Here is a 112,118-nt window from a genome sequence, read left to right on the forward strand (position 1 = left end):
AGACCGAGTTCGCCACCCTGAACACGGCCACCACCGAGGCCAAGCCCGGCAAGCTGGCCTATGCGCTGGCCTACCGCGCCAGCCTGGCGGCCGCCGCCACCAAGTAAGCCGCGCATCCGCCACGCAAAAAGGGCAGCCCGCGGGCTGCCCTTTTTTTATGCCGGCCGGGAACTCAGCGCGCCAGCGACTTCAGCGCCAGCTTGATCCCGTCGCTCACGCCCACGTCCGCCGGCAGCGCCTTCAGCGCCGCCGCGGCTTCCTTGTCGTTGTAGCCCAGGGCCAGCAGCGCCTGCAGGATGTCGGCCTGCGACTCGCTCGAAACACTGGCCCGCGCGCCCATGTCCGCGCCGAGCTTGCCCTTCAATTCCAGCAGAAGGCGCTCGGCCGTCTTCTTGCCGATGCCCGGCACCTTCACCAGCCGCCCCGCCTCCTGCAGCGTGACGGCCTGCGCCAGGTCCGCCACGCCCATGCCCGAAAGCACCGCCAGCGCGATGCGCGGCCCCACGCCCGAAATCTTCACCAGCTGGCGGAAGGTGTCGCGCTCCTCGTGCGTGCCGAAGCCGTAGAGCAGCTGCGCATCCTCGCGCACCACGAAATGGGTCAGCAGCGTGACCTTCTCGCCCAGGCCCGGCAGGTTGTAGAAGGTGCTCATGGGCACATCCACCTCGTAGCCCACGCCCTGGCAGTCCACCAGCACCTGGGGCGGGTTCTTTTCGGCCAAGAGGCCCTGGAGTCGTCCGATCATGGGCGCAGATGCTAACCGCACGGCAGCTGCGGCCTGAGGCGACAATAGCCATCCGACCACCCGCCCACGCCAATGATCGTCCGCCACACCTTCACCCCGCACAACAACACCCGGCTCTCCAACCTGTGCGGCCCGACGGACGAAAACCTGCGCACCATCGAACAGGCGATGGAGGTCTCCATCGCCCACCGCCACGAGCAGTTCAAGGTCGACGGCCCCAAGGCCAAGGCGCTCAAGGCGATGGAGCTGCTGCAGGCGCTCTACCAGATGGCCGAGCGGCCGATCCCGCAGGACACGCTGCAGCTCATGCTGGGCGGCGACACCGACCTGGGCGAGATCAGTGCCGAGTCGTCCCTGCTCACCCGCCGCAAGGGCCTGGCCGCGCGCTCGGCCATCCAGGAGCTGTACCTGGAGAACATCGCCAGCCACGACATCACCTTCGGCATCGGCCCCGCCGGCACCGGCAAGACCTACCTGGCGGTGGCCTCGGCCGTCGATGCGATCGAGCGCAACGCGGTGCAGCGCATCGTGCTGACCCGGCCGGCGGTGGAGGCCGGCGAGCGCCTGGGCTACCTGCCGGGCGACATGGCGCAAAAGATCGATCCCTACCTGCGGCCGCTCTACGACGCCCTCTACGAGCTGATGGGCCACGACAAGGTGCACAAGGCCTTCGAGCGCAACCAGCTGGAGGTCGCGCCGCTGGGCTTCATGCGCGGCCGCACGCTCAACAATGCCTTCGTGATCCTGGACGAGGCGCAGAACACCACACCCGAGCAGATGAAGATGTTCCTCACCCGCCTGGGCTTCGGCAGCCGGGCGGTGATCACCGGCGACGTGAGCCAGATCGACCTGCCCAAGGGCTCGCCCAGCGGCCTGATCGATGCCGAACGGGTGCTGCGCCGGGTGCGCGGCATCGCGGTGACGCGCTTCAGCAGCGCCGACGTGGTGCGCCATCCGCTGGTGGCGCGCATCGTGGATGCCTACGACGCCGCGCGCAGCGCGCCGCCGGCGGCCGCCGAGCCGGGAGAGGTCTGAGATGGCGCTGCCCGAACTGACCCTGTCGCTGCAATTCGCGCGCTTTCCCGAAGCCGCCGAACACCGCGCCGCCCTGCCCCGCGCCAAGGTGGCGCGCTGGATCCGCCATGCGCTCGAAGTGCCGGCCGAGATCACCGTGCGTATCGTCGATGCCGAGGAAGGCCAGGCGCTCAACCGCGACTACCGCCAGCGCGACTACGCCACCAATGTGTTGACCTTCGACTACACCCAGGAGCCGGTCTGCACCGCCGACCTGGTGCTGTGCGCGCCGGTGGTGGCGCGCGAGGCGGCCGAGCAGAACAAGCCGCTGGCCGAGCACTACGCCCATCTGCTGGTGCACGGCACCCTGCATGCGCAGGGCTGGGACCACGAGGACAGCGACGAGGACGCCGAGGCGATGGAGGCGCAGGAGATCGAGATCCTGGCGGGCCTGGGCCTGCCCAACCCCTACGAATCCTGAGGCCGCGCCCGGCCGCCAGCGCGACCGGGCATCCAATCTGCTTGCCTGCCCCACATGTCCGACCTCGACCTGCCCGAAGTACCCGCCGAAGCCCTGGAACCGGTCGACGACACCCACTACCGCCAGGCCTTCGGCGCGCTGTGCGAGGACAAGGTGGTCAGCGCCAGCACCACCATCTACGCGGCCAACGGCACCAAGCTGATCGAGAAGGGCTCGCGCATCGACCGCGAGTTGTACGCCCGGCTGGTGCAGCACAAACTGCGCGATCCGATCGACCAGCAGATCGGCGTGGAAGGCATGGTCAGCGCCGACAGCCTGCTGGCCCTGGCCGAGGAACTGATCGCCACCCACCCGGTGCCGCGCCTGCTGGCCGCAGCCCTCGGCCAGCGTGAGCCGCTGCTGCAGCCGCTGCGCGAGGTGCCGCTGCCCGGCCCCATCGCTCTCAAGCTCACCCTGATGCGCGACCGCTATGCCGGCCTGCTGCAGCATGCGATGGCCGGCGCCCTGGTGGCGCTGTTCCTGGCCGACCGGCTGGGCCTGCCCGCCGCTGACCGCGCCCAACTGGCCACCGCCGCCCTGCTGCGCGACATCGGCATGCTGCACATGGACCCGTCCTGGCTGCTGCCGCAGCGGCGCCTGAGCGCGGCCGAGCGGCGCCACCTGCATGCGCATCCGATCACCTCGATGCTGCTGATCCGTACCCAGGGCGGCTATGCGCCCGAGGTCGCCACCGCCGTGTTCGAGCACCACGAACGGCTGGACGGCAGCGGTTATCCGCGCGGCGCGCGCGGCGAGAAGATCTCGGCGCCGGGCCAGATCCTGCTGCTGGCCGAACTGGTCTCGGCGCTAGGGGAAAAGTTCGGCGATGCCTCGCCGCATCGCCTGGGCCTGGTGCTGCGGCTCAACCGCCGTGCGTTGCCGCTCGCCCTGGTGGCCCAGTTGCTGCCGGCCCTGCAGGGCGAGCCGCTGCCGACGGCCGCGCGGGTGGAGGCGGCGTCGCAGAAGTTCGCCGTCATCGCCAGCGCCTTCGAGCGCTGGACCGAACTGCAGGCCGGCGTGGAGCGCAGCCAGCTCACCGGCCCGGCCCATGCCCTGCTGAACGCCCGGCTGGCGGGCCTGCGCCAGTCGCTGATCGAGGCCGGCGGCGCGCCGGAGGAGCCGCACCTGCTGCTGGCCCATGCGGCCGGCGACGAACTGCACATCGCCGATGCGCTGGCCCTGGGCCGCGAGGCGCTGTGGCAGCTCGACACCATCTGCGGCGACGTGCTGCAGCGCTGGCCCCGGCTGGCCGAGACGGATGGCGCGGAATCGCCGGCCGAATCGGCGGTGGCGCAGTGGTGCGACGCGACCGGCGGCATGCTGGCCGGCCTGGCCGAAGCCTAGGCGGCTGCTGCCGGAGGCCGCACGGTCAGCGGAATGGTCACCGGCCCGTCGTTGACCAGGTGCACCTGCATGTCGGCGCCGAAGCGGCCGGTCTCCACCACCGGATGCGCGGCGCGGGCCAGCACCACCAGCTGGTCGTAGAGCCGGCGGCCGTCGTCCGGCGCGGCGGCGGCGCTGAAGCCCGGGCGGTTGCCGCTGCGGGTATCGGCCGCCAGGGTGAACTGGCTGACCAGCAGCAGGCCGCCGGCCACGTCCTGCAGGCTGAGGTTCATCTTGCCCTCGGCATCCGAGAAGATGCGCAGCTTGAGCAGCCGCGCCAGCAGGCGTTCGGCCTCCTTTTCCGTATCGCCCTTCTCGGCGCAGACCAGCACCATCAGGCCCTGCCCGATCGCGCCCACCGTTTCGCCACCAATCTCCACGCGCGCCTGGCGCACCCGCTGCAGCACTGCCAGCATGTCCCTGTCCGATCCCGTTTGTTTACACGAGCGCGCATGGTAGCGGCGCACAGGCGCTACGCTTGCCGGCTCATCCGAAACCGACTTCCCAAAGCCCTATGACCGATCGCCACGACTTCGACCTTCTTGTCATCGGCGGCGGCAGCGCCGGTGTGCGCTGCGCCCGCATGGCCGCGCAGCGCGGCGCCAAAGTGGCGCTGGTGGAGGCCGCGGCGCTGGGCGGCACCTGCGTCAATGTGGGCTGCATTCCCAAGAAGCTCTACAGCTACGCGGCCGGCTACGGCGAGGGTTTCGTCGAATCGGCCGGCTACGGCTGGGAAGGCCCACCACCCTCCTTCAACTGGGACAAGCTCAAGCAGGCGCGCGCTGCCGAGATCCGGCGCCTGAACGGCGTCTACGGCAACCTGCTCAAGGCCGCCGGCGTCACCGTCATCGAAGGCTGGGCCAAGCTCGACGGCCCGCACCATGTGGTGGTCGACAAGAAGCGCCACAGCGCCCGCCACATCGTGCTGGCCACCGGCGGCATGCCCCATGTGCCGGACGTGGCCGGGCGCGAACATGCGATCACCTCCGAACAGATGTTCGACCTGGCCCCCTTCCCCAAGCGCCTGGCCGTGGTGGGCGGCGGCTACATCGCCTGCGAAATGGCCTCCATCTTCCACGCCCTGGGCGCCGAGGTGACCCTGCTGCAGCGCGGCGGCGCGCTGCTGGCGGGCTTCGACGGCGAGGTGCGGCGCTTCATCGCCTCCGAGATGGGCAAGGCCGGCATCGAGATCAAGCTCAACTGGGCGGTCGAGGGCATCACCCGCCATGCCGACGGCAGCTTCTGCGTGACCAGCGACAGCCACGGCTCGATCTGCGAGGCCGATGTGGTGCTGTACGCCACCGGCCGCAAGCCGCTGACCGCCGGGCTGGGGCTGGAGGAGGTCGGCGTGAAGCTCGACGCGCAGGGCGCGGTGGTGGTCGATGGCGACTACCGCAGCAGCGTGCAATCGGTCTACGCCATCGGCGACATCTCGTCCTCCAAGCAGCTGACCCCGGTGGCGCTGGCCGAGGCCATGGCGCTGGTCGACACGCTCTTCGGCGACGGCAAACGCAAGGTCGACTACGAATACATCCCGACCGCCGTCTTCACCCACCCCAACATCGGCACCGTGGGCCGCACCGAGGAGCAGGCGCGCAGCGACTTCGACCGCGAGGACATCGAGATCTACCGCGCCGACTTCCGCTCGCTGCGCCACACGCTCTCGGGCAGCCAGGAACGCTGCTTCGTCAAGCTGGTGGTGCAGAAGTCCAGCGACCGGGTGCTGGGCCTGCACATGGTGGGGCCGGATGCCGGCGAGATCGTGCAGGGCTTCGCGGTGGCGATGCGGGCCGGCGCGACCAAGGCGCTGTTCGACACCACCATCGGCGTGCACCCCACACTGGCCGAGGAGTTCGTCACCCTGCGCGAGCCCGCGGTGGACGACTGAGGCCGGGCGGCGGCAACAGCAGCCAGTCCAGCAGGCGGCGCGCCGGCGGCGGCAGTTCGGGGGTATCGCGCACGCACAGCATCAGCGAGCGCCGGGCCCAGGCATCCGACAGGGGCACACGCTGCAATCCGCCCTGCCTAGCGCAGCGCACGGCCACCGCCTGCGGCACGATGGCCGGCGCCACGCCCTGCGCCACCATGCGGCAGACGGCATCGAAACCACGCAGGCGGATGCGGTAGCGCAGGCGCTGGCCCAGGCGGCGGGCGTGCAGGGCCAGGTGTTCGTCCAGCGCGCTGCCGGGCGACAGGCCGACCAGCTCCAGGGCCAGCACTTCGGAGAAAGCCACGCCCGTGCGGCCCGCCAGTTCGTGGCCGCGCGGCACGGCCAGCACCAGCGGATCGGCCCGCAAGGCATGGGCTTGCAGCCCTTCGATATCGACCGAGTCGGCCACCACGCCCATGTCGCACAGGCCGTGGCGCAGCGCATCGACGATTGCCGCGCTGCCGCGCTCTTCCAGCGCCACCGACATGGCCGGATGCGCCACCAGGAAGCCGGCCAGCCGGTCGGGCAGCCAGTCGCTCATGGCCGCGCTGTTGCACAGCAGGCGCACATGGCCGCGCTGGCCCGAGGCGTGGTCGTCGAGTTCTCCCTGCAGCTGCTCGACCTGGCGCAGCAGCTGCAGGGCGTGGTGCAGCAGGGTGCGGCCGGCCGGGGTGGCGGCCACGCCGCGCGGCGTGCGTGTCAGCAGCGGTGTGCCCAGACGCGCCTCCATGCCGCGTATGCGTTCGCTGGCCGAGGCCAGGGTGATGCAGCTGGCCTCGGCACCGGCGGTGATGGTGCCGGCCTCCAGCACATGGACGAAGAGCCGCAGGTCGGTCAGGTCGAAACGCATGGCGGCAAGTTAGCACGGGTAGCCTCAGGCTGGGGCTGAGGCGGGCTGAGCCGAATCCCGATGGCGGCGGGCCGCTCGCGTCCGGACAATCGCCGGCATGCTGCATTCGACGTTTTCCCCCTGGGGCTGGGCCTTCGCGGCCACGGCGGTGTTCATCCTGGCGGGACTGGTCAAGGGCGTCGTCGGGCTCGGCCTGCCGACCGTGGCCATGGCCTTGCTGGCGCTGTTCATGTCGCCGGCCGAGGCGGCGGCGATGCTGGTGATTCCGAGCCTGGTGACCAACCTCTGGCAGCTCAGGCCGTGGAGCGCGTTGCCCGCCCTGTTGCGCAGGCTGCGGGGCATGCTGGTGGGGACCTGCGTGGGAACGGGGATCGGTGCCTGGCTGCTGGGCGCACCCTCCGGCCACTGGGCCGCGCTGGCGTTGGGTGTGATCCTGATGGCTTATGCGGCCTGGGGCTGTCCGGCGCGCGGCTGTCGGTCCAGCCTTCACGCGAGGCGGCGCTGGGTCCGGCGGTGGGCTTGGTCACCGGCCTCATCACCAATGCCACCGGCGTCTTCATGCTGCCCGCCGTGCCCTATCTGCAGGCCCTGGGGCTGCAGCGGGACGAACTGGTGCAGGCGATGGGGATTTCGTTCACGGTATCGACCCTGGCATTGGCGCTGGGACTGGCGGCCAACGGGGCGTACACGGGTGCCGGCGTCGCATCGTCTGTGGCGATGCTTGTGCCCGCGCTGGCGGGCATGACGCTGGGGCAATGGCTGCGGGGCCTGTTGTCTCCTGCCCTCTTCCGCAAAGTCTTCCTGATATCGGTGGCCGTGCTGGGCGCGCACATGACGGCGCACGCCCTGCAGCTCTATTGAGGCTGCTTCAAGGCGCGGCGTGCCTTGTGCTCAGCTGAACAGCTGGGGGATGAAGTTGGGATCGGTGCTGCTGATCAGGTCGCGCCACAGCGGGAAGTTGGCTTCGTCCATGTCCTTGTCGAAGGCGGCGGTGACGGCCTCCTTGCGGGTCGGCGGCATTTCGTCGAGCGGCTGGATGCGGCGCAGCTTGAGGTTGCGCAGCTCGTCTGAACGCTCCATCGCGGCCAGCACCGCTTCCGGATTCATCATCAGGGCGAAGGGATTGGCCACCTGAAGGGTGCCGTTGGTGTTGGTGCTCATATTGGTTGACCTTCTTATGGATGCGGTGTCGACCGCGGTTGGCTTCGGTGACGTAACGGTTGTACGCAGATGCGATGGATGGACTTTAGACAGGGACTGGGCCCGGGCAAGTCAGGTCCCGGCGCCTGGACATGTAGGAATTTGTCTGCTGTGCCGGCGGTCCGGGGACTGCGGCGGCTGGCGGCACAATGAACGCATGCCGTACACGCCAGACTCCATCGCCACCCGTTCGTTCACCGACCCCGACGCCGCCATGGCCCAGGTGCGGACCATCTACGACGCCAGCCTGGCGCATCTGCGCGGCGCCATGCAGCGCTTCGTCGCCGGGGAGGATCTGCCCGGCCATGTACGCGCTTGCTACCCCTTCGTGCGTATACATACGGAAACCGTCCTGCGGGCCGATTCGGCGCTGGCCTACGGCTTCGTGGAAGGCCCCGGCACCTACGAGACCACCATCACCCGGCCCGACCTGTTCAGCCGCTACCTCACGGAGCAGTTCCGCCTGCTGCGCCGCAGCCATGGCGTGGAGATGGAAGTGGGCGTGAGCACCCAGCCGATCCCGGTGCACTTCTCCTTCGTGGAGAACGACCACATCGAAGGCAACCTCACCCCGGCGCGCCGCATGATGATGCGCGACGTGTTCGACCTGCCCGACCTGGCCGCGATGGACGACGGCATCGCCAACGGCACCCAGCGGCCGCAGCCCGGCGCGGCCCTGCCGCTGTCGCTCTTCACCGCGCCGCGCATCGACTACTCGCTGCACCGGCTGCGCCACTACACCGGCACCGCGCCGGAGTGGTTCCAGAACTTCGTGCTGTTCACCAACTACCAGTTCTACATCGACGAGTTCGTGCGCCTGGGCCATGCCGAGATGGCGAACGAAGACAGCGAATACATCGCCTTCATCGAGCCCGGCAACGTGGTCACCCGCCGCCGCGGCCTGCCCGCCAAGGCCGGCGACGAGCTGGGCGCCGCGCCGCCGCGCCTGCCGCAGATGCCCGGCTACCACCTGGTGCGCGCCGACCATGGCGGCATCAGCATGGTCAACATCGGCGTGGGCCCGAGCAATGCCAAGACCATCACCGACCACATCGCCGTGCTGCGCCCCCATGCCTGGCTGATGCTGGGCCACTGCGCCGGCCTGCGCAACAGCCAGCAGCTGGGCGACTACGTGCTGGCCCACGGCTATGTGCGCGAGGACCATGTGCTGGACGAGGAACTGCCGCTGTGGGTGCCCATTCCCGCCCTGGCCGAGATTCAGCTCGCGCTGGAGAAGGCGGTGGCCGACGTCACCGGCCTGGAAGGCGCGGCCTTGAAGCGCGTGATGCGCACCGGCACCGTGGCCAGCACCGACAACCGCAACTGGGAGCTGCTGCCCGAGAACGAACCCCAGCGCCGCTTCAGCCAGAGCCGGGCAGTCGCGCTGGACATGGAAAGCGCCACCATCGCCGCCAACGGCTTCCGTTTCCGGGTGCCTTACGGAACGCTGCTGTGCGTGAGCGACAAGCCGCTGCACGGGGAGATCAAGCTGCCCGGCATGGCCAATCATTTCTACCGCGAGCGGGTGGACCAGCATCTGCGCATCGGCATGCGGGCGATCGACATCCTGCGCGATGGCGGGATCGACCGGCTGCACAGCCGCAAGCTGCGGAGCTTCGCGGAAGTCGCCTTCCAGTAAGCCTGGCCCGCTTCGCGGCGGGCCGGACGGGCCCGTCTGAAACTTCGGTTTTCTCCATCTCGAAAATCGAAGTGAACATTCACTATGATCCCAGGCTTTGTTAGCCGGCCGGTTGCCCGCGTGTCGTGGCACCAGCCGTTCATCTGGACCTGGATCTCGTGACCGTACCCGCTCCCCATAGCCTTTCAAGGATTCCGCCACGCCACTTGCCGGGCGTCTTTTTTCCCCGCCGGATCGCCGCCGCCCTCTTGCTGGCGGCATGCGGCAGTACCGGGGCCTGGGCCCAATCGCTCGTGTTCCGGTCCAACAGCATCTACACCGTTCCTCCGGGCGTGACCCAGCTGGCCGTCGACGTGGCGGGCGGCGGCGGGGGCGGTGGCGGCTCCGACCGGATGCCGGGCGGCTATGGCGCAGCGGCGCCCCGGATCGCAGCCGTCCTGTACGTGACGCCCGGCGAGGTGCTCAGCATCGGCGTCGGCGGCGGCGGCGGCGCGGGCGGCAACACCAAATGCGGCGGCGGCGGCCTGGGCGGAACAGGCTGGCGCTCGGGCGGCGATGGCGGCCGCTCGGGCTGCACGCTCAGCGCCACGTCGGGTGCTTCCGGCGGAGGCGGCGGAGGCGGCGGCTCCTCGGCCATCCTGCGCGGCGGCGTGCCGCTGATCCTCGGCGCTGGCGGCGGGGGTGGTGGTGGCGGCAGCTGGTCGTTCTCCGGCCTGGCCGCGGATTGGGGCGCGCCGGTCGCGCTCTACGCCGGCATCTCGGCCTTCGGCACACCGGGCGGCGCCCTGCCCGGCACCCAGGACGGCGGCGGCGGCGGCGGCGGCGGCGCGGGCTGCACGGCCGGCCCGGGCGGCGATGCCCATACCGACGGCTCAGCGCCCACACGCGCGGCAGGACCCGGCACATCCTGCTACGCCGCCGGCGCGGTCGTGCCAGGCTCCGTGTCCTCAGGCACCGTGCCGGGCAGCTTCGGGGTCAGCGGCAACGTGGGGGCCTCCAGCGCAGGCGGGCCGGGCTACGTGGCGGTCCAGCCGATACAGCCGCCGGCGCAGCCCAGTGCCGCGCATTCCAGTCTCGCCGTCACGCTCGACCGCCAGCCGGCCGATGGCAACACCGCCGACACGCTCCAGGCCACCATCCACGACGATCAGGACCAGCCGATGTCCGGCGTGAGAGTGGATTTCGCCGGCACGCCGGGCGTGCGCTTCGACGCAGGCGCAGCAGGTGCGCCGGGCGCCTGCATCAGTGGCGCCAACGGCCAGTGCACGGTGCGCGCCACCGCGACCGCGGCGGCCGGCCATGCCACCCAGGCCGGCATCGGCGGCGCCGTCATCGGAACGCTCCACTACAGCTTCGTCGCCGGTCCGGCCAACGCCGGGCATTCGGGCCTGCGCATCCTCACCGACAACGCCGTGGCCGACGGCGTGCAGGCCGACCAACTGGAGTTCCTGGTGCGCGACGCCTTCGACAACCCGGCGAACGGCGTCCTCGTCACCATCGCCTCACCCGGCGCGGACGTGAGCTTCCAAGGCAGCGCCGCCGGCTCCTCCGGTAGCTGCACGACACAGGCGAACGGCATCTGCACGATCTCCGCCACGAGCGCCGGCGCGGCCGGCGGCAGCAAGAGCAGCGCGGTCACCGTGGCGGGCGCGGCGCTGTCCGGCAGCTTCAGCGCGGGTGGCTCCAGCTACGGACCGAGCCCGGCCGTCTTCCGCTTCGCGCCCTGGGTGCCGCGCCTGCAGATCGTCAAGCAGGTCTACAGCGCACGCTCCATCGGCGCGCAGACTTTCGTCTTCACCCTCGGCGGGCTGCAGTCGAACTCCGACAGCATCACCGTCAACGGCGCGGGCAGCGCCAGCGGGGCGCCCCTGCTCGGCCGGGTGGGCGGCGGGCCGATCACCATCACCGAGCTGGGTTCCGCAGCATGGCCCGAGCCACCGGTCAGCGCCAGCTGCGTCGATCTGGCCAGCAGCAAGCCCGGCGAGACCTTCGGCAGTCTCTCAGGCAGCCAGCTCGTGATCCCCATCGAGCGCAGCCCTGCCGGCGCCGATCTGCGCTGCACGTTCGTCAATGCCCGCGGCGAGCAGATATCGGGACGGGTCTTCTCCGACATCGGCACCGGCGGCGGCACCGCCAACGACGGCATCCCCAACGGCGGCGAAGCGGGCCTGCCGGGCATGGCGGTCACCCTGAATGACTGCGGCACCACCGTCTACGCCAGCACCGCCAGCGACGGCATCGGCAACTACCACCTGCCGGTCCCTCCACGACTGGCAGCCGGCGTCCGGGTGTGCGTGGACCTGTCGCGTCCCACGGCGGGCCGCGTCGGCACGGCGGGTTCCATCGGCGCAAGCCCCTTGCCCGCCGGCAGTGCGGTGCCGATGTTCGGCACCGCCTACCTCTACAGCCGCGAGGCGGCGGCCGACCGCATCGGCTTCCAGTGGATGGGCAGCGGCACCGCCGGACTGAACTTCGGCAGCGTGCCGGCCAGCACCTTCGTGCAATCCGCCAGCAAGACCGGCCGGCCGGGCGCGGCCGTGCAGTTCGCGCACCTCTTCACCGCCGGTACCTCCGGCAGCGTGAGTTTCTCGGTGGCCGGCTCCACCGCCACGCCACCGCTGGACGGATGGATCGAAACCATCCTGGCCGATCCGGGCTGCAGCGGCCTCGCGCAGCCCGGCGCGGCGGTGCTCTACCCACCCTCGGTACCGCAGACGCTGGCGGCCGGGCAGACCCTGTGTGTGCTGCTGCGCGAGTCGATACCGGCACAGGCCGCTCCGGGCAGCCGGGACCAGGCCCGCGTCCACGCCGACTTCCGCCTCACCGCCACCACGCCGCCGCTGACCACCAGCCATGAAGTGGAGGATGTGACCACCGTGGCGTCCGAAGGTGTGGAGCTGCAGAAGGAAGTGCGCAACGTGACCCAGGGCTCAGGCTTCGGTCTGAAGAACCAAGCCCGGCCCGGCGAAGTCCTGGAATACCGCATCACCTACGGCAACCACACGCCGGTGCCGGTCAAGCACCTGGTGGTCAGCGACAGCACGCCCGCCTACACCGGCTTCGTGAATGCGGTGGCCGACAGCACGCCCGCTGCCCTGGGGCATTGCCAGAAAGTGACGCCAGGCGAGGCCGGCCCGGTCGACTGCTCGCAGAACCAGCCCGCCGGCGGCAAGGGCTCCATCACCTGGACCTTCGACGGGCCGCTGGAACCCGGCGCCAGCGGCACCGTGCTGTTCCGCGTCCAGCTGGAGTGAGGATATGCGCGTCGGGCTGAACCGCTTCCCTCCTGAAGAAGCCGTTTCAGCCAGAGCCGCGCCGTGACACCGAACCTGAAGAGCGCTGACGTGGCACTTTAATGAGCACCCACAAGACCATTCGGGCCCGCAAGAATTAACGTGAATGCTCACTATCATGGGGTTCGTCCTCGATGTACTTCAAGACTCGACCTCACCGTGAACAAGCCACCCTTTCTTTTCAAATCATGCAGGCTTCACTCAAGGCTCCTACGCTATTTCCTGGCCGTCGTCATGAGCGTGAGTTTGCTGCTGACGGCTCAGTCCGCAGGAGCCGCTGGCGGCCCGATCAAGATGCACTGGAACAGCCCGGTCGCGGCTGGTCAAACGGGCTGGATACAGGCCTTTGGCTTCGCTGGCTACGGCATGCCGGTCAATTTCACCGCTTCCGCAGGTCTTAAATTAAGCGCATCTGCCTGCACCACGAATGCCGACAACGCAGGCTCGGACTGTTCGCCCGAAGGCGCGATTGCCGGCAACCTGCATGGCTCCTGCGCCCATGCCTGCGACGTACAGTTCACCGCGGAAGTACCGGGCAACTACACGATCAGCGGACAGTCGCCCGGTCACGGCACCTATGTGGGAACTGTGCAGATCACGCTTGGCGCGCCCAGCCCTGGAAGGTCGACGGCAAGTGTCACGGTCAATAACCAACTGGCCAATGGCATAGCGACCGACGCGCTCCAGGCCACCATCAGGGACTCGGTCAACAATCTGCTGCCCAACACGACCGTCAATTTTTCTGGCACCACGGGTGTGAGTTTCGGCTCTGGCTCCCCCGGTGCACCAGGCAGCTGCCTCACCAATGGCAACGGACAATGTTCTGTCTACCCGACCGCGACAGTGGCTGCGAGCTACAGCACTCAAGCAAGCGTGAACGGCAACAACATCGGCTCGTTGTTGAACTACAGCTTCGCAGCGCCAGCACCGAGTGCCGCGAACTCCAACGTCAGCGTCATCACGGACAACCAGATCGCCAACGGCACGGCCGCGGACAAACTCCAGGCCACGGTCCGGGATGCCTCCAACAAGCCCGTGCGCAATATCTCCGTGTTCTTTGGGGCCACTGCCGAGGTGAAGTTCGGTTCCGGCGCGCCAGGCGCAGCAGGCACCTGCCTGACCGACAGCAACGGGCAGTGCTCGCTGGAGGCTACGGCCAAGAGCGCTCGAACCTATGCCACCCAGGCCAGTATCGGAGGCATCAACATCGGATCTCCGCTGCGCTACAGCTTTGTCGCCGGTCCGGCCAGTGCCGCGCATTCGGGCCTGCGCATCCTCACCGACAACGCCGTGGCCGACGGCGTGCAGGCCGACCAGCTGGAATTCCTGGTGCGCGACGCCTTCGACAACCCGGCGAACGGCGTCCTCGTCACGATCGCCTCACCCGGCGCGGACGTGAGCTTCAACGCAGGCGCCGCAGGCTCCGCGGGCAGCTGCACGACGTTGGCGAACGGCATCTGCACCCTCTCCGCCACGAGCACCGGCGCGGCCGGCGGCAGCAAGAGCAGCGCGGTCACGGTGGCGGGCGCGGCGCTGTCCGGCAGCTTCAGCGCAGGCGGGTTCAACTACGGACCGAGCCCGGCCGTCTTCCGCTTCACGCCCTGGGTGCCGCGCCTGCAGATCGTCAAGCAGGTCAGCGCCGGCGGTGGACGACATACCTTTGTGTTCAATCTCACTGGAATGCAAGCCAGCTCGGACAGCATCACCCTGACCGGGCCGGGCAGCGCCGACGGGGCTGCCCTGCTGGGCCGGCCAAGCGGGGCCCCGATCACCATCACCGAAGTCGCCTCGGCCGACTGGCCCGAGCCGCCGCTCAGCGCCAGCTGCGTCGATCTGGCCAGCAGCCGGCCCGGCGAGACCTTCGGCAGCCTGTCCGGCAGCCAGCTGGTGATCCCCGTGCAACGCAGCCCGGCCGGCGCCAACCTGCGCTGCACCTTCGTGAACGGTCGCGGCCAGTCCGTGGCCGGCAAGGTCTTCGCCGATACCGGTGCCGAGGGTGGCACCGCCAACGACGCTGTCGCCAATGGGAGCGAGCCGGGCCTGCCCGGGCTGGCCGTGAGCCTGGGCAACTGCGCATCGACCGTCCACGCCAGCACCACCACCGACAACGCCGGCAATTACCGGCTGGCGGTGCCGCCCGGTGTGGCCGCCGGTTCTTCCCTGTGCGTGGATCTGCAGCGCCCGATCGCCAACCTGCTCGGCACCGGCGCTTCCATCCACGGCGGGCGCCTGCCCGTGGCCATGGCCGGCACCACCTTCGTCTACAGCCACCAGGCCGCGGCCGACCGGGTCACCTTCCAGTGGACGGGCAGCGGCATCGACGCCCTGAACTTCGGCAGCGTGCCGGCCAGCACCTTCGTGCAATCCGCCAGCAAGACCGGCCGGCCGGGGGTGTCCGTGCAGTACGGCCACCTCTTCACGGCCGGCACCGCCGGCAGCGTGAGTTTCTCGGTGGCCGGCTCCACCGCCACGCCGCCGCTGGAGGGCTGGACCGAGACCATCCTGGCCGACCCCGGCTGCAGCGGCCTCGCGCAGCCGGGCGCGGCGGTGCTCTACCCACCCTCGGCACCGCAGACGCTCGCCGCCGGGCAGACCCTGTGTGTGCTGCTGCGCCAGTCGATACCGGCGCAGGCCGCCCCCGGCAGCCGAAACCAGGCCCGCGTGCATGCAGACTTCCGCCTGGCCGGCATCACACCGCCGTTGACCACCAGCCATGAGCTGGAGGACCTGACCACCGTGGCGTCCGAAGGCGTGGAGCTGCAGAAGGAGGTGCGCAACGTGACCCAGGGCTCAGGCTTCGGCCTGAAGAACCAGGCACGGCCCGGGGACGTTCTGGAATATCGGGTCACCTACGGCAACCACACGCCGGTGCCGGTCAACCACCTGGTGATCAGCGACAGCACGCCCGCCTACACCGGCTTCGTGAGTGCAGCAGCCGACAGCACGCCCACGGCGCTCGGCCACTGCCAGAAGCTCACGCCGGCCGACACCAAGCCAGTCGACTGCGCGCAGAACCAGCCGGCCGGCGGCAAGGGCAGCATCACCTGGACCTTCGACGGCCCGCTGGAGCCCGGCGCCAGCGGAACCGTGCTGTTCCGCGTCCAGCTCGACTGAGCCAGCGCCTCAGGCCACGCGCGGCTTCACCGAAGCCGCCGCCTGCTTGGCCTTGGAGCGTGCGGCTTCCACATTGGCCGCATGCGCCAGGGCCACGCCCATGCGGCGCTTGACGAAACTCTCGGGCTTGCCGAACAGGCGGATGTCGGTACCGGGCACGGCCAGCGCCTCGGCCACGCCGTCGAAGACGATGCCGTGCGCATCCACCCCGCCGTAGATCACCGCGCTGGCGCCCGGGCTCTTCAGGCTGGTGTCCACCGGCAGGCCGAGGATGGCGCGGGCATGCAGCTCGAACTCGTTCTGCCACTGGGTCACCATGGTCACCATGCCGGTGTCGTGCGGACGCGGGCTGACCTCGCTGAACCAGACCTCCTCGCCCTTGACGAACAGCTCCACCCCGAACAGCCCCTGGCCGCCCAGGTTGCCGGTGACGGCCAGGGCGATGTCCTGCGCGCGCTGCAGGGCCTGGGTCGCCATCGGCTGGGGCTGCCAGCTCTCCACGTAATCGCCGCTGACCTGCACATGGCCGATCGGCTCGCAGAACTGGGTGCGGATCTCGCCGGCCGAATCGCGCGAACGCACGGTCAGCAGGGTGATCTCGTAGTCGAAGTCGATGAAGCCTTCGACGATCACCCGGCCGTGGCTGACCCGGCCTCCGGCCATGGCGTAGTCCCAGGCCTTCTGCACGTCGGCCGGGCCGTCGATCTTGCTCTGGCCCTTGCCGGAGCTGCTCATCACCGGCTTGACGATGCAGGGGTAGCCGATGCCGCCATCGATGGCGGCCTGCAGTTCGGCCAGCGAATCGCAGAACTTGTAGGGGCTGGTCGGCACCCGCAGGGTTTCGGCGGCCAGGCGGCGGATGCCTTCGCGGTCCATGGTCAGGCGGGCGGCGCGGGCGGTGGGGATGACCTGCACCACCCCGGCGTCCTCCAGCTCCTGCAGCATGGGCGTGGCGATGGCCTCGATCTCGGGCACCACCAGCGTCGGCCGCTCGGCCTCGATCAGCGCCTTCAGCTGCGCCGGATCGCTCATCACGATGGTGCGGGCATGGTGGGCCACCTGCTGGCCGGGCGCGTTCTCGTAGCGGTCCACGGCGATCGTCTCGACCCCCAGGCGCTGCAGGGCGATCAACACTTCCTTGCCCAGTTCGCCCGAGCCCAGCAGCATGACGCGGGTGGCGGAGGGCGACAGCGGCGTGCCGAGGGTGGGAGAGCTCATGAATCGGATCCAGGTTGAAGACAGCCCGCAACTTTATTACACGCAGGCTAAGCCACAATCGACCGATGACTCCAGCCCTGCTCGAAGCCCGCGGCCTGACCAAACGTTACGGCGGCAACGCCGTGGTGCAGGACCTGGCTTTTTCCATCGCGCCCGGCGAATGCCTGGGCGTGATCGGCCCGAACGGCGCCGGCAAGACCACCACCATCCGCATGCTGCTGGGCCTGACCTCGCCCGACGAAGGCAGCATCACCTGTTTCGGCCACCTGCAGATGCCGCAGGACGCACGTGCGGTCAAGGCCAGGCTGGGCGTGGTCAGCCAGTTCGACACGCTGGACCCGGATTTCACCTGCGCCGAGAACCTCGCCGTCTACGGCCGCTATTTCGGCATCGGCAAGGCCGCCATGCAGGAGCGCATTCCCCGGCTGCTGGATTTCGCGGCCCTCACGGCCAAGGGCGATGCCAGGCCCGGCCAGCTCTCCGGCGGCATGAAACGCCGGCTGTCGCTGGCCCGCGCCCTGGTCAACGATCCCGACCTGCTGCTGCTCGACGAACCCACCACCGGCCTGGACCCGCAGGCCCGCCACCTGATGTGGGAGCGGCTGCAGCGCCTGCTGCAGCAGGGCAAGTCCATCCTGTTGACCACCCACTTCATGGACGAGGCCGAGCGCCTCTGCTCGCGCCTGCTGGTACTGGACCACGGCCGCAAGATCGCCGAAGGCACGCCGCGCGCGTTGATCGCCGAGCACCTGGAGCCCGACGTGGTGGAGGTCTACGGCACCGGCGCCGCCGAGCTGGCACACGACGAAAACCTCACCCGCCTGGCCGCCCGCACCGAGATCAGCGGCGAGACCGTCTTCTTCTACACCCAGGATGCCCGAGCCCTGATGGACGCATTGCACCGTTTCCCCCAGCAGCGCACGCTGCACCGGCCCGCCAACCTGGAGGATCTGTTCCTCAAGCTGACCGGACGCCAGATCCGCGAGGGCGCCTGAGATGGCACAGCTGCGATCCAACTGGGCCGCCCCCCACCTTTCGATGCGCTGGTGGCCGGTGTTCCTGCGCAACTTCCTGGTCTGGCGCAAGCTGGCCTTGCCCAGCCTGATCGGCAATATCGCCGAGCCGCTGATCTGGCTGGTGGCCTTCGGCTACGGCATGGGGGCGCTGGTGGGCAAGATCTCGGTGGCCAGCTCGGGCGGCGCGGTGGAAGTGCCCTACATCCTGTTCCTGGCCAGCGGCTCGATCTGCATGAGCGCCATGCAGGCGGCGTCCTTCGAAGGCCTGTACTCGGCCTACTCCCGCATGGCGGTGCAGCGTACCTGGGACGGCATCCTGAACGCACCGGTGGGGCTGGACGACATCGTCTTCTCCGAGATGCTCTGGGCCGGCTTCAAGGCGCTCTTCACCGTCACCGCCATCATGCTGGTGATGCTGGCGCTGCAGATCACCCACAGCCCCAAGCTGCTGCTGGCCTGGCCGGTGCTGGCCCTCACCGGCATGGTGTTCGCGTCTATCGCGCTGGTCTTCAATGCCCTGGCCAAGGGCTATGACTTTTTCACCTACTACTTCACGCTCTTCGTCACACCGATGATGTTCCTGTCGGGCGTGTTCTTCCCGCTGGAGCAGCTGCCGCAGGTGGTGCAGCTGGTGTCGGCCTGGCTGCCGCTGAGCAATGCGGTGGCGCTGGTGCGGCCGCTCTTCATGGACCGCTGGCCCGACGACGTCCTGCGCCACCTGGCCGTGCTGCTGGTCTACGGCGTGCTGGCCTTCTGGACCGCGCTGGCCTTCACGCGGCGGCGCTTCAAGGCCTGATCCCACTCCACGTTTTCCACCTTTTCCATCCTCAGATCCCGGGAGTTATTTCGCATGGACATCCAGACGGTAGGCATCATCGGTGCAGGCACCATGGGCAACGGCATCGCGCAGGCCTGCGCGGTGGTGGGCATTCCGGTGGTGATGGTCGACATCACCGAAGAGGCGCTGCAGAAGGGTCTGGCGACCATCGCCGGCAGCCTGGACCGCCTGATCAAGAAAGAGAAACTCACGCCCGCCGAGAAGGACAAGGCGCTGGCCCTGATCCGCACCTCGACTCGCTACGAGGACCTGGGCGTGGCCGAACTGGTGATCGAGGCCGCCACCGAGAACCTGCCGGTGAAGATCAAGATCCTGCAGCAGGCCGATGCCCTGCTGCCGGCGGGGACCATCATCGCGTCCAACACCTCCTCGATCTCGATCACCAAGCTGGCCGCCGCCACCGGTCGGGCCGACCGCTTCATCGGCATGCACTTCTTCAACCCTGTGCCGATGATGGCGCTGGTGGAAGTGATCAGCGGCCTGCAGACCAGCGCCGCCACCCACGACGCCGTCAAGGCCCTGGCCCAGCGCCTGGGCAAGACGCCGATCAGCGTGAAGAACGCGCCGGGCTTCGTGGTCAACCGCATCCTGATCCCGATGATCAACGAGGCCTTCTTCGTGCTGGCCGAAGGCACGGCCAGCGCCGAGGACATCGACGAAGGCATGAAACTCGGCTGCAACCAGCCGATCGGCCCGCTGGCGCTGGCCGACATGGTGGGCCTGGATGTCTGCCTGGCGGTGATGGAGGTCTACCTGGCCGAGTTCGGCGACCCGAAATACCGCCCCTGCCCGCTGCTGCGCGAGATGGTGGCGGCAGGACGGCTGGGCCGCAAGACCAAGTCAGGCGTGTACAGCTACTGAGGCTTCAATCGACCGTCACGCCAGGAATGACACGGGCGCCCGGCCAGCGCCCGCTGGTGCAGAGGTCGCGGAACACATCGGCGATCAGCCGGCGGATCGCCTGCTTGGCATTGGTCATCGGCAGATGGCGCGAGACACACACGCCCAGGGTGCGATGCAGGTCCGGGGAGTCGATCTTGTGCGCGGTCAGGCGGCCATCCTCGACCTCGCGCTGGGCCAGGGCGTAGGGCATGATCGTCGAGCCGAGGCCGGCCTGGATCGCCGTCTTCAGGATGTGCACCGAGTTGATCTCGGCCGCCACCTTGGGCATGGATTTACCCGCGTCGATCAGCACCGTCTCCACGATGGTGCGGGTGCAATGGCCGTGGGCCCGGCCGGGCAGCACCAGCGGCCGGGCGATCGCCTCTTCCAGCGTGACGGTGGGGGCACCGGGCGCCTGCGGATCCTGGGCGGAGCACAGCAGCACGAAGTCCTCCTCCACCAGCGGGATGAACTCCACGTCGTCCGGCGACATGGCCTTGGAGAAGATGCCCACATCGACCCGGCCGCGCAGCAGCTGGTCGGCCATGTTGCCGGTCAACTCCTCGTTGAGATGGAAGTTCACATCCGGAAAACGCGAGGCCGCGGCCCGCATCAAAGGCAGGGCCGTGGGCGCCGCCACGCTCTGCGGCAAGGCCGTCAGCACCGAACCCACCATGGCATTGGCCGAGCAATGCACCGCCGAGCGCGCATCGCCGATCTGCTTGGTGATGCCCTGGGCGTACTCGTAGAAGATCTGCCCCGCCTCGGTGGCGGTGACGCCGTTCCTGCTGCGCACCAGCAGCTGGGCGCCGAGCTCGGCTTCGAGGTCGGCCATCTGCTTGCTGAGCGCCGACTGCGCGACATAGAGGTGCTGCCCGGCACGCGAGAGGCTCCCGCTGTCGACGATGGCAAGAAAGTATTTGAACTGGCGTAATTCCATGGGGCGGGCGACGAGCGGAGAACGGGAAGCGGACCTGCGCGGCCAGGCCGCGAGGGGCGGTCTTGGGGGCGGTCTTTAGCGGTATCCGGCGAGCTTGCCGGGGTTGAAGATGTTGTGCGGATCGAGCGCCCGCTTGATGGTGCGCATCAGGGCGACGCCGGCTTCGCCATGCTCCGCCTGCAGGTACTGCATCTTGTGCAGGCCCACGCCGTGTTCGCCGGTGGAGGTGCCGCCATGCCGCAGCGCCCGGGCGATCAGGCGCCGGCTGAAGGCCTCGGCGGCTTCGGCCTCTTCGGGCCGGTGCGGATCCACCAGCACCAGGCAGTGGAAATTGCCATCGCCGACATGGCCGAGGATGGGCGCCGTCAGGCCGTGCTCGGCGATGTCGGCCTGCGTCTCCTCGACACAGCTCGCCAGGCGCGACAGCGGCACGCAGGCATCGGTGGTCATGCTGCGGCAGCCGGGGCGCAGCTGCAGGCAGGCGAAGTAGGCGTGGTGGCGCGGCGTCCACAGGCGCGAGCGCTCTTCCGGCCGGTGGGCCCAGCAGAAGGCATCGCCGCCATGCCCGCCGGCGATCTCGCCCACCTGCGCCGCCTGCTCATCGATATGGTTCTGGCTGCCGCCGAATTCCAGGAACAGGGTGGGCAGCTCGGCCAGCCCGGTGTGGCTGTGCGCATTGACGGCGCGGACGGTGAGCACGTCTAGCAGCTCGGCACGCGCCAGCGGCACGCCGAACTGGATGGATTCGATCACGCAGCCGATGGCCGCGCGCACCGAAGGAAAACGCACCACCGCCGCCGCCGTGCGCTCGCTGCGCGGATGCAGGCGCACCGTGGCTTCGGTGATCAGGCCCAGCGTGCCCTCGGAGCCGCAGAAGAGTTGGGTGAGGTTGTAGCCGGCCGCGCTCTTGCGGGCATGCGATGCGGTGCGCAGCTGCTGGCCGTCGGCCATGACGACGGAGAGATTGATCAGGTTGTCCCGCATCGTGCCGTAGCGGACCGAGTTGGTGCCGGAAGCCGCCGTGGCCACCATGCCGCCGACCGTGGCGTCGGCACCGGGATCGACGGAGAAGAACAGCCCCGTCTGCGCCAGCGCCAGGTTGAGCTGGCTGCGGGTCACGCCGGCCTCGACAGTGGCGCTGAGGTCGCCCGCGCTGATGCTCAAGATGCGGTTCATGCGGGAAAAGTCGATGCAGACCCCGCCTTCGACGGCCAGCAGATGCCCCTCCACCGAGGAGCCGCTGCCGAAGCCGATCAGCGGCACGCACTCCTGGGCGCAGGCCTGCACCACGAACACCACCTCTTCCACGTTCTGCACATAGACGACGGCATCCGGCGGCTCGGGCGCGAAGCTGGATTCGTCGCGGCCATGCTGCAGCAGCACGGCCTGCTGGGTGCACAGGCGATCGGCGAAACGTGCGCGCAGGTCGGCGATGAGGCCGGCCGATGGCATGCGCCGCGCGCCGCGGATCGGCGTCGGCGACGACGGATTCGCCGCGATCACCGTCATGTCCGCGACACCTTCGCCACCTTTGCCGCATTCGCCACCGTCGGCGCGCGCAGCACGAGCAGGGCCCCCAGCAGCAGCACGAAGGCACAGCAGATCACCCCCGGCGCCGAGGCCTGCGTGCGCTCCTTGATCAGCCCCACCAGCATGGGCGCACAAAAGCCCGAGAGATTGCCGAAGGAGTTGATCAAGGCGATGCCCGCCGCCGCCGCCTCCCCGCCCATCAGCGCCGTCGGCAGGCCCCAGAAGACCGGCAGGCTGGCCATGACACCCATGGTCGCCACCGTCAGGCCGACCAGCGCCCACACCGCGTGGTCGTCGAAAATCACGCTGAAGCCCAGGCCCGCCGCCCCGATGGCCGCCGCCAGGGCGCAATGCAGCGGCAGCCTGCCGCGCCGGTCGGCACTGCGGGCGGCCAGGAACATCGCCGGCAGCCCGGCCAGCCAGGGCACCGCGCTCAGCAGGCCGACCTGCAGCACATCCTTGACGCCCGCCGCCGCGATCAGGCTGGGCGACCAGAAGGACAGGCAGTACACCCCCGCCACCAGCGCGAAATAGATCAGCGCCAGCAGCCAGACACGCGGCATCAGCAGGATGCTTTTCAGGCCCGGGTGCAGCTTGCCTTTCGCATCGCGTGCGATGTCGGCCGCCACCACCCGCCGCTCTGCCTCGCTCAGCCAGCGCGCCTCCTCGACCCGGTCGTCCAGGCAGCGCCAGACGACCAGCCCCAGCACCACGCTGGGAAGCCCCTGCAGCAGGAACAGCCACTGCCAGCCCTGCCAGCCCCGGACGCCCTGCAGGTTGTGCAGGATCCAGCCGGCGGAGGGCCCACCGAGGATGCCGGCGAAGGCCAGGGCCGAGAGGAACAGCGAAGTCGCCCGGCTGCGCCGCTCGGCCGGATACCAGTAGGTGAGATAGAGGATCACGCCCGGAAAGAAACCCGCCTCCGCCGCGCCCAGCAGGAAACGCAGCACGTAAAAGCTCATGGGGCTGTTCACGAACATGGTGCCGACGGACAGCAGTCCCCAGCTCACCATGATCCTGGCGATCCAGCGGCGCGCGCCGACGCGGTGCAGCCAGAGATTGCTCGGTACTTCGAAAAGAAAATATCCGATGAAGAATATGCCGGCGCCCAGGCCGTAGACCGAATCGCTGAAACCCAGCGAGGCCTGCATCTGCAGCTTGGCGAAACCGACATTCACGCGGTCGAGATAGGCCGCGATATAACAGATGAAAAGCAGGGGCAGGAGCCGCAAGTGGACTCTTCGGTAAATGGCGTCAGGCCGCAGGGCCGACAAACCGTCCGGCGCACCGGACAAGGCTTGCGTTTTCATGGTTTTTTGAGAAGGCGGGCTGAATGGACACTCTCGCATATTGGTCGGTCTGGCACCCCGCCACTCAGAGGGTTAGTGCGGAATATCCATTCGGATTTCAGAGTTGACCATCTTCATTTCAGATTGCAAAGCCCGATTCTTATGTATTTGCGCTAGCACTTCGCCTCGGCACACGGATATTCGCAAAAGCTCCGTGAGTTTCAATTCAAGAAGTCACAAAATAATCCAACACATGCAAACTGAGACACAAATTCGCCCATGAAAACCATTTTCCAGAGGGCCAGGGTCGCCGGTTCCACCGTGCAGTTCACGCCCGCGGCGAACTGCCTGCGACACAGCTGCTCCCTGCCGACCGGCGAAGCCGGTACCGGCACGGACCCGCCATCCGCCGGCGATGGGAGGGAGCCTTCCCGGGAAAGCGATTTCAGCCCGCCCCCGGTCGAGGAGCGGGCTTCACGCCCCCTCCACGGCACGGCCGGTTTTCCGGCCCTGAGCCGTCGGCCGTCCCAGGTCCTGGTGTTGGCGGCGAGCGGATCGCAGTCGAGCACCCTGGGCGCACAGGCACTGGCCAACGCCGCGGGGAAATTCGAGGTGAGGCTGGTGACACGCCGGCCTGCGGCCTTCGTGCGCAACGCCACCGTCCGCTGCGGCGACCTGCACATGGACATCGCGCAGCACCCCCGCGCCACGGTCGCGGACCACACCGATGGCCTGGACCCCGACGACCTCCTGGTGCTCGATGCCACCGCCGTGCCCGGCCTCGACAGCACCATCGCACTCACCCCGCCCGGCAGCCGGGTGCTCTACACGCAGAACGGCGTGCCCACCCACGAGGCGCAAACCCGCCAGCGCGGGCTGGAGGTCCATCGGGGCGCCAGCATGATCACCAGTTCACGCCGGCCGCCGCAGGGCGGCGTCACCGTGGCGCCGGGCGGCAGGCTGCTGGTGGACCAGAACAGCAGCATCGTCGACATCCTGGCCGAGGTGCTGCGCAACCGCGGTTTCTTCGAGTTGGTGGCCGTGCCCGACATCCGCGCCACCCAGTTCGAGAAGATCGCCCTCAACTGCGCGCTCAATGTGGTGGCGACCTTGTCGGGCCGCACGCTGGGTGAGTTGCTGCAGCTGACGCATCAGGATGCGCGGGCCGAAAACCTGATCGGCGGCCTGGCCGCCGAGGTCTGCGCCATCGCCGTGGCGCAAGGCATCCGCATCAAGCCGACCGATCAGGTGATCGGCGACATCCAGCGGGCCATGGCCTGCTTTCCGCAGCATCCGACCTCGATGCGCATGGCTTTCGAGGCCGGGCATGCCAGCGAGATCGACGTCCTGAACGGCGCGATCTCGCGGCTCGGCCGCGAATGCGGCATCGCCACCCCGCTCAACGATCTGGTGACCGAGAAGCTGCGCATGTACCACGATGTGCGCGAAGCCGACGGCGTGGGAGACGGCTTCCACCAGCGCCACCGGCCGCTGGTGGCGCTGGTTCTCGAAGAGCTGCTGCTGGCCGCGCGCCGGGCCTGAAAAACCAGGAAGCTAGGAAGCGCGCCGGATCTCGCGCAGCATGAAGAGATAGAGGCTCTCCACCTTCTCCCGCGCCCAGGGCGTCTTGCGCAGGAACTTCAGGCTCGATCCGATGCTGGGGTCGGAGGTGAAGCAGCGCAGCGGCACCTTCCGTCCCAGCTCGTCCCAGCCGTAGTGCTCGACCAGCGCGGTGACCACGGCCTCCAGGGTCAGCCCATGCAGCGGGTTGCGTGGCTGTTCCGCCGGCGCCGCGGGCGCCGGTTTCGTGTCGTCTATCGGTTCAGCCACGGCAGTGCCTCTTGCCGCGCTCAGACCAGCAGCGAATTGACGCGGCGCACATATGCGGCCGGGTCTTCCGGCAGGCCGCCTTCGGCCAGCAGCGCCTGGTCGAACAGGATGTTGGCCAGGTCCTCGAAATGCGCGCTGGTTTCCAGCTTCTTGACCAGCGCGTGCTCGGGGTTCACCTCCAGCACCGGCTTCACGTCCGGCGCCTTCTGGCCGGCCTGCTTGAGCAGGCGCGCCAGCTGGGTGCTCATGCCGTGTTCGTCCACCACCAGGCAGGCGGGCGAATCGACCAGGCGGGTGGTCACCCGCACGTCCTCGGCCTTGTCCTTCAGGGCGTCCTTCAGGCGGGCCAGCAGGGGCTTGAAGCCTTCGGCGGCCTCTTCCGCGGCCTTCTTCTCGGCCTCGTCCTGCAGCTTGCCCAGATCGACCGCACCCTTGGCCACGGACTGCAGCGGCGTGCCGTCGAATTCGGTGAGGTAGTTCAGCGCCCACTCGTCCACCCGGTCGGTCATCAGCAGGACTTCGATGCCCTTCTTGCGGAAGACTTCCAGCTGCGGGCTGTTCTTGGCGGCCGACAGGCCGTCGGCGGTGATGTAGTAGATGGCTTCCTGGCCTTCCTTCATCCGGCTCTTGTAGTCGGCGAAGGAGACATCGACCGCGTCGGTGCTGGTGGAGGCGAAACGCAGCAGCTTGGCGATGCGTTCGCGGTTGCCGAAGTCCTCGCCCAGGCCTTCCTTGAGCACGCCGCCGAACTCGGCATAGAACCTGGCGTACTTGCCGCTGTCGTCGGCGAACTGGGCGGCGGCGTCGGCGGCCGGCTGCACGGTGTTCTTGTCCTCGACATCGGTGACCTCGGTCGGATCGGGTGCGGGCGTGGCCTCGCCGGAGCCGACGTCGATCTTGCCCTCGCTGCTGTCGGGCACGGTCTTCTGCTTCTTGGCCAGGTCTTCCAGCATCGACAGCACACGCTTGGTGCTGCCTTCGCGGATCGCCCGCACGTCGCGGCTTTCCTGCAGCAGCTCGCGGCTGACGTTGAGCGGCAGGTCGGCCGAGTCGATCACGCCGCGCACGAAACGCAGGTAGGAGGGCAGCAGCGCCTCGGCGTCGTCCATGATGAAGACCCGCTTCACATAGAGCTTCACGCCGGCCTTGGCATCGCGGTTGTACAGGTCGAAGGGCGCCTTGGCGGGGATGTAGAGCAGCTGGGTGTATTCGGTGCTGCCTTCCACGCGGTTGTGGGCCCAGGCCAGGGGCGCCTCGGTGTCGTGGCTGATCTGCTTGTAGAACTCGGCGTACTGCTCGTCCGTGATCTCCTTGCGGGGGCGGGCCCACAGGGCGCTGGCCTTGTTGACGGTCTCCCATTCGCCGGTCTTGGCCATGTCGCCGGGCTGGTCGTTCTCGCCTTCCTTCCACTCTTCCTTCTCCATCAGGATGGGCAGGCTGATGTGGTCGGAGTACTTGCCGATGATCTGCTTGAGTTTCCAGGCGTTGAGGTATTCGGCCGCGTCGTCGCGCACATGCAGGATCACGCTGGTGCCTCGGGCCGCGCGCTCGATCTGCTCGACCTCGAAATCACCGGCGCCGCCGCTGACCCAGCGCACGCCCTCGGTGCTCGGCAGGCCGGCACGGCGCGATTCGACGGTGATCCTGTCGGCCACGATGAAGCCGGAATAGAAACCCACGCCGAACTGGCCGATGAGCTGGGCATTGGCCTTGTCGTCGGCGCCCAGCTTGCTCATGAAGTCCTTGGTGCCGCTCTTGGCGATGGTGCCCAGGTTGTCGATGGCTTCCTGCTGCGACAGGCCGATGCCGTTGTCGGCGATGGTCAGGGTCTTGGCCGCCTTGTCGAAGGAAACGCGCACTTCGAGGTTGGGTTTGTCCTCGTAGAGCGAGGGATGGTTGATCGCCTCGAAGCGCAGCTTGTCGCAGGCGTCCGATGCGTTGGAGATCAGCTCGCGCAGGAAGATTTCCTGGTTGGAGTACAGCGCATGGGTGACCAGGTGCAGCAGCTGGGCCACTTCGGCCTGGAAGGACAGGGTTTGTTTGCTCATGGCGAGGTGTCTCGTCTTGGAAAGTTGGATGGGGTTCGACGCGATGCAGGCACCGCGATCCGGCGAGATAGGGACGTATTTTTACCGCTTCAAGGCCGGTGGAGCGGTATTCAAAAGCTTTCGTGAGGACCGAGGTAGCGCCACTGCCCGACCGGCAGGTTGCCCAGCACCACCCGGCCGATGCGGATGCGCTTCAGGCCCACCACATGCAGCCCGACCTGCTCGCACATGCGGCGGATCTGGCGCTTCTTGCCTTCGCGCAGCACGAAACGCAGCTGCTCGGGGTTCTGCCAGTCGACCTGCGCGGGCCGCAAGGCCTGGCCGTCGAGAAACAGGCCGTGGCGCAGCCGCGCCAGCCCTTCGCGCGGGAACACCGACTGCACGTCGCGGGTTTCGGGTCCGTAGCTCACCCGCACCAGGTATTCCTTCTCGACGCCGGAATCCTCGCCGATCAGCTGGCGGGCGACCCGGCCGTCCTGGGTCAGCACCAGCAGGCCGACCGAGTCGATGTCGAGCCGGCCCGCCGGCGCCAGGCCGCGCAATTGCTGCGGCTGGAAGCGGTGCGGGGAGCGGTCCTCGCGCCAGCGGGCCTGGGGCTGCACCAGCACCACGGCCGGCTCGTGGCCGTCCTCGGCCTGGCCGCTGACGAAGCCCATGGGCTTGTGCAGCAGGATGGTGACGCGCTGGTCCTGGGCTTCCTCGGCGCGGCGGTCCACCGTCACCTTGTCGGCGGGCAGCACCTTCTGGCCCATCAGCGCCGGCTGGCCGTTGACACGCACCCAGCCGCGTTCGATCCAGTCGTCGGCCTCGCGGCGCGAGCAGATGCCCTGCTCGGCCATGCGTTTGTTCAGGCGCACGGGCTCGTCGGATGCGGGTGCCGCCGGCGGCGCGGCGCGGCGGAATCGGGGAGGCGTGGAGGGAGGCGTTGGGGCGGACATGCTGGTGGGGATTCTAGGTTTGCCGCGCGCTGCCGGCCGGACGCGGCTCGCAGAAGCCGCATAAGGACATAGCCGCCAGGTGTTTCGCCCGCGCTAGCATCGGCCCCACGCATTCTCGGGCACCGCACCATGACCTACGAAACCCTGATCTCCGCCGAAGACCTGGCCGCCGCGCTGAAGTCGCCGCAGCCGCCGCTGGTCTTCGATTGCAGCTTCGACCTGACCGACCCCGGCGCCGGCCAGCGTGCCTACGAGGCCGGCCACATTCCCGGCGCCCGCTACGTGCACCTGGATCAGGTGCTGAGCGCCGCGAAGACCGGCCTCAACGGCCGCCATCCCCTGCCCACGCTGGAGGTGTTCATCGAACGCATGGCCGCGCTGGGCGTGGGCGACGGCACCCAGGTCGTCGCCTACGACAACGCCGGCAGCATGTATGCCGCGCGGCTGTGGTGGATGCTGCGCTGGGCCGGGCATGCGGCCGTGGCGGTGCTCGACGGCGGCATCGCCGGCTGGAAGGCCGCGGGCCTGCCGGCATCGACCGACGCGGCTGCGCCTCCTGCACGCGGCGGTCTGAGCCAGCGGCCTTCGCTGGTCAGGACCATGGGTTATGCGGACATCCAGGCCAATCTCGACAGCCAGGCCCGGCTGGTGCTGGATGCGCGGGCGCCGGACCGCTTCCGCGGCGAGAACGAAACGCTCGACAAGATCGGCGGCCATATCCCCGGCGCGAAGAACCGGCTGTTCAAGGACAACCTGGGTGCTGATGGCCGGTTCAAGCCTGCTGCCCAGCTGCGCCAGGAGTTCGATGCCATCACCGGCGGGAAGCCCGCGGGCGCGCTGGTCGCGCAGTGCGGCTCGGGGGTGACGGCTTGCCACAACCTGCTGGCGATGGAGGTGGCTGGGTTGCGCGGGGCTGCGCTCTATCCTGGGTCCTGGAGCGAGTACAGCGCTCAGCCTGGGGCCTTGATTGCCGTGGGGGAGGGCTGAGGGGTTTTTCCCGCTGACCGTGCAGGCCGCCCTGCCCGCCGCAGCAAACTAACGCGGCCGGCCGCGGGCGATCCAATCCTTCGTCCGCGCCGCCGGCAGACGGTATCTGGCGCAGTTGAACTCTCCCAGCAGGTCCAGTTCCGAATCGAGCATCTGCCGGAATGCGATCTCGTGCTCGGGCGCCACCTCGACCTGCGCAAGCGCCTGCGCCAGGTCCTGCCCGAAAAAGACGATCTGCTGCATGGCCGTAGCCAGTTGCGGTCGATACCGCACCCGCAGCGGATCGGGGGCGGCTATCGACTGCACCACCGCCTGGTATTTGTCGATGGAACGCCGGTAGGTCCACTCGAAAAGCTCCGCGGCCAGGGTCACGTCGAGTCGTTCATAGACGCCCAGCATGGCCAGCGCATAGTCCTGAGCGCCCACCTCCAGAAAGGACAGCGGCGCGCAGTTGAACAGCATCAGCGGCATGTTCGCGGCGAGCCGGCTGGTGCGCTTGTTGCCGTCCACGAAGGGCTGCAGGTAGGCGATGTTGACCCACAAGAAGAACGCCGCTTCGATCGGGTTGCGTGTCTGGCGCACTTTCTCGACGATCTGTTCGAGCATTTCCTCCAGCAGGCGGGGCACCTGGGCGGGCTGGTAGACGGTGTCCTGGATCTGCACCACCCGTTGCCGGATCGTGCCCAGGCTTGCGGTGTCGACCAGCAGATCGCTCATCAAGAGGCTCTGCAGGTTGCGGACCACGGCCGTGGTCATGCCTTGCGCCGGCACCGCCTCGATCAGGAATTCGATGGCTTCCTTGTGGTTGAGCAGCATGACGGCATCGAGGTCTTCCGCGCCGGTGCGGCCGCGTTCGAAGAGGTCGCGGGTGTCGAGCAGGCTCTTGCGGTTGCCTTCCAGGCGCGAGGAATACCAGGACAGGTCGATGAGCAACTGCTGCAGCATCTGCCGTGCATAGGTGGCCGCCGGCATCTGGCCGTGGGCGCGGCCGCGCTCGAACAAGGCCTCGGCCATCGTCGGCGGCAGCAGGCTGGTGATGTTCGGGCGGTAGTCATCGACGAACTCGCGCCGGTAGGAAACCGGCATGCGGGTGCCGAGCGGCTGCTGCAGCAGATCGAGCAGCGCCCGCGCCTTGGCGGACCAGGGCGGCGAAGCCGTGGCTGCGTTCGGCTTGGCGATTCCGGGTATTGCCGAGCTTGCTGTCGGCTGCTGTCGCCGCTGTGCGGGCACCGCGGATGCGCCGGCAGGCAGCCGATAGGTCGCGGCGCGGCCTTTTCCCTGGGGCTCGATGCGTTGCTGCGCTACCAGTGCCGCCAGGATGCGGCTCAGGCTCGACCGAGGGATCTTGAAATGTTCCTGGAGGGCGCGGGTGGGAACGCCCTCGGCTCCGTTGGCTAGGGCTGTCTGGAGGAAAGCGAGGATGGCGGTCGGGAGGTCGAGCATGACGTTAATCGTCCAATCGAATCATCCCAAATCATACCAATTTCACAAAAAATCATCTAAGCCATTGTCATAAAATATATTTAATCGTCTCAATCGTCTCAGATATTCGTTTCATACCACCGCCGGTGGCCTACCGCGCCGAAGCCCCGAGCTTCTGGAAATCCACATCCAGCCGCGCCAGCGAAGACGAGATCTGCGCCCGCCGCGCCGCAATCCAGGCCTGCTGCTGCTCCACCCTTTGCCCGGTCTCCTTCAGCATCCGCGCCATCTCGGCCGGCTGCGGCCCGCCCAGCGTCTCGCGGTTCTTCACGATGGCGACCGGGTCCAGGGTGGAGCGGAACTCGGCCTCGGACATCGGCAGCGAAGCCGCGAAGTCCGAGCCCTTGACCGTCTCGGCATAGATGCGCTGTGCCTCCACATACGGAAAGTCCAGCGGCTTGATGTCCTTGGCCTTGGCGTACTCCACCACCTCGGAGGCGAAATGGTGGCCCACCCGGAAGGGCAGCTTGTACTTGCGCATCAGCACGTCGGCCAGCTCCTGCGAGGCGGTCCAGTCGCTGTTGAGTTCTTCCAGCGCGCGGTCGGGGTCGAGCACCAGCGCGGTCAGGATGCGGTCCCAGTTGCGCAGCACGCCGGTGGCGCTGGCGACCAGGGCGGTGTTGGACTTGACCTCCTTGGCATCGCTCATGCCCGGCGGAATGTTGTGCGCCTGCATGACCACACCCATGGCCAGCCCGATGGCGGTGGAAGCATCACGGCGGGTGGCGTTGAGCAGGCCGGGGTTGCGCTTCTGCGGCATGGCGCTGGACACATAGGTGTTGCCGCCGCCCTCCTGCAGCAGGATCCAGGGCCGCGCCTGGGCGTACTGCGTCATCACGTCCTCGATGAAGCTGCCGGCATGCAGGGCGATGGCGGTGACGATGGCGCCGGCCTCCACCGGCTCGTCCACCGAGGACAGCTGCGAGGCGTCGTAGGCGTTGTCCACCAGCGCGGAAAAGCCCAGGTAGCCGGCCATGCGCTGGCGGTTGAGCGGCCAGCTGGTGCCGTTGAGCACCGTCGTGCCCATGGAGGAACGGTCGATGCGGGCATAGGCCTCGCGGATGCGCTGGGCGTCGCGGTCCAGGCCGGCGGCGATGCCCAGCAGGTAGTGGCCGTAGCTGTTGGGCTGGGCGGCCACGCCGTTGGTGTAGTTGGGGACGATGGTGGCCTTGTAGCGGTCGGCCAGTTTTACCAGGGTGGCGGTCGTCTTGTTGAGCTGGTCGGCCAGGGCCAGCATGTCGTCGCGCAGGATGGCCGAGCGCAGGGTGGCCAGCATGTCCTGGCTGGAGCGGCCGGCGTGCAGCAGGGTGATCTGCGGGCCGGCGGCATCGATCAGCAGGGGCTCGAAGGTGATGACGTTGGTGGGACGCTTGCCGCCGGGCTTGTCGCCGTCGGCCAGCACCTTGGTGATGCCGCTGTAGACCAGGGGCGTCATCGACTTGTCGAGCAGGCCTTCGTCGGTGTTGATGACGGCGGTGGCCTTGTTGATCTCGCCTAGCCAGAAGAATTCGTCGTGGCGGGGCTGGCTTTGCGCCCCGGCGGGGCCGGCAAGGGCCAGGGTGAGGGCGGCGGCCAGGGCCAGGGTGGCGCGTTTCATGGCGTCTTGTCCTTGTCTCGTTTTGCGAGCCAGGACGATAGAGGCGCGGCCGCCCCCGGGTCAAATTAAAAGATACGCCCGGTTCATATCGAAAAAGTATCGAGATGGCCGTGCGGCCCCGGATTTCAGTTGGTGCTGCCGGCCACTTGAACCTGGCGGCGGGCCACCGGGGTCGGCGGCACGTCGATGCCCCACTGGTGGCCGGCCTGGAGTTCGCCGCGTGCGCGGGCGGCTTCCATTTCGGCGACGACTTCGGCGCGGGTCTTGCCCGCTGGCTGGGCCGCGGCGGACTGGGCGAAGGATGCCGTGGAAACAGCGGCGGACAGGGCGATGGCGAGGAGTGCGAAGCGGTTCATGACAAGTCCTTTTTCAGTGGATCCCGCCAGGTGCTGCGGGGTGAAGTGACTGTAGGATTTGCGTATTCGCAGGTAAATTCTCTGTTTCTGCACATTTGATATGCGAAAACGCATATCGCCGCCATGAGCACGCCCCCACCCGACAGCCGCCGCCCCTTGTCATGGGACGAAGTCCACGCCTTCCTGGCCGTGGTGCAGGCCGGCTCCATCGCCGCCTCCACCCGGCGCCTGGGGGTGAACCATTCGACGGTGCTGCGCCGCATCGGCAACCTGGAGCACACGCTCTCGACCCGGCTGTTCGACCGCCTGCCCGGCGGCTACGCCCTGACCGCCGCCGGCCACGAGTTCGCCGAACGCCTCTCGGGCATCCCGGAACAGATCGAGGAGGCCCACCGCCACCTGAGCAGCCGCGACGTGGAGATCCGCGGCACCATCCGCGTGGCCGCGCCGGAGCTGCTGGTGAAGACGGTGCTGATGCCCATCTTCGCCCGCTTCTCGCTGCGCTACCCCGCCGTGCAGCTGCAGCTGGTGATGGGCACCCAGCGGCTCAACCTCACCAGGCGCGAGGCGGACGTGGCGGTGCGGGTGTCCAACAGCCCGCCGGAGAACCTGGTGGCGCGCCGCGTCGGCCGGGTGCAGTCGGCGCTGTATGCCTCGCGGGACTACCTGGCCTCGCTGCCCCAAGGCGCGGGCCTGGCCGACTACCGCTGGGTGGCGCTGGACGATTCGCTGGCCCACCTCAACCAGGCCCAATGGATGGAGCGCAACGTCGATCCCGCGCGGGTGGCGATCCAGGTGGATGGCGTGGACGGCATGGTGGAGGCGGTGGCCTGCGGCGCCGGCGCCGGCCTGCTGCTGTGCCCGGTGGCCGACCTGCGGCCCGAACTCGTCAGGCTGAGCCCGCCCGATCCGGCGATGGACTGGTCGATCTGGATCCTCACCCATCCCGACCTGCGCCAGGTGGCGCGCATCCGCGCCTTCACCGAGTTCGTGTTCGACACGCTCGAAGCGGAAGGCACGCTGAAGTAGCCGGCCTCAGTCGCCCAGCACGATGGAGCCGATCAGCCAGACATTGGCCGCGGCGATCACGCCGAACAGCAGCCAGGCCGAAACCTGCATCGCCCGGCCGCTGGCGAAGCGGCCCATCACGGCCCGGTCGCCGGTGAAGCGGATCAGCGGCCACATGGCGAAGGGCAGCTGGAAACTCAGCACCACCTGGCTGAGCACCAGCATGCGGCCCACGCTGTCTTCGCCCAGCAGCCAGACGCCGACGAAGGCCGGGATCAGCGCCAGCCCGCGGGTGATGAGGCGGCGCTGCCAGCAGGGGATCTTCATGTCGAGGAAACCCTCCATGACGATCTGCCCGGCGATGGTGCCGGTGAAGGTGGAACTCTGCCCCGAGGCCAGCAGCGCGATGCCGAAGAGCATGGCGGCCAGGCCGCTGCCGACCAGGGGTTCGATCAGGTGGTAGGCATCGCCGATGTCGCTCACCTCGCGATGGCCGTGGGCATGGAAGGCGCTGGCGGCCAGCACCATGATGGCGGCGTTGATCAGCAGGGCCAGCGAGAGGGACACGATGGCGTCCGCGGTGCAGAAGCGGATCGCTTCGCGCCGGCCGGCATCGCTGTCCTCGGCCAGGCGGGTCTGCACGATGGAGGAATGCAGGTAGAGGTTGTGCGGCATCACCGTGGCGCCGACCACGCCGATCGCCAGATAGAGCGCGCCGGGCTGGTGCAGGCGTTCCAGGCTGGGCACGAAGCCGATCGCCACGGATGACCAGATCGGCTGCGCGAAGGCCAGCTCCACGATGAAGCAGGCACCGATGGTGCCCACCAGCCCGAGCACGATGGCCTCCACCCGCCGCACGCCGGCGCCCTGCAGGCCCAGCACCAGCAGGGTGTCGAAGGCGGTGATGCCGATGCCCACGGGAATCGACACACCCAGCAGCAGATGCAGCGCCAGCGCGCTGCCCAGCACCTCGGCCAGGTCGCAGGCCACGATGGCCAGCTCCGCGCCCAGCCACAGGAAGCGGTTGGCGCCCTTGCCGTAGCGCGCCCGGCAGATCTGCGCCAGGTCCATCTGGGCGACTAGTCCCAGCCTGACGCACAGGGTCTGCAGCAGCATGGCCGCCAGGCTGGCCAGCAGCACCACGAAGAGCAGGCCGTAGCCGAAACGCGAGCCGGCCTCGATGTCGGTCGCCCAGTTGCCCGGGTCCATGTAGCCGACCGAGACCAGCAGGCCGGGGCCGGCATAACGCAGCAGCTTCTTGTGAAAGGGCAGGCCCGGCAGGACCTTGACGCTGCCCTTGACTTCGGACGGGCAGAACGGGGCGGTGGCGGTGCGCGGGAGCGGGCGGAACATCGGCTGGATCATAAGGAAGGCGATGGCTGCGGCGAACCCGCTTCGCCCTATGGCGGCGATAGGCGCCACGCGCCGCACATGAAAAAGCGGCCCGTGGGCCGCTTCAGGTTCATGTCGCTGGATCAGCCGGCTCAGTAGCCGTACCCGGCGCCGTTGCGACGGTAGTCCGCCGCACCGTGGTAGACCGGGAAGCCATTGGTGTCGTAGGTCACGGCGATGCCGCTCAGGCCGCTGGTCAGGCCGGTGGCCGCCGCGCTGCTGCCGGCGCCGTAGGTGCTGATGAGGCTGGCGACCGATCCGGCGATGGAAGAACCCGCCTCCAGCTCGGCGATGCCGTTCTGGCCGCTGAAGTTGCCCGCGTTGATCGCCGCCTGGATGTCCATGCCGTAGACCACATTGCCCAGGAAGGTCTTGACGATGTAGTCGGGGATCGGGCCGCCGCCGGCCGAGCCCCACACCAGGCGCAGCTTGCCGTCGGCATCGAAGGCGATGGCCGGCGAGATGGAACTGCGCGGACGCTTGTAGGCGGCGTAGCCGTTGACGTCCATGCCCGGCGTGCTGGCCGAGAAGTTGGACATGACGTCGTTGATCATCAGCCCCGCCGCCTCGATGTGGGCGCCCCAGTGGGTGTTGATCGTCGTCGTCATCGACAGCGCATTGCCGTACCCGTCCACGATGGCGACGTTGCTGGTGGTGTTCCAGTCCTCGCCGTGTTTCGTGTCGGCGCGGGCGATCTGCAGCGGGCGCGCCTGCTGGGCGAAGAACACCGGCGCGCTCTCGTCGGCCAGGGCCAGCGGGTTGTAGAGCGTCGGGTCGGTGGCGCTGAAGGCGGGGATGCCGTCGGCGGTGCCGCCCGCGGCCACGGTGCCGATGGCGGTGCTGCCGATGAGGGCGGCGCGGCTGTCCAGGTAGGACGAACTCAGCAGCACCGAGATGCGGTCGTTGCTGTTGGAGTAGGCCGGGTCGCCCACGATGTTGCGGCGGTCGGCATTGGCCAGGCGGCTGCCTTCGGTGACCAGGTGCAGGTAGTCCACGCCGTTGAAGGCGTTGGAGCCGATCGCCTTGCGCTCCATCAGGCCCAGGTTGTAGAGCGTGACCACGCCGCCGAAGGACGGTGCCGGCTGGGTGTAGATGGTCATGCCGAAACGGGTGCCGACCAGGGGCTTGCGCTCCACCGCCTTGTAGCTGGCGAAGTCGGCGGTGGTCATCAGGCTGGGGATCTTGGCGATGGTGCTGGCCACCGAGGGCGCGCTGGCCGTGCCCGCCGTCGGCAGGATGGAGGCGCAGGGCAGCTGGCCGGTGGTGATCTTGGCGACGATGGCGGTGGCGATGCTGCCGGCCGGGTCGTAGAAGGCGGCTGCGCCGCCGTCGCGCACCGTGGCCAGGGTGGCGGCCAGGTCGGTGTTGGTGATGACGGTGCCGACCGGCAGCGGCTTCTGTTTCGTCGTGTCGGAGGCCAGGCAGTAGCGGGCATTGATGTCCGGGTACTTGCAGCGGGCCGCGCCCTTGGCGGTGCCGGCGGAATTGACCCAGGCCGCCACGCCGCTGCCGGCGGCCACGGGGTTGCCGTCGTCGTCGAACTCGCCCGCGTCGGAGTAGAGCGTGGAGTACATGTACTGGGTCATCGGGAAGCCATTGGTGGCGGCGGCGATGCTGTCGTCCCAGAGCTTGTTCCAGGCCAGCTTGCCGTAGCTCTTGTGCACCAGGTCCAGCACCGCGACGGTGCCCGGCACGCCCACGGCGCGGCCGGAGATGTTGGTGTTGCCCTGCTGCGAGGAGATGGAGGCGCCGGCCGTCAGGCCGGTCTTGCAGAGGTTGTAGGGCGCGGTGGTGGAGACGTCCTGCGCGACCGCCTTGTAGACGGTGTCCACGCCGCCGGTGGCGGCCGGCGCGGCCGACATGCCGTCATAGGCGTGCACCGACTTGCTGGCCGCGTCGTAGTAGGTGATGACGCTGCCGCCGGCCAGGCCCGAGGCGAAGGGCTCGGTCACGTTGAGCATGCCCTGCACGGCGATGGCCGCGTCGATGGCGCTGCCGCCGCCGGCCAGGATCTTGCAGCCGGCGGCCGAGGCGCTGATGTCGGCCGAGGTGACCATCATGTTGGTGCCGGTGATGCCCACCGTCTGGCCGTAGGGCGCACCGGTCTGGGCCACGCAGAGCGAGGGGTCGAACTTCACGGTGCGCACGGGGGTGACGTCGACGGGCACGACCGGGGTCACGGGGTCGGCGGTGGCGGCCACCTGGGTGTTGCCGCCGCCGCAGCCGACGGCCACGAGCGAGGCCGCGACGGCTGCTGCGGTCGCGCGGAAATAGCTTTTCATGGAAATCCTGTTGGTATCGATTTTCTGCTTGCCGGCGGGCTGCACACCCGCGAGGACGGGCGAGGGAAGCAAATGGCGTTCCATAAGCATGGGAAACCGCAGGGCTTTACCGGACGGCTACGCAGACGCGGGGCCAGGCCTTGCGCAAAAGCCGCCTGGAAAGCGGGTACAACCGGATGCCCAGCGCCGAAGGCGCGAAGCGTTTCGACACCTCCCGCCGCACCGGCCGGCATCACCATCGTTCTATGACTTCCATCGCTCTGTGCCGCACGACCACCGCCCTCGCCTGCACGGCTGGCGCGCTGCTGCTCGCCGGCTGCAACACCGTGCTGGCCCCGGCGCCCGCCGGCAGCGCCGCCGCGCCCGCGGCCGGCAGTTCGGAAAATATCACCATCGAACACACCAGCCTGCGCAGCCGCACGGCCGTCTACGAAAGCGCGCTGCGGGCCTGCAAGCAGCGCGGCTACGAACAGGCGATCTTCCAGTCCCAGGCCAACCAGGATGCGACACGCCCGCCCGCCACCGGGCCGCAGCTCAGCATCTTCACCTGCCGCTAGGCGCACCAGGAGATCCCATGCACCAGCCCAAGCACACGCACGAAACCCCGGCCGAACACCTGGCCGACCTGCCGGTCGAGCCCGAGATGCCGCAGGGCGACATCCCGCCGGAGCAGCCGGAAGACGTCGCCACCGGCGTGCCGGCAGCGCCGGCCGCGCCCAAGTAAGGGCGCCAGGGGCAGCGCCCTCAGCCGCAGCTGATCGAGGTGATGCGGCCCGAAGCGTCGGTCTGCAGGTTCAGCCGCTGCGAGCTGAATTCCTGCGTCACCGCCTCGCCCGGGCGGATCACCCGCAGGGTCTTGGCCAGGGTCTTGGTGATGAGTTCGGATTGCAGGGCCGGCGTGGCCCGCTGGCCGATGGCGTACTGGCCGGCCTGCACGTTGCAGGTGCCGCTCATGATCATGGCGCCAGACGGAACGCCGCCTTCGGCCGTGCCGGTGGCACCGCCGCCGAGCGGGCCGCCGGCGCATCCGGCCAGGGTGGCCGCCAGGGCCGAAGTCGTCAGAAGCAAGGCAAATCGGAACCGCATGTCGGCCTCCCTTTGGAGTGTTGTCGTTGCGGTCCACGGTAGGCCGGCCGCGTGGCCGGGCCGTGACGAGGCGTTACATGCGCGTCCGGCGCCGTGCTGGTGCGGGCGCTGCCACGACCGTCTTGCCGCGCAGTTCCTCGCACTGCTCGTCGCTGCGGCCGAAGACCATCACCGAGGCGCCGGGGAAGCTGTCATAGAGCGTGGCGCTGATCGGCCGCGACATGTCCACCGGCGCCTTGCGCGACTGGTGCAGCACCTTGCCGCCCTTGTCCAGCACGGTGAAACAGACATCGGCCCGCGCCGCGCCCGCGCACAGGACCAGGAGCAGACCGGCAGAAAGGGATGCAAGACGCATGGCGATGCCCGTAAGACCGTGAAAGCCGCGATCTTACGTGGCGATACGAGGACAGGGCTGTAGTCCGACCACCGACAGAGGTGGCGCCTTCGTCCTGCACCCGCATCCCCGTCGCCGCGTTGGAATGACTTCACAGCACACAACTAGGAATGATGCGACGGAGAGCTCGTCTCCTCTTGGGCCCGCTTCGGCGGGCCATTTTTTTGGCCGCGCCGAAATGGCGTGCCGGCATCCGACGACAATCGTCGCCCGACCAGCCCGCCAGAAAGCCTTTGCCATGACCGTCAAGTTCTCCCGCGAACACCAGTGGATCGACAGCAGCGACACCAGCGCCGCGCGGGTCGGCATCACGCCCTTCGCGCAGGACACGCTGGGCGACATCGTCTTCGTGGACCTGCCCGCCGTCGGCAAGCGTTTCGCCCAGGGCGAGGTGGCCGCGGTGGTGGAGTCGGTGAAGACCGCGGCCGATGTGTTCATGCCCGCCGCGGGCGAGATCGTGGCGATCAACGAAGCCCTGCGCGACGACCCCGCCCTGGCCAACACCGACCCGCTGGGCGCGGCCTGGTTCTTCACCGTGAAGCTGTCCGACCCGGCCGAACTCGACGGCCTGCTGGACGCCGCCGCCTACGAGGCGTTCTCCAAGGACGCCTGAAGCGCCTCACTGGAGCCTCCATGGACCTCACCGACATCCCCCTGAACCAACCCGGCGACGGCAGCGCCCTGCCCTCCCCCGTGCCGGGCGAAGCCGAGATGCGCCGCGACCTCGCGGCCCTCTACCGGCTGGTGGCGCACTTCCGCATGACGGACCTGATCGACACCCACATCAGCGCGCGGGTGCCCGGCCCCGAGAACCATTTCCTGATCAACCGCTACGGCGTGCTCTTCCACGAGATGCGGCCGCAGGACCTGGTCAAGATCGACACCGACGGCCGGCCGGTGGACCCGGGCGATCCGGAGACCACCAACCGCGTCAACGCCGCCGGCTTCACCATCCACTCGGCCATCCACATGGCGCGCCACGACCTGGCCTGCGTGATCCACACCCACACGGCCGACGGCATGGCGATCTCCTGCCGCAAGAGCGGGCTGCTGCCCATCACCCAGCATGCGCTGCGCTTCTACAACCGGCTGGGCTACCACGCTTACGAGGGCATCGCGCTGGACCTGGAGGAACGCGACCGGCTGGTGGCCGACCTGGGCCCGCACAAGGCCATGGTGCTGCGCAACCACGGCCTGCTGGCCGCGGGCGCGACGGTGGCCGAGGCCTTCGTCAACCTGTACTACCTGGAACGCGCCTGCCAGGCGCAGGTGAAGGCGACGATGGGCGGCGAGGAGCTGGTCTACCCCTCGCCCGAGGTCTGCGAACGCACGGCCCGCCAGTACGAGCGGCCGACCGCGCCGGCCTATTGCCAGCGGGTGTGGAACGCGGCGCTGCGGCTGATCTAGGGAAGCAGCGCGTCGAGCTCCAGCTCGATGAAGGCGCCGTCGGGCAGGCCGGGCACGCCGACCGCCGTGCGGGCGGGGCGGGGGGCGTCGGGCCAGGCGGTGCTCAGCACTTGCGAAGCGGCATCGAGCACCGCCGTGTGGGCCGTGAAATCGTCGGAGCAACGCACGAAGCCGCGCAAGCGGTTCACCGATAGCTCCGCTGGCAGGGCGCCGCCGCAAGCGCTCTGCACGGCCGCCAGCACATTGAGCATGGCGACCCGCGCCGCCGCCCGCGCGGGCTCCAGGCTATCGCCCGGCATGCAGCGGCCCACGATGGCCATGCCGTCGATGCGGCAGGTCTGGCCGCTGATGGTGAGCTGCCGTCCACCACCCGGCAGGGGCTGGAGGTGGAAAGGCGCGTAGTCCCCGCGCGGCCGGGGCGGCGCGGGCAGGCGATGGCCGGCCGCCGCCAGCCGCTGTTCCGGCGTCGAAGGGCTCACGCCCTGCCGCCCCAGGCGACCCGGCCGCTGAGCCAGCAGCCGGCCGAAGCACCGTCCGCCGCGAACCGGGCCCGCACCTCGATGGCCGAGGGCCGGCCCATGGCATCGCCCTGGCGCACGGTGCACACCACCGGCGCCTGCGCCGAGCCCACGGCGATCGCACCGGTGCCGGCCAGGTGGCCCCACAAGGCGGCGGCGGCGATGCCGGTGGCGGCGTCCTCGGGGTAGCCGGAGGACTTGGGGAACTGGCGTGCCGCCACCACCGGCTCGCCGGTGGCGCTGCTGTCGGCCAGGGCGTAGGGATAGAGGCCGGTCGAATCGATGGACGCGCACAACGCCTCCATGGCCGCGAAGTCGGGTTGCAGCGCATCCAGCGCGGCCACGTCGGGCATCCGCACCAGGGTCTTGACGCGGCTGGTGCAGGCATTGGTCATCTCGGGCAGCGACCCGTCCGGCAGGCCCAGCACCCGGGCGATGCGGCGGCGCGCCTCGTCCGGCAGCGGCTCGGTGCGCACGGCGGGCTGCGAGATCCACACCCGCTCCGCGGCCGCATCCCACTCGATATCGACCAGGCCGCTCAGCGTCTCGACCCGGGCGGTGCGGGTTCGCCAGCGGCCCCACTGGCGCAGCGCCCACAACGTGCCCACGGTGGCATGGCCGCACATCTCCATCTCGTGCTGCGGCACGAAGAAACGCAGGCGCCAGTCCGCATCGGCGCTGGCGGGCGCCAGCACGAAGGCCGATTCGTGGCCGGTGGCATGGGCGATGGCCTGCATGTCCTGCGAACTGAGCGCCGCGGCATCGGCCACCAGGGGCACCGGATTGCCGCCGCCGGGGCCGCCCAGGAAGACATCGACCGTGCGCAGTTCGCCGGCCGCGGGCGCCACGGCCGGATTGGTGATGACGAGCGGCTCAGTCAATCGTGGCTCCCACGGCCTTGGCGATGCGGCCCCAGTACGGAATATCGGCCGCGACGGCCGCCTTCAGCTCGGCCGGCGTGCCGGGCCGGGCATTGATGCCCTTGGCCGCGAAATCCGCCGCCACGGCGCGGTCGCCCAGCACCTTGTTGAGGGCCAGGTTGAAGCGCTCCACCACCGGCGCCGGCGTGCCCTTGGGAAAGGCCACGCCGTACCAGAGCGATTGCGTGAAGTTGGGGATGCCCTGCTGCTGGAAGGTCGGCACCCCGGCCAGCAGCGCGTTGGGCGCGGTGGTGGCCACCGCCGTCAGCTTGCCGCTGCGGATATAGGGCACCAGGCCGGCCGGGTTGTCGAACATCAGCTGCACCTGGCCGCCCATCAGGTCGGTGTAGGCCGGCGCCGCGCCGCGGTAAGGCACATGCACCAGCGGCAGGCCTGCGTAGGACTTGAACTGCTCGCCCAGCAGGTGCGACACCGTGCCCGCGCCGACCGAGGCGAAGCTGTACTGCTGCGGGTTCTGCCGCAGCGTGGCGATCAGCGATTTCACATCCGTGCCCGCCACCGCCGGGTTGGTCGCCAGCACATAAGGCGAGGTGCCGATGAAACCCGCATAGACGAAATCGCGCAGCGGGTCGTAGGGCAGGCGCGGATAGACACTCACGCTGACCGCATGGGTGCTGGTGGTGGCCAGCACCGCCGTGTAGCCGTCCGGCGCCGCCTTGGCCACGAAGGCCGAGCCGATGGTGCCGCCGGCACCGCCCCGGTTGTCGATCACGATGGGCTGGCCCAGCTCCTTCTGCAGCTGAGGCTGGATCCCGCGGATGGCCATGTCGGTGCCGCCGCCGGCCGGAAAGGGCACGACGATGGTGATGGGCCGGCTGGGCCAGACCTCAGCGGCCGAAACGATGGCCGGCGCGAACGCGGCCAGCAGGCCCAGGGCGGCTGTCGCCCGGACGGCGGCGCGTCGCCGGGGATGCGGCAGGGGGATGGAAAGGGTCACGGGAACCTCGGCAGGCATGAAGATGGCCCATGCTAGGAGCCGCCCCCCGCAGCCGCGAACCGGAACGCGACGGCGCGCCAACCGATTTGCGACGCTGCCGGCGGCCCGCCTCAGGCCGGCACTTCGCGCAGCAGCCGGGTCAGGTGCCCGCTGTGGGTGAAACAGAGCTGCTGGCTGACCAACGAAGGCGGCACACCGCGCGCCAGCAGCTCGCGCGCCCGGGCGGCGAGCAGCCGGCGGCGGATCGCCACCGGGCTGGTCCCCAGCTCGATGGCGCAGGCGCGCTGCAGCTGGCGCGCCGACACGCCCAGCACCTCGGCCACGGCCTCCACGGTGGGCATGCCGGTCTCCTCGTCCAGCGCGTCGGCGTAGCGGTCGAGCATGCGCTGCGACAGCAGGCCGTCCTGCGCGCGCGTCGAAACTTCCTGCCCGGGCAGTTCGCCTCGTGCCGTCAACTGGGCCACCAGGGCATGCACCAGCGGCTCGCCCACACGCGGCGCCAGGGTGGGCGACGCCAGGGCTTCGAGCATGGCGAAGGCCGCGCCGTCGAGCCGCACCACACCGAAGCGGGTGGCGCGCCCCAATAGCTCGGGCCGCAGGTACAGCTCGCCATGGCGCTGCCGCAGCGCCCGCGAACGCGTGCTGTGGGCGGCCGAAGCCGGCAGCAGCAAGGCGGTATGGCGCACCAGCTGCAGGGCCTGCGGCGCGGCACCGGGCTCGGCCACCCAGCGGCTGTCGAGCGCACCCAGCTGCGGCCACAGCAGCATGGCGCAGTCGTGCATGTGCCAGTCGAAGCGGTAATGCGGCTGGCGGCTCTGCCGCAGGGCGAAGCCCTGCTCGGCCGTCACCGCGAGCTTGGATGAGAGGGGAACGGTTCGGTCCATGGCAATCCTGTGGCTGCGTGGACCGGGCAAGCGAATTTCAGGCCATGCCGCCCTTGCGGGGGCTAGACGTTGAACAGGAAGTTCATCACGTCGCCATCCTTGACGACGTATTCCTTGCCTTCGCTGCGCATCTTGCCCGCGTCCTTGGCGCCCTGCTCGCCCTTGTAGGCGATGAAGTCGTCGAAGGCGATCGTCTGGGCGCGGATGTAGCCGCGCTCGAAGTCGCCGTGGATCACGCCGGCGGCCTGCGGACCGGTATCGCCGATGCGGATGGTCCAGGCGCGCACTTCCTTCACGCCGGCGGTGAAGTAGGTCTGCAGGCCCAGCAGCTTGAAGGCGGCGCGCACCAGGCGGTTCAGGCCCGGCTCCTCCTGGCCGATCTCGGCCAGGAACATCTTCTTGTCCTCGTCGTCCATGTCGGCGAGTTCGGCTTCGATCTTGGCGCAGATCGCCACCACCGGCGCGTTCTGCTTGGCCGCGTACTCGCGCAGGCGGTCGAGGTAGGGGTTGTTCTCGAAACCGTCCTCGGCCACGTTGCCGACGAACATCGCCGGCTTGGCGGTGATCAGGGTGAAGGACTTCACCAGCGGCAGCTCTTCCTTGGTGAACTCCAGCGCGCGCACCGGGATGTTCTCGTTGAGCGCGGCCTGGCAGCGCTCGAGCAGGCCGACGAGCTTCTGCGCGTCCTTGTCGCCGGAGCGGGCCACCTTGGTGTGGCGGTGCAGGGCCTTGTCCACGGTGGACAGGTCGGCCAGGCACAGCTCGGTCTGGATGACCTCGATGTCCGAGATCGGATCGACCCGGCCGGCCACGTGGATCACGTTGTCGTCGTCGAAGCAGCGCACCACGTTGACGGTGGCGTCGGTCTCGCGGATGTGGGCCAGGAACTTGTTGCCCAGGCCTTCGCCGGTACTGGCACCGGCCACCAGGCCAGCGATGTCCACGAACTCCACGATGGCCGGCACGATGCGCTCGGGCTCGACGATGGCCGAGAGCTGCGCCAGGCGCGGATCGGGCACTTCCACCACGCCCACATTGGGCTCGATGGTGCAGAAGGGATAGTTCTCGGCGGCGATGCCGGCCTTGGTCAGGGCGTTGAACAGGGTGGACTTGCCGACGTTGGGCAGGCCCACGATGCCGCATTGGAGGCTCATGGAAATTCCTTGTTGATCGACTCCCCGCACACGCCCGGGCCCGGGCATGCAGACCGCGGCGCCTGGTCCGCGGTTCATGCGCCGGATTGGCTGGCAATAAAAAGCGCGGAAGGGGATCGGCGCGATGAGGTGTTGGCCCTCGATCCGCCGGAAATCGTTGGGGCCGATTGTATTGAGGTCGATCCCGGGCGCCGAACCTACCCTTTTTTACCTCGACGCCGAACGACATCCAGCGGGAAATGCACCTACGCTCAACGCCCGACAAATGCTTGCCCGAGGCAGCAGCCGATGTTTTCAAAGATCCGCACCTCGCCGCCGATCGCGCCCCGCTCACGACCCGCCGACCCGCCCGGCATCCCCCATCGAGCCCTTGCGGCCGATGGCGCCGCGGCCCGCAAAAGCGCCCGCGGCGGATTCATCTACCTGGCCTGCCCGTGGACCGACAAGGGCGGCGGCATGTTCAAGGTCGCCGATTACCTGATCCAGGCCCAGGCACCTCGGCAAGCGACGGGCGCGGCGCAACTGCGGCCGCTGGATACCCGCGGTTCGCGCGGCGCGGTGTTCTCGATCTGGGTATGCATGGGCGCGCTGGTCCGGCTGGTGCGCGGGCGCGGCCAGGGCCTTCGCGGGGTTCACGTCAACATGGCCGAGCGCCTGAGCCTGCTGCGCAAGAGCCTGGTCCTGATCGTCTGCCGGATGCTGGGCATTCCCTCGGTGCTGCACCTGCATGCGGCACAGCTGCACCACTTCTACCGGCGCCTGCCCACGGCGCTGCAGGCGCCGTTGCGCTGGGTGTTTTCGCTGCCGGCCTGCGTGGTGGTGCTCGGCGAGAGCGCGCGCGGCTTCGTGGTGGATGAGTTGAAGGTGGCGCCGGACAAGGTCGAGATCGTCATCAACGGCGTGCCGCGGCCGACGGCGGCCCGGCGGGAGCCCGGGCCCGGCCGCAGGCAGCAGCTGCTGTTCCTGGGCAGCGACTGGCAACGCAAGGGCCTGTTCGACCTGCTGCCGGCGCTGGCCCGCGCGGGGCTGGGCCCCGCACAGGTCGAACTGGTCATCGCCGGCCACGGCGATATCGAAGCCTGCCGGCGCAAGGCGCGCGCCTGCGGTGTCGAGGCGCTGCTGCGCTTCGAGGGATGGGCCGACCAGGCCAAGGCCGCCGCCCTGCTCGCGCAGGCCGACGCGCTGGTGCTGCCCTCCCACGACGAAGGCCTGCCCCTGGTCATCCTGGAGGCCCTGGCCAATGGCGTGGCGGTGGTGTGCACGCCGGTCGGCGAGATCGCCTCGGTGCTGACCGACGGCGTGGATGCCTGCTTTGTGACACCGGGCGACATCGGCAGCATTGCCGACGGCCTCTGCCGGGTCTTGCGCGATGAAGCCTTCCGGCTGCGCCTGGAACGGCGGGGCCGGCAGCTCCACGAACAGCAGTTCTCCATTGGCCGCTTCTTCGCGCGCATCGCCCAGATCCATCGCCGGCATTTCGGCGTGTCCGCGGCGCCCGGAAAAGGATCGCGGCCATGATCATCGAGGCCAGCTCCGTGGCGGACGGCACGCAGCTCGAAACCGATATCTGCATCGTGGGCGCCGGCATCGCCGGCATCTCGATGGCCTTGCGGCTGGCCGCCAGAGGCCGGCGCATCCTGCTGCTGGAATCGGGTCATCTCGGCTACGACGAAGCCACCCAGGCGCTCTACCGGGGCAGCGTGGCCGACGAGAACCTGCACAGCCCGCCCGACAAATACCGCCAGCGCCGCTTCGGCGGTGCATCGGCCATCTGGGGCGGGCGCTGCATGCCCTTCGATCCGCTCGATTTCGATGCGCGCCCCCATGTGCCGCACAGCGGCTGGCCGATCGGCTACGAGACGCTGGAGCCCTACTACCGCGACGCCAACCGCCTGGCCGAGGCCGGCACCTTCGAATACGACGCGGAGCGCGCTTTCGGCCCCGAGGCCGCGCCGATGATCCGCGGCTTTGGCAGCGAAGTGCTGCGCACCGATGGCATCGAGCGGTTCTCCTGCCCCACGAACTTCGCCGCGCGCTACCGGCAGCGGCTGGAGCTGGCCGACGACATCCAGGTTCTGCTGGGAGCCAACTGCACCGGCATCGGCCTGGATGCGGCCGGCACCAGGGTGCGCGGCGTCGAGGTCGCCACCCTGGCGGGCCGGCGCTTTTGCGTGACGCCGCGCCAGACGGTGCTGGCCATGGGCGGGCTGGAAACCGCGCGGCTGCTGCTGGCCTCGCGCGACGTGGTCCCGGCGGGCATCGGCAACCAGCACGACGTCGTGGGCCGCTACTACATGTGCCATATCGCGGGCAACGTGGGCACGCTGGCCGTGCAGGGCGAACCCGACCGGGTGCGCCACGGCTACGAACGCTCGCCCGAGGGCATCTACTGCCGCCGCCGCCTGAGCCTGACGGCGGCCGAGCAGTCCCGTCTGGGCGTGGCCAACATGGTGGCGCGCCTGCATTTCCCGCGCATCACCGATCCGGCGCACGGCAGCGCGGTGCTGTCGGGCCTGTTCATGGCCCGCCAGCTGATCAGCTACGAATACGGCAAACGCCTCAAGGACAGCGCGCCGCAGAGTCTGTCCAGCCGTGCCCGCCACCTGTGGAACATCGTGAGCGGCCCGCTCGATACCAGCGGCTTCCTGTGGCACTGGCTCACCCGGCGCAGCCTGGCGGTACGCAAGTTCCCCTCGGTGATCCTGCGCAACCGGCACAACCGCTTCAGCCTGGAAGTGCACGGCGAGCAGATGCCCCACCCCGACAGCCGGGTCACGCTGGGTGACGAAGTCGATGCGCTCGGCATGCCCCGGATCCGGATCGACTGGCGCTACAGCCCCGCCGATATCGAGAGCGTGCGCAACACCCTGAAGGCATTCCAGCGCGAGTTCGCCCGCAGCGGCATCGCCAGCTTCGACTACGACGACCGCCAGCTCGAACAGGACCTGACCCGGTTCGGCGCCTACGGCGGCCATCACATCGGCACCGCACGCATGGGGCTGGACCCGCGCAGCAGCGTGGTGGATGCCAACTGCAAGGTGCATTCGGTGGGCAATCTGTTCATTGCCGGCAGCGCGGTCTTCCCCACATCGAGCCAGGCCAACCCCACGCTGACGCTGCTCGCGCTTTCGCTGCGGTTGGCCGATCACCTGGCACCGCCGGCCCGGGCCGATGCAGGCATCCGCGGGGCAAGGGCCCGGGCGGTGGCGACATGAAGGTGCTGATCCTGGGCGGATCCGGCCATGTCGGCGGCCGGCTGTTCGAAGTGCTCGACCGCTTCGACGGCCTGCAGGCCTGGCGCGCGTCCCGCCAGCGCGGGGATGCGGCAAGGCGGTCGCTGCAGCTCGACACCCTCGATGCCGCCGGCCTGCGCCGCGTGCTGCCGGACTTCGACGGCGTCGTCAATTGCGTGGCCGGCAGCCCCGGCGCGATCGCCGAAGGCGCCCGCCTGCTGACGCAGGAGGCAGGGCGCAGCGCTTGCCGGGTGGTGCATCTGAGCAGCATGGCCGTCTACGGACATGCGGAAGGTGTGGTGCGCGAGGACAGCCCGCTCGATCCAACACTCGGCTGGTATGCCGCCGCCAAGGTACAGGCCGAGGGCTTCGTCGCGGAGCTGGTGGCCCGGGGAGGCCAGGCGGTGATCCTGCGCCCGGGCTGCATCGCCGGCCCCGGCAGCCAGCTGTGGGTGGGCCGCATCGGCCGCTGGCTGCGCGCGGGACGCCTGGGCGACATCGGAGCGGCCGGCGACGGCTGGACCAATCTGGTCCATGTGGACGACGTCTGCCGCGCCATCGCCACATCGCTGCGGATGCCGCTCGCGCCCGCCAGTCCTGCGGTCTTCAACCTGGCCTCGCCGGACAGCCCGCGCTGGGATGAATACTTCGTCGACCTGGGCGTGGCCATCGGCGCGACGCCGGTCCGGTGGCTCTCGGCACGCCGGGTGCGCCTGGATGCGATGTGCCTGGGTCCGCCGCTGAAGATCGCCGGCGAGCTGGCCGGCAAGCTCGGCATCGCCCCCGGCCGGCTGCCGGACGCGATCCCGCCTTCCCTGGTGCGCCACTGGGGACAGCAGATCCGCCTGGATGCCACGGCGGCGCGGGCGGCGCTGGGAATGCAATGGACGCCCTACCGGTCCATCCTGGAAGACAGCGCGGCCTGGGTTCGATCGAACCGGGAATGCTGAGCGGGCGGATATCCGCGAGCCGCCACCAGGGCGGGACCGCAGACCTTCCTACAATGCAACGATGGTGCAAAACCCCGATGTCTGTATCCGTGGCGCCGGCGTGGTCGGCAGCACGCTGGCCCTGCTGCTCGCTCGCGAACGCCTGCGTGTGGCGCTGGTCTCGCAAGCCCCCGCTGCCGCGGCGGCCCCGCCCAGCGGCGATGTCAGCGATGTGCGCGCCTACGCGCTGAATGCCGCCTCGCGCGAGCTGCTGCTGTCGCTGCGGGCCTGGCCCGAACCCGAGTTCGCCACCCCCGTCGCGGCCATGGAGATCCATGGCGACGGCGACGGCGTGGTCCGCTTCAGCGCCGAGGCGCAGGGCGTGCCGGCGCTGGCCTGGATCGTCGACCTGCCCGCCCTGCAGGCGCGGCTGGCCGATGCGCTGCGTTTCCAGCCCCTGGTCGAGCCGGTCGATGCGCCGCTCGCCGCCCCGCTGACCGCCGTCTGCGAAGGCCGCGCCAGCGCCACCCGCGCCACCTTCGGCGTCGAATTCGAGACCACGCCCTATCCCCAGCGCGCCATCGCCGCCCGCCTGCGCTGCCAGAAACCCCATGGCGGCGTGGCCCGCCAGTGGTTCCTGCCCGACGGCATCCTGGCCCTGCTGCCGCTGGGCGGCCCCTCGGGCGATACCGTGGCCATGGTCTGGTCGGCCGAGACCGCCCGCGCTGGCGAACTGCTGGCGCTGGACGACGCCGCCTTCGCCGCCGAAGCCCTGGCCGCGACCGTCGGCGCCGTGGGCACCCTCAGCCTGACCAGCCCGCGCGCCGACTGGCCCCTGCAGTTCGCCCGCGCCAACCGCTGGTGCGGCCCCATGCCCGAGGCCGGCCCCAAGACCGCCAGCTGGGTGCTGGCCGGCGACGCCGCCCACAACGTGCATCCGCTGGCCGGCCAGGGCCTGAACCTGGGCCTGGCCGATGTCGCCGAACTGGCCGAGGTGCTGCACCAGCGCGACTACTGGCGCAGCCCCGGCGACCTGCGCCTGCTGCGCCGCTACGAACGCGCCCGCAAGGCCGGCCTCTGGCCCATGGGCCTGGCCACCGACAGCCTGCAGCAACTCTTCTCCCTGCCCGGCAAGCCGGTGCAGGCCCTGCGCAACTGGGGGCTGAACGGCTTCGATGCCAGCGGCCCGGTCAAGTCCTGGCTGGCGCGCCAGGCCATGGGCACGCGTTGAACCTTCCGCCGCACGGCCGTTCCAACCTGCCTCTTTCCTGAAAGCTCCCTGAAAGCCCCCATGAGCCCCAGACGCCTTCTCCTGCCCCTGCTGACCGGCGCCGCCCTCGCTGCCGCCGCCCTGTCCGCCCAGGCCCAGGACACCGCCGCCATCCGCAAGGCCCTGGCCGAGCGCCTGCAGATGCCGCAGCAGGTCGACGAGATCACCCGCACCCCCATCCCCGGCCTGTACGAAGTGCGCGTGGGCACCGATGTGCTCTACAGCGACGCCAAGGGCGACTTCCTGATCCAGGGCGAGCTGCTCGACACCAAGGGCAAACGCAACCTGACCAGCGAGCGCATCAACAAACTCACCGCCATCGACTTCGCCGCCCTGCCCGCGCAGGACGCCTTCACCATCGTGCGCGGCAACGGCAAACGCCAGGTCGCCGTCTTCGAGGACCCGAACTGCGGCTACTGCCGCCGTTTCGAGAACGACCTGAAGACCATCGACAACGTGACGGTGCATGTGTACCTGTACCCCATCCTGGGCCCCGACTCCATCGCGAAATCCAAGAACCTCTGGTGCGCCAAGGACAAGGGCCGCGCCTGGCAGGAGTGGATGCTGGAGAGCAAGGCCATCCCCCCCGCCAGCTGCGACACCGCCGCACTCGACCGCAACGTGGCCTTCGGCCGCAAGCACAAGATCAACGGCACCCCCACGCTGATCTTTGCCGACGGCAGCCGCGTGCCCGGCGCCATCAGCGCCGCCGATATCGAAAAGCAGCTGAACGTCGCCACCCGCTGAACCTCGCCAGCCCCAAAAAAACCGATCCCGCTTCATGCCAGCAGCACCGCGCCCGTCACGCAACTCCCCCGTCGCGGCGCCCGCCGCTGTCCATTACCTGGTAGAAGCCGCCGACCCGCAGGCGCACCTGTTCAGCGTGACGCTGACCATCGCCGAGCCGCAGGCCGAGCAGACCGTCTCGCTGCCGGTGTGGATCCCCGGCAGCTACCTGGTGCGCGAATTCGCCCGCCACCTGCAGGGCCTGCGCGCCCAGCAGGGCCGCCGCAAGGCCGTGGTGGAACAGCAGGACAAATGCAGCTGGACCATCCGCGCCACCCCCGGCAAACCGCTGGTGCTGAGCTACCAGGTCTATGCCTTCGACAACTCGGTGCGCGCCTGCTGGCTCGACAGCCAGCGCGGCTTTTTCAACGGCACCGGCCTCTGCCTGCGCGTGCACGGCCAGGAAGACGCCCCGCACGAACTGGAACTGCCCGCCCCCGCCGCCCTGCCCGCCTGGAAAGCCGCCACCGCCCTGCGCCCGCAGAAGACCGACAAACGCGGCTTCGGCCTGTACCGGGCCGAGGACTACGACACCCTGGCCGACAGCCCCGTCGAACTGGGCGACTTTTGGAGCGGCGAATTCACCGCCGACGGCGTGCCCCACCGCTTCGTGGTGGCCGGCGCCGCCAAGGCCAGCTTCGACGGCGCCCGCCTGATCGAGGACAGCCGCCGCATCTGCGAGGAACAGATCCGCTTCTGGCATGCCGACGGCAGCAAACCGCCGCACGACCGCTATGTGTTCATGCTCAACGCCGTGGACGACGGCTACGGCGGCCTGGAGCACCGCCACAGCACCGCCCTGATCTGCACCCGCCGCGACCTGCCGCGGCTGGACGACAAACGCACATCCGAGGGCTACACCACCCTGCTGGGCCTGATCAGCCACGAGTATTTCCACACCTGGAACGTGAAACGCCTGCGCCCCGCCGAACTGGCGCGCTACGACTACACGCAGGAGAACTACACCCGGCTGCTGTGGTTCTTCGAGGGTTTCACCAGCTACTACGACGACATCCTGCTGCGCCGCGCCGGCCTGCTGGACGACGCCGGCTACCTGCGCCTGCTCAACAAGACCGTCAATCAGGTGGCGCAGGCGCCGGGCCGCAAGGTGCAGTCGGTGGCGCAATCGAGCTTCGACGCCTGGGTGAAGTACTACCGCCAGGACGAGAACACCGCCAACGCCACCATCAGCTACTACACCAAGGGCGCGCTGGTGGCCCTGTGCTTCGACCTGAGCCTGCGCCGCGAAGGCAAGGGCAGCCTGGACGACACCATGCGCAGCCTGTGGCAGCGCTGCGCCGCCGGCCCGATGACCGAGGCGGATTTTGCAGAAGTGCTGGCCGCGCAGGCCGGCCGCCCCTACGCCGCCGAGATCGCCGCCTGGGTGCACGGCACCGGCGAGCTGCCCCTGGCCGAACTGCTGGCCGCGCACGGCGTGGAAACCGCGGCCGACCCATCCCAGCCCGCGCAGCGCCTGGGCCTGCGCGCCACCGAAACCAACGGCTCGGTACAGATCAAGGTGGTGCTGCGCGGCGGCGCGGCCGAACGCGCCGGTTTTGCGGCCGGCGACGAGTGGCTGGGACTGGAAACCCCCGACGGCGCCGCCTGGCGCCTGGCCAAGCTGGAAGACCTGGCCCTGTACCTGGGCAAGGGCCGCAAGTCGACCGCCCTGGTGGCGCGGGACCGGCGGCTGCTGAGGCTGGCGCTGGAACTGCCGGCGGTGGACACCACGGCGCGGCTGGTGCTGAAGGATGCGGCGGCGGTGTCGGCCTGGCTGGCGGGGCGCGCGGCTGCTGCTGGTGCTGCTTCCGGTTCTGCTGCGGGCAAACGCCAGAAATAGGCCCGCTTGCGGAGCCCGAAAAAGCCGGGCTATAATCTGCGGCTCGGCGCTTTAGCTCAGTCGGTTAGAGCGATGGAATCATAATCCACAGGTCCGCGGTTCGAATCCGTGAAGCGCCACCAAATTTGAACAAGCCTCTCAGGTCATCGACTTGAGAGGCTTTTTCTTTGGTCGATCAGTGCTCGCCGCCCCAGTTCGAAAAGCAGTTCCTGAGGGTCGGGCCGCACCCAGGGCCCACCGTCCAGAGGTACGAACTCGCATCCCAGGTGCGCCACTATCTGTGCAATCCGGGCGATGCGGCCCGGCTCCAGGATTTCGGTCGAAAGGGTCGCGTAGGCCGATCCCGCGATGGACTGTGGCAGTTCGATCCAGTTGGAGCCGTCACCGTAGAGGCAAGCACCGTCCGCCAAGTCGGACCGACACATCGAGGCCTGAGCCATGCAATGAGCTTCGTCGAGCCGGGTGGCGGACAAACCATCCAAGCCGTCGCACAAGCTGCACTCGCCCGCGTTCCAGACAAGCCGGACGAGCTTAAAACCTAGCTGATTCATGTTCGTTTCCGTTCCACGCGATGCTCACGCCAAGATGAGCGGCCACTGGTCAATCCAGCATTAATGGTACTTATAGGCCGCGTACTTTTCAACCGTGTTTACATAGGCGGTGAACTCATAAGCCGTGGCACCTTTGTCGTCATCTAGCGAGCATCGCGCCCATGCCCATGTCCCCAGATGAAAAGAAGCAGAAGCCCGCAGTCCTCGTCGCCTTCGGCGTGGCCGTCAGGCGCTACCGCAAAGAAAAGGGCTTGTCCCAAGAGGCGTTCGCCGATCAGTGCGGCATTGATCGCAGCTACATGGGCGGGATCGAACGAGGTGAGCGGAATGTGGCTTTGCTCAACATCGCCCGGATCGCGCAGACGCTTGGGATGGAACTGTCTGTGTTTTTTGTTGCGCTGGACGCTTACGGCGAGGCAGTAGATTAAGGCGAGGCTGGCAGACGCGCCTATTGGCATTTATGCTCCATGAAGCCATTGCCTTTAGCAGTGAATCGCCCCGGGTCTTGAGGAGGCTTCAACTCCAAAAAAAAGGTGAAGCCATGAAAAAGTCGAATAAGTTGTCGTCTGGGGACGTGAGCGTGCGGAGAGGATGGCGTTGGAGCACCGGGGGGAGAACCCCGCCGCGGTGGGCGGCAATCGAATCCATAGCGCTAAAGATTGACTGCGTGCCACAGCCGCTCTACGAATAGGCAAAGCGAGCCAAGGTAGATGCTTGCTTGTGCGAGGATGTGACGACCAGTGAGGCTCAGCGGGTCTAACACCTAGAGCGCGAAGTCAAGGAACTGCGCGGGGCCAACGAGATATTGAATATGGCCGGTGCGCTTCACCCGCAGCCGAAGCTCGATATAGCAGATCAAACACGGGCGATCAAGGCCGTAAAGCTTGCGCCAAAATTTCTGCACCGACGATTTCCTCAGCAGATTTTTTCAACATTTTTAAGCTCTTATCCCCCGTGACCAAACCGGCAAAGGAATCACACGAATATTCATTCTTGAGGTAAGAAAATATTGCAGCAAGTCGCAAACGATGAGAGACATCCCAATTCCCTAACCATCCTAGGTCAGGAAGCCAAGGCGAGATAATATCTAAAGCACGCCATGGCAGCCGTCCTTTTAAAGAGAGGCGGTGCACATTATCGAAAAACTGCTCAAGCAACAAGCGGCCACCCGTATCACCGCAGGCAAACGCCAAGCCAACCAAGAAAACTTCAAGCGTTTCCCGTTTGTCCTCAGAAACATCGATTGCCAAGGGCTGTAAGACACGCATCCATGGATCTGTACCAATTGCAATCACGCTCTCGTCCAACCAGTGCATGGCTTCTGCCAAGTCATACATCAGGCTGACACGATTCACGCGGGCCATTACATCGGAATTTAGTAGGTTCTGCGGCGATCTAATTAGCGAGCTAACCCATGCAGCGCCAATGGGCGCAGAACCACCGTCCAAAGCGGTAACGACCTCCAAAGCCGACTCTGACGGGAAATCATCGACGATATAGTCTGCCAATTGCCAGTCATCGCGAAAAATCAAGCTCGGTATCAATGATCGAACAACGCCGTGGCCTTTCGGCACCAGTTTCAAAATTGAAAGTAGTGTTGTATTGTCAAGTACAGATATATCACAAGAATCAAGCAATTCTGGCCGACTAGAAATCATGCGGCCCCGAAGTGCAGGGTATTTCGTTGTTTGACGCCAAAAATCGTCTTGTGGCATTGAAGCGGTAATTACTTTGAAAACTTTCCCTTCGAATTCGGTAGAGGGCTGCGCAGTTTTTTCTGCAAGGTGCAACAGATCTTGAGGTCTGCTAGACCAAAGATGAGTGAGCCGCTCGAGGCCAATACTAGAGGGTTCCGGGAATGTTTCACTTCCACCCTGAGCCAAGAAAAACCAAAGTACGTCTAGCTGGGTGGCTGTCACAAGCGTGCCGTCAATGAGGTCTTGTTTTAGACTGATAGCGTCTTCGCGTTCAGGAAACGCGTCCAAGACAAGACCAAGCACTTCCGATGCGCCATCAAACTCGCCAGAAACTTGTGCCATTCCAAGTTTTACCAATGGACGGAACGAACCTTTTTGGCGGCGAACGTCCTGACCATATTTCCAGAGAAAAGGGCGCAATAAGCCACTTTCGCCTGCCAAGGCATCCGCCATAGCAGCATCGATCCAAACTGGCCGATCAAATTGGTCACCCTGTGATTCGACCAAATCGAGCTGCAAATTGAAATCAAATTTAACTGCTCCAGCTGTCCGCGTATCACGAGAAACAGCCGTCGAAAAGCGGAAATTCCTTCTTAGCGTGGGCCATTGTTGTGCCCATATGTCAAAAACTGCTGAGTCGATTTCTCCGGCTCTAGCTACCTTTATGCCCGTCGACCCACCGTCGTACAATGCGGCATAGATTTTCAACAAAGCATCATAAGAAAAATCGAAAGACCGCACGCCACGGGAAACACCGTTTGGGGGCAAAACAATAGTACTTTTATAACTGTGATACTGAGAATTGATTTCAGGCCGTCGAAAAACGGAGGCAAGCAGAGAAAGGTCTCCAAGCACTTCGAAAACTTGTAAATCAAGTAAAAGCACGTGCGTCCATACGCAGCCTGGGCGCGGCATTTCAGGCGCGAGCCAAGTCTTCATCAGCGCATAACGACCGATGTTCGGCATGGGCACGCCCGTGTAATACCCATCGGCGCCAGGGAAAACTACCCCAGGAGCAAGGTCACTCAACTCAGCCAGATCCGACAACTCAGCGCCAAGGTGCATCGACGACGCGAGTAATCTATGACCATCGTCGTAGCCGAAAACACACTGGTCTAATTTCATTGGAAACTTATTCATTCTTCCGACAGCAACCACACAAGCGGAGCTGTCAGATCATGGTCCGTTTCCGCCGGGCCAACCACACGAATTCGGCGACTCGCACTAGGCTGCTGTGCGATTAATTTGATTGCATCAGCATCCTGTAGATCAGCGCCTTGGGCCGAAACACCATAAATTCTTGTACGAAATGTTTCCTCGTTAGATCTTAAAAACTGACTGACTAGAGGCATGCATTCGGTAAGCCATTCGACAGGCGAAATTTTTCTGGCTTCTACTAAATCCCACGCGGAGATAATGATCACTAGACGTCGGCGGCGCGGCGCAAAGGGAAGACACAAGAGATCGCTCAGAATTTGTACGATGCGAACCTGGGCTGGAATAGCCTTAGGTGACCACTCTTCGGCTTCTTGGGCAATTCCTACCCGGTCGGATTCTGGCTGGTCACCGCTAATCTCTGACACAGAATCACTAGCGCCCGCCGGTACCGAAGCATTGAGCTCGAGGATCGACATAGTGTCACCCTTAAGATCCGCGCCGATGAAAAACAATATTCCATCATCTTCGGAGACTGCCTCAACAAAATCAGGCTTGCTTTGTCGGGCTTCAACTTGTATGTCAAACGCCTCGCCAGCCAAATCAGGAAAATAGGCGACGCCTTTACTTCCAGTATGAGTATCCAGAAGCTTGATCTTCACATTTACATCACCGCCGTACTGTGATGTACGGGGAATCTTTTGAAAAGTCCTCCAAGCCTGCGCGATAAGATTTAAATATTTCAGATCACCATCATAGTCATCTAGCAAGAGTCTCGATTTCACTTCGCCGGCACTAACCAAATGCCAAAGCGCAGCCAGAAAGGTGCTTTTTCCGGACGCAGGGAGGCCCATGATCACAAAATTCGACTCCACGGTCAGCCCCTCATAAGCAAACGATCAAATTCATTGACAAGTTGCGGCATTTCGGGGCCCGGCGATTTGGCTTTAGGCCTAACGGCTAGCCAGCTCTTAAACAACGGCTCCATTCCGTAACCTGCAGCAACGGTACCGGTGGGGTCGCGTGCAGCAACATGAAAAACAGATATCTCCCCGAATTTTCCCATGTATGTCTCGATAAACCGGCGCTCAAAATCTTCCAACACTCCCTTGGCCACCGCTGCATCCGGACCAATCAACAAGTCCCATTTAGTAGTAACAATCTGAATTTCGCAGTCAATTGAAATTGAGCCAGCTCGTGTAAATGCTCGAGCCAAGTCACGAACTGAAGCTAAAGCCTCCATGCGTCGCAAAGGGTCCGCGATGCGCTCACCGTCTAGGATGAAAGCAACGGTTCTAGCCTTGCGAACTTCAGTAATGGTATTGGCGAGCGACGGATTATCGCGGACATCCCGATATATCTCACCTGCGCGTTCTGAAATTAATAGGTCTTTACGCCCACAAGTTTCTCCCGTAACGGCCAAATGAAAAAATTTCAACCCATCTTGCTTGGACGTCCGGGGGGTATCCGGCATTTCCGCACCAGAAACAGCACGCGACTGAAATGTTTTTTCTTCAAAACCCAACAAGCTCAAGCTGTGGGCAAAATTAAAACCCGCATATACACCTTTTGCGAATCGTTCGTAGAACTCCACGGCGAGCGTAGTTTTGCCGCCGTTGCGTTCGCCTAAAACTGCAACAATCGACGCATCCCGCCATCGCAGTAAGCCATCAGCGTCCTCAACCGCCAGCATGCCCGACGCTGGCAGCTGCACCCAACGCGGCTCTAAGGCAACTCGTTGTTGAGGTGATGCGGTTGCAAAGACGTCAGTATCGTTATCCTCTCTGCCGCTCAATGGGGCCGGTTGTATATTTTCTGGATCGCCCTCGTCTATTTCGATCATACGACTTGCCCGAGCAGGTGCTCACGGTAGAGTTGCGCCGACAAAGTTAGCGGCTCTAATTCTACATTTGCAGAAATTCCAGTTAATTCCTCGAATCTAACGCCCCATACGCCTGCCCCTAAAGTACGGGCGAGATCGACTGCCGTCATGACAGGAGCTATGCGCGCCGGCACACTATCGGGAAAAATTTTGAGTTTTTGCAGGTCCGTCCGCGGGATGGAGTCAATAACATTGATCAATCGCTGCGCTGGCGTGCTTTTTTGCTTTTTCGCCGCATTAATCGCACGATCAAGCATGGCAGGCGCAGCAACAGGGCCGAAGTATGTTCGTCTGCTCAGGGTTGCCAAATCTACTGCCGCAATGACCGCGGCTTGATGTTGCGATGTAAATGTTGAGAAGCTTCGCTCCAGCGCACGGCTGTGCCCTCCAAAGATCCACCAAAGCATTTGCGTTTCCTCGCGCAGCATTTCCACTTCGCCGCTGAGGAGACTCAGCGCATTAGTAGTAGCAGCGGCCATGGTCTTGGCCGATGCAGCCGCCTCGTTGCGCACCTCTTTCAATGCCGCTAGCGTGGCTGCAAAATCATCTTCCGCAATATCTTCCAGTATTTTACCAACTTTTGCATCCGACATAGCGCTAATTCGGATGGGTATATCTTTTTCTGCGCGCTGTGAGACAGAAAGCCTATTCATCGCAGAATGGGCATCAACGACCAGTTGCGGAAATACGGTTGGTTCTCGTAAACCTGAAAAGCTACCAACTACAATGGCCAGTATTGCAAAATCATTATGCGCATTAGTAAGTGAGTTCAGGATTCCTGCTGCAATTACTTGCGTTTCCCTTTCGCGGTTTATTAGGCTAAAGGTTGAATCATCCCTAACCAACTCATCACGGAGCCAATTTAAATCCAAGCTAGGCGAACCATAGAAACAACCGACCAAATCGATTATTTTTGCCTCTTCGATACCGCCTTTGACTAACCTATCCACGGTAGCGATTCTCGCCGACAGCACGTCAGCTGTCGGTTGCAAAGTCGCCCCTGAATAGATATCTGCAAATGGTGTCGCCGCCATTATCACACCTCCTTAACCTAGGTTTTCTCAGCATTACGGATAGCTTCAGCAAGATCGTCTATTAGACCACGCTGATGCGCTCGTTGAAACACACGCCTGAACCGCTCATAATCAGGCTGATTTATATCTTCATCTTCCAAAAGGCCAAATCGACCTGCGATTTCGGATTTTTTACTGAAACTGAGTTGGTAGAAACGTAGTCCCACCTTACGAAGTTGATTCATGGCGCTCGCCTCCTCAGGCAAAGTCCCCAAAGACCCATTTGGAGCATCAAGCACTACTTTCGTCGGTGGCGCATTGACTGGCCGCGTCCAAGGTTCGAGCTTGATGGAATGCGTCCAAACGTCGGAGCCCCTGACCTGTTTCGCCCTGAAGCCTCCAGGAGCGTTTTGCCAGACACGAACGTGCGCCGCAATCCTCAGGTATCGGTTGTCGCCAGTGCCTTCGACGGTGACATCTAGAAGGTTGTATCCTGGCTCGTACGGAGCTTCTTCCCTTTCCGGATGCATGGCGCTCGCAGTCAATCGGATGTACTCAACCTCCCTAGCGATGCGATTGGTATGGACGTGACCAAATACCTGGATCGCAGCAACGTCGTTGAGATGGTCCTCCAGTTCCTGTGATTGGCGCAGCCACGACAGGTGATGGTGAGCCACTGCAAGATTGACCACCCCGTCCTCACGAGGTATCTGAAAAGATGCTTCATCTACGAAAAGGTCGCCTTGGCGATCCGAGCTGCTGGATACAAAAGCCGTGTTCAACCCCCAAAATCTGAGAATGGAGCCGTCATTTAACGGAACGTCTCGCTTTGCGATAGTCCGTTCCGGCGCTAGCAAATCACAGAAGAACTGAAATGCGAAGGCATTGTAGTTATCCAAACTCTCATAGAGCAATCGCCGGGCATCTGGATCACGAAACTGCCCAGAAATATATGCTGTAGGATTGCCGGCGGCTTTGATGGCGTTATGCACATGCTGAACCATATTGCGGTTGGCTTGCGAGCGCACCACATCATGATTGCCCGGACACACAAACACTTTGTCTAACGAGCTTCCACACGCCTCGCTCAGCTCTCGCAGCCATGCCGTCGCATAGTCAAACTCGTCTGGGTGGCCTGCAAAAGCGATGTCACCTGATATTAGGATGACTTCTGGCCTTCCCAGGGATTTGCATTGTGTGACCGCATCCCTCTTGATCTCATTTCGGATGAAGGAATTCGGATCTTGCGCAGTCTCGACCTCCATTTTTCTGAAGTGAATGTCCGAGAGATGGAGAATCAGCAACGGGAAACCTCGATCAGTCAAGCGCTTCGCGCAGTCTAGACGGCTGATTGCGCAGTCAGGAACATTGCGGTCCGTGCGGGCAGGTTGGGAAAAACGTATAGCGCGTTCTTCGAGAATTCTATCGTCGAGTGATATGTACGCGCAGATTGATTGGCCTGGCTGCCGGAACACTTTAAGGGCAAGACACTGACCCGCGCCAGCTCTAAACGCTGCTTCCTATTTGGCCCAGAACTATTCCATCGCGTGTAGCTGCTGAACCCGCTCGGTGCTCAGGTAACCCGATGTTGTCGAAGTCGACGCATGCCCGAGGCTGTTCCGCACGATCTGTACCCCCGCCGGCGTACGCCCCGGCCGTCGTTTGACCGCATGCCACCCATGCGAGTGAGGCAGCCAATGGACGCTGGCCATCCGCCGCGCCTTCAGAGACGATAGAGCATTTCAGGGTTACTTACCAAGATCCTCTGCTGATCCACGGCCGAAGGCGCCCAAACCCCCAACAAATCCAGCAACGCCTTTTCACTAGGCACCACCTTCTGCCCCGGATGCGGATAGTTGGAAGCCCACAAACACCGCTCCGGATTCGCCCTCACCAAGGCACTGGCCAGCACCGACACATCCCCATACCCCGGCGCCCCCACCCGCGACGTCTCGTACGGCGCCGACAGCTTCACCCAGGTATTGCCCTCATCCACCAGCCGCAGCAGCGCCTGGAAAGCCGCATCCTCCGGCGCCACCGGCACCAGAAACTTCCCGTTGTGGTCGATGCTCAGCCGGCAAGGCAGCGCCCGCAGCCGGTCCAGGTATTGCGGCAGGTCGCGCCCGTCCAGCTGCAGGTTGATGACCCAGCCCAGGTCGGCGATTTTCGCGGCCATGGGTTCGAGCTGGCTCCACTCCAGCGCGCCGCCGCCGCCCGGCACCAGCATGAAACGCACGCCGCGCACGCCCAGGCTGTCCAGGCGCTGCAGTTCGGCCATGGGGGTCTCCGGCTCGATGGTGACGATGGCCCGCGCCGCGCCGGCCGACTGGGCCAGCGCGTCCAGCGTGCAGCGGTTGTCCAGCGCGTAGCCGGTGGCCTGCACGATCACGGCGCGGCTGGTGCCGATCTGCTGCTGCACATTCGTCACGTAGTCCTGCCAGCGGGCGGGCGGCGGGGTGCTCAGGGCCTTGGGGGACAGCGGGAACCGGGCGGTGTCGTAGATGTGGATATGGCAGTCGCAGGCGTTCTCGGGCGTTGGTCGGGGGGTGGTCGTCATGGGGCTCGGGGATGGTGGGGGTTGGGGGCTCGGGCGGCGCTGGTTCAGGCGGATGTGGCCAGCCGGCCGATCCGGTCGGCGTTCACGCAGTGTTGCGGCAGCTGGCCGGCCACGATGGCGGCCACCTGGCGCACCGTGTCCATGGCCTGGTGCTGGGTGGCGGCGGGGGTCAGGCCGCCGATGTGCGGGCTGGCGATCACCCGCGGGTGCGCGGCCAGCGACAGCGGCGGCATCTGGTCGGCGGCGGAGCCCACGTCCAGCGCGGCGCCGGCGATGCGGCCGGCGTCCAGGGCGGCCAGCAGGGCGGCTTCGTCTATCAGTTCGGCGCGGGAGGCATTGATGAGGAAGGCGCTGGGTCTCATCTTCGCCAGGGCGGCGGCGTCGATGAGGTGATGGGTTTCCGGCAGGGCGGCGGCCAGGCAGGCGACGTAGTCGGCGGTCTTCAGCAGGCTGTCCAGGGTGGCGCTGCGCAGGCTTGGGGTTTGCTGCAGCGTCACGAAGGGGTCGGCCACCAGCACCTGCAGGCCCAGGGCCTGGGCGATCGTGGCCAGGTACTGGCCGATGAAGCCGTAGCCGATGATGCCCAGCGTCGCGCCTTTCAGCTGCGCGCCCATGCGCACCTCGGGCGTCAGGCCGGCCTGGTACTGGGCGCTCATGCGGCCGATGCCGCGCGACAGGTCGATCATGGTGCCCACGATCCACTCCGATACCGATGCATCGAAGCCTGGCGTGGCGCGGGTCACCAGCACGCCCTTGCGGCTGGCGGCTTCCACGTCGATGTTGCGGATGTCCACGGCCACGCGGCAGAAGGCGCGCAGCTTCGGCAGTGCATCGAAGACCTCGGCGGGAGCTGCCACGCTGCGGGCCGAGACGATGATGTCGCAGTCCCTCGCCTTCGCTATCAGCTCGGCGGCCGAGGGCGGCCGGTCGCTGTCGTTCAGCACGACCAGGGCGTGTGTGCGCAGGGCGGCCAGCGGGGCATCGCCGTAGTAGTTGTGCCGCTCTTGCGCCGTGTGGGTCAGGAAAACGCTTGCCATGGATGCGATCTATTGAAGAGGTGACGCGACCGACTGGCGCAGCACCAGCCGGGGGGTGAACAGCATTTCCTTGGGGGAAGCTCGGGGGTGCTCAGGCGTTCGGCCACGCGGCCGACCATGGCGGCGGCCATCTCGGGCAGGGGCATGGCCACGCAGGTCAGGGCGGGCACGGAATAGCCGGCCATCACGGTGTTGTCCATGCCGACGACGGATACGTCGCGCGGCACCTCCAGGCCATGGCTGGCCAGGCCGGACATCAGGCCGAAGGCCAGCATGTCGTTGATGGCGACGACGGCCGTGGGGCGGCTGGCCATCTTCACCAGGTCGCCGGCGATGGCGAAGCCGAGTGCGGCCAGCTGCGAGTCGCCGTAGCCTTCCTCGTCGCGGCCCATGAGCACGCTGACTTCCACCTTCTGGCCCGATGCGGCGGCGGCCTGCAGCACGCCCTGGTGTTTCTGCGCACGGCTGATGGTGCGGATGTCGGGCGTGGCCAGGGCGATGTGGCGGTGGCCGCGCTCTATCAGGTATTCGACGGCGATCTCGGCGCCGCGCACGTTGTTGGGCGAGACATGGTCGATGCGCGAGCGGGCCTCCTCGCCTTCGCCGCCCTCCCCGCCCGCGCCGCGCCGGTCGTAGCTGACGATGGCCATGCCGTTCTGGATGGCGCGGGTCATGTGCTGTTCGTCGGTCTGCGAAGAGACCACGATCACGCCCCGCACGCCCAGCGCATGCAGGTCGTCGAACATGCGCGATTCGCGGGCCTGGTCGCGGTAGGTGTTGGACAGCAGCAGGCGAAAACCCAGGTCCTTGTGGGCGGCGCTTTCGATGTGCAGCGCCATCTCGCCGAACATGGGGTTGGCGGTGGACGGCACCAGCAGGCCCAGCATGGAGGCGGTGCCGGTCTTGAGCTGGCGGGCGGCCTGGTTGGGGCGGTAGTTCAGCTTCTCGATGGCCTGGCGCACCCGCGCGAAGGTCTCCTTGCTCAGCTTCTCGGTTCGGCCGTTCATCACGTTCGAGACCGAGCTGATGGATACGCCGGCGAGGTCGGCCACGTCCTGGATGGTCACCATGGGGTTTGCTTGTGGGAAAGGGTCAGAGCATGTCGGTCACACGCGGCAGCCACAGGCTGACTTCGGGGATGAAGATCAGGCCCAGCAGCATCACCGCCAGCAGCACGAGGTATTTCATCATCGGGCGCATCACGTTCTCGATCCTGGTGCCGGTCATGGAGCAGGTGGCGAACAGGCCCAGGCCGAAGGGCGGGCTGAACAGCCCCAGGCCCATGGCCACCACCATCACCACGCCGAAATGCAGCGGATGCACACCCACCTGCTGGGCGATGGGCGTGAGCAGCGGGCCGAAGATGATGAGCGCCGGTGCGCCTTCCAGGATGGCGCCGAAGACGGTCATCAGCAGCACCGAGGCCAGGATGAAACTCACCTTGCCGTAGTGGGCGGCCAGGTTGGTCATGAACTCCGAGACCAGCACCGGCAGCTGTTCGATGGTGAGCACGAAGGCCAGGCTGGAAGCCGCCGCCACGATGAACATGATGCTGGCGGCCATCGAGGCCGACTTCACGAACAGCCGCACCACCCCGCGCGGCGTGAGTTCCCGAAAGGCCAGGCCGCCCACCACCAGCGCATACACCACCGCGAAGGCCGACACCTCGGTGGAGGTGGCCACGCCGGAGGTGACGCCCTTGCCGATCATGGTCACCATCACCAGCGCCACCAGGGCGCCGCCGAGCAGCGGGATCATGGGTTTCCTCAGCGGGAAGGCCAGCAGCGGATCGACCTTGCGGCCCACGATGATGGCCATGGCGCACAGCCCCACGGCCATGGCCACCGCCGGCACGATGCCCGCGATGAACAGCCCGCCGATGGAGATGTTGGCGACGAAACCCATGATGATCAGGTTGACGCAGGGCGGGATGGTCTCGGCCATCACCGCGGAGGCGGCCAGCACGGCGGCCGTCTCGTTGGGATCCTGTTTGGTGCGCCGCACGGCCGGCACGATGATGCCGCTGACCGCCGCGATGTCGGCGAGCTTGGAGCCCGACACGCCGGAGAAGAAGGCAGTCGCCACGATGGAGATCACGTTCATCGATCCGCGCATGCGGCCGAACATCCGCACCAGCAGTTCGATCAGCCGCGAGGACATGCCGTTGGCCTCCATCAGCAGGCCGGCCAGCACGAAGAAGGGCACGGCCAGCAGCACGAAGTGGTCCATGCCGGCCATCACCTGCTGCGAGTAGATGACCATGGGCAGCGAGGGTTCGGCGATGAAGTAGATCAGCGCCGATGCGGCCAGCACGAAGGCGATGGGCACGCCGGCGATCAGGGTGCCGAAGAAGCAGGCGGTGAGCAGCATCCAGGGGCGGGCGTGCAGGCCTTCGGGGCTGAAGCTGTTCCAGGCCCAGGCGGCCAGGCCCAGCGCCACGCACAGGGCCAGGCTCGGCCAGCGCGTGGCGCGGTCGCCGCGCATCGCCTGCACGACAGCCGCCACGATCATCAAGGCGCTGCCGATGCACACCGGCAGCACGTTCAGCCACTGCGGCAGGCCGATGGGCGTGGTCACGTTCACCGAGTCCTGCAGCAGCTCGACCGAGGAATAGAACAGCGCCGCCGCCGTGCCCGCCACCACCCAGGCGCCCACATGGCGGGCCACGGCCTGCGCGCTCTGCGGCAGCAGCTTGCGGAACAGGTCGATGCCCACATGCTCGCCCTTCAGCAACACCGTGGCGCCGCCCAGGAAGACCAGCACCACCATCAGGGCGCGAGCCACTTCCTCGGCCCAGTCCACCGGGCTGTGCAGGAAGTAGCGCAGGATGACCGATACGAAGATCACCCCCACGTTCAGCGCCAGCACGGCGGCGCAGATGTGTTCGATGCCGGAACAGGCCCGGCCCAGCCAGCCGGTGTCGGCGGCGACGTGGGGCGTGCCGGCCACCGCGTCCTGGAGTGTCATGGCGCTCATCGTCGTCCTTCGAACGGGTGGGCCGCGGTTTCAGGCGCGCGTCTTGTTGATGATGTCCATGATCGGCTGGGTGGCCGGGTACTGCTTGATGACGCTGGGCCACAGGTCGGCCTGCATGCGGTCGCGCAGCAGCTTGCGGTCGGCGGCCGGCACTTCCACGAAGTTCATGCGCTGGGCCTTGAGGGTGGCCAGGGCCTCGGTGCCCTTGCTCAGGGCCATTTCGCGCTGGTATCTGGAGGCCTCGTCGGCCGACTCCTGGAAGGCGGCGCGCAGCTCCGGCGGAATCTTGGCCATCGCGCGTTTGCCGATGGAGGTGCAGACGGGGCTGAAGAGGTGTTCGGTCAGCAGGCAGTGCTTGACCACCTCGTTGAACTTGCTCGACAGCACCGTGCCGGCATCGTGTTCGAAGCCTTCCACCACGCCGGTCTGCACCGCCGTGTAGAGCTCGTTGATCGGGATCGGCGTGGGGATGGCGCCGAGCAGCTTGAAGGTCTCGATGAAGATGGGCGTGGGCAGCACGCGGAGTTTCAGGCCCTTCAGGCCCGCCACGTTGGCCAGCGGCGCCTTGGTGTAGACGCTGCGCGAGTTGTAGTGCGAGGCGTATGCGATGAAGCTGGCCCCCGTGCGCTGCAGCAGCATGTCGTTGAAGGCCTTGCCCACGCCGCCGTTCATGGCGCGGGTCACATGCTCCCAGCTGTCGAAGACGAAACCCATGTCCAGCAGGGCCAGCTCGGGCAGGGCGGTGGCCCAGATCGAGGTGCCGGTGATCATCATGTCGATCGAGCCCAGGCGCACCTGCTGCACCACATCGGCTTCCTTGCCGAGCTGGCCGTTGGGGAAGTAATCGACCCGGATGCGGTCGCCCACGCGCTGCTTGAGGTTGCTGGAGAAACGGTCGATCCAGAGGAAGTGGGCGGAGCTGGGGTCGGCCGGCTGCGAGCCCGAGCAGCGCAGCACGATGGGCGCCGGTGCGGCCCAGGCGCGCGAGGCGTACGGCATGGCGGCGGCGGCTCCGCCAGCGGCGGCAAGGTGGATGAACGAGCGACGGCTGGTGAGCTTGGGCATGGCGTTTGTCTCGGTATTTAGTTAGTAAAACGTTTTACTAAAACGTTTCACGAATCTTATTTGCCGAGCTGACGCTTGCAACAGGGGCTAACCCTGGCCGTGCTGAACGTGGGGGCGGCTTATTTGCCGGTCAGGCGCTGCCAGGTGCGCATCAGGAAACCGGCCCGCAGCACCTCGGCCTGCGCCACCAGCGGCGCCTCGCCCACCGGCTGGCCGTTGACCTTGGCCACCACCTTGCCGATCACCGCGCCCTTGGCCACCGGCGCCTCCAGGTTGGGCAGCACTTCGGTGGTGGTCTGCACCTGCTGGCCGCGCGGCACCATCAGCGACCAGGGCGACTGCAGGCCGGCGGCGACGGTATCCACCGTGCCGAAGCGCACGGCCGGCGAGGCCACCACCGCATTGGGCTGCACCGGCGTGACCTTCTCGAAATTGTTGAAGCCCCAGCCCAGCAGGGTGCGGGTGGCATCGGCGCGCGCCTGGGCGCTGGAGGTGTTGAGCATCACCGTGATCAGCCGCGTGCCGTTGCGCTTGGACGAGGTGACCAGGCAATAGCCGGCCTCCTGCGTGTGGCCGGTCTTCAGGCCGTCGACCGTGGAGTCGGTGTAGAGCAGCGCGTTGCGGTTGCCCTGCTTGATGCCGTTGTACTTGAACTCGCGCTCGGCGTAGAGCGGATAGAAGTCCGAGCTGTCGCGGATGATGGCGCGGGCCAGGATCGCCAGGTCGCGCGCCGAGGACTTGTGCTCCGGATCCGGCAGGCCGGTCGGGTTGACGAAATGCGTGTGGGTCATGCCCAGGCGCTGGGCCTCGGCGTTCATCAGCTTGGCGAAGTTTTCTTCCGAGCCGGCCATGTGCTCGGCGATGGCCTTGGAGGCATCGTTGCCCGACTGGATGATGATGCCGCGCAGCAGGTCGATGACAGTGGCCTGGCCGTTGAGCGGCAGGTACATGCAGGACTCGGTGCTGGAGCCGCGGCACCAGGCGTTCTGGCTGACCGACACCAGGTCGGTCTGCTTGAGCTTGCCCGAGCGCAGGGCCTGCTCGACCAGGAAGCTGGTCATCATCTTGGTGAGGGAGGCGGGCGGCAGGGCTTCGTCGGGGTTGGCCGAGGCGAGCACCTCGCCGGAGTCGAAGTCCATCAGCAGCCAGGCCTTGGCCGGCAGGGAGGGCGCGCCGCCGGGGGCGCTGGTCTGGCCGGCCAGCAGGGGCACGCCGGAGGCGGCGGCTGCGGCAGCGGCTGCGGCCCGGGGCGCCTTGGCCGATTTGGCGGCCTTGGCGGCCGCGGGCTTGGCGGCGTGGGACGCCGCCTGCGCGCCGACACCGACCGTCAGGCAGGTCGCGGCGATCAGGAAGGTGGAGGAAAGGGTGGAGATCTTGTTGGGCATGGAATTTTGTGCGGGCTTGCCGGGTACCGGCGGATCGCCAGGCAGCCCAGCCGGCGATTATCGAACGCCGCAAGCGCGTCTTCGGGTACTAGCCCTGGGAATCGGGTAACAGTCGGATGCCGGATCGCTGGGTGAACTCCTGGTAGCTGATGGGCTTGGGGCTGTGTTTGCCGGCCGAGTTCTCCATCCAGTAGGCCCAGACGCGGCGCTCGCCCCGGGCGTACACCACCTTCCAGGTGTGGCTGGGCACCCAGACCTTGCCGGGGCCGACGGTCGAAGGGCGCTGGCTGAAGGCGGGGCCGGTGAAGACGAACACGTCGTCGCCCGCCCGCGCCGCGTACTTGCGGGTGGCCTGCTCGATCTGGTTCCAGTCGCGCTGGTTCAGCTCGGGTGCCTGCGGAACCATATTGGCCAGGGAGAAGGACTGCGCCTTGGCCGCATCGGTCGCCATGTCGCCGGCTGGCGCCATGTGCCCGCGGTCGTAGCCGCTGCCGCTGTAGTCGGCCAGCTGGGCGCGATCGGCCGAGGGCAGCCGCGCCTCCGGATAGAAATGGTCGACCCGCTTCACGCCCTTGGCGGCCGCGACACTCGCCTGCGTCAGCCGCTCGACCGAATAGACCGGCGTCTTGCTCTGGCCCGAATGCAGCACCGCATAACCCTCGAAGCACAACGCCCGCTGCTGGCCCGGCCAGGCCACCGCCGGCACGAAGCCGGGGAAATGCTGCAGGCACTGCTCGAAGGCGCCGGCGCCCGGCGTCGCGCCGCCGGCCTTGGCCACCGCCGGGTTGCCCGGCGCCGCCTCGAAGGGCGTCACGCCGCAGCCCGGCACCTGCAGCATCGCCACCACGCCCATCACCAGCGCCAGCCCCAGCCGGCGCGCGACGGTGACGGCCCCTGTCTTCAGGCTCCTGGCCTGCCCTCTCCGTTTTGCCATCCATCGATCATCTCAGGGAATACAAGCATCTTTGTTCGAGATACAAGAAACACTGGACGATCGGAAAGGACGGCTCCGGTTTCAGCTCAGCGCAAGCTCAGGCCTGCTGCAGGCGCTTGACCAGCGCCGCGCCGGTGGCCTTGGTGCCCAGCCTGCCGCTGACGTCCCGGGTGGCCTCGCCCGCGGCGATGCCTGCGGCCACGGCCTCGTCGATGGCCTTGGATGCCTGCAGAAAGCGCGCGTCGTTCTGCTTCTGCCCATACCAGCCGAGCAGCTGCGCGGCGGAGAGCACCTGCGAGAAGGGATTGGCGATGTCCTGCCCGGCGATGTCCGGCGCCGAGCCGTGGGCGGCCTGGCCCATGGCGGCATCGGCACCGGCGTTGAGCGAGCCGCCCAGGCCGATGCTGCCCGAGAGCTCCGAGGTGAGGTCCGACAGGATGTCGCCGAACATATTGGTGGTGACGATCACGTCGTAGCGCTGCGGGTGGCGCACCACCAGGGCCATCATCGCGTCGACGATGACGTCGTCCACCACCACTTCCGGATAGTCCTTGGCCACCTCGCGGCAGACATCGACGAACATGCCGTCGCAGATCTTCAGCACGCTGGCCTTGTGCACGATGGTGACGTGCTTGCGGCGGGTCATCGCCAGCTCAAAAGCCGAGCGGGCAATCCGTTCGCAGCAGACCCGGGTGATACGGCGCATGGAGATGGCCACGTCCCTGGTCACCAGGATCTCGCTGCCGCCGGACTCCATGTTGCGGTCGGCGTAGAAGCCCTCGGTGTTCTCGCGCACCACCACCAGGTCGAACTCGCCGAAACGGTGGTCCATGCCGGCATACGTGCGGGCCGGGCGGATGTTGGCGTAGAGGTCCAGGCCCTTGCGGAAATGCTTCGACGCGTTGATCTGGTTCGGGTACTCGTAGGCCGAGGCCGGGCCGAGCATGAGGGCGTCGGCGGCCTTGACCTTGTCCAGCAGTTCGGGGCGCACGGTGGCGCCGTATTGCTCCATGCTGGCGTGGCCGGCCACGTCGTGGTCGAGGGTGATGCCCAGGCCGAAACGGGCGGACACGGTCTCCAGCACATCGACGGCCACGGCCATGGTTTCCGGGCCGATGCCGTCACCGGGCAGAACTACGATTTTCATGGGATGCCTTGGGGAAGAAAGGAAAAGGGTTGGCCGCTCACTGCAGCTTGAGGTTGGCGTTCTTGACCACCGCGCGCCAGTTGCTCAGCTCGGTGCCCAGCACCTTGCGGAAATCCTCGGCGCTGCCGCTGTAGGTTTCGGCGCCCTCGCTGCTCAGCCGGTCCTTCACCGCGCCCTTGGCGGCGGCCTGGTTGATGGCCTGGTTGAGCTGGGCGACCAGGGCGGCAGGCATGCGGGGCGGCGCCAGCACGCCCCACCAGGTGGTGATGTCGAAGCCCTTGACGCCCGACTCGATCATGGTCGGCACCTGCGGATACAGCGGCGAGCGGGTGGCGCCGGTCACCGCCAGCAGCGAGACCTTGTCCTCCTTCACATAGGGCAGGATGGTCGGCACGGTGGCGAAGAAGAGCTGCACCCGGTCGGCCAGCAGGTCCAGCGTGGCGGGGCCGCTGCCCTTGTAGGGCACATGGGTCAGGTTGAGCTGGGTCTTCTGCTTGAACAGCTCGCCGGCCAGGTGGTTGATGCTGCCGGGGCCGGCGGAGCAGAAGTCCAGGCCGGCCGGCCGCTTGCGGGCGGCGTCCATCAGGCCGGCCACGTCGTGCACGCCCAGTTCCTTGCTGGCCACCACCATCAGCGGGCCGCGGCCCAGCATGGCGATGGGGGTGAAGTCCTGGTCCACCTTGTAGGGCGTGGCGGAGGTCACCGCGTTGGTCACGAAGGTGGAGGTGGCGAAGAGCAGCGTGTAGCCGTCCGCCGTGGCCTTGGCGACGGACTGCGCGCCGATGATGCCGCCGCCACCGCCGCGGTTGTCCACCACCACCCCCACGCCGAGCTTCTCGCCCAGCGTCTTGGCCAGGTCGCGGGCGATGGTGTCGGTGCCGCCGCCGGCGGCGAAGGGCACGATCAGGGTGATGGGGCGCGAGGGATAGGGCTCGGCCGCGGCGGCCGGCAAGGCCATGGCGCAGAAGCCGGCGGCCAGCAGGGTGCGGCGGGCGGCCTTGCGGCTCCCGAGAATGGAATCGAACATCGAAAGTCTCCGTTGGTTTGAATCTGGGGCGCGTGGCTTGGCCGACGCGCGGCGGTATCAGGACCGGGGCTCTGCGGCCTCTTTCTGCCGCTGGCGCAGCAGGCGCAGGCGCGCCGAGAGCGCCTGCTGGATATGGGATTCGGCTGCCGCGCGGGCGGCCTCGGCATCCCGGCGCCGGAAGGCGTCGAGGATGGCGGCGTGCTCGGCGTTGGCCACCTGCGCCCGCTCGGGCGAGGCCAGGGTGCTCTGGCCGAGCAGGTAGGTGGAATCGGTGATCGACTGCAGCGATCGGATCAGGTGCCGGTTGTGCGCCGCCGCGTAGATCGCCTCGTGGAATTCCAGGTTGAGCGCCACCGGCTCGCCGCCCGCCTCGGCGTCGGCCAGGATGGAGGCCATGTTGGCGATCTCGGCGGCCGTGGCGTGCTGGGCCGCGAAGGCCGCCGCCGCGCCTTCGAGCACCTGGCGCATGGCGTACAGCTCGTGCACCGCCTGGGCATCCAGCGAGGTGACGACCAGGCCACGCCGGGGCTCCTGGGTCAGCAGGCCTTCATCCTGCAGGCGCTTCAAGGACTCGCGCACCGGCGTGCGGCCCAGGCCCAGCAGCTCGGCCACTTCCAGCTCGCGCAGCCGGGTCTGCTGGTTGAAGCGGCCGGTGAGGATGTTGTGCTTGATGCGCTGGTAGGCGGCCTGCGCCTGCGATTTGTCTCGGGTGATCGGCATCTGCATATTTTTGCATACATAAATATGCAGATGCAATGCCGCGCCTCATTCCGGATACCAGAGCGAGCGCACCATCACCCGGTCCCCCGCCTTGATCAGCGTGCTGCCGAAGGCCCGCGACAGCGCGCCGGCCGCCTTCACCAGGCCGGCCGAGTGGCGCTCCAGTTCCGCCACCGCCTTCTCGTTTGCGGGTGCCGCCACGCTCACCGCGCCCAGCAGGCTGCGCGAGCCCACGAACACCGGCGCGGCGATGCTGGCAGAGCCGGCATCGGCCTCGCCCACGGTCAGGTGCCAGCCACGCTCGCGGATGGCGGCCAGGGCGTGGCCGCGTCCGCCCGAGAAGGCCAGGATCACCTGGCCGGCCGCGCCTTTTTCCAGCGGCAGCGGCTCGCCCACCCGGGTGGGGCTGACGAAGCCGTCCTTGCCGCGCACCCGCAGCAGGCGCACCCGCTGCTTGTCTTCCAGGGCGAAGAAGGAGGTGCTGTGGCCGGTGTCGTCGGCCAGCTGCTGCAGGGCGGGTTCGATCAGGTTGCGCAGGTCGAAGGCCCGCTGGTATTGCGCGCCCAGCCGGGCCGCCGCCGGGCCCAGGCGCCAGGCGCCGCCTTCCAGCGCCACCAGGTAACCGGACTGCGCCAGCGTGCGCGCCAGCCGCAGCACGGTGGGCTTGGGCACCGCGGTGCGCCGCGCCAGTTCGGCCAGCGACAGGTGCGAGTCGGTCATGCCGAAGGCGCCCAGGATGCCCAGGGAGCGGGTGACGGCGTTGACGTTGTCCGCGCTGGCGGCCGGCGCGCTGGAATCGGTGGGGATCATCGAGCAGGACCAGGGTTTTCCCAGGGGAAACCGTTCCACCAGGCAAAACGCAATTGTGCCGTCTCGGTCCGCTTCCTAAGCTCAGGGAAAAGGAGATTGACATGTACACCACCCTCACCCGCGTGCGCCGCAACCTGGCGCCCGTGCTGCTCGCCCTGCTCGCCACATCCGTCTCGGCCCAGGGCGCCTATCCCAACAAGATGATCCGACTGGTGGTGCCGTTTGCCGCCGGCGGCGCGGTCGATACCGTGGGCCGCAGCGTCGGCGAGAAGCTGGGCACGCAGATGGGCCAGCCGGTCATCATCGACAACAAGCCCGGCGCCAACGCCAACATCGGCACCGAGAACGTGGTGCGTTCGCCGGCCGACGGCTACACCTTGCTGGTGGCGGCCAACGGCGTGGTGACCAACAACACGCTCTATCCCAAGCTGGGCTTCAACGGGCTGAAGGATTTCGCGCCCATCTCGAAGCTGGGCTATGCGCCGCTGGTGCTGGTGACGGCCGCGTCCGAGCCCTACAACACGGTCCAGGAGCTGATAGCAGCAGCGCATGCCAAGCCGGGCTCCATGACCTACGGCTCGGCCGGCAACGGCAGCTCCGGCCACCTGGCGGGCGCGCTGCTGGAATCGGTGGGCAAGTTCGACGCGGTGCACGTGGCCTACAAGGGCGGCTCGCCGGCGCTGATCGACCTGATCGCCGGCCGCCTGTCCTTCATGCTGCTCAATCCGCTGGAGGTGCTGCCGCATCTCCAGTCGGGCAAGCTCAAGGCCCTGGCCGTCAGCGGTGACCAGCGCGCGCCCATGTTGCCCAAGGTGCCGACCATGGCCGAGGCCGGCCTGCCCAACTTCGAAGCCACGGTGTGGTGGACCCTGCTGGCCCCGGCCGGCACGCCGGCCGACGTGGTGGCCCGCCTCAACACCGAGACCCGCAAGGCCCTGGCCGACCCGGCCGTGCGCGATCGCCTGAACGGCCTGGGCGCGGTCATCACGCCGTCGAGCCCGGCGCAGGCGGCGGATTTCCTCAAGAGCGAGTCGGCCAAGTGGGAGCGTGTGATCCGCGCGGCCAACATCCAGCCGGACTGATCCGGCGCTCAGGACCCGACCGGCGCAGGCGACATGCCTTCCTCCTGCTTGGCCTCTGCTGCCTGCGCGCCGCAAAGGTATCGGATGAATGCACACGCCTCGTCGGAACGCGGCGAGGGCACGCACGCGGCCGCCGTGAAGGCGGTGACGATGCGGGCCTCGGGCGGCAGCTCCGCCAGCAAGGCGATGCCGGGCGAATGGACCATCTCGCTGAGCTGCTGAAAGCCGATGTCCACCTCGCCCCGGGCCACCATGGCCGCCACCGGCTGGCCGGGCGGCGCCTGCACCAGGCGGGGCTGCAAGGCCTCCAGCACACCCCATTGCCGCAAGCGCTCCAGCAGCGCCTTGCCGCTCGGACCGGTGGAGTAGCCGATGGCGCCCGCCTCTCCCAGCAGCCGCAGCAGCTGCGCCAGCGTATCGGTGCGCGGCGCGGGCCGACCCTCGGCGACGGCCGCGGCCAGGCCGGACAGCGCCACGACGGCCTCGCTGCCCGCCGCCAGATGGCCGGAGGCCACCAGGCCCGCCACCGCATCCGACGCCAGCACCGCCACATCGAAGGCCTCGCCCGCGGCCAGGCGCCGCGCGGCATCCACGCCGCCCACCGATTCGAGCGCTACCTCGATGCCCGTGGCCTGCCGGTACTGCCGCGCCAGCCGCGTCAGCAGCTGCCGGGTGGCCATGGACGAAATGCAGCGCAGCGGGGGCAGGGAGTCGGAAGGATTCATGCCGCGGTTGTACCGCCAGCGCCCGGCAAAACCGCCCGCGTTCCATGCAGCGGAACGATCTTGTGAGGGCCGCAGGCCCCGCCTATGCTGACCCGCAAACGAACAGGAGACAGAGAACCATGCACCCATCCCGCATCCTTCATCGCCGCGACTTCTGCGGCGCCCTGCTGGGCGGCGCGCTCGCCGGCAGCGCCGTGCTGGCGCAGGCCCAGGCCTATCCGTCCAAGCCGATCCGCATCCTGGTGCCCTTCACGCCCGGCGGCTCCGCCGACCTGCTGGCCCGCTCCATCGGCACCGAGCTGGGCCACAGCCTGAGCCAGCCGGTGGTGGTGGAGAACGTGCCCGGCGCCGGCGGCACCATCGCCACCGACCGGGCCGCGCGTTCGGCGGCCGACGGCTACACGCTCTTCATGGGCCATACCGGCACGCTGGCGGTCAATCCCTCGCTCTATCCCAAGCTGAACCTGCGGCCCACGCATGATTTCGCGCCGGTGGCCTGGGTGGCGCGGGTGCCCAACGTGCTGGTGGTCCATCCCTCGGTGCCGGCGCGCAGCCTCCAGGAGCTGGTGGCCCTGCTCAAGTCCAAACCCGGCGCACTGTCCTATGGCTCGGGCGGCAATGGCAGCGCGGCGCACATCACCATGGAATACCTCAAGCTGCAGACCGGCACGTCGGCGCTGCACATCCCCTACCGCGGCACGGCGCCTTCCATCAACGACCTGCTGGCCGGCCAGGTGCAGATGCTGTTCACCGGCGCGCCCGCGCTGCTGCCCTTCATCAAGAGCGGCAAGATGCGTGCGCTGGCCGTGTCCAGCGACAAGCGCCTGGCCGCCCTGCCCGATGTGCCCACCGTGGCCCAGACCGGCGTGCCCGGCACCGCCGGTTTCGAGGCCGACCAGTGGTACGGCCTGGTGGCACCGGCCGGCACGCCGCCGGACATCGTGGCCAGGCTCAACCAGCAGATCAATGCATCGCTGAGTTCGCAGGAGGTCGCCAAACGCATGGCCTCCGAAGGCGCCGAGCCCACACCCACCACGCCGCAGGCCTTTGCCCAGCTGATCGACAAGGAGGTCCTGCGCTGGACCGATGTCGTGAAGAAGGCCAAGGTCACCGTCGACTGACAATCCGCCAAATCCCCCAACGGACACAGACCATGATCATCGATTGCCACGGCCACTACACCACCGCGCCCAAGGCCCTGGAAGCCTGGCGCAACCGCCAGGTGCAGAGCTTCCAGGACGGCACGACCGCGCCGCCCGTCTCCGAGCTGCGGATCAGCGACGACGAACTGCGCGAATCCATAGCCTCCAACCAGCTGCGCCTGATGGACGAGCGCGGCATCGACCTCACCATCTTCAGCCCGCGCGCCAGCTTCATGGCCCACCACATCGGCGACTTCCAGGTCTCCTCGACCTGGGCCGCCATCTGCAACGACCTCTGCTCGCGCGTGGCCGGCCTGTTCCCGGACCGCTTCGCCGCCGCCGCCATGCTGCCGCAGTCGCCCGGCGTGGACCCGGCCACCTGCATTCCCGAGCTGGAACGCGCGGTGAAGGAACTGGGCTGCGTGGGCATCAACCTCAACCCCGACCCCTCCGGCGGCCACTGGACCAGCCCGCCGCTGTACGACCGGCACTGGTATCCGATCTACGAAAAGATGGTGGAGTTCGACATCCCCGCCATGGTCCATGTCAGCACCAGCTGCAACGCCTGTTTCCACACCACCGGCGCGCACTACCTCAATGCCGACACCACGGCGGTGATGCAGCTGATCCAGGGCGATCTGTTCAAGGACTTCCCCAGCCTGCGTTTCATCGTGCCGCACGGCGGCGGCGCGGCGCCCTACCACTGGGGACGTTTCCGCGGCCTGGCGCAGGAGATGAAGAAGCCCTTGCTCGACGAGCACCTGCTGCACAACGTCTTCTTCGACACCTGCGTCTACCACCAGCCCGGCATCGACCTGCTGACGAACGTGATCCCGGTGAAGAACGTGCTCTTCGCCTCGGAAATGATCGGCGCGGTGCGCGGCATCGATCCGCAGACCGGGCACTACTTCGACGACACCCGGCGCTACATCGAGGCCTCCTCGCTCGATGCCGCAGCACGCCAGCAGGTCTACGAAGGCAATGCCCGCCGCGTCTTCCCCCGCCTCGACCGCCAACTGAAGAAAGCCAGCCATGCATGAACTCGGAGTCGTCTATCGCAACATCGAGCGGGCCGATGCCGCCACCGTGAACCGCCTGGCCCCGCTGGGCTCGGCCACGGTGCACGAGGCCATGGGCCGCGTCGGCCTGCTGGCCAGCTACATGCGCCCCATCTACCCGGGCCAGCAGGTCGCCGGCACGGCGGTCACGGTGCTGCTGCATCCGGGCGACAACTGGATGCTGCATGTGGTGGCCGAGCAGATCCAGCCCGGCGACATCGTGGTGGCCGCGCTCAGCGCGCCCAGCACCGACGGTTTCTTCGGCGACCTGCTGGCCACCAGCTTCAAGGCGCGCGGCGCCCGCGCCCTGGTGATCGACGCCGGCGTGCGTGACGTGCGGGTGCTGCAGGAGATGGGTTTTCCCGTCTGGAGCAAGGCCATCAGCAGCAAGGGCTGCGTGAAGTCCACCCTGGGCTCGGTCAACATCCCGGTGGTGTGCGCCGGCATGCTGGTGCAGCCGGGCGATGCCATCGTGGCCGATGACGACGGCGTGGTCTGCGTGCCGCGTCAACTGGCCCCGGTCGCGCTGGAGAAGGCCGAGAAACGCGAATCGCTGGAAGCGGAAAAACGCGACCGGCTGGCCAGCGGCGTTTTAGGCCTCGACATGTACGAGATGCGCCCGGCCTTGCAGAAGGCCGGCTTGCACTACATCGACTGAGCCGGCGCTCAGAAGGTGTGCATCACACCGAGCGTGGCGCCGGTGCCGCTGGCCTTGTTGCCGCTGCCCTGGTAGCCGTTCTTCCAGTCGGTGTAGTCGGCCTGCGCATACAGCTTGCTGCGGCGCGAGAGCTTGTATTCGGCGAACAGGATGACACGCGAATAGCCGTCGTCGGCCGCGCCGGTGCGGCTGCGGTCGAGCTTGTAATAGGCCGCGGTCAGGTCCACCGCCGGGGTCGCCGCCCAGGTGGCGCCGGCCGAGGCCACCTTCTGCACCGTGCTGGCGGTGCCGGTGGTCTGGCCCTTGTTGCGGCCGTAGTTGGCGGCCAGCTTCACGCTCTTGAACTGGTAGGCGGCGCCCAGGGTGCCGGCGTCCAGGTCCAGGTAGTTGGCCGACTTGAACTTCTGCCAGGCGCCCGAGACCACGAACTGCTCGATCTGGTATTGCCCGCCCAGGCCGGTGGACGACTTGGCTGAGGCCGCATTGCTGGTCTCGCCGAAGCTGTACATGGCCTTGGCGGTGAAGCCGCCGAAACGGCCGGCGTACTTCAGCGAGTTGTCCAGCCGGTAGGAGCCGGTGGTGGCGCCACTGGTGCCGTACTCCACGCCCAGGCCGTGGGTGCTGACGGCGGTGGTGACGATGTTGGGGTTGAAGCTGGCGAAACGCATGCCCACCGCATCGACCGGCGAGATCGCATCGGCCAGCAGATTGGTCTGGCGGCCGGCCAGCAGCGTGCCCCAGCCGCCGCCCAGGCCGAGCACCGATGCGCGGTCGAAGAACTTGGCGGTGTTGACCGTGGTGCCGGCATCCACGTTCAGGCCGGTCTCCAGGTTGAACAGCGCCCTCAGCCCGCCGCCCAGGTCCTCGCTGCCGCGATAGCCCAGGCGGCTGGTGTTGTTCACGCCGCTGGTCACGGCATTGGTGTTGCCGGGGTCGGGCGCATGGCCGGCACTCAGGCCGGAGCTGTGGCGCACGCCCAGGTCGGCGATGCCGTAGATGGTGGCGCTGCTCTGCGCGCACACGGCGATGGGGCACAGCAGCGCTGTGGCGATCAGTCGTTTGGTCATGGTCTGTCTCCTCGGTGATGGTCCGGCCCCTTGCGGGGGCCCCTCTTGCCGCTGGGGTGACGCCTGTGTTTTGTGGTTTTTGGCGTCGGCGGCGAGGCAGTATCGAAGAGGGCCGGGAGCGCCGGCAAGACCGTTCCGGCTGGCGGAATTTCCAAGGGATAACCCCGCCGTCGGCGCGCGCCGCTCAGGGCGCCTTGGCCGCCGTGGCCGACTCCAGCCCGTTGCGCTTCAACACCGGCACGACCGCGGGCGATGCGAAATAACGGATCAGCGTCCGGGCCCCTTCCACGTCCCGCGCCGAGGTGGAGATGCCGGCCGAGAAGACCGTCATGCGCTGCAGCTCGGGTGGCAGCACGCCGACGAAATCGACGCCCGGGATGGGCAGCAGCTCGCTCACCTGCTGCAGCCCCAGCTCGGCATCGCCGCGCGCCACCACCGTGCCCACCCGCTCGCTGAGGATGCGTTTGCTCTTGGGCTTGACCTCGGCCTCGATGCCGAGCTTCTTCAGCATCTCGTTCTGGTAATAGGTGCCGCTGGCGCTGGCCGAATAGGCGATGGAGGGCGCCGCCAGCAGCGTGGCGCGCACCGCAGCCACGCTGCCGATGTCGGGCTTGGGTGCGCCCTTCCTCACCGCGAAGCCGATCAGCGAATGCACCAGGTCGACCTGGCTGCCGGGCACCACCTTGCCCTGGGCGACCAGTTCGTCGAGCGAACCGCGGGCGAGGATGACCACGTCCACCGGCTCGTTGCGGGCCAGGCGGGCGGGGATGGAATCCGACGCACCGCCCATCGAGGAGCCATAGACGATGTGCAGCCGGTCGCCGCTGCTGGCCTCGTAGCCCGGCTGCAGTTCGGCCGCGGTGGCGGCGAAGGCGCCGGAGGTCATCATGGTGACCTCGTGCGGCGTGCGCGGCGGCGGGGCCGCGCAACCGGCCAGGCCGGCCACGAACAGGCCCAGCAGCAGGCCCGCGCGGCGGGTGACGGGGGTGGAGGAATGGAGCAAGGGCCTTGTCTTCATGTTGCATCCGGCGCCGGGCGGCCGGGGCTGTTGTGGGAAAGCCGGATGCTAAGTCCTCAGAAGTTGTGCCGGATGCCCAGGGCCAGCCCGTTGCCGCGCGCCGTGGCGCTGACCTTGTCGGTCAGCAGCACGGCATACAGGTCGGTGCGTTTGGACAGCGCGTAGTCGTAGCCCAGCGACACGGTCTGGCGCTTCACGTCGGCCAGCGCGGTCTGCTCCTTGTTGGTGTGGGCATAGCTGGCCAGGGCCTTGCCCGCGCCGATGGGCACCGACACACCGACCTGGGCGGTGCCCAGCGTGATGTCCACCCCCGGCGCTTCGAGCTTGCTGCGCTGGTACTGGGCGAAGAGCTTGGCCACCTGGAAGTCGTAGGCGGCAGCGAGCTGCGCCGCACGGTCGGTGTTGACGTTGATGACGGCCGGCGGCTTGGAGTAGCTCAGCGCCATGCCCGAGAGGCTTTCCACCGACAGGGCCAGCGACAGGCCGCTGCTCAGGTAGCTGGCGCTGCCGCCGAAGCGCCGGCCCGAGGTGGTGCCTTCGGACATGGCGTATTGCAGCGCGCCTTCCCAGCCGTTCCAGCTCGGCGTGTTGTAGGCGATGCTGTTGCTCCAGGCCGAGTCGGTCACGCCGTGGCTGGTCATCAGCGGCTGGGCGGCGCTGGGCAGGTAGGTGGCCATGAAGACGGGGCCCAGCGAGGAATCCGCGAAGGGGTTGAAGCGGATGGTGGTGATGAAGTTGGGCGTGGAGATGCGGCCCAGGCGCAGCGTGCCGGCCTGGTTCTCCAGGCCCACCCAGGAGTAGCGCGCCCAGTAGGCATCGGTGGCGGAGCGGCCGTATTCGCCGGTGTCCACGCGGATGTAGCTGCTCATGTCGAAACGGGCCTTCAGGCCGCCGCCCAGGTCCTCGGTGCCGCGTATGCCCCAGCGCGAGGCGTTCATCAGGCCGCTGCTCAGCGTCTGGGTGCGCGACTCGCCGCTGAGCTGCTTGGAATAGAAGCCCAGGTCCAGGCTGCCGTAGATGTCGACGCTGCTCTGCGCCCAGCCGCTGCCGCTCAGTGCGCCGGTGGCGACCAGGGCTGCGCCGGCCCGCAGGGCCTTGCTCGTGACTTTCATGTTGTCTCCTCGGGGTGGTGAATCTTTTTTTCTGCTGGGCGGCCGGCGCTTCAGTCCAGCGAGGCGCGGGTCTGCTGGATGACCCGGCCCATGGTGGCCGACTCGTCGCGTATGTACTGGCCGAAGGCCGCCGGCGCGATCACGAAGGGCTCGTAGCCGAAGCTGGTGTACTTGGCCAGGATGGCCGGGTCGGTGAGCGCGGCGGCGACGTCGCGGCGCACCTTCTCGGTCACCGCGGCGGGCAGGCCGGGCGGCAGGGCCAGGGCCGTCCAGCCGCTGACCTCGAAGTCGGACGGGCCGCCGGCCTCGGCCATGGTCGGCACCTCGGGCAGGGCCGCCAGGCGATGCGGCGCGGCCACCGCCAGGTAGCGGATCTTGCCGGCCTGGTAGAGCGGCAGGGTGGAGCCGCTGGAGCCCATGGCGAAGGACAGATCGCCGTTGGCCACCGAGGTGTAGAGCTGGCTGGTCTCCTTGAAGACGAGGTGGACCATGTCGGTGCCGGTGGCCGCCGCGAAGCGCGCCGAGCCCAGGTGCACCGGATTGCCGACCGACCAGGAGCCGTAGTTGAGCTGACCCGGCCGCGCCTTGGCGTCGGCGATCAGGTCCTTGAGGTTGCGGTAGGGCGAATTGGCCGCGGTGGTGAAGAGGAAGTAGGCCTTGTTCAGCGGCAGCAGCACGTCGAAGTCGCGCGCCGGGTCGTAGGGCAGCTTCTTGAACAGGTGCGGATAGGCGGTGAGGTGCACGTTGTCCAGCTGGATCATGTCGTGCCCGTCGGTGGCGCCGCGCTTGAAGGCGTCGATGGCGACGAAGCCGTTGCCGCCCGGCCGGTTCTCCACGATGACCGACTTGCCCCAGGCGCGGCTCAGCCGGTCGGCCAGCAGGCGGGCCAGGCCGTCCGGGCCGCTGCCGACCGGGAAGGGGGTGATCAGCCGCACTGGCCGGCTGGGGAATTCCTGGGCATGGGCGGCCGGGCCGGTGGCCAGGCCCAGCGCGGCGAGGGCGAGTGCTCCGCAGAATTGGCGTTTGTCGTGTTTCATATGTCTCTCTTGTTTTGTGGAATCGGGTGGTCCGCGGCCGGACCGGCGTGGGTTCAGGTGTCGCGCTGCTCCTCGGCCGCGCCGGCCACCGAATAGCTCAGCGGCACCTGCCGCGTGCGCAGGAAGGCTTCCAGCGGCTCGTCGCGCATGGCCGCGTAGATCTCCAGGTTGGGCACGCCCACCACGGCGCCGAGTTTCTCCAGCAGGAAGAAGATCACGCCGTAGCGGATCAGCCCCTGCCAGTCGCGCTGGCGGATCAGCTCGCGCTCGCGCGGCGACAGATCGGCCGCCGCCAGCACGCCTTCCTCGTCGGCCAGGAAGGCCTTGCGCCGCGCCGGCTGGATCAGCCCGTGCAGGAACTTGCCGATGCGGTAGGAGCCCACGCTGCGCTCCAGGTCGAAGGGATAGGTGCCCGCCAGCTCCGGACCCTGTTGCTGCCGGGCGATCAGTTCCTGGTGCCGGCCCAGCTCGCCGGCGACCGGCGCGCTGGCCTGGTTCTCCAGCACCAGGGTGGCGATGCCGGTCATCGAAGGCAGGGTGTAGGAGCGGTGCACGCAGCGCACGCTGGCCGACAGCGCGCCGCGCATCACCAGCCACATCACCACTTCGGCGCTTTCGTAGCCGCCGAGGCCCGCGTATTCGCCCAGGGTCAGCTCGGCCAGGCGGTCGGGATCGTTCTGCACCATGTCCAGCAGGCGGGCATCCCAGTCCTGGTCGTTGTAGCCGGAGCGCTCGCCATGCACCTGGTGCGACAGCCCGCCGGTGGCGACGATGGCCACCCGCAGATCCGGCTCGGGAAAACTCTCGATGGCGCGGCGCAGCGCCCGGCCGAACTTCAGGCAGCGCCGGGCCGAGGGCGCGGGCGCCTGCAGCACGCCGACCTGCAGCGGCACGATGGGCGCCGGCCACTGCGGCTGGTGGCGGCACAGCATGGACAGGGGCGAGAAGCAGCCGTGGTCCAGCGCCTTGTCCTGGAAGAAGGACAGGTCGAACTCCTCGGCCACCATGCTGCGGCCGATATGCCGGGCCAGCGCGCCGTGGCCGGCGATCGGCGGCAGGGCTCGGGCGCCGCCGCCCTCGTCGGCCACCGCGTAGCGCTCGCCTATGCCCAGCGCGAAGGCCGAGTAGTGGTCGAAGAAGAAGGAGGTGACATGGTCGTTGTAGACCATCACGATGGCGTCCGGCTGCTGCGCCTCCAGCCATTCGCGCGCCGGCCGGAAGGCGGCGAAGACGGGGCCCCACTGGGGATCGTCCTCGCTCGCGCGGTCGAAGGCGAAGCCGATGGTGGGCGTGTGGGAGGCGCCTATGCCTCCGATGATTCTGGCCATGTGTTCCCCTGCGCCGCGGCGCCTGCTGGTGGTTGCGGCGCGATTGTCTGGACACCCGGCGCGGCCCGGTAGATAGCGCGTTCGAAGGGGCGAGAACCTGGCGTTATCGCCCTGGGACATCCAGGCCATCGCCGATAGCATCGCCCGCATGAAACTGACCAGCATCAAGGGCCTGATGGCCGCCATCGAGGAAGGCAGCCTGCGCTCGGCCGCCCGCCGGCTGGGCATCTCGCAGCCGGCGCTGTCCAAGCTGGTGCGCGAGCTGGAGCTGGAGATGGGCGCGCCGCTGCTGATGCGCACCACCAGCGGCGTCAGCGCCACCGCCCAGGGCCGGGTGGTCTACGAGCATTCCACCAAGGCGCTGCGCGAGTTCGAGGATGCCGCCCACGCGGTGCGCCGGCTTGGCGGCGACATGGTCGGCCAGCTGCACATCGGCGCGGTGCCGCTGGCGGTGATGCTGCTGGTGCCCGAGACCCTGCGCACCTTCAGCCAGAGTTTTCCGGAGGTGCAGATCCGCGTCAGCGAGGAACTCTACGTGGCCCAGCTGCAGCGCCTGCGCTCCGGCGAGGTGGACCTGATGGTGGGCGGCGTGCCGGCCGACCTGCCGCGCAACGAATTCATCGTCGAGCCGCTGATGAAGACCACCATGGTGCCGGTGGCCCGCATCGGCAGCGCCTGGCTGTCGGCGCGCGGGCTGGCCGAGCTGCAGCCGGCGCGCTGGGTCTACACCGGCGCCAACGCCGCCACCGGCTATGCGCGCCAGTGGTTCGAACGCGAGGGCCTGACAGCGCCGCGGGCCGGGGCCATCGTCAACTCCACGCTGTCATTGCTGTCGGTGGTCAGCAGCACCGACTGCGTGGCGCTGATGCCGGAGCAGATCGCGCTGCATCCGGTGTCGCGGCATTTCATCTCGGTGATCCGGACCGAGGAACGCGGGCTCGATCTCGACATCGGTGTCATCACCCGCGGCGACGTGGCGACCCGGGCGCTGGTGCGGCACCTGATCTCGCATCTGCACCGGGCGGCGCACCAGGCCCGGCCGACCGGCAGCCAGGATTGAGCGGCCCGGGCCGGTCGACCGGCCTCAGCCGCGAGCCGCGGATGCCGGGCTGTAGGCGATGACGTCGATCTCCACCTTGGCATCGATCATCAGCCGCGCCTCGGTGGTCGAGCGGGCCGGCTTGCCGTTGGGGAAGTAGGACAGGTAGATGCGGTTGAAGGCGCCGAAGTCGCGCGCGTCGTCCAGCCAGCAGTTGCTCTTGCAGACATCGTCCAGCGTGGCACCGGCCAGGGCCAGGGCGGCCTTGACGTTCTCCATCACCTGGCGGGTCTGGGCCTCGATGCCGCCGGTGACGATCTCGCCGCCGGCATCCACTGGCACCTGGCCGGAAACATAGACGAAATCACCCGCGCGCACGGCCGGCGAGAAGGGCCGCGCCTGGCGGTCGGAAGCGACGGGCGGAACGCCCAGGTATTCGAGAGGCATGGAAGGCTCCGTCTGGTCAGCGGTTTAAAAATGAAATTCTATTTCATCAAAACCACTGCGATTCCGGGATTTCCCTGGCACGAAGTCTGCAAGCCTCGGCGATATTCGTCGAAAGTGAAAATTAATTTCACAATTCTGGTGCAAGCCCCACGCTGGAGATTCCCCATGTCGCACGCTTTCCTGCTCGCCCGTCGCACCTTGGTGCATGGCGCCGTCGCCCTCGCCGCCGGCCTGGGCCTGGCCTCCACCGGCGCCCTGGCCCAGGGCCCGCGCAACTACGCCACCCTGGCCATGGTGGGCGAGCCGCAGACGCTGGATCCGATGGCCTCCACCGCCGACCTGGTGGCGACCATCATGCAGCACGTGTTCGAGACGCTCTACACCTTCGACGCCCGCTGGAACGTGGTGCCCATGCTGGCCGAGTCCCAGCCCAAGGTGTCGGCCGATGCGCGCACCTACGAGATCACGCTGCGCAAGGGCATCCACCTGCACAGCGGCCGCGAGCTAAACGCCGAGGACGTGGTGGCCAGCCTGCAGCGCTGGATCGAGCAGTCGCCGCGCGGCAAGTCGGTGGGCCAGGAGGTGGAGAAGATCAGCACCAAGGGCGCGCTCGGCGTGGTGATCCAGCTGAAGCAACCCTATGCGCCGCTGCTGGCCCAGCTGGCCCTGCCCAGCGGCATGGCGGCCATCATGGCCAAGGAATCCATCGCCACGCCGCTGGCGAGTTTCGTGGGCACGGGGCCGTACCGCTTCAAGGAGCGCAAGCCGGATGCCTACATCCTGCTGTCGCGCTTCGACAAGTACAGCCCGCGCGCCGATGCCGCCAACGGCTACGGCGGCAAACGCGAGGCGCTGATCGAGGAGCTGCGTTTCGTGCCGGTGCCCAATACCAGCACCCGGGTGGAAGGCGCGCTGGCCGGCCAGTACGACTTCGCCGACCTGCTGCCGGTGGAGGCCTATTCGCGCCTGGAGAAGAGCGGCGGCAAGACGGTGCCCTTCCTCACGCCCTCCTTCGGTTTCCCCTACCTGGTGCTCAACACCAAGGAAGGCGTGGCCGCCAACCAGGGCGTGCGCCAGGCCATCCAGGCCGCCATCGGCGAGGGCGAGATGCTGGCCGCCGGCTTCGGCGACACCCGTTTCTTCATCGCCGAAGGCAATCACTTCCCCAAGGGCTCGCCCTTCTATTCCACCGCCGGCACCGAGCACTACAACCAGCGCGATGCCAAGGCCGCCAAGGCCGTCGCCGAGAAGGCCGGCTACAAGGGCGAGCCGGTCCGGGTGATGGCCTCGCGCCAGTACGACTTCCACTACAACATGGCGCTGCTGCTGGCCGAGCAGCTGAAGCGCGCCGGCTTCAAGGTGGAGCTGAACGTGGTCGACTGGGCCACCCTGGTGCAGCGCCGCAACGACGCCCGCCTGTGGGACATCTACGTGACCCACAGCGGCCAGTTCCCCGAGCCCATGCTCTCGCCGCCGCAGCTGGGCGAAGGCGCGCCGGGCTGGTGGTCCTCGACCGCCAAGCAGCAGGCCCTGGCCGCCTTCAACCGCGAGCCCGATCCGGCCAAGCGCGGCGCGCTCTGGGGCAAGGTGCAGCAGGTGGTGTACGACGAGGTGCCCTATATCAACGTGGGCAAGTTCAACGGCCTGTCGGCCGCCAGCCCGGCCCTGGCCAACTACAAGCCCTCGGCCTGGCCCTTCTTCTGGAACACCCGCATCCAGTAAGCCGCGTCCATGCTGAAGTTCCTGCTTTCCAAGCTCGCCGGCATGGCGATGGTGCTGGCCCTGGTGGCGGTCATCGTCTTCGTGCTGACGCGGGCCGCATCGGGCGACCCGGTGTCGGTGCTGCTGGGCGACCAGGCCACCGCCGCCGACGTGGCCCGGGTCAAGGTGCAGTACGGCCTGGACAAGCCGCTGCCGGTGCAGTTCGGCTACTGGCTGCGCCAGCTGGCCCACGGCAACCTGGGCGATTCGATCTTCCTGCAGCGCCCGGTCACCCAGGCGCTGGCCGAACGCGCCGAGCCGACCACGCTGCTGGCGCTGATGGCGGTGGCCATCGCGGCGGCCATCGGCATTCCCTGCGGCATCCTGTCGGCCGTGTTCCGCGGGCGGCTGCTGGACCAGGTGGTGACCGGCGTGGCCATGCTGGGCGCCAGCATTCCCAGCTTCTGGCTGGGGCTGGTGCTGATCCAGTGCTTCGCGGTGTCGCTGGGCTGGTTCCCGGTGTCGGGCTACGGAGCGCCGGACGCGCCGCTGGCCGAACGCCTGCATGCGCTGGTGCTGCCGGCGGCCGTGCTGGGGCTGCTGAACTCGGCGCTGATCATCCGCTTCACCCGGGCCTCGATGCTCGACATCCTGGGCGAGGACTATGTGCGCACCGCCCGCTCCAAGGGCCTGGCAGAACGCAGCGTGGTGCTCAAGCATGCGCTGCGTAATGCGCTGGTGCCCATCGTCACCGTGCTGGGGCTGACGGTGGCGCTGATGATCGGCGGCGCGGTCGTCACCGAGACGGTCTTCGGCCTGCCCGGCGTCGGCAACCTGGTGGTGGGCGCGGTGCTGCGGCGCGACTATCCGGTGATCCAGGGCGCGCTGCTGGTGATCGCCGGCATCTATGTGCTCATCAACTTCGCGGTCGACCTGCTCTATGCGGTGGTCGATCCCCGCGTGAAGGCCTGATTCCCATGCGCTTCCTCAGGCAACTCATGCACCGGCGCATCGTGATGGTGGCCAGCATCCTGCTGGTGCTCATCACCCTGGCGGCCATCGCCGCGCCCTGGCTCACCGACTTCGACCCCAACGACACCGCCGTGCTGCAGCGCCTGAAGGGACCCGGCGGCGAACACCTGCTGGGCACCGACGAGCTGGGCCGCGACCTGCTGGCACGCATCATGTACGGCGCGCGTTATTCGCTGGCGATCGCCGCGCTGACCGCCACCGGCGCGGTGGTGCTGGGCACGGCGCTGGGCCTGTTCGCGGGTTTCTTCCGCCGGCTCGACACGCCCCTGATGCGCCTGGTGGACGCGATGATGTCCTTCCCCGACATCCTGCTGGCCATCGCCCTGGTGGCCATCCTCGGGCCGACGCTGTTCAACGTGGTGCTGGCCCTGGTGCTGGTCTACACACCGCGCGTGGCGCGGGTGGTGCGGGCGCAGACGCTGGTGGTGCGCGAGCTGCTCTTCGTGGAAGCGGTGCGGGCGCTGGGCGTGCGCACCTCGCGCATCCTGTGGCGCCACATCCTGCCCAACCTGCTCTCGCCCATCCTGGTGCAGCTGTCCTTCATCTTCGCCTACGCCATCCTGGCCGAGGCCTCGCTCTCCTTCCTGGGCGTGGGTGTGCCGCCCGAGGTGCCCACCTGGGGCACCATGGTGGCCGGCAGCCAGCGGTACGCGCACCAGGCCTTCTGGGTGGTGCTGTTCCCGGGCGTGGCCATCATCCTCACCGCCCTGTCGCTGCAGCTGCTGGGCGACGGCGTGCGCGACCTGCTCGACCCCAAACTGCAGAAGGCCGGCTGAGATGGACGCACGCCTGACCGTCGAGAATCTCTCGACCTCCTTTCCCACCCCCGGCGGCCTGGTCCGTTCGGTGGCCGATGTGAGTTTCTCCATCCAGCCGGGCAGGACCACCGCCCTGGTCGGCGAATCCGGCTCCGGCAAGTCGGTCACCAGCCTGACGCTGATGCGCCTGCTGCCCAAGACGGCCAACGCCCGGGTCACCGGCCGCGCGAACTTCGTCACCCGCGAAGGCCGCATGGTGGACCTGCTCTCGCTGTCGGAAGGCGAGATGCGCGCGCTGCGCGGCAACCAGCTGGCCATGATCTTCCAGGAGCCCATGACCAGCCTGAACCCGGTGTTCACCATCGGCGAGCAGATCGCCGAGAGCATCCGCCTGCACAAGGGCCTGGGCCGCGCCGCGGCGCTGGCCGACGCGCGCCGCATGCTGGACCTGGTGGAGATCCCCGCCGCCGCCCAGCGCCTGCACGAATACCCGCACCAGCTCTCCGGCGGCATGCGCCAGCGGGTGATGATCGCCCTGGCCATGGCCTGCGACCCCACCCTGCTGATCGCCGACGAACCCACCACCGCGCTGGACGTCACCATCCAGGCGCAGATCCTGATGCTGATGCGCCGCCTGCAGGCCGAGACCGGCATGAGCATCCTCTTCATCACCCACAACCTGGGCGTGGTGGCCCACCATGCGGACGATGTGGCGGTGATGTATGCCGGCCGGGTGGTCGAGTCCGCGCCGGTGCGGCCGCTGTTCGCCGAGCCGGCCCATCCCTATACCCGCGGGCTGCTGTCCTGCCTGCCGGCGCGCGCCCGGCTGCCGGGCCAGCCGCGGCCCAGGCGCCTCTTCGCCATCCGCGGCCAGGTATCGAGCCCGCTGGCGCCGCCGCCGGGCTGCGCCTTCGAGCCGCGCTGCGACCTGGCGATAGCCGCCTGCCGCGCCGCGGTGCCGCCGTTGGTCGCCACCGGCCCCGGCACCCAGGCGCGCTGCATCCGCGTGCCGTCGATGGAGGTGGCAGCATGAGCGCTCCTTTGATCGAGGTGCGCAACCTCAGGAAGTACTTCGGCAAGTCCGACCGCCCGGTGCGCGCGGTGGACGATGTCTCCTTCGCCATCCAGCCCGGCGAGATGCTGGGCCTGGTCGGCGAATCCGGCTCCGGCAAGAGCACCATCGGCCGCACCCTGCTGCGCCTGGTGGAGCGCAGCGGCGGCGAGGTGCTCTACCGCGGCGAGGACATCGCAGGCCTGTCGGGCGAAGGCATGCGCCGCCTGCGCAGCAAGCTGCAGATCATCTTCCAGGACCCCTACGCCAGCCTGAACCCGAAGATGCGCATCTCGGCCATCCTCGGCGAGGCCCTGTCCACCCACGGCCTGGCCAAGGGCAAGGGCGAACGCGCCCGCCGCATCGCCGAGCTGCTGGAGATGGTGGGCCTGCGCGCCGAGCATGCCGACCGCTTTCCGCACGAGTTCTCCGGCGGCCAGCGCCAGCGCATCGGCGTGGCCCGGGCGCTGGCGGTGGAGCCGGAATTCATCGTGGCGGACGAGCCGCTGTCGGCGCTGGACGTGTCCATCCAGTCGCAGGTGATCAACCTGCTGGCCGACCTGCGCGAACGGCTGCAGCTGACCATGCTCTTCATCTCGCACGACCTCGACGTGGTGGAGTACCTCTGCGACCGGGTGGTGGTGCTCTACCTCGGCCGGGTGATGGAAGTGGCCCGCACCGAGGAGCTGTTCGAGCGCCCCCTGCACCCCTACACCCGCGCCCTGCTGGCCGCCAGCCCGCGGCCCGACCCCACCGTGCCGCACGAGCATGTGGCGCTGAAGGGCGACATCCCCAGCCCGATCTCGCCGCCCTCGGGCTGCGTGTTCCGCACCCGCTGCCCGCATGCCATCGCCCTCTGCGCCGAGCAGGTGCCGCAACCGCGGGAAGTGCTGCCCGGCCGCTGGGCCGCCTGCCTGCGGCCCGAGGTGATGCTGCAAGCCTGACCAAGACACTGGACCCCAAGAGATGACGATCCACGACACCCTGCTCGCCCCCGGCCTCAAGGGCTTTCCCATTGCCCATGCGCCCATCGCCCGCGACGCCGTCGCCACGGCCGGCTGGAACGTGCTGGCCGGCGACCTGCCGCTGCCCCTGGCCCTGCTCAAGCGCGAGGCGCTGCAGCACAACCTGCACTGGATGCAGGAACGCGCCCGCGCCTGGCAGGTGGACCTGGCGCCGCACGGCAAGACGACCATGTCGCCCCAGCTGTTCCGCCAGCAGCTCGATGCCGGCGCCTGGGGCCTGAGCTTCGCCACCGTGCACCAGCTGGCCATCGGCGTGGCGGCCGGCGTGCGCCGCGCGCTGATCGCCAACCAGGTGGTGCACGGGCAGGACCTGGCCTCGCTGCAGTCGCTGCTGTCCACGCATGCCGATCTGCGGGTGGTGTTCCTGGTGGATTCGCTGGCGCAGGCGGCCATTGTCGATGCCTGGTCGGCCGCGCATCCCGGCGCCCTGCCCTTCGAGGTGCTGCTGGAGATCGGCGTGGAAGGCGGCCGCACCGGCTGCCGCACGCACCAGCAGGCCATGGCCCTGGCGCAGGCCCTGCACGACAGCCCGGCGATGCGCCTGGTCGGCATCGAATGCTACGAAGGCCTGGGCGCCACCGGCGATTCGGTGGCCGACGCGGCCTTCGCCAATGCCTTGATGGACCGTGTCGCCGCCGTCGCGCAAGAGGCCGACAAGCTCAGCCTGTTCGAGACCGACGAGGTGCTGGTCTCGGCCGGCGGCTCGGCCATCTTCGACCTGGTCGCCACCCGCCTGCGCCCCTCGCTCACCCGCCCCACCCGCGGCCTGATCCGCCCCGGCTGCTACCTGGCGCACGACCACGGCTTCTACACCCGCATGCTGGCCGAGGTGGAACGCCGCTGCGGCTGCACCGACACCCTGCGCCCCGCCATGGAAGTCTGGGCCATGGTGCAGTCGCGCCCCGAGCCCGGCGTGGCCATCCTGGCCGTGGGCAAACGCGACATCTCCTTCGACCTGTCCCTGCCCATGCCCATCGCCCGCGCCGCCGCCGACGAGCGCACGGCGAGCCCGGTGCCCGCCGGCTGGAAGATCACCGCTTTGAACGACCAGCATGCCTACCTGCGCTGGGACGCAGCCGAAGAAGCCGAGGCGCCCAAGGTGGGCGACCGGGTCGGCCTGGGCATCTCCCACCCCTGCACCACCTTCGACAAGTGGCACTGGATGCCGGTGGTGGAAAACGACTACACCGTCACCGACGCCGTGACCCTGCATTTCTGATCCGGGCTCCCGGCCAATCCAGCCCATGACGCAAACCCTGCTCACCCGCATCGCCGAGGCCCGCGAGGGCGCGCCGCGCACCCGCCGGGCGATCCTCGACGCCATCCTCGGCGACCCCGACCGCGCCCTGGCGGAAAGCTTCGAGCAGCTGGCCGAACGCTCCGGCAGCTCGGTGCCCACCATCATGCGCACCTGCCGCGACCTGGGCCTGGCCGGCCTGCGCGAATTCAAGCTGGCCCTGGCCCAGGAGCTGGCCGTGGGCGGCTCGCCGTTGCACCGCCGGGTGGACATCGCCGACACCGCCTCCGACGTCGTCGCCAAGATCGCCCGCAGCGCCGCCGCCTCGGTGGCCGGCGTGCGCGACCAGCTCGACCTGCAACAGCTCGCCGCCGTGGTGGACGCCATCGCCACGGCGCCGCACATCGACGTCTATGGCGCCGGCAACACCTCCTGGTTCATGGCCACCGACCTGCAGGCCCGGCTGTTCCGCCTGGGCCTGTCGACCACCGCCTGGGCCGACTACCACCTGCAGCAGGTCGCCGCCGGCGCGCAGAAACCCGGCGGCGTGGTGATCGCCATCACCCATGTCGGCGGCATGCCCTCGCTGCTGGACGCGGTGGAGATCGCCCGCGCCCAGGGCGCCAAGGTGGTCGCCATCACCCGCCCCGGCACGCCCCTGGCCGAACGCGCCGACTGGGTGCTGGGCCTGCGGGTGCCGGACGACGCGGTGATGCATGTGGGCATAGACGCCTACCTGGCCCACCTGACCCTGATCGAGATCCTCACCGTGCTGGTGGCCCAGCGGGTGGGCGAGCCCGCCGTGCAGCGCCTGCGCGGCGTGCGCAGCGCCCTGCAGCAGCACGGCATCGACGTGCGCACCCATCCGCTGCAGAGCTGGAATGGCGGAGGGGTGAGCAATGGCTGAGCGCCGCAAAACCGCGATCCTGTTCGAACGCGGCCTCGTCGTGGACGGCAGCGGCGGCCCCTCCTGGCCCGGCGACCTGCTGGTGTCCGGCGACCGCATCCTGGCCCTGGGCGAAGGCCTGCGCGGGCGGCTACCCGAGGGCCTGGACCTGGCCGATGTGGAAGTGATCGACTGCCAGGGCCAGGTGATCGCCCCCGGCTTCATCGACGCCCATACCCACGACGACGCCATCGTGCTGCGCGACCCGGGCTACCGGGCCAAGCTGTCCCAGGGCATCACCACGCTGGTGACGGGCAACTGCGGCATCTCGCTCGCCCCTTTCCGCGCGGAGACCGCCAGGCCGCCGCTGAGCCTGCTGGGCGCCGAGTCCTTCCGCTACGCCAGCATGGCCGCCTACCGCGAGGCGGTGGCCGAAGCGAAGCCGGCGCTGAACGTGGCTGCCCTGGTCGGCCACACCACCCTGCGTTTCGCCGCGATGCAGGATCTCAGCCAGCCCGCCACCGAAGCCGAGCGCCAGCAGATGGCCGAGCTGCTCGACGAGTGCATGGCGGCGGGCGCGCACGGCATGTCCTCCGGCCTGTTCTACGAGGAGGCATACGCCGCCCCGGCCGAGGAAGTGACGGCCCTGGCCCGCGTCGTGGCCCGCCACGGCGGCGTCTACGCCACCCATCTGCGCAGCGAGATGCAGACCATCCTGGAAGCCATGATGGAGGCCGCCGACAGCGCCTTCGCAGCCGGCCTGCCGCTCATCCTGTCCCACCACAAATGCGCCGGCCCCAGCCAGTGGGGCCGCACCCGCGAGACCCTGCCCCTGGTCGACACCCTGGCCGAACGCCAGCCGATCGCCCTCGACGTCTATCCCTACGTCGCCGGCTCCACCGTGCTGCGCGAGGACCTGGTGGACGGCGTGATCGACGTGCTGCTCACCTGGAGCGACCCGCATCCCGAATGCACCGGCCGCCTGCTGTCCGACATCGCCGCCGAATGGGGCGTGGACCAGCAGGCCGCCTGCCGCCGCCTGCTGCCCGGCGGTGCCTGCTATTTCCAGATGCACGAGGAGGATGTGGAGCGGGTGATCGCCCATCCCCGCACCATGATCGGCTCCGACGGCCTGCCGCACGACCGCCATCCGCATCCGCGCCTGTGGGGCGCCTTCCCGCGGGTGCTGGCGCGCTACTGGCGCGAGCGCAGGCTGCTGACGCTGGAGCAGGCGGTGCACAAGATGAGCGGCATGACGGCACGCAATTTCCGCATCGAAGGCCGCGGCCTGCTGCGCGTGGGCGCCTTCGCGGACGTGGTCGTCTTCGACCCGGCGCGCATCGCCGATACCGCCACCTACGACCAGCCGATCAGCACCAGCGTGGGCGTGCGCGGTGTGTGGGTGAACGGCGAGCAGGCCTATGCCGAGGGCGGCGAGCCGCTGGCGCGGGCGGGGAGGATGCTGGCGCGAGGGGTGGTTTAGGACATTTATCCATCACCTGAGCCCTGCGCTGGATAGGGCTTCCGATGTCTTCCCAAGTCTCCCGCAACCCGACTTTTTCGGGGGTACGGGTGCACTTGTGCGTATCGCCTCGCGCGTACCGTGGCTCCGTCCGACTCGGGTCCACCCCGATTCGCATCGCGCCCGGGTCGGGCAACGTCGGCGCACCGGATCTCTTCTCCCGCACACCATGAACATCCTCATCACCGGCGGCGCCGGCTTTCTCGGCACCCGGCTGGCCCTGGCCCTGCTCGAACGCGGCAGCCTGCGCGGACGCGCCATCCGCACCCTGGTGCTGGCCGACCTGTTCCCCGCCTCCCATCCCGCCCTGCTGGCCGATGCCCGCGTGCGCGCCGATACCGGCGACCTGCTGGAGCGCCTGCCCGCGCTGATGCAGGCCGACTACGACGCCGTGTTCCACCTCGCCTCGGCCGTCTCCGGCGAATGCGAGGCGGATTTCGAACTCGGCCTGCGCTCCAACCTCGAAGCCACCCGCCGCCTGCTCGAAGCCCAGCGCGCCCAGCAGGCCCGCACCGGCCAGGCGCCGCTGTTCTTCTTCGCCAGCTCCGTGGCCGTGTATGGGTCGGACGCGGCCATCCCGCTGCCGGCCGTGGTGCAGGACGACACCCTGCCCACCCCGCAATCGAGCTACGGCATCCACAAGTTCGTCTGCGAACAGCTGCTGGCCGACTACACCCGCAAGGGCTACATCGACGGCCGCGCGGCGCGGCTGATGACCGTCTCGGTGCGGCCCGGCCGGCCCAATGGCGCGGCCTCGGGTTTCCTGTCGGGCATCGTGCGCGAGCCGCTGGCGGGCCTGGAGGCCGTCTGCCCGGTCGATCCTTCCACCGCGGTCGCCCTGGCCTCGCCCGACACCACCATCGCCGGCATCCTCAAGGTGGTCGAGGCCAGCCGGGAAGACTTCGGCGGCCGCACCGCCGTCAACCTGCCCGCGCTCACCGTCACCGTGGCCCAGATGCTGGAAGCGCTGGGCCGCTCCGCCGGCCCCGAGGCCGTGGCCCGGGTGCGCATCGCGCCGGACGCCGCCGTGGCCCGCATCGTCGGCGGCTGGCCCGCGCGTTTCGAAAGCGCCCGCGCCGCCCGGCTCGGGCTGCGCGCGGATGCGTCCTTCGACGATGTCATCGCCCAGTTCCGGGCGCTCTCGTAAGCGCCCTCTGCACCGTCCGAACAAAGAACCACAACAGGAGACCCGTCTCATGAACCGTCGTCATCTCGCCATCGCCGCCGCAGCCGGCGCCGCCGTCCTCGCCCTGCCCAGCCTGGCCCTCGCCCAAGGCGAACGCGATTCCGTCGCCGCCCGCGTCGAAGCCTTCCGCAAGGCCCAGATCGCCGGCACTTCCGAAGCCCTGGGCGTGCTGGTAGCGCCGGAACTCAGCTACAGCCATTCGGACGGCCGGGTGGAGGACCGCGAGAAGTTCCTCGCCAACGCCAGCTCCGGCAAGTCGCCCTTCCAGGCGCTGACCTACGAGAACCCGACGATCGAGGTGGTCGGCCCCAACGCCATCGTGCGTTTCCACTGGCTGGGCGAGCAGAAGCAGGCCAGCGACGGCCGCATCGTGGCGACCAATCTGCACATCCTCATGGTCTGGCAGAAGCGCGGCAGCGAATGGCTGCTGCTGGCACGCAGCGCGACCAAGCTCTGAGCGCCAGGCCGCGCCTTCAGCCGCGCGGCGGCTCCGGCAGCTGCCGCGCGCAGTAGTCGCAGACGAAATCCACGAAGGCCCTCACCTTCGGGCTGACCAGCCGGCGCGAGGCATGCAGCGCCCAGACTTCCGCGGCCGGCGCGGTCGAGACACCCCAGCTCACCAGCAGGCCGGCCGCCAGGTCTTGCGCGGCGATGGGCTCGGGCACCAGCGCCGCGCCCGCGCCGGCCCGCACGGCATCGCGGATCGGCACGAAGGTCGAGCAACGCAGCACGGGCCGGGGAAAGAAGGTGCGCTTCACGCCTTGCGGGGCCATCACCTCCCAGGTGTCCTCGTCGCCGCTGCCCACACGCATCACGGCCGGGAAGACGGTCGACGCCGAGCGCTCATGGCCCGGCCCGGGCAGCGGCAAATCCGGTGGCGCCACCAGCACCATGCGGTCGCGCAGGAAGCAGCGGCCGACCAGCCGGTCGTCCGGCCGCGGATTGACGCGGATGACGATGTCCATGCCTTCGGCGACCAGATCGACCATGCGGTCCTCGGTGACCAGCTCCAGCATGACCTGCGGATAAGCGCGGGCGAAGGCCGCTGCCAGCGGGCCCAGCAGGGTCTGGCCGAACAGCATCGGCGTGCTCACCCGCAGCAGGCCGCTGGGCTGGCCCAGGCCCGCTTTCACATCCTTGAGCGCCTCGTGGATCTCGCCGTAGGGCGCGGCGGTGCGGGCATGCAGCACGGCGCCCTCCTGCGTCAAGCGCAGCTGGCGGCCGCCGCGCTCGATGAGGCGCACGCCCAGGCTGTCTTCCAGCTCCCGCACCCGCCGCGACATGGTCGCCTTGGACTGCCCGCTGGCCCGGCTGGCCTTGCCGAAGCCGCCGTGGGTGACGACGAGATTGAAGTCGGCGAGCGCGGGCAGATCCATCTTCGTTCCAGATTCGAGACGATATGTCCCGATCTTAGTGGCTATGAGCCGTGGGTGTGACGACCTAATCTTCAGTCACCGGAGCACACCGCTCCATCCACCCCGGCTGCCGACAGGCGCCAACTCCAGGAGATCCACCATGACCATTCTTGTCACCGGCAGCACCGGCCGCATCGGCTCGCAACTCGTCAGCCAGCTGGCACAGCAAGGCGCGGAGGTGCGCGCGCTGACCCGCGATCCGGCCAAGGCCCGCTTCCCGGCAGGCGTGAGCGCCGTGCAGGGCGACCTGCTGGATGTCGCCTCGGTCCGCCAGGCCCTGGTCGGCGTGAAGACCCTCTTCCTGCTGGTGGCCAACGCCGCCGACGAACTGACCCAGGCGATCAACACCCTGGGCCTGGCGCGCGAAGCCGGCGTGCAGGGCATCGTCTACCTGTCGGTGACGCGGGCCGACCAGTACACCGACGCGGCCCACTTCACTTCCAAGCATGCGGTCGAACGCATGATCGAGCAGCTGGACCTGCCCGCCACCGTGCTGCGCCCCTCCTACTTCATGCAGAACGACCTGGGCCAGCAGCAGGCGCTGCAGGGTGCCGGCCTCTACCTCTCGCCGCTCGGCGACATCGGTGTCTCGATGGTGGATGTGCGCGACATCGCCGACGCCGCCGCCCTCGAACTGCTGCGCCGCGAGAACACCGCAGGCCCGCTGCCACGGGTGACGTACGAAGTCTCCGGGCCGGATGCGATCACCGGCCCATCGGCCGCCGCGATCTGGTCGGATGCGCTGGGCCGCCCGGTCGGCCATGCCGGCAACGACCTCGACGCCTTCGAGAAGGCCGCGAGCGCCTGGGCGCCCTCCTGGCTGGCCTACGACATGCGGGCCATGATGAACCGCTACCAGCAGGACGGCGCCGTCACCACGGCCGCCGACATCGAGCGCCTGCAAGGCCTGCTCGGCCGGCCGCTGCGCAGCTACCGGGCCTTCGTGGCCGAGGCGGTCGGGCAGTGGCAGGCCTGATCCCGGCCCGGGCGATGGAAATAGTCGCCCCGCCCTACCCTGGTGCGAACGCCCCACGGGCGCGCAGCCAGGGCCGCCGGCCGCTTCAGGCGGACGCGTCTTCCTGCACCTGCCGGAAGGCCGCCACCACCTCCGCCACCTTGCGGTTGCCTTCATCGGCCCGCCGCCACACCAGGGCGATGCGCCGGAACGGCGCCTGCCGCCCCAGGCCGATCACCCGCAGGCCGTAGGCCTGCACCAGGCGTTCGCGCGGCTGCGGCACCACCGTCACGCCCAGGCCCAGCGAGACCATGGAGACGATGGCATCCATGGAGCGGAATTCGCGCTGGCACACCAGCCCCGGCACCAGGCTGCGCACATGGCGCGCCGCCACCCGGCCGCCGGGCAGGCTGGTGTCGTAGCCGATCCAGCCGTGGTTGGCCAGCAGGCTGCGCGGATCGGCCTCCGGCGCATCGGGCGGGGCCAGCATCACATAAGGCTGGCGGCGCAGCTCGTGCCAGGCCATGCGCGAGGAGCCGCCGTTCTCCGGCCGCACCAGCAGCGCGGCTTCTATGCGGCCGGCGCGCAGCTCGGTCAGCAGCTCGTCGGTGTCGTTGAGCGGCGGCACACGCACATCCAGCGCCGGGTAGCGCTGGCCCAGCAGGCGCAGGGCCGGCGGCAGCAGGTCGCTCTGCATGCTGGTGATCACGCCCAGCCGGAAACGCCCCTCCAGCAAGCGCGAGGGGCCGGCCCGCAGGGCCTCGATGCGCTCGCCGAAATCGGCCGCCGCGCTGGCGATCTCCACCGCGAAACCGGTGGGCCGGGGCACGCGGGTGCTGCGGTCGAACAGGGGCTGGCCGAAGAACTCCTCCAGCTGCTTGATCTGCAGGCTGACCGCACTCGGCGTGCAGCCCACGGCGGCGCCCGCGGCGGTGAAGCTGCCGTGCACCAGGATGGCGCGAAGGGTGTTGAGCGAGCCCAGATTCATTGAGTTTTTCTCAAAGTAGCTTCCCGAAGATATCAAAGCATCTCAAGGTCGGGAAGGCCAGAATCCGCTCCATCGGGGGCATCCACCCCGAAAGCCCAAAGCGCAGATCCGAATGAACGACTCTCCAGACAACACCACCATCGACCTCCGCAGCGACACGGTCACCCTCCCGACCGAGGCGATGTACGAGCGCATCCGCAGCGCGCCGCTGGGCGACGACGGCCTGGACGGCGACCCCACCGCCCAGGAGCTGGAGCGCTTCACCGCCTCCCTGCTCGGCAAGGCCGCCGGCCTCTACACACCCAGCGCCACCATGGCCAACCTGCTGGCCATCCTGGCCCAGGTGCCGCGCCAGGACACCATCCTGCTGGGCGCCGCCTCGCACATCTACACCGCCGAACGCGGCGCGGCCACCTTCACCGGCGCCTTCTACCAGCCGCTGCCCGATGCCGACGGCGCGCTCGACCTGCACGCCCTGGCCGCCGCGCTGGCCTCCACCAAGGGCAACCTGAAACCCGCCCTGGTCTGCGTGGAGACCTCGCACAACAACGAAGGCGGCGCGGTGGCGTCGCTGGCCCACATGCAGGCCGTGCACCGGGCCGCGCATGCGGCCGGCGTGAACGTGCACCTCGACGGCGCCCGGCTCTTCAACGCGGCGCTGGCGCTGGGCCGGCCGGCGGCCGATCTCTGCGCGCAGGCCGACACCGTCTCGGTGTGCCTGTCCAAGGGCCTGAGCGCGCCCATGGGCGCGGTGCTGGTCGGCCCCGAGGAAACCATCCGCCGCGCCCGCCTGCTGCGCAAGCTGATCGGCGCCTCGCAGCGCCAGGTCGGCATCGCCGCGGCGGCCGGCCTGGAGGCGCTGGATTCCATGATCGGCCGCCTGGCCGAGGACCACGACAACGCCCGGCTCCTGGGCCAGGACCTGGCCGCCATCCCCGGGCTGCGCATCCGCCAGCCGCAGACCAACATCGTCCAGGTCGATGTCTCCGGCACCGGCATGGATGCCAGCCAATGGGAGGCCGCGATGCGCCAGCGCCGGGTGCTGGTGCGCCCCTGGGGCCCGAGCCTGCTGCGCTGCGTGACCCATCGCCACATCACGGCCGAGGCGGTGCGCGGCGCCGTCGCGGCCTTCGCGGCGGTCGCCGCCTAATCTGCCCATCCCCTTTCCATCCAGGTCCCATAGAGCAACACCATGAAAAATTCCCTGCACAAGGCGGCCGCCCTGGCCGCCACCCTGGCCATCGCGCTCGTGTTCTGCAGCGCCGCCCGCGCGCAGTCCTATCCCGACAAGACGATCAAGATCATCTCGCCCAGCCCGCCGGGCGGCGGCACCGACACGGCCACCCGGCTGGTGACGGCCAAGGTCACCGAACTCGCGCAGTGGAACTTCGTGGTCGACACCCGCCCCGGCGCGGGCGGCAACATCGGCCTGGCCGCGGGCGCCACGGCGTCGGCCGACGGCTACACCCTGGTGATGGGCGAGACCAGCAACCTCACCGTCAACCAGTACCTCTACAAGTCGGTGCCGGTCGATCCCGAGAAGCAGCTGGCGCCGGTGGCGCTCGTCGGCACCGGGCCGCTGGTGCTGGTGGTGGGCGCGGCCAAGCCCTGGCGCAACCTCGCCGACGTGGTGGCCGCCTCGAAGCAGAACGGGCTGACCTACGCCTCCTCCGGCAGCGGCACCGTCGGCCACCTGGTCAGCGAGAGCTTCAAGAAGCAGAGCGGCGCGCAGCTGATCCACGTGCCTTACAAAGGCGCCGGCCCGGCCATGGCCGACATGCTGGGCGGCCAGGTCGATGTGTACTTCTCCTCGCTGACGGCCGCGCTGCCGCTGATCCAGTCGGGCAAGCTCAAGGCCCTGGCCGTGACATCGGCCGCCCGCGTCGAGGCCCTGCCCAACGTGCCGACGCTGATCGAGGCGGGCTACCCGGGCCTGGACTACTACGTGTTCTACGGCGTCGTCGCGCCGGCCCGCACGCCGGCGGCGGTGGTGAGCGCGCTCAACCGCGAGATCAACCGCGCCCTGGCCACGCCCGACCTGAAGAAGGGCCTGGCCGACCGCGGCGTGTTCACCCAGGCCGGCAGCCCGGAAGCCTTCGGCGAGTTCCTGAAGAAGGAACGCAGCAAGTGGCAGAAGATCGTGCACGAGTCCGGCGCCACCGTGGACTGAAAGCCCGAGCCGCGCCCTGTCACTCCAGCTGCAGGTGCGCGGCCGACTTGGCCAGCTCGATGGCCAGCAGCGCCTCGGCCGGCGAACTGGCGCGGCCCACCTTGCGCAGCAGGCCGATCTGGCGCCGGGGCCGCGGCTCCTTGATCTTGCGCACCGCCATGCCGGTCATCTTCAACGAGGCCAGCGAGAGCTGCGGCAGGATCGTCACCCCGAAGCCGGCCGCCGCCATGTTGATGGCGGTGACCATGCTGACCACCTCGGTCACCGGCTGGCGCGCCACGCCGGTCACCAGCAGCCCGGCCTCCACCAGCCTGCGCACGCTGGACTTGGGCTGCAGCAGGATCAGCGGCGTCTCCGCCAGCTGCTTCCAGGTGAGCGTGCGCTGGTTGCGCAACGGGTGGTCGACCGAGAATACAGCCACCAGCTCGTCCTCGAAGAGCGGCGTGAACTCGATGTCCTCCAGGGCCTGGGTGAACATGCCCAGGCCGATGTCCACCTCGCGGTTGCGCACCCGCTCGATCAGCACCTCGTTCATGTCCTCGATCATCTTCACGGTGATGTCGGGCCGCATCGTCTTGAGCTGCGCCAGCGCCCGCGTGCCCAGGCCGAAGGCCAGCGAATGCAGGATGGACAGGACCACGGTGCCGGTCTGCCCGCCGGCCAGGGCCTTCATCTCCGAGCTGACATGCGCCAGGTCGGCCAGCGGCCGGCGCACCCCTTCCAGCAGCTGCCGGCCGGACGCCGTCAGCTCCAGCCGGCGCGTGGTGCGTTCGAACAGCACCAGGCCCAGCGTGGACTCCAGCTCGCGCACCAGCTGCGAGAAAGCCGGCGCCGTCATGGCCATCGCCGAGGCCGCCGCGGTGAAGGAGCCGGAGTCGGCGGCCGCCACGAAACCTTCCAGTTGGCGCAGCTTCAGATTATTAGGCACAGCTTCATAGTCCTCAAGGATTCGCACATTGTAGTTAAGGAGCCGGCGGCCCAACATCCGGCCTGTTTCCTCTTGATGACAGACACATGGACAAGCACTACTGGATTGGAATCGACACCGGCGGGACCTTCACCGACCTGGTGCTGCGCGATGCCCTGGACGGCCGCTGGGTGTTCCACAAGGTCCCGACCTGGACCGCCGACCCGGCCAAGGGCATCCTCGACGGCATCGCCGAATTGCTGGCCCTGGCCGCGGTCGATGCGGCCGAAGTGGACTACGTGGTGCTCGGCACCACCAAGGCGACCAACGCGGTGCTGGAAGGCGCCTGGGCCAAGACCGGGCTGATCACCACCGCCGGCTTCGAGGACATCCTCGACATCGCCCGCCAGCGCCGCCCCCACTACTTCAACCTCGACATGCCCAAGCCGGTGCCGCCGGCGCGGCGGCAGGACCGCCATGGCGTCAAGGGCCGCATCGCCTTCGACGGCTCCGAGGTCGATGCGCTCGACGAGGCCGCCATCACCCAGGCCATCACGGCGCTGCGCGCCAGCGGCGTGGAGTCGGTGGCGGTGTGTTTCATGCACTCCTATGCCAACCCGGCGCACGAGCAGAGGGCGCTACGGATGGTGCGTGCGCAGTGGCCCGAGGCCTATGTCTGCGCCTCCAGCGAGGTCATGCCGGAGTTCCGCGAGTACGAACGTTTCATCACCGCCGCCGTCAACGCCAGCCTGATGCCGGTGATGGACCGCTACCTCGAGAAATTCGAGGGCGGCGTGAAGGCCCTGGGCGTGACCCGCCCGGCACGCGTGATGCAGTCCAACGGCGGCGCGGTGAGCGCGGCCACGGTGCGCAAGCTGCCAATCAACACCTTCTTCTCGGGACCGGCCGGCGGCATCATGTCCACCGTCGAGATCGGCCGCCAGACCGGGCTGAAGAACCTGATCGCCTTCGACATGGGCGGCACCAGCACCGACGTCTGCCTGGTCAAGAACGGCCGGCCGGCGATGAAGCACGAACGCCCCATGGGCGGCCTGCCGGTGCGCGCGCCCTCGCTCGACATCCACACCATCGGCGCGGGCGGCGGCAGCATCGCCTGGATCGACGACGGCGGCATGCTCAAGGTCGGCCCGCGCAGTGCCGGCGCCTATCCCGGCCCGGCGGCCTACGGCCGCGGCGGAACCCAGCCGACCGTGACCGATGCCAATGTGTTCCTGGGCCGGCTCAGCCCCGTCTCGCTGCTGGACGGCCGCATGCAGGTGTTCCCGCAGAACGCGCAGAAGGCGCTGGAGGAGGCGGTCTGCGGCCCCGTGGGCTACACGCCGGTGGACGCGGCCGTGGGCGTGATCGAGATCGCCAACGTGCACATGACCGGCGCGGTGCGGGTCATCTCGGTCGAGCAGGGCGAGGACCCGCGCGACTACGCGCTGATCGCCTTCGGCGGCGCCGGCCCGCTGCATGCGGTGGACGTGGCCCGCTCGGCCGGCATCGGCCATGTGGTGGTGCCGCCGCGACCGGGCCTGCTGTCGGCCCAGGGCCTGCTGCAGTCGGCCCAGCGTGCCGACATGGGCGTGACCTGCCTGCTGCGCGCCCATGCGTCCAACGTGGCGGCCGTCAACCAGGCCTTCGACGGCCTGCAGGCCCGCCTGGCCGACTGGCTGCGCGACGAAGGCGCCGAGGAAGGCGTGGAGATGCACTGCGACTGGACGCTGGAGATGCGCTACGCCGGCCAGAGCTCCGAGCTGGCCGTGGCCGTGGCCGCGCCGCGCCTGGACGCGGCATCCCTGGCCGCGCTGTGCCAGGGCTTCCACGAGAAGCACTTGTCGATGTTCGGCTACGACATGCCGGGCCGCGACCTGGAGATCGCCCAGGCCCGTGTCGCCGCCGTGCTCGACCACCACACCCGCGCACCGCTGGAGATCGCCGCCGGCGGCACGCTGGCCGATGCCACCACCGGCACTCGGCCGGTGTGGTTCGCCGCCACCGGCTATGTGGAGACGCCCATCGTCAAGCGCGAGCTGCTCGGCGCCGACCTGCGTTTCCAGGGCCCGGCCGTGATCGAGCAGATGGACACCACCACCGTGGTGCCGCCGGACGCGCAGGTCCGGGTCGATCCCCTGGGTTACCTGCACATCACCATCGTCATCGAGACCTTCGAAAGCCAGAGCGCATGAAAACCTCCATCGATCCCGTACGCGCCGAGGTGGTCGCCCGTTTCCTGCTGGGCGTCACCGAGGAGATGGGCGCGGCCCTGACGCGCACCGCCTTCTCCCCCAACATCAAGGAGCGCATGGACTGCTCCACCGCCGTCTTCGACCAGGACGGCAACGTGGTGGCACTGCCCCAGCGCGTGCCGATCCACCTGGGCTCCATGGTGGGTGTGGTGGGCGCCATCCTGGCCAAGTTCACCCGCGCGTCGATCCGGCCGGGCGACATGTTCATCGCCAACGATCCGTACCACGGCGGCGGCTCGCACCTGCCGGACATCAACATGATCGCGCCGGTGTTCTTCGGCGGCGAGATCGTGGCCTTCGTCGCCAACATCGCCCACCACGCCGACGTGGGCGGCATGGTGCCGGGCTCGGAGGCGGCGATCTGCTCCTCGATCTTCCAGGAGGGCCTGCGCATCCCGCCGGTACGCATCATGAAGGAGGGCGTGCTCAACCAGGACGTGCTCGACATGGTGCTGCTGAACTCGCGCACCCCCGACGAGCGCTCCGGCGACCTGCGCGCCCAGATCGCCGCCAACACCGTGGGCCACCGCGCGGTGGTGTCGCTCTTCGAGCGCTACGGCGCGCAGGAGCTCCAGCGCACCATGCAGGGCTACCTCGACTTCACCGAGCGCCGCTTCGCCGCCGCCATCGCCCGCCTGCCGGCCGGCCGCTACGAATCGCACGACTGGCTCGACGGCAACGAGCCCGGCCAGCGCGCCCGCATCCAGCTGGCGCTGACCATCGGCGACGGCCGGCTGCGCTTCGATTTCGCGGGCTCCGACCCGCAGCTGCAAACCGCCCGCAACATTCCCTACCGCGCGCTCATCGCCACCGTCTACACCGTGGTCAAGAGCATGCTGGACCCGGAGGTCGCGGCCAACGCCGGCTACTTCCGCACCATCGAGATCGCCACTACGCCGGGCACGGTGGTGGGCCCGGTATCGCCGGCGGCCATCGGCGCGCGGGCCCTCTCCTGCGCGGTGCTGGGCGATGTGATCGCCACCGCCATCTCGCAGGCCACGCCGGGCAAGGCGCTGGCGCGCAGCGGCCCGCACCAGTTGATCGTGCTGGCCGGCGACGACCCGCGCAACGGCCAGTACTTCGTGAACTACGAAACCATCGCCGGCGGCATGGGCGCACGCTCCTACCGCCACGGCATGGATGCCGTGCGGGTGCATGCCTCGGGCTCCTCGAACCTGCCGGTGGAGGCGCTGGAGCACACCTATCCCTTCCTCATCGAACGCTACGAGATGGCCCGAGACAGCGGCGGCGCGGGCCAGTACCGAGGCGGCGCCGGCGTGCTGCGCGACTACCGGGTGATGGGGACAACGTGGTGGTGAGCCTGTCGTCCGAGCGCCAGCACGTGGTGGCGGCCGGCAGCGAGGGCGGCGGCTCCGGAGCACCGGGCCGCTTCATCCTCGATCCGGGCACGCCGCAGGAGCAGCGCCTGCCCTCCTCGGCGGCCGACATCCGGCTCAGGAAGGGCCAGGTCTTTCGCGTCTGCACGCCTGGCGGCGGCGGCTACGGCAGCGCCGGTCTCTAGAACAAGAAAAAAGCAAGGGTGGGGAGACGGTCAGCTCGGCATCAACCACGGTAAAACATCATGAACCTACGTCGCTTCCTCGGCGCCATGGCGCTGGGCCTCGCGGCCGCATGCGCCAGCGCATGGGCCCAGGCCCCCTACCCCAACCACATCATCCGCATCGTCGTGCCCTTCACGCCCGGCGGCGGCGTGGACTTCGCCGCGCGCGAGATCGGCCGCCGCCTGGAAGCCGCGCTCGGCCGGCCGGTGATGATCGACAACCGGCCCGGCGCCGGCGGCGCGCTCGGCGTGCGGGCGGTCATCTCCTCGCCAGCCGACGGCTACACCCTGCTGATGGGCACGGCCGGCGAAGTGGCCATGGCGCCGCTGATCAACCCGGCCCTGGCCTATTCGCCGCAGCGCGACCTGGCGCCGGTGGCGCTGGTGGTGAAGGCGCCCAACATCCTGGTGGTCAACAGCGAGGTGCCGGTGAAGACACTGCCGGAGTTGATCGCCTACGCCAGGGCCAATCCCGGCAAGCTGTCGTACTCGACCAGCGGCGTGGGCACGGCCCAGCACCTGCAGGGCGAGTACTTCAACAAGCTGGCGGGGGTGAACATCCTGCATGTGCCCTACAAGGGCTCGTCGCAGCAGGTGGTGGACGTGGCGGCCAGGCTGGTCTCCATGACCTACGCCAGCCCGACCGCCGTGCGGCCCTACCTGCAGAAGGGCGCCGTCAAGGCCATCGCCGAGACCAACAACGAGCGCCTGCCGGTGTTCCCCGAACTGCCGGCGCTGCGCGAGGTGCTGCCGGGCTACGAGCTGCAGAGCTGGTTCGGCCTGTTCGCGCCGGCCGGCACGCCCGCGCCCATCGTCGAGCGCATCAACAAGGAAGTGACCGCCATCCTGAAGGACCCGGCGATCGCCGCGCGCCTCAACGAATCGGTGGGCAGTCCGGGTTTCGAAACACCGGCGGAATTCGCGGCCCTGCTCGCGGCCGATATCAAACGCTTCCAGACGATTATCACGTCCGCCAAGATCACCATGGAATGATTTCCGCCGGCCTCTTTTCCTGAGGGCCGCCGGTCGCTGCCGTCTTCCACGCAGCCTGTTTTCAATCCATCTCCAGTTTGATATTCGAAAGAATGTCGAAGCGGTGCTGCGCGCGGCATTTTCATGAATGCCGCCCAGCCATATTCATAAATCAATGAAACAGAGGGAATTCCACATGAAAGCTTTTGCCATCGGCGCCGTCGCGGCCGCCGCATCGTTCGCAGCCGCGGCCCAGTCCTCGGTGACTCTGTTCGGCGTGGTGGATGCGGGCGTGGCACGCGTCAGCGCCACCGGGAAGGGCCATGTCGACGGCCTGATGACGGGCGGCAACTACACCAGCCGCCTGGGTTTCCGGGGCGTCGAGGACCTGGGCGGCGGCATGGCCGCCAGCTTCTGGCTGGAGGGCGAAACCGCCACCGACGTCGGCACCTCGGCCGGCCTGAACTTCGTGCGCCGCTCCACCGTCAGCCTGTCCGGCCGCTGGGGCGAACTGCGCCTGGGCCGCGACTACACGGCCAACTACGTGCCCTTCCTGAGCTTCGACGTCTACGGCCAGCGCGGCATCGGCACCATCGAGCATTTCGCCACCGCCGCCGGCGCGCTCACCGTCAACGGCGCCGCCGCCAGCGATATCCGCAACAGCAATTCGGTGACGTATTTCCTGCCGGCCAATCTCGGCGGCGTCTACGGCAATCTGCAATATGCCTTCGGCGAGCGCAGCTCCAGTACCGTGGCCAGCGCCACCGCCAGCAAGAAGCAGGGCAATTACGCCGGCGCCAGCCTGGGTTATGCCAGCGGCCCCTTGAATATCGGCGGCGGCTACGGCAATTTCTCCGATGTTTCGCGCGCCGCGGCTTATCTGACCGATTATTCAATCGGCAGCCTGGGCGCCTCCTACGATTTCGGTTTCATCAAGCCGATCTTTCTCTACCAGACCGAGCGCGCCGACGGAAAACTCGGCCAGCCCGATTTCAAGTTCGACACCATCGCCATCGCCCTGAGCGCCCCCTTCGGCGCCAGCACAGTCCGCGCGACCTACCACTCCTACAACAACAAGACGGCCGGCACGGCGGGCAACAACGACGCCGCCAAGCTGTCGCTGGGTTATGTCTACAACCTGTCCAAACGCACGGCGCTCTATGCCGACGTGGCCCGGCTGCGCAACAAGGGCAGCGCCAGCTTCGTGATCGGCGGGCTCGGCGGCTCCGTCGTGGCAGGTGCTCCGACGGCCGGAGGGACATCGACCGCGTTCGGCGTCGGCATCCGGCACTCGTTCTAAGGCGCTCAGGCGGGCCGGGTGGTGGCCGAACGCCGCAGCAAAGCAGTCGGCGATTCCCCGGTGCCGCGGCGTGGCAGGAGAGGTCCGACGCAGAATACGGGTTAACCCGCAGCCGCGGCGTGTCCAGGCCCACAGGACCTCCAGCACCCATGAACCCGCCCCAGCGTTCGCCCGCCGCCCCCTCCACCGGCGGTGGGCACACGCCCGTCACCACCCTCGGCACCGTGCTGATCCTCAGCGCCCTGATGTCCTTCGGTTCGATCTCGACGGACATCTACCTGCCCGCCCTGCCCACCATCGCACGCGAGCTGCACGGCCAGCACGGCAGCGTGGAGCTGACGCTGTCGGCCTTCCTGGTCGGCTTCAGCCTGGGCCAGCTGGTCTGGGGCCCCATCAGCGACCGGGTGGGCCGGCGCCTGCCGATCGCGCTCGGGCTGCTGCTCTTCATGCTGGGCAGCGTGGGCTGCGCCCTGGCGGGCAGCATCACGCAGATGCTGGTCTGGCGCGCGGTGCAGGCTGCCGGCGCCTGCGTGGGGCCGGTGCTGGCACGGGCCATGGTGCGCGACCTCTACGGGCGGGAACGCTCGGCGCAGATGCTGTCGCAGCTCATCCTCATCATGGGCATCGCGCCGCTGATCGGGCCGATGCTGGGCGCGCAGATCCTGGAATACGCCTCCTGGCGCTGGATCTTCTGGTTCCTGCTGCTGATGGGCGCGCTGATGCTGGCCGCCCTGCGCACCCTGCCCGAAACCCTCTCGCCCGCCATGCGCTCGCAGGAGCCGATGCGCCGCGTGCTGGCCATCTACCTGGACCTGATCCGCGACCCGCGCCTCCTGGGCTACGCGCTGGTGGGCGGCTTCTTCTACGGCGGTGTCTATGCCTACATCGTCGCCACGCCCTTCATCTACATCGACTACTACCATGTCTCGCCGCAGGCCTACGGCTGGCTGTTCGGCGTGAACATCGTGGGCCTGATGGCCGCCAACTGGCTCAACGGCCGGCTGATGCCGCGCCTGGGCAGCCACGCTCTCTACCGCGCCGCCACCTGCGCCATGGCCGTGATCGGCCTGCTGGCCGGCTTCACCGGCGCCGCCGGGCTGGGCGGCCTGGCGGGCGTCGCCCTCTCCTGCTTTCTCTTCGTGTCGATGAACGGCTTCATCGTGGCCAATTCGGTGGCCGGCGCGCTGGCGGCGTTTCCGCACCGGGCCGGCGCGGCCTCCTCGCTGGTGGGCGCCATCCACTTCGGCAGCGGCGTGCTCAGCGCCGGCCTGGTGGGCCTGACGGCCGACGGCACGCCGCGGCCGCTGGCGGTCATCCTGTGCTGCGCCGGGCTGGGCTGCTTCCTGGTGTCGCAGCTGGTGGAGCATCGGCTGCGGCGGCTGGCTTCGGCGGCCTGAAGTCCGCCGCGCCCTGCGGGTGCGTGCGGCGGTGCGCCGGCACCAACTTGGCTCGACCCGCCGCTTTGCCTTAACCAAAAGTTAAAGCCGCCGGGCAAAAAGCCAAAAGACAGATGTCCGCTACCGGCGGACCATGCGGGGCTCCGTATCACCCAGCCCTTTCGTGTCCGCCAGGCCGCGCCCCGCATGACCCATCTGTTCAACCGGCTGCTCACTTCCCTGACGGTGCTGATGGGCGTGATCGTCATCGGCTTCGTGCTGATCCAGGTCGCGCCCGCCGATCCCGCCGCGGTGCGCGCCGGCGCCAGCGGCACCGCCGAGGAGATCGCCGAGATCCGCACCGAGATGGGCCTGGACCGGCCGGTGGCCGTGCAGCTCGGCCTCTATGTCTGGCGCCTCGCGCACCTGGACCTGGGCCGCTCCATGATCTCCAGCCAGCCCGTGTCCGGCGAGATCGCCTCCACCATCGGCCCCACGGTCGAACTGATGCTGGCCAGCGTGGTCTGGTCGATCCCGCTGGCCATCGCGCTCGGCGTGCTGGCCGCCTACCGGCGCGGCCGCTGGGTGGACCGGCTGGTGATGCTGGTCTCGGTCTGCGGTGTCTCGCTGCCGGTGTTCTGGATCGGCATGCTGCTGATCCAGACGGTGGGCGGCGCCGGCTGGCTGCCCTACCTGGGCCGTTCGGGGCCGCTGTGGACACTCGACGGCCTGCTCTCCATCGCGCTGCCGGCCATCACGCTGGGCTCGGTGCTGATCGGGCCGGTGGCCCGCATCACCCGCACCGCTGTCATCGAGACCCTGGGCGCCGACTACGTACGCACCGCCCGCGCCAAGGGTGCCGGCGAAGGCCGCATCCTGCTGCGCCATGCGCTGCGCAATGCCTGGCTGCCCATCGTCACCCTGGTCGGCCTGCAGGTGGGCAACCTGCTGGGCGGCGCGGTGGTCACCGAGCAGATCTTCTCCTGGCCGGGCGTCGGCCGCATGGCCGTCAGCGCCATCTTCTCCGGCGACTACCCGCTGGCCCAGGGCGCGATCCTGGTGACCGCCGTGGGTTTCCTCATCATCAACCTGGCGGTGGACATGCTCTATGCCGCGCTCGACCCGCGAGGCAGCAAGCAATGAGCGCCGTGCCTGAAACCCTCGTCGCCGCGCCGCCGGCCGAACAAGCCCCGGGCTTCTGGCGCCGCATCGCCGCCGACCGCCTGCTGATGCTGTGGCTGGTGCTGGCCATCGTCATACTGCTGCTGGGCCTGCTCGGCCCCTGGATCGCGCCGCACGACCCCTACGAGACGCAGATGCGCATCGCCCGCCACACGCCGGGCTGGACCTCGCCGGACGGCGTCACCTACTGGCTGGGCACCGACGTGCAGGGCCGCGACATCCTCTCGCGCGTGCTGAGCGGCCTGGGCGCGACGCTGGGCATCAGCCTGGGCAGCGTGCTGCTGGGCTCGGGCCTGGGCGTGGTGCTGGGGGTGCTGGCGGCCTACTACCGGCGGCTGACGGCGCCCATCATGCGGCTGGCCGATGTGCTGCTGTCCTTTCCCGCCATCCTCTTCGGCCTGAGCCTGTCGGCGCTGATGGGGCCGGGGCTGGGCAGCCTGTTCATCGCGCTCTCGGCCTCGGCCGTGGCCGGCATGGTGCGGGTGGCGCGTTCGGCCGCGCTGGTGGTCACCAAGCAGGACTACCTGGAGGCCGGCCGCTCCATGGGCTTCGGCGACTTCTACCTCATCACCCGCTACCTGCTGCCCAACTGCTCGTCGATGCTGCTGATCTACGCCACGCTGCAGCTGGGCCACACCATCCTGCTGGCCTCGCTGCTGTCCTTCCTGGGACTGGGCCCGGCGCCGCCGTTCGCCGAGCTGGGCAGCATGGCCGCCGACGGCCGCAAGTACCTGGAGATCTTTCCCCACATCTCGACCGTGCCCACCCTCGTCATCTTCGTGGTGGTGCTGGTGATCAACCTGCTCGGCGATGCATTGCGCGATGCCTTCGATCCGCGCCTGCGCACCTGATACCTGTTTCCTGAAGGAGTATTCGATGACCCGTCGTTCCCACGCACTGCGTGCCCTGCCCCTGCTGGCCCTGGCCCTGGGCGCCACCGCCCTGCAGGCCCAGACAACGAAGTCGGTGACGCTGCTGCGCGACCTGGAAACCGACCGCTACGACCCGCACCGCACCACCGCGCGCGGCGCCGCCGAGGTGCTGTTCATGGCCGGCGACACCCTGGTCGGCCTCGACTACGACCTGAAGAAACCCGTGCCGGCCCTGGCCAAGAGCTGGACCGTCTCCGACGACGGCCTGACCTACACCTTCAAGCTGCGCGAGAACGTCACCTTCTGCAGCGGCAAGAAGATGACCTCGCAGGACGTGGCCGACAGCTACAAACGCTGGCTGGACCCCGCCACCAAGGGCCTGGAGAAGTGGCGCGCCGGCCCGGTGGACAGCATCACCACGCCCGACCCCTACACGGTGGTCTACAAACTCAAGCGCCCCTATGCCGACCTGCTGCGCCAGATGTCGCAGCACTCGCACACCGTCATCAACCTGGAGCAGGTGAAGGCACTCGGCGCCGACTTCGGCGTGAAGGGCTTCGACGGCACCGGCCCCTATTGCTTCCAGAGCTGGACCCCGCGCAACGAAGTGGTGTTGACCAGGCATGAAGGCTACGACTGGGGCCCGGCCATCTACGCCGACCCGCGTCCCAAGGTCGATCGTGTGGTGTGGAAGATCGTGCCCGAGGAAACCACCCGCCTCACCGCCCTGCAGACCAACCAGGCCGACGCCACCCGCTACCTGCCCTACTACGCGCTGAAGGACCTGAAGGCCAGCCGCAACCTGTCGGCCAGCAAGGCGCCGGTCTACAACTGGACCTTCTTCGTCGGTTTCAAGATCGACAAGCCCGGCGTCAGCGACGAGAAGGTGCGCCAGGCCATGAACCTGGCGGTGGACCGCAAGACCCTCACCGACATCATCACCTTCGGCAACAGCACGCCCGCCACCAGCATGCTGGCCACCGACACGCCCACGCCCGGCCAGACGCCTTTCCACTTCGACCCGGCGCGCGCCAACAAGCTGCTGGACGAAGCCGGCTGGGTGAAGAAGCCCGACGGCTTCCGCTACAAGGACGGCGTGAAGCTCTCGCCGCTGCTCTACGGCATCGCCGGCTACTGGAAGGACATCCTGGAAGCCGTGCAGGGCGACCTGCGCAAGGTGGGCGTGGACCTGCGGGTGCAGCTGTTCGACTCGACCGTCGCCTGGGGCAAGCTGGCCACGCAGGAGTTCGACATGTTCAGCATCGGCTTCGGCTACATGTCCACCGGCGAGGGTCTGAACAACTACTTCATCTCGACCAGCGTGCCCACGCCCAACCGGATGAACTGGAAGGATCCGGAGACCGACAAGCTGCTGAGCGAAGGCGACTCCGCCCGCGACCC

Annotated in this window: 102 protein-coding genes, 1 tRNA gene and 2 pseudogenes (2 of these 105 cut by a window edge); 55 read left to right on the plus strand and 50 right to left on the minus strand. The window is 68.2% G+C overall.

Annotation, left to right across the window (positions count from 1 at the left end; all coding sequences use genetic code 11):
• Positions 1-107, plus strand: partial view of a ParB/Srx family N-terminal domain-containing protein gene (locus tag GT347_RS10630; protein WP_160551926.1) — the 3' portion only. The gene continues 1,870 nt to the left of window position 1, outside the view; 107 of the gene's 1,977 nt are visible here — the last part of the coding sequence; its start codon lies off the left edge, out of view; the stop codon is at positions 105-107.
• 65 nt (positions 108-172) lie between these two features.
• Here the strand turns inward: GT347_RS10630 and ruvA are convergent, their stop codons facing one another.
• Positions 173-745: a Holliday junction branch migration protein RuvA gene (gene ruvA / locus GT347_RS10635; RefSeq protein ID WP_160551927.1), complete on the minus strand. Its 573-nt coding sequence runs from the start codon at positions 743-745 to the stop codon at positions 173-175.
• A gap of 72 nt (positions 746-817) precedes the next feature.
• On the opposite strand from ruvA, the gene GT347_RS10640 reads away from it, so the two are divergent.
• The 3 genes from GT347_RS10640 to GT347_RS10650 are packed head-to-tail and all read left to right on the plus strand — an operon-like array spanning position 818 to position 3,623.
• Positions 818-1,780: a PhoH family protein gene (locus tag GT347_RS10640; RefSeq protein WP_160551928.1), complete on the plus strand. Its 963-nt coding sequence runs from the start codon at positions 818-820 to the stop codon at positions 1,778-1,780.
• Between the two features lies 1 nt (position 1,781).
• Positions 1,782-2,240 carry an rRNA maturation RNase YbeY gene (ybeY, locus tag GT347_RS10645; protein WP_160551929.1) on the plus strand — a complete coding sequence of 153 codons (459 nt, stop codon included), beginning with the start codon at positions 1,782-1,784 and terminating at the stop codon, positions 2,238-2,240.
• Between the two features lie 54 nt (positions 2,241-2,294).
• Complete coding sequence (locus tag GT347_RS10650) at positions 2,295-3,623, plus strand: HD-GYP domain-containing protein (RefSeq protein ID WP_160551930.1); 1,329 nt, start codon at positions 2,295-2,297, stop codon at positions 3,621-3,623.
• Here GT347_RS10650 and dtd read toward each other — a convergent pair.
• Entirely contained in the window at positions 3,620-4,078 is a 459-nt protein-coding gene (gene dtd, locus GT347_RS10655) for a D-aminoacyl-tRNA deacylase (protein WP_160551931.1), read from the minus strand. The genes GT347_RS10650 and dtd overlap by 4 nt on opposite strands.
• Before the next feature lie 98 nt (positions 4,079-4,176).
• On the opposite strand from dtd, the gene gorA reads away from it, so the two are divergent.
• Entirely contained in the window at positions 4,177-5,550 is a 1,374-nt protein-coding gene (gorA, locus tag GT347_RS10660; RefSeq protein WP_160551932.1) for a glutathione-disulfide reductase, read from the plus strand.
• Here gorA and GT347_RS10665 read toward each other — a convergent pair.
• Complete coding sequence (locus GT347_RS10665; protein ID WP_160551933.1) at positions 5,519-6,442, minus strand: LysR substrate-binding domain-containing protein; 924 nt, start codon at positions 6,440-6,442, stop codon at positions 5,519-5,521. The two genes, gorA and GT347_RS10665, sit on opposite strands and share 32 nt — an antisense overlap.
• A 97-nt stretch (positions 6,443-6,539) precedes the next feature.
• On the opposite strand from GT347_RS10665, the pseudogene GT347_RS10670 reads away from it, so the two are divergent.
• A pseudogene (locus GT347_RS10670) lies at positions 6,540-7,303 on the plus strand (sulfite exporter TauE/SafE family protein).
• Between the two features lie 30 nt (positions 7,304-7,333).
• Here the strand turns inward: GT347_RS10670 and GT347_RS10675 are convergent.
• On the minus strand, positions 7,334-7,603 hold the full coding sequence (locus GT347_RS10675) for a hypothetical protein (RefSeq protein ID WP_195812408.1): 270 nt from the start codon (positions 7,601-7,603) through the stop codon (positions 7,334-7,336).
• A gap of 196 nt (positions 7,604-7,799) precedes the next feature.
• On the opposite strand from GT347_RS10675, the gene GT347_RS10680 reads away from it, so the two are divergent.
• The 4 genes and pseudogenes from GT347_RS10680 (at position 7,800) to GT347_RS10690 (ending at position 15,688) form a co-directional block, all read left to right on the plus strand.
• Positions 7,800-9,281 carry an AMP nucleosidase gene (locus GT347_RS10680; protein WP_160551934.1) on the plus strand — a complete coding sequence of 494 codons (1,482 nt, stop codon included), beginning with the start codon at positions 7,800-7,802 and terminating at the stop codon, positions 9,279-9,281.
• 293 nt (positions 9,282-9,574) lie between these two features.
• Positions 9,575-12,535 carry an Ig-like domain-containing protein gene (locus tag GT347_RS10685; protein WP_160551935.1) on the plus strand — a complete coding sequence of 987 codons (2,961 nt, stop codon included), beginning with the start codon at positions 9,575-9,577 and terminating at the stop codon, positions 12,533-12,535.
• Between the two features lie 405 nt (positions 12,536-12,940).
• Positions 12,941-13,405, plus strand: a pseudogene (locus GT347_RS28065) (Ig-like domain-containing protein); the annotation flags it as partial.
• Between the two features lie 42 nt (positions 13,406-13,447).
• The gene (locus GT347_RS10690) at positions 13,448-15,688 is read left to right on the plus strand and encodes an Ig-like domain-containing protein (protein ID WP_229722828.1); all 2,241 of its coding nucleotides are present in this window, start codon (positions 13,448-13,450) and stop codon (positions 15,686-15,688) included.
• A 9-nt stretch (positions 15,689-15,697) separates the two neighbouring features.
• Here the strand turns inward: GT347_RS10690 and purT are convergent, their stop codons facing one another.
• Positions 15,698-16,906 carry a formate-dependent phosphoribosylglycinamide formyltransferase gene (gene purT, locus GT347_RS10695; RefSeq protein ID WP_160551937.1) on the minus strand — a complete coding sequence of 403 codons (1,209 nt, stop codon included), beginning with the start codon at positions 16,904-16,906 and terminating at the stop codon, positions 15,698-15,700.
• A gap of 65 nt (positions 16,907-16,971) precedes the next feature.
• Between purT and GT347_RS10700 the strand changes: the two genes are divergently transcribed.
• The 3 genes from GT347_RS10700 to GT347_RS10710 are packed head-to-tail and all read left to right on the plus strand — an operon-like array spanning position 16,972 to position 19,621.
• Positions 16,972-17,901, plus strand: a complete 930-nt coding sequence (locus GT347_RS10700) for an ATP-binding cassette domain-containing protein (RefSeq protein ID WP_160551938.1) — start codon at positions 16,972-16,974, stop codon at positions 17,899-17,901.
• A gap of 1 nt (position 17,902) precedes the next feature.
• On the plus strand, positions 17,903-18,718 hold the full coding sequence (locus GT347_RS10705; RefSeq protein WP_160551939.1) for an ABC transporter permease: 816 nt from the start codon (positions 17,903-17,905) through the stop codon (positions 18,716-18,718).
• Between the two features lie 54 nt (positions 18,719-18,772).
• Complete coding sequence (locus GT347_RS10710; protein WP_160551940.1) at positions 18,773-19,621, plus strand: 3-hydroxybutyryl-CoA dehydrogenase; 849 nt, start codon at positions 18,773-18,775, stop codon at positions 19,619-19,621.
• A gap of 4 nt (positions 19,622-19,625) precedes the next feature.
• Here the strand turns inward: GT347_RS10710 and GT347_RS10715 are convergent, their stop codons facing one another.
• From GT347_RS10715 to GT347_RS10725, 3 genes are all read right to left on the minus strand, one after another.
• A complete protein-coding gene (locus GT347_RS10715) occupies positions 19,626-20,582 on the minus strand; it encodes a LysR substrate-binding domain-containing protein (protein ID WP_160551941.1) in 957 nt (318 codons plus the stop codon).
• A gap of 75 nt (positions 20,583-20,657) precedes the next feature.
• The gene (locus GT347_RS10720) at positions 20,658-22,091 is read right to left on the minus strand and encodes an FAD-binding oxidoreductase (protein ID WP_160551942.1); all 1,434 of its coding nucleotides are present in this window, start codon (positions 22,089-22,091) and stop codon (positions 20,658-20,660) included.
• Positions 22,088-23,422, minus strand: coding sequence for an MFS transporter (locus GT347_RS10725; protein ID WP_160551943.1), 1,335 nt, complete (start codon positions 23,420-23,422; stop codon positions 22,088-22,090). The genes GT347_RS10720 and GT347_RS10725 overlap by 4 nt, the downstream gene beginning before the upstream one ends.
• A gap of 258 nt (positions 23,423-23,680) precedes the next feature.
• Here GT347_RS10725 and GT347_RS10730 point away from each other — a divergent pair, with 258 nt between their 5' ends.
• Positions 23,681-24,943, plus strand: a complete 1,263-nt coding sequence (locus GT347_RS10730; RefSeq protein ID WP_160551944.1) for a ketopantoate reductase family protein — start codon at positions 23,681-23,683, stop codon at positions 24,941-24,943.
• Positions 24,944-24,955: 12 nt separating this feature from the next.
• Here GT347_RS10730 and GT347_RS10735 read toward each other — a convergent pair whose 3' ends face one another.
• From GT347_RS10735 to GT347_RS10745, 3 genes are all read right to left on the minus strand, one after another.
• Positions 24,956-25,231, minus strand: a complete 276-nt coding sequence (locus GT347_RS10735; RefSeq protein ID WP_229722829.1) for a VF530 family protein — start codon at positions 25,229-25,231, stop codon at positions 24,956-24,958.
• A 20-nt stretch (positions 25,232-25,251) separates the two neighbouring features.
• Positions 25,252-27,279: a molecular chaperone HtpG gene (gene htpG, locus GT347_RS10740; RefSeq protein WP_160551945.1), complete on the minus strand. Its 2,028-nt coding sequence runs from the start codon at positions 27,277-27,279 to the stop codon at positions 25,252-25,254.
• Between the two features lie 110 nt (positions 27,280-27,389).
• The gene (locus tag GT347_RS10745; RefSeq protein WP_160551946.1) at positions 27,390-28,217 is read right to left on the minus strand and encodes a pseudouridine synthase; all 828 of its coding nucleotides are present in this window, start codon (positions 28,215-28,217) and stop codon (positions 27,390-27,392) included.
• A 129-nt stretch (positions 28,218-28,346) separates the two neighbouring features.
• On the opposite strand from GT347_RS10745, the gene GT347_RS10750 reads away from it, so the two are divergent.
• Complete coding sequence (locus GT347_RS10750; protein WP_160551947.1) at positions 28,347-29,204, plus strand: sulfurtransferase; 858 nt, start codon at positions 28,347-28,349, stop codon at positions 29,202-29,204.
• A gap of 48 nt (positions 29,205-29,252) precedes the next feature.
• Here the strand turns inward: GT347_RS10750 and GT347_RS10755 are convergent, their stop codons facing one another.
• From GT347_RS10755 to GT347_RS10765, 3 genes are all read right to left on the minus strand, one after another.
• Positions 29,253-30,647, minus strand: coding sequence for a Fic family protein (locus tag GT347_RS10755; protein WP_160551948.1), 1,395 nt, complete (start codon positions 30,645-30,647; stop codon positions 29,253-29,255).
• Positions 30,648-30,777: 130 nt separating this feature from the next.
• Positions 30,778-32,283, minus strand: a complete 1,506-nt coding sequence (locus GT347_RS10760) for a lyase family protein (protein WP_160551949.1) — start codon at positions 32,281-32,283, stop codon at positions 30,778-30,780.
• A gap of 125 nt (positions 32,284-32,408) precedes the next feature.
• Entirely contained in the window at positions 32,409-32,639 is a 231-nt protein-coding gene (locus GT347_RS10765; RefSeq protein ID WP_160551950.1) for a DUF4148 domain-containing protein, read from the minus strand.
• Positions 32,640-32,762: 123 nt separating this feature from the next.
• On the opposite strand from GT347_RS10765, the gene GT347_RS10770 reads away from it, so the two are divergent.
• Positions 32,763-33,668, plus strand: coding sequence for a LysR family transcriptional regulator (locus tag GT347_RS10770; protein WP_160551951.1), 906 nt, complete (start codon positions 32,763-32,765; stop codon positions 33,666-33,668).
• A gap of 6 nt (positions 33,669-33,674) precedes the next feature.
• On the opposite strand, the gene GT347_RS10775 is transcribed toward GT347_RS10770, so the two are convergent.
• The gene (locus GT347_RS10775; RefSeq protein WP_160551952.1) at positions 33,675-35,000 is read right to left on the minus strand and encodes an Nramp family divalent metal transporter; all 1,326 of its coding nucleotides are present in this window, start codon (positions 34,998-35,000) and stop codon (positions 33,675-33,677) included.
• 131 nt (positions 35,001-35,131) lie between these two features.
• Positions 35,132-37,321 carry a gamma-glutamyltransferase family protein gene (locus GT347_RS10780; protein WP_160551953.1) on the minus strand — a complete coding sequence of 730 codons (2,190 nt, stop codon included), beginning with the start codon at positions 37,319-37,321 and terminating at the stop codon, positions 35,132-35,134.
• 245 nt (positions 37,322-37,566) lie between these two features.
• Between GT347_RS10780 and GT347_RS10785 the strand changes: the two genes are divergently transcribed.
• Positions 37,567-37,878 (plus strand): hypothetical protein, encoded by a 312-nt coding sequence (locus GT347_RS10785; RefSeq protein WP_160551954.1) that lies wholly within the window; start codon positions 37,567-37,569, stop codon positions 37,876-37,878.
• Between the two features lie 17 nt (positions 37,879-37,895).
• Entirely contained in the window at positions 37,896-38,045 is a 150-nt protein-coding gene (locus GT347_RS10790) for a hypothetical protein (protein WP_160551955.1), read from the plus strand.
• A gap of 20 nt (positions 38,046-38,065) precedes the next feature.
• On the opposite strand, the gene GT347_RS10795 is transcribed toward GT347_RS10790, so the two are convergent.
• Together GT347_RS10795 and GT347_RS10800 are read right to left on the minus strand one after the other, a co-directional pair.
• Entirely contained in the window at positions 38,066-38,407 is a 342-nt protein-coding gene (locus GT347_RS10795; protein WP_160551956.1) for an I78 family peptidase inhibitor, read from the minus strand.
• Positions 38,408-38,480: 73 nt separating this feature from the next.
• Positions 38,481-38,762 carry a hypothetical protein gene (locus tag GT347_RS10800; RefSeq protein WP_160551957.1) on the minus strand — a complete coding sequence of 94 codons (282 nt, stop codon included), beginning with the start codon at positions 38,760-38,762 and terminating at the stop codon, positions 38,481-38,483.
• A 277-nt stretch (positions 38,763-39,039) separates the two neighbouring features.
• On the opposite strand from GT347_RS10800, the gene gcvH reads away from it, so the two are divergent.
• Both gcvH and GT347_RS10810 read left to right on the plus strand, forming a co-directional pair.
• Entirely contained in the window at positions 39,040-39,414 is a 375-nt protein-coding gene (gene gcvH / locus GT347_RS10805; protein WP_160551958.1) for a glycine cleavage system protein GcvH, read from the plus strand.
• 98 nt (positions 39,415-39,512) lie between these two features.
• Positions 39,513-40,208, plus strand: coding sequence for a class II aldolase/adducin family protein (locus tag GT347_RS10810; RefSeq protein WP_229722901.1), 696 nt, complete (start codon positions 39,513-39,515; stop codon positions 40,206-40,208).
• Here the strand turns inward: GT347_RS10810 and GT347_RS10815 are convergent.
• From GT347_RS10815 to ychF, 5 genes are all read right to left on the minus strand, one after another.
• Positions 40,205-40,687: a RidA family protein gene (locus GT347_RS10815; RefSeq protein WP_160551960.1), complete on the minus strand. Its 483-nt coding sequence runs from the start codon at positions 40,685-40,687 to the stop codon at positions 40,205-40,207. The genes GT347_RS10810 and GT347_RS10815 overlap by 4 nt on opposite strands.
• Complete coding sequence (locus GT347_RS10820) at positions 40,684-41,607, minus strand: PhzF family phenazine biosynthesis protein (protein WP_229722830.1); 924 nt, start codon at positions 41,605-41,607, stop codon at positions 40,684-40,686. Before GT347_RS10820 ends, GT347_RS10815 begins: the two co-directional genes overlap by 4 nt.
• On the minus strand, positions 41,600-42,541 hold the full coding sequence (locus GT347_RS10825) for a Bug family tripartite tricarboxylate transporter substrate binding protein (protein WP_229722902.1): 942 nt from the start codon (positions 42,539-42,541) through the stop codon (positions 41,600-41,602). The genes GT347_RS10820 and GT347_RS10825 overlap by 8 nt, the downstream gene beginning before the upstream one ends.
• 173 nt (positions 42,542-42,714) lie before the next feature.
• Positions 42,715-43,488: a helix-turn-helix domain-containing protein gene (locus GT347_RS10830; RefSeq protein WP_160551962.1), complete on the minus strand. Its 774-nt coding sequence runs from the start codon at positions 43,486-43,488 to the stop codon at positions 42,715-42,717.
• A 62-nt stretch (positions 43,489-43,550) separates the two neighbouring features.
• A complete protein-coding gene (gene ychF, locus GT347_RS10835; protein ID WP_160551963.1) occupies positions 43,551-44,642 on the minus strand; it encodes a redox-regulated ATPase YchF in 1,092 nt (363 codons plus the stop codon).
• Between the two features lie 288 nt (positions 44,643-44,930).
• Here ychF and GT347_RS10840 point away from each other — a divergent pair, with 288 nt between their 5' ends.
• The 7 genes from GT347_RS10840 (at position 44,931) to GT347_RS10870 (ending at position 52,822) form a co-directional block, all read left to right on the plus strand.
• Positions 44,931-46,160 (plus strand): glycosyltransferase family 4 protein, encoded by a 1,230-nt coding sequence (locus GT347_RS10840; protein WP_160551964.1) that lies wholly within the window; start codon positions 44,931-44,933, stop codon positions 46,158-46,160.
• Positions 46,157-47,857 (plus strand): FAD-dependent oxidoreductase, encoded by a 1,701-nt coding sequence (locus GT347_RS10845; RefSeq protein ID WP_160551965.1) that lies wholly within the window; start codon positions 46,157-46,159, stop codon positions 47,855-47,857. The genes GT347_RS10840 and GT347_RS10845 overlap by 4 nt, the downstream gene beginning before the upstream one ends.
• Positions 47,854-48,825, plus strand: coding sequence for an NAD-dependent epimerase/dehydratase family protein (locus tag GT347_RS10850; RefSeq protein ID WP_160551966.1), 972 nt, complete (start codon positions 47,854-47,856; stop codon positions 48,823-48,825). The genes GT347_RS10845 and GT347_RS10850 overlap by 4 nt, the downstream gene beginning before the upstream one ends.
• Positions 48,826-48,886: 61 nt before the next feature.
• On the plus strand, positions 48,887-50,035 hold the full coding sequence (locus tag GT347_RS10855) for an FAD-dependent monooxygenase (RefSeq protein ID WP_160551967.1): 1,149 nt from the start codon (positions 48,887-48,889) through the stop codon (positions 50,033-50,035).
• A 60-nt stretch (positions 50,036-50,095) separates the two neighbouring features.
• Positions 50,096-50,821 (plus strand): DsbC family protein, encoded by a 726-nt coding sequence (locus GT347_RS10860; protein WP_160551968.1) that lies wholly within the window; start codon positions 50,096-50,098, stop codon positions 50,819-50,821.
• Between the two features lie 34 nt (positions 50,822-50,855).
• Positions 50,856-52,700, plus strand: a complete 1,845-nt coding sequence (locus GT347_RS10865) for a M61 family metallopeptidase (protein WP_160551969.1) — start codon at positions 50,856-50,858, stop codon at positions 52,698-52,700.
• A gap of 45 nt (positions 52,701-52,745) precedes the next feature.
• Positions 52,746-52,822 (plus strand) — tRNA-Met (locus tag GT347_RS10870).
• A gap of 21 nt (positions 52,823-52,843) precedes the next feature.
• Here the strand turns inward: GT347_RS10870 and GT347_RS10875 are convergent.
• Positions 52,844-53,251, minus strand: coding sequence for a hypothetical protein (locus GT347_RS10875; RefSeq protein ID WP_160551970.1), 408 nt, complete (start codon positions 53,249-53,251; stop codon positions 52,844-52,846).
• A 161-nt stretch (positions 53,252-53,412) separates the two neighbouring features.
• Here GT347_RS10875 and GT347_RS10880 point away from each other — a divergent pair, with 161 nt between their 5' ends.
• Positions 53,413-53,679, plus strand: a complete 267-nt coding sequence (locus GT347_RS10880) for a helix-turn-helix domain-containing protein (RefSeq protein ID WP_407704147.1) — start codon at positions 53,413-53,415, stop codon at positions 53,677-53,679.
• Between the two features lie 441 nt (positions 53,680-54,120).
• Here the strand turns inward: GT347_RS10880 and GT347_RS10885 are convergent, their stop codons facing one another.
• The 16 genes from GT347_RS10885 to GT347_RS10960 all read right to left on the minus strand — a co-directional run bounded on the left by GT347_RS10885 (position 54,121) and on the right by GT347_RS10960 (position 72,656).
• Positions 54,121-56,073: a GAP1-N1 domain-containing protein gene (locus GT347_RS10885; protein WP_160551971.1), complete on the minus strand. Its 1,953-nt coding sequence runs from the start codon at positions 56,071-56,073 to the stop codon at positions 54,121-54,123.
• A gap of 11 nt (positions 56,074-56,084) precedes the next feature.
• Positions 56,085-56,978 (minus strand): TRAFAC clade GTPase domain-containing protein, encoded by an 894-nt coding sequence (locus GT347_RS10890; protein ID WP_160551972.1) that lies wholly within the window; start codon positions 56,976-56,978, stop codon positions 56,085-56,087.
• Positions 56,979-56,980: 2 nt separating this feature from the next.
• Positions 56,981-57,946 carry a TRAFAC clade GTPase domain-containing protein gene (locus GT347_RS10895; protein WP_229722831.1) on the minus strand — a complete coding sequence of 322 codons (966 nt, stop codon included), beginning with the start codon at positions 57,944-57,946 and terminating at the stop codon, positions 56,981-56,983.
• Positions 57,943-59,019 (minus strand): GTPase-associated system all-helical protein GASH, encoded by a 1,077-nt coding sequence (locus GT347_RS10900; RefSeq protein ID WP_160551973.1) that lies wholly within the window; start codon positions 59,017-59,019, stop codon positions 57,943-57,945. Before GT347_RS10900 ends, GT347_RS10895 begins: the two co-directional genes overlap by 4 nt.
• A gap of 17 nt (positions 59,020-59,036) precedes the next feature.
• A complete protein-coding gene (locus tag GT347_RS10905; protein WP_160551974.1) occupies positions 59,037-60,302 on the minus strand; it encodes a metallophosphoesterase in 1,266 nt (421 codons plus the stop codon).
• A gap of 419 nt (positions 60,303-60,721) precedes the next feature.
• A complete protein-coding gene (locus GT347_RS10910; RefSeq protein ID WP_160551975.1) occupies positions 60,722-61,555 on the minus strand; it encodes an amidohydrolase family protein in 834 nt (277 codons plus the stop codon).
• 44 nt (positions 61,556-61,599) lie between these two features.
• The gene (locus GT347_RS10915) at positions 61,600-62,592 is read right to left on the minus strand and encodes an NAD(P)-dependent oxidoreductase (RefSeq protein ID WP_160551976.1); all 993 of its coding nucleotides are present in this window, start codon (positions 62,590-62,592) and stop codon (positions 61,600-61,602) included.
• Complete coding sequence (locus tag GT347_RS10920) at positions 62,574-63,662, minus strand: LacI family DNA-binding transcriptional regulator (protein WP_229722832.1); 1,089 nt, start codon at positions 63,660-63,662, stop codon at positions 62,574-62,576. Before GT347_RS10920 ends, GT347_RS10915 begins: the two co-directional genes overlap by 19 nt.
• A gap of 22 nt (positions 63,663-63,684) precedes the next feature.
• On the minus strand, positions 63,685-65,559 hold the full coding sequence (locus GT347_RS10925; protein WP_407704162.1) for a TRAP transporter large permease: 1,875 nt from the start codon (positions 65,557-65,559) through the stop codon (positions 63,685-63,687).
• 39 nt (positions 65,560-65,598) lie between these two features.
• Complete coding sequence (locus tag GT347_RS10930) at positions 65,599-66,633, minus strand: TRAP transporter substrate-binding protein (RefSeq protein ID WP_160551978.1); 1,035 nt, start codon at positions 66,631-66,633, stop codon at positions 65,599-65,601.
• A 119-nt stretch (positions 66,634-66,752) separates the two neighbouring features.
• Positions 66,753-68,018 (minus strand): D-alanyl-D-alanine carboxypeptidase family protein, encoded by a 1,266-nt coding sequence (locus GT347_RS10935; RefSeq protein ID WP_160551979.1) that lies wholly within the window; start codon positions 68,016-68,018, stop codon positions 66,753-66,755.
• 88 nt (positions 68,019-68,106) lie between these two features.
• On the minus strand, positions 68,107-68,952 hold the full coding sequence (locus GT347_RS10940; RefSeq protein ID WP_229722833.1) for a DNA/RNA non-specific endonuclease: 846 nt from the start codon (positions 68,950-68,952) through the stop codon (positions 68,107-68,109).
• Between the two features lie 97 nt (positions 68,953-69,049).
• Positions 69,050-70,099: an isocitrate/isopropylmalate dehydrogenase family protein gene (locus GT347_RS10945; RefSeq protein WP_160551980.1), complete on the minus strand. Its 1,050-nt coding sequence runs from the start codon at positions 70,097-70,099 to the stop codon at positions 69,050-69,052.
• A gap of 37 nt (positions 70,100-70,136) precedes the next feature.
• Positions 70,137-71,126, minus strand: coding sequence for a tripartite tricarboxylate transporter substrate binding protein (locus GT347_RS10950; RefSeq protein WP_407704148.1), 990 nt, complete (start codon positions 71,124-71,126; stop codon positions 70,137-70,139).
• Positions 71,127-71,183: 57 nt separating this feature from the next.
• Positions 71,184-71,846 carry a GntR family transcriptional regulator gene (locus GT347_RS10955; RefSeq protein WP_160551981.1) on the minus strand — a complete coding sequence of 221 codons (663 nt, stop codon included), beginning with the start codon at positions 71,844-71,846 and terminating at the stop codon, positions 71,184-71,186.
• Between the two features lie 45 nt (positions 71,847-71,891).
• Positions 71,892-72,656 (minus strand): IclR family transcriptional regulator, encoded by a 765-nt coding sequence (locus tag GT347_RS10960; protein ID WP_160551982.1) that lies wholly within the window; start codon positions 72,654-72,656, stop codon positions 71,892-71,894.
• A gap of 101 nt (positions 72,657-72,757) precedes the next feature.
• Between GT347_RS10960 and GT347_RS10965 the strand changes: the two genes are divergently transcribed.
• Positions 72,758-73,738 carry a tripartite tricarboxylate transporter substrate binding protein gene (locus GT347_RS10965; protein WP_160551983.1) on the plus strand — a complete coding sequence of 327 codons (981 nt, stop codon included), beginning with the start codon at positions 72,758-72,760 and terminating at the stop codon, positions 73,736-73,738.
• 8 nt (positions 73,739-73,746) lie between these two features.
• On the opposite strand, the gene GT347_RS10970 is transcribed toward GT347_RS10965, so the two are convergent.
• A complete protein-coding gene (locus GT347_RS10970) occupies positions 73,747-74,463 on the minus strand; it encodes a substrate-binding domain-containing protein (protein WP_160551984.1) in 717 nt (238 codons plus the stop codon).
• A 119-nt stretch (positions 74,464-74,582) separates the two neighbouring features.
• Here GT347_RS10970 and GT347_RS10975 point away from each other — a divergent pair, with 119 nt between their 5' ends.
• The 3 genes from GT347_RS10975 to ligK are packed head-to-tail and all read left to right on the plus strand — an operon-like array spanning position 74,583 to position 77,321.
• Positions 74,583-75,584 (plus strand): Bug family tripartite tricarboxylate transporter substrate binding protein, encoded by a 1,002-nt coding sequence (locus GT347_RS10975; RefSeq protein WP_160551985.1) that lies wholly within the window; start codon positions 74,583-74,585, stop codon positions 75,582-75,584.
• A gap of 32 nt (positions 75,585-75,616) precedes the next feature.
• Positions 75,617-76,645 (plus strand): amidohydrolase family protein, encoded by a 1,029-nt coding sequence (locus GT347_RS10980; protein WP_160551986.1) that lies wholly within the window; start codon positions 75,617-75,619, stop codon positions 76,643-76,645.
• Complete coding sequence (ligK, locus tag GT347_RS10985) at positions 76,638-77,321, plus strand: 4-carboxy-4-hydroxy-2-oxoadipate aldolase/oxaloacetate decarboxylase (protein WP_160551987.1); 684 nt, start codon at positions 76,638-76,640, stop codon at positions 77,319-77,321. The genes GT347_RS10980 and ligK overlap by 8 nt, the downstream gene beginning before the upstream one ends.
• Before the next feature lie 8 nt (positions 77,322-77,329).
• Here the strand turns inward: ligK and GT347_RS10990 are convergent, their stop codons facing one another.
• The 5 genes from GT347_RS10990 to GT347_RS11010 form a co-directional block, all read right to left on the minus strand.
• Positions 77,330-78,388: a porin gene (locus GT347_RS10990; RefSeq protein WP_160551988.1), complete on the minus strand. Its 1,059-nt coding sequence runs from the start codon at positions 78,386-78,388 to the stop codon at positions 77,330-77,332.
• A 184-nt stretch (positions 78,389-78,572) separates the two neighbouring features.
• On the minus strand, positions 78,573-79,406 hold the full coding sequence (locus tag GT347_RS10995; protein WP_160551989.1) for a substrate-binding domain-containing protein: 834 nt from the start codon (positions 79,404-79,406) through the stop codon (positions 78,573-78,575).
• Positions 79,407-79,462: 56 nt separating this feature from the next.
• Positions 79,463-80,518, minus strand: a complete 1,056-nt coding sequence (locus GT347_RS11000; RefSeq protein ID WP_160551990.1) for a porin — start codon at positions 80,516-80,518, stop codon at positions 79,463-79,465.
• Between the two features lie 50 nt (positions 80,519-80,568).
• Positions 80,569-81,555 carry a Bug family tripartite tricarboxylate transporter substrate binding protein gene (locus tag GT347_RS11005; RefSeq protein ID WP_160551991.1) on the minus strand — a complete coding sequence of 329 codons (987 nt, stop codon included), beginning with the start codon at positions 81,553-81,555 and terminating at the stop codon, positions 80,569-80,571.
• A 53-nt stretch (positions 81,556-81,608) separates the two neighbouring features.
• Positions 81,609-82,883 carry a gallate dioxygenase gene (locus GT347_RS11010; RefSeq protein WP_160551992.1) on the minus strand — a complete coding sequence of 425 codons (1,275 nt, stop codon included), beginning with the start codon at positions 82,881-82,883 and terminating at the stop codon, positions 81,609-81,611.
• Positions 82,884-83,031: 148 nt separating this feature from the next.
• On the opposite strand from GT347_RS11010, the gene GT347_RS11015 reads away from it, so the two are divergent.
• The gene (locus tag GT347_RS11015) at positions 83,032-83,943 is read left to right on the plus strand and encodes a LysR family transcriptional regulator (protein ID WP_160551993.1); all 912 of its coding nucleotides are present in this window, start codon (positions 83,032-83,034) and stop codon (positions 83,941-83,943) included.
• A 24-nt stretch (positions 83,944-83,967) separates the two neighbouring features.
• Here GT347_RS11015 and GT347_RS11020 read toward each other — a convergent pair whose 3' ends face one another.
• Positions 83,968-84,369 carry a RidA family protein gene (locus tag GT347_RS11020; protein WP_160551994.1) on the minus strand — a complete coding sequence of 134 codons (402 nt, stop codon included), beginning with the start codon at positions 84,367-84,369 and terminating at the stop codon, positions 83,968-83,970.
• 165 nt (positions 84,370-84,534) lie between these two features.
• Between GT347_RS11020 and GT347_RS11025 the strand changes: the two genes are divergently transcribed.
• The 10 genes from GT347_RS11025 (at position 84,535) to GT347_RS11070 (ending at position 95,224) form a co-directional block, all read left to right on the plus strand.
• Positions 84,535-86,091, plus strand: coding sequence for an ABC transporter substrate-binding protein (locus GT347_RS11025; RefSeq protein ID WP_160551995.1), 1,557 nt, complete (start codon positions 84,535-84,537; stop codon positions 86,089-86,091).
• A 9-nt stretch (positions 86,092-86,100) separates the two neighbouring features.
• A complete protein-coding gene (locus tag GT347_RS11030) occupies positions 86,101-87,042 on the plus strand; it encodes an ABC transporter permease (protein ID WP_160551996.1) in 942 nt (313 codons plus the stop codon).
• 5 nt (positions 87,043-87,047) lie between these two features.
• Positions 87,048-87,878 carry an ABC transporter permease gene (locus tag GT347_RS11035; RefSeq protein WP_407704149.1) on the plus strand — a complete coding sequence of 277 codons (831 nt, stop codon included), beginning with the start codon at positions 87,048-87,050 and terminating at the stop codon, positions 87,876-87,878.
• Position 87,879: 1 nt separating this feature from the next.
• Positions 87,880-88,893, plus strand: coding sequence for an ABC transporter ATP-binding protein (locus GT347_RS11040; RefSeq protein WP_160551997.1), 1,014 nt, complete (start codon positions 87,880-87,882; stop codon positions 88,891-88,893).
• Positions 88,890-89,855, plus strand: coding sequence for an ABC transporter ATP-binding protein (locus tag GT347_RS11045; RefSeq protein ID WP_160551998.1), 966 nt, complete (start codon positions 88,890-88,892; stop codon positions 89,853-89,855). The genes GT347_RS11040 and GT347_RS11045 overlap by 4 nt, the downstream gene beginning before the upstream one ends.
• 22 nt (positions 89,856-89,877) lie before the next feature.
• A complete protein-coding gene (locus GT347_RS11050; protein ID WP_160551999.1) occupies positions 89,878-91,155 on the plus strand; it encodes an alanine racemase in 1,278 nt (425 codons plus the stop codon).
• Between the two features lie 25 nt (positions 91,156-91,180).
• Positions 91,181-92,080, plus strand: coding sequence for a MurR/RpiR family transcriptional regulator (locus tag GT347_RS11055; protein ID WP_160552000.1), 900 nt, complete (start codon positions 91,181-91,183; stop codon positions 92,078-92,080).
• The gene (locus tag GT347_RS11060; RefSeq protein WP_160552001.1) at positions 92,073-93,542 is read left to right on the plus strand and encodes an N-acyl-D-amino-acid deacylase family protein; all 1,470 of its coding nucleotides are present in this window, start codon (positions 92,073-92,075) and stop codon (positions 93,540-93,542) included. The genes GT347_RS11055 and GT347_RS11060 overlap by 8 nt, the downstream gene beginning before the upstream one ends.
• 208 nt (positions 93,543-93,750) lie before the next feature.
• Positions 93,751-94,728, plus strand: a complete 978-nt coding sequence (gene denD, locus GT347_RS11065) for a D-erythronate dehydrogenase (RefSeq protein ID WP_160552002.1) — start codon at positions 93,751-93,753, stop codon at positions 94,726-94,728.
• Between the two features lie 49 nt (positions 94,729-94,777).
• Entirely contained in the window at positions 94,778-95,224 is a 447-nt protein-coding gene (locus GT347_RS11070) for a nuclear transport factor 2 family protein (RefSeq protein WP_160552003.1), read from the plus strand.
• A 16-nt stretch (positions 95,225-95,240) separates the two neighbouring features.
• Here GT347_RS11070 and GT347_RS11075 read toward each other — a convergent pair whose 3' ends face one another.
• Positions 95,241-96,143, minus strand: coding sequence for a LysR family transcriptional regulator (locus GT347_RS11075; RefSeq protein ID WP_160552004.1), 903 nt, complete (start codon positions 96,141-96,143; stop codon positions 95,241-95,243).
• Positions 96,144-96,282: 139 nt separating this feature from the next.
• On the opposite strand from GT347_RS11075, the gene GT347_RS11080 reads away from it, so the two are divergent.
• Positions 96,283-97,158, plus strand: a complete 876-nt coding sequence (locus GT347_RS11080; protein ID WP_160552005.1) for an NmrA/HSCARG family protein — start codon at positions 96,283-96,285, stop codon at positions 97,156-97,158.
• Between the two features lie 85 nt (positions 97,159-97,243).
• Here GT347_RS11080 and GT347_RS11085 read toward each other — a convergent pair whose 3' ends face one another.
• Positions 97,244-98,125, minus strand: coding sequence for a LysR family transcriptional regulator (locus GT347_RS11085; RefSeq protein ID WP_160552006.1), 882 nt, complete (start codon positions 98,123-98,125; stop codon positions 97,244-97,246).
• Between the two features lie 112 nt (positions 98,126-98,237).
• Here GT347_RS11085 and GT347_RS11090 point away from each other — a divergent pair, with 112 nt between their 5' ends.
• Positions 98,238-99,275 carry a threonine aldolase family protein gene (locus GT347_RS11090; RefSeq protein WP_160552007.1) on the plus strand — a complete coding sequence of 346 codons (1,038 nt, stop codon included), beginning with the start codon at positions 98,238-98,240 and terminating at the stop codon, positions 99,273-99,275.
• A 42-nt stretch (positions 99,276-99,317) separates the two neighbouring features.
• The gene (locus GT347_RS11095) at positions 99,318-100,295 is read left to right on the plus strand and encodes a Bug family tripartite tricarboxylate transporter substrate binding protein (RefSeq protein WP_160552008.1); all 978 of its coding nucleotides are present in this window, start codon (positions 99,318-99,320) and stop codon (positions 100,293-100,295) included.
• A 19-nt stretch (positions 100,296-100,314) separates the two neighbouring features.
• Here GT347_RS11095 and GT347_RS11100 read toward each other — a convergent pair whose 3' ends face one another.
• Entirely contained in the window at positions 100,315-101,223 is a 909-nt protein-coding gene (locus GT347_RS11100; protein WP_160552009.1) for a LysR family transcriptional regulator, read from the minus strand.
• Between the two features lie 86 nt (positions 101,224-101,309).
• On the opposite strand from GT347_RS11100, the gene GT347_RS11105 reads away from it, so the two are divergent.
• From GT347_RS11105 to GT347_RS11145, 9 genes are all read left to right on the plus strand, one after another.
• On the plus strand, positions 101,310-103,394 hold the full coding sequence (locus GT347_RS11105) for a hydantoinase/oxoprolinase family protein (RefSeq protein ID WP_160552010.1): 2,085 nt from the start codon (positions 101,310-101,312) through the stop codon (positions 103,392-103,394).
• Positions 103,391-104,773 (plus strand): hydantoinase B/oxoprolinase family protein, encoded by a 1,383-nt coding sequence (locus GT347_RS11110; protein ID WP_160552011.1) that lies wholly within the window; start codon positions 103,391-103,393, stop codon positions 104,771-104,773. Before GT347_RS11105 ends, GT347_RS11110 begins: the two co-directional genes overlap by 4 nt.
• A complete protein-coding gene (locus GT347_RS27835; RefSeq protein WP_160552012.1) occupies positions 104,770-104,976 on the plus strand; it encodes a hydantoinase B/oxoprolinase family protein in 207 nt (68 codons plus the stop codon). The genes GT347_RS11110 and GT347_RS27835 overlap by 4 nt, the downstream gene beginning before the upstream one ends.
• 60 nt (positions 104,977-105,036) lie before the next feature.
• Complete coding sequence (locus tag GT347_RS11120; protein WP_160552013.1) at positions 105,037-106,008, plus strand: Bug family tripartite tricarboxylate transporter substrate binding protein; 972 nt, start codon at positions 105,037-105,039, stop codon at positions 106,006-106,008.
• 175 nt (positions 106,009-106,183) lie between these two features.
• Positions 106,184-107,287 (plus strand): porin, encoded by a 1,104-nt coding sequence (locus GT347_RS11125; protein ID WP_160552014.1) that lies wholly within the window; start codon positions 106,184-106,186, stop codon positions 107,285-107,287.
• A 149-nt stretch (positions 107,288-107,436) separates the two neighbouring features.
• Positions 107,437-108,684, plus strand: a complete 1,248-nt coding sequence (locus GT347_RS11130; RefSeq protein WP_160552015.1) for a multidrug effflux MFS transporter — start codon at positions 107,437-107,439, stop codon at positions 108,682-108,684.
• Between the two features lie 186 nt (positions 108,685-108,870).
• Entirely contained in the window at positions 108,871-109,806 is a 936-nt protein-coding gene (locus GT347_RS11135; protein ID WP_160552016.1) for an ABC transporter permease, read from the plus strand.
• Positions 109,803-110,696 carry an ABC transporter permease gene (locus tag GT347_RS11140; RefSeq protein WP_160552017.1) on the plus strand — a complete coding sequence of 298 codons (894 nt, stop codon included), beginning with the start codon at positions 109,803-109,805 and terminating at the stop codon, positions 110,694-110,696. The genes GT347_RS11135 and GT347_RS11140 overlap by 4 nt, the downstream gene beginning before the upstream one ends.
• A gap of 25 nt (positions 110,697-110,721) precedes the next feature.
• Positions 110,722-112,118, plus strand: the 5' portion of a protein-coding gene (locus GT347_RS11145; RefSeq protein WP_160552018.1) for an ABC transporter substrate-binding protein. 178 nt of this gene lie beyond the right edge of the window; the window shows 1,397 of its 1,575 coding nt (coding positions 1-1,397); its start codon is at positions 110,722-110,724; the stop codon falls past the right edge of the window.

The organism is Xylophilus rhododendri (assembly GCF_009906855.1).
GTDB classification, from domain to species: domain Bacteria; phylum Pseudomonadota; class Gammaproteobacteria; order Burkholderiales; family Burkholderiaceae_C; genus Xylophilus; species Xylophilus rhododendri.

Bases quoted from the DNA above. Each gene is read 5' to 3' on its own strand.
- GT347_RS10930 (WP_160551978.1), bottom strand. From the start codon at position 66,633: ATGCCCAAGCTCACCAGCCGTCGCTCGTTCATCCACCTTGCCGCCGCT.
- purT (WP_160551937.1), bottom strand. From the start codon at position 16,906: ATGAGCTCTCCCACCCTCGGCACGCCGCTGTCGCCCTCCGCCACCCGC.
- GT347_RS11055 (WP_160552000.1), top strand. From the start codon at position 91,181: ATGACGCAAACCCTGCTCACCCGCATCGCCGAGGCCCGCGAGGGCGCG.
- GT347_RS10900 (WP_160551973.1), bottom strand. From the start codon at position 59,019: ATGGCGGCGACACCATTTGCAGATATCTATTCAGGGGCGACTTTGCAA.
- GT347_RS10640 (WP_160551928.1), top strand. From the start codon at position 818: ATGATCGTCCGCCACACCTTCACCCCGCACAACAACACCCGGCTCTCC.
- GT347_RS11080 (WP_160552005.1), top strand. From the start codon at position 96,283: ATGACCATTCTTGTCACCGGCAGCACCGGCCGCATCGGCTCGCAACTC.
- GT347_RS10840 (WP_160551964.1), top strand. From the start codon at position 44,931: ATGTTTTCAAAGATCCGCACCTCGCCGCCGATCGCGCCCCGCTCACGA.
- GT347_RS10965 (WP_160551983.1), top strand. From the start codon at position 72,758: ATGTACACCACCCTCACCCGCGTGCGCCGCAACCTGGCGCCCGTGCTG.
- ychF (WP_160551963.1), bottom strand. From the start codon at position 44,642: ATGAGCCTCCAATGCGGCATCGTGGGCCTGCCCAACGTCGGCAAGTCC.
- denD (WP_160552002.1), top strand. From the start codon at position 93,751: ATGAACATCCTCATCACCGGCGGCGCCGGCTTTCTCGGCACCCGGCTG.
- GT347_RS10955 (WP_160551981.1), bottom strand. From the start codon at position 71,846: ATGCCGATCACCCGAGACAAATCGCAGGCGCAGGCCGCCTACCAGCGC.
- GT347_RS10960 (WP_160551982.1), bottom strand. From the start codon at position 72,656: ATGATCCCCACCGATTCCAGCGCGCCGGCCGCCAGCGCGGACAACGTC.
- GT347_RS11010 (WP_160551992.1), bottom strand. From the start codon at position 82,883: ATGGCCAGAATCATCGGAGGCATAGGCGCCTCCCACACGCCCACCATC.
- GT347_RS11090 (WP_160552007.1), top strand. From the start codon at position 98,238: ATGAACGACTCTCCAGACAACACCACCATCGACCTCCGCAGCGACACG.
- htpG (WP_160551945.1), bottom strand. From the start codon at position 27,279: ATGAGCAAACAAACCCTGTCCTTCCAGGCCGAAGTGGCCCAGCTGCTG.
- GT347_RS10980 (WP_160551986.1), top strand. From the start codon at position 75,617: ATGATCATCGATTGCCACGGCCACTACACCACCGCGCCCAAGGCCCTG.
- GT347_RS10700 (WP_160551938.1), top strand. From the start codon at position 16,972: ATGACTCCAGCCCTGCTCGAAGCCCGCGGCCTGACCAAACGTTACGGC.
- GT347_RS11125 (WP_160552014.1), top strand. From the start codon at position 106,184: ATGAAAGCTTTTGCCATCGGCGCCGTCGCGGCCGCCGCATCGTTCGCA.
- GT347_RS10950 (WP_407704148.1), bottom strand. From the start codon at position 71,126: ATGTTCGATTCCATTCTCGGGAGCCGCAAGGCCGCCCGCCGCACCCTG.
- GT347_RS10995 (WP_160551989.1), bottom strand. From the start codon at position 79,406: ATGAAGACAAGGCCCTTGCTCCATTCCTCCACCCCCGTCACCCGCCGC.
- GT347_RS10990 (WP_160551988.1), bottom strand. From the start codon at position 78,388: ATGACCAAACGACTGATCGCCACAGCGCTGCTGTGCCCCATCGCCGTG.
- GT347_RS11130 (WP_160552015.1), top strand. From the start codon at position 107,437: ATGAACCCGCCCCAGCGTTCGCCCGCCGCCCCCTCCACCGGCGGTGGG.
- GT347_RS10665 (WP_160551933.1), bottom strand. From the start codon at position 6,442: ATGCGTTTCGACCTGACCGACCTGCGGCTCTTCGTCCATGTGCTGGAG.
- GT347_RS10910 (WP_160551975.1), bottom strand. From the start codon at position 61,555: ATGACGACCACCCCCCGACCAACGCCCGAGAACGCCTGCGACTGCCAT.
- GT347_RS10750 (WP_160551947.1), top strand. From the start codon at position 28,347: ATGACCTACGAAACCCTGATCTCCGCCGAAGACCTGGCCGCCGCGCTG.
- GT347_RS11105 (WP_160552010.1), top strand. From the start codon at position 101,310: ATGGACAAGCACTACTGGATTGGAATCGACACCGGCGGGACCTTCACC.
- GT347_RS10705 (WP_160551939.1), top strand. From the start codon at position 17,903: ATGGCACAGCTGCGATCCAACTGGGCCGCCCCCCACCTTTCGATGCGC.
- GT347_RS10845 (WP_160551965.1), top strand. From the start codon at position 46,157: ATGATCATCGAGGCCAGCTCCGTGGCGGACGGCACGCAGCTCGAAACC.
- GT347_RS10770 (WP_160551951.1), top strand. From the start codon at position 32,763: ATGAGCACGCCCCCACCCGACAGCCGCCGCCCCTTGTCATGGGACGAA.
- GT347_RS10650 (WP_160551930.1), top strand. From the start codon at position 2,295: ATGTCCGACCTCGACCTGCCCGAAGTACCCGCCGAAGCCCTGGAACCG.
- GT347_RS10795 (WP_160551956.1), bottom strand. From the start codon at position 38,407: ATGCGGTTCCGATTTGCCTTGCTTCTGACGACTTCGGCCCTGGCGGCC.
- GT347_RS11030 (WP_160551996.1), top strand. From the start codon at position 86,101: ATGCTGAAGTTCCTGCTTTCCAAGCTCGCCGGCATGGCGATGGTGCTG.
- GT347_RS10925 (WP_407704162.1), bottom strand. From the start codon at position 65,559: ATGACACTCCAGGACGCGGTGGCCGGCACGCCCCACGTCGCCGCCGAC.
- GT347_RS10765 (WP_160551950.1), bottom strand. From the start codon at position 32,639: ATGAACCGCTTCGCACTCCTCGCCATCGCCCTGTCCGCCGCTGTTTCC.
- GT347_RS10720 (WP_160551942.1), bottom strand. From the start codon at position 22,091: ATGACGGTGATCGCGGCGAATCCGTCGTCGCCGACGCCGATCCGCGGC.
- GT347_RS10855 (WP_160551967.1), top strand. From the start codon at position 48,887: ATGGTGCAAAACCCCGATGTCTGTATCCGTGGCGCCGGCGTGGTCGGC.
- GT347_RS10865 (WP_160551969.1), top strand. From the start codon at position 50,856: ATGCCAGCAGCACCGCGCCCGTCACGCAACTCCCCCGTCGCGGCGCCC.
- GT347_RS10810 (WP_229722901.1), top strand. From the start codon at position 39,513: ATGCGCCGCGACCTCGCGGCCCTCTACCGGCTGGTGGCGCACTTCCGC.
- GT347_RS10970 (WP_160551984.1), bottom strand. From the start codon at position 74,463: ATGAATCCTTCCGACTCCCTGCCCCCGCTGCGCTGCATTTCGTCCATG.
- GT347_RS10725 (WP_160551943.1), bottom strand. From the start codon at position 23,422: ATGAAAACGCAAGCCTTGTCCGGTGCGCCGGACGGTTTGTCGGCCCTG.
- GT347_RS10920 (WP_229722832.1), bottom strand. From the start codon at position 63,662: ATGGTGACCATCCAGGACGTGGCCGACCTCGCCGGCGTATCCATCAGC.
- GT347_RS11025 (WP_160551995.1), top strand. From the start codon at position 84,535: ATGTCGCACGCTTTCCTGCTCGCCCGTCGCACCTTGGTGCATGGCGCC.
- GT347_RS10710 (WP_160551940.1), top strand. From the start codon at position 18,773: ATGGACATCCAGACGGTAGGCATCATCGGTGCAGGCACCATGGGCAAC.
- GT347_RS11110 (WP_160552011.1), top strand. From the start codon at position 103,391: ATGAAAACCTCCATCGATCCCGTACGCGCCGAGGTGGTCGCCCGTTTC.
- GT347_RS11135 (WP_160552016.1), top strand. From the start codon at position 108,871: ATGACCCATCTGTTCAACCGGCTGCTCACTTCCCTGACGGTGCTGATG.
- GT347_RS10780 (WP_160551953.1), bottom strand. From the start codon at position 37,321: ATGAAAAGCTATTTCCGCGCGACCGCAGCAGCCGTCGCGGCCTCGCTC.
- GT347_RS10880 (WP_407704147.1), top strand. From the start codon at position 53,413: ATGCCCATGTCCCCAGATGAAAAGAAGCAGAAGCCCGCAGTCCTCGTC.
- GT347_RS10915 (WP_160551976.1), bottom strand. From the start codon at position 62,592: ATGGCAAGCGTTTTCCTGACCCACACGGCGCAAGAGCGGCACAACTAC.
- GT347_RS10800 (WP_160551957.1), bottom strand. From the start codon at position 38,762: ATGCGTCTTGCATCCCTTTCTGCCGGTCTGCTCCTGGTCCTGTGCGCG.
- GT347_RS10860 (WP_160551968.1), top strand. From the start codon at position 50,096: ATGAGCCCCAGACGCCTTCTCCTGCCCCTGCTGACCGGCGCCGCCCTC.
- GT347_RS10830 (WP_160551962.1), bottom strand. From the start codon at position 43,488: ATGGACCGAACCGTTCCCCTCTCATCCAAGCTCGCGGTGACGGCCGAG.
- GT347_RS11140 (WP_160552017.1), top strand. From the start codon at position 109,803: ATGAGCGCCGTGCCTGAAACCCTCGTCGCCGCGCCGCCGGCCGAACAA.
- GT347_RS10895 (WP_229722831.1), bottom strand. From the start codon at position 57,946: ATGATCGAAATAGACGAGGGCGATCCAGAAAATATACAACCGGCCCCA.
- GT347_RS11005 (WP_160551991.1), bottom strand. From the start codon at position 81,555: ATGAAACACGACAAACGCCAATTCTGCGGAGCACTCGCCCTCGCCGCG.
- GT347_RS10975 (WP_160551985.1), top strand. From the start codon at position 74,583: ATGCACCCATCCCGCATCCTTCATCGCCGCGACTTCTGCGGCGCCCTG.
- GT347_RS11015 (WP_160551993.1), top strand. From the start codon at position 83,032: ATGAAACTGACCAGCATCAAGGGCCTGATGGCCGCCATCGAGGAAGGC.
- GT347_RS11075 (WP_160552004.1), bottom strand. From the start codon at position 96,143: ATGGATCTGCCCGCGCTCGCCGACTTCAATCTCGTCGTCACCCACGGC.
- gcvH (WP_160551958.1), top strand. From the start codon at position 39,040: ATGACCGTCAAGTTCTCCCGCGAACACCAGTGGATCGACAGCAGCGAC.
- GT347_RS10790 (WP_160551955.1), top strand. From the start codon at position 37,896: ATGCACCAGCCCAAGCACACGCACGAAACCCCGGCCGAACACCTGGCC.
- GT347_RS10715 (WP_160551941.1), bottom strand. From the start codon at position 20,582: ATGGAATTACGCCAGTTCAAATACTTTCTTGCCATCGTCGACAGCGGG.
- dtd (WP_160551931.1), bottom strand. From the start codon at position 4,078: ATGCTGGCAGTGCTGCAGCGGGTGCGCCAGGCGCGCGTGGAGATTGGT.
- GT347_RS11060 (WP_160552001.1), top strand. From the start codon at position 92,073: ATGGCTGAGCGCCGCAAAACCGCGATCCTGTTCGAACGCGGCCTCGTC.
- GT347_RS11000 (WP_160551990.1), bottom strand. From the start codon at position 80,518: ATGAAAGTCACGAGCAAGGCCCTGCGGGCCGGCGCAGCCCTGGTCGCC.
- GT347_RS10745 (WP_160551946.1), bottom strand. From the start codon at position 28,217: ATGTCCGCCCCAACGCCTCCCTCCACGCCTCCCCGATTCCGCCGCGCC.
- GT347_RS10850 (WP_160551966.1), top strand. From the start codon at position 47,854: ATGAAGGTGCTGATCCTGGGCGGATCCGGCCATGTCGGCGGCCGGCTG.
- gorA (WP_160551932.1), top strand. From the start codon at position 4,177: ATGACCGATCGCCACGACTTCGACCTTCTTGTCATCGGCGGCGGCAGC.
- GT347_RS10875 (WP_160551970.1), bottom strand. From the start codon at position 53,251: ATGAATCAGCTAGGTTTTAAGCTCGTCCGGCTTGTCTGGAACGCGGGC.
- GT347_RS10675 (WP_195812408.1), bottom strand. From the start codon at position 7,603: ATGAGCACCAACACCAACGGCACCCTTCAGGTGGCCAATCCCTTCGCC.
- GT347_RS10885 (WP_160551971.1), bottom strand. From the start codon at position 56,073: ATGAAATTAGACCAGTGTGTTTTCGGCTACGACGATGGTCATAGATTA.
- GT347_RS11095 (WP_160552008.1), top strand. From the start codon at position 99,318: ATGAAAAATTCCCTGCACAAGGCGGCCGCCCTGGCCGCCACCCTGGCC.
- GT347_RS11120 (WP_160552013.1), top strand. From the start codon at position 105,037: ATGAACCTACGTCGCTTCCTCGGCGCCATGGCGCTGGGCCTCGCGGCC.
- GT347_RS11085 (WP_160552006.1), bottom strand. From the start codon at position 98,125: ATGAATCTGGGCTCGCTCAACACCCTTCGCGCCATCCTGGTGCACGGC.
- ruvA (WP_160551927.1), bottom strand. From the start codon at position 745: ATGATCGGACGACTCCAGGGCCTCTTGGCCGAAAAGAACCCGCCCCAG.
- GT347_RS11035 (WP_407704149.1), top strand. From the start codon at position 87,048: ATGCGCTTCCTCAGGCAACTCATGCACCGGCGCATCGTGATGGTGGCC.
- GT347_RS10785 (WP_160551954.1), top strand. From the start codon at position 37,567: ATGACTTCCATCGCTCTGTGCCGCACGACCACCGCCCTCGCCTGCACG.
- GT347_RS11050 (WP_160551999.1), top strand. From the start codon at position 89,878: ATGACGATCCACGACACCCTGCTCGCCCCCGGCCTCAAGGGCTTTCCC.
- GT347_RS11070 (WP_160552003.1), top strand. From the start codon at position 94,778: ATGAACCGTCGTCATCTCGCCATCGCCGCCGCAGCCGGCGCCGCCGTC.
- GT347_RS10940 (WP_229722833.1), bottom strand. From the start codon at position 68,952: ATGGCAAAACGGAGAGGGCAGGCCAGGAGCCTGAAGACAGGGGCCGTC.
- GT347_RS10730 (WP_160551944.1), top strand. From the start codon at position 23,681: ATGAAAACCATTTTCCAGAGGGCCAGGGTCGCCGGTTCCACCGTGCAG.
- GT347_RS10775 (WP_160551952.1), bottom strand. From the start codon at position 35,000: ATGTTCCGCCCGCTCCCGCGCACCGCCACCGCCCCGTTCTGCCCGTCC.
- GT347_RS11020 (WP_160551994.1), bottom strand. From the start codon at position 84,369: ATGCCTCTCGAATACCTGGGCGTTCCGCCCGTCGCTTCCGACCGCCAG.
- GT347_RS10760 (WP_160551949.1), bottom strand. From the start codon at position 32,283: ATGAAACGCGCCACCCTGGCCCTGGCCGCCGCCCTCACCCTGGCCCTT.
- GT347_RS11045 (WP_160551998.1), top strand. From the start codon at position 88,890: ATGAGCGCTCCTTTGATCGAGGTGCGCAACCTCAGGAAGTACTTCGGC.
- GT347_RS10755 (WP_160551948.1), bottom strand. From the start codon at position 30,647: ATGCTCGACCTCCCGACCGCCATCCTCGCTTTCCTCCAGACAGCCCTA.
- GT347_RS10680 (WP_160551934.1), top strand. From the start codon at position 7,800: ATGCCGTACACGCCAGACTCCATCGCCACCCGTTCGTTCACCGACCCC.
- ligK (WP_160551987.1), top strand. From the start codon at position 76,638: ATGCATGAACTCGGAGTCGTCTATCGCAACATCGAGCGGGCCGATGCC.
- ybeY (WP_160551929.1), top strand. From the start codon at position 1,782: ATGGCGCTGCCCGAACTGACCCTGTCGCTGCAATTCGCGCGCTTTCCC.
- GT347_RS10935 (WP_160551979.1), bottom strand. From the start codon at position 68,018: ATGCCCAACAAGATCTCCACCCTTTCCTCCACCTTCCTGATCGCCGCG.
- GT347_RS11040 (WP_160551997.1), top strand. From the start codon at position 87,880: ATGGACGCACGCCTGACCGTCGAGAATCTCTCGACCTCCTTTCCCACC.
- GT347_RS10945 (WP_160551980.1), bottom strand. From the start codon at position 70,099: ATGAAAATCGTAGTTCTGCCCGGTGACGGCATCGGCCCGGAAACCATG.